We start from the raw sequence: 114,564 nt of genomic DNA, 5'->3' as shown, positions 1-114,564 counted from the left end.
GCTTCCAGCACACGCGATAACCGACATGGGGGCCAGTGGTGCGTTGATGATCGCTGACTGCTCAGGGGAAGGTTTTGTCATGGGTGTGCGGGTGCCTTTTGGCAAGCATGCTTGATGGCGTTCTGTATGTACTCGGGTACGACACACGTCCCGCCGTCGGCCAACACTTGCGCCAGGGCTTGGCCGAATCGGCCTTTCTGGACATTGTTCTGCTTGCGTTCAAACATGCCGCTAAACAAGATACGCGCCTTTTCGGCATCGCCGCTTGCCGCATTGACAGAAGCCTCAACGGTCTTTCCGATCTGTGGATGAAGCTCCTTGAGCGCCTTCAGCATGGCAGAGCGATTGGCTTCATGCAGCGCCAGGTCGTACTCCAAGGTCTTCACGCCATGGAAAACCTTCACGAGGGCATCTTCGTTTGCCTTCATCTTGGCCGTGTTGTCGGATACGTTGACAACCGCGCCGAGGCCCGGATATAGCGCTTGCGGCTCGTCTCCGTCAGCGGGCGTATCCATAGGGTCTGCATCGGTGATAACGGAAACGGGGATCTTTAATGCCTGTTCACCAAACAGCGGAAGAAAGGAATCGAAGTTCAGGCCCTCAACGCTAATCAGGCTGACGCCATGCTCGCGCAGTTTGTACCCAGATTTTTCGGCCAGTACGCTGACCAACATCAGTTCGGCGGCGCCTTCAACAAAAATGACTCTGCGGGCAAAGAAAATCTCCGCGCGTGTCACGTCAAGGTAGCGCTCCAGTTTTTCTCGCTTTCCTTTCTCAAAAGCTATGTCGCGGGGGAAGAAAGTTTCAACTGCTTCACCGGTGTCCACTAGGCAGGTCAGGCTGCTGATATTAGCGATACTCGCGAAATTAGGCGAATGACTCGTAACGAAGAGCTGAACCGGCTTCTCGCCATCGGTGGCCTTCAGCGTCTCCAAATAGCTCAGCAGGACGGCTTGAAGTTGGGGATGCAAATGGGCTTCGGGTTCCTCGACGATGAGGCCTCGATAGCTTGATTCCGGGTTCTTTGCAAGTTCGCTCAGCACAACCGCCATGAAAATCAGATTGTTGAAGCCAAGGCCGTTTTGTTCGATTTCGAAGGCATCAACCAACAGTGAAAGGCGAGAGGCCAATCGTTGGAAATCGCTTCCGCTCAACCCCAATTCCAGAAGTTGAGCAAGTTGGGGGCCGAGCATGGTGTCGTGTCGCCCCTTAATTGCAGTATGGGTGTTGATTATCGGCGTATGCTTTTTCAGCTCTTCATCGAGCTTCTTCAGTGCTTCGTTGATGTCGTTGCGTCCGGTGTCGTCGGATAGCAGATGGAACAGTCGGGCGAGTTGGCTGCTGCGACTGGGTTTCAGACCTTGGGATGCATCGCGCAGCGGTGGCAAGTACACCCCGCGCAGATTTTCCATCATGTCTGTGGTCAGACCCACATCTTCATGATCCCCACACCAGCGTTTGGCGCGTAGCCGACCGACCTTATCAGCCTCCGCGTACCGAATGGAGATGTGTGCCTCGGCCTTGCCTGCGGCGTCGATTTTTAGCGCTGGAAGAAAGTCAGCCTCATCGTCGTCGTCAAGACCACGAAAGACGTACTGAAAAGTGATGTCTCCCGCCGGTGTCCCTCCATGACGCCGGTGGACGTCGTCAACGTCGAGGCGGGGATAGGGTTCGTCATGTCCCGCTAGTAGTGCGCGGAGAGCGTCGACGACAGCGGTCTTTCCAACGTTATTTGCACCAACCAAGACGTTCAGGCCGGGTTGGAACTCCAGAACTGCTTTTTGTAGCTTTCTGAAGTTTGAAATCGTTAACTGTGCTAAATGCATGTAGCCCCCCCAACTTATTCTCAAATTGTTATCTTTACATCGTAGCGCATTAGCATTCACTGCAAATGTTGGAAATGACCAAAAATATTCTTGATGCTTGGCTTTCACCATTAGGAGCACTGGCAATCCTTGTGCTTCGTGCCAAATCAAAGCCATTCGGCGTTGATCCCTGACGCTTTCGGACTGGATCGTTGGCTGGGCCTACGCGTGCTGCGCCCTCGCCAACGGCGGGGGTGTGGCTGAGTGGGGTGTAGGCGGTCTGGCTCTTCCTTTCAGCGTATCTTGACCGTGACGCTGCGCTGCACGTGCAGGCGTATTGCGAGGCGGTCGATGCTACGACGCTGGTCCCGCATATGCTGGAAGCGTTCTTGGCGGGAGATCGGGAATTCAGGAAGGGAATCCGGCAGAAGTAACAAAATCCGAACGACGCTTTATAATGTCCGTGATCGGCCAGAAGCGGACGGTGGTCAAGTCGCCTAAAGCACCCGAATAATGCCATTAGTACTTTTGAATGCTTGAGGGGTTTAGCGGAATAACTAGTACTGGATGTGGCTTGGTAGCATCCGATAATTAAATTTAAAAAAACAATGGGTTGCGAGTTTTAAACCGTATCGAGAAGGCATATTAAATGGGAACTTCCATAGAACTCTGCATTGGCAACGTTTCTCTATCGTACTCCAAGAACTTCATGGGGACGGATTACGGTTTCTTGTTTCAGGAGGCGGACCTCTTTCGTCGCAACACGGACTCGATAGATTATGGTTATTACGAAGAACATCCAGAAGAGGAAGGGGAGCTTGACGAAGCCGAGGAACTTTTTGCTAGAACGCTTTCTAGCATCTTGCCTCGTCTTGATATACTCGGCTTCACCCTTGAAGCCGCACGCGCCGAATATCAAGCGGTGATCGCGGAAGCGGTTGAAATTGACAGTTATGGCAAGTTAGAAGAGCAAAAAGGCGAGTATCTCACGTTTGAAGACTTCTGCCGTTTAGCTTGCCGCCATCCGATAAGCGATCTGAAAAGCGGTTATGTCGAGTGGGAAGCACCTGAACGAGACACTCTTTCACAGGGGCGGTTTGCCGCTGAGATCGACATATTTGAGCGAATCCCCACGACCGAAAACTCTAGTTCTTATTGGTCCGAAACTAGCTTCCTTTCTGCGAGAGTTTGCATTCTGAGTGCTGAGTCAATGCTTCAGATCTTTGCTCTGAATGCAGCCAATGCTGAGGTCGAAGTCACATGGGTGTTCGGCCCTATTGTTCATGCCGGTTGGGTTCAACGTGAGGCATTCCAGCCGTGTGCACGGCAAAAGCAAAAAATCCTGATCGCAACCGAGGGCGCATCTGACGCACGCATCATTCGGCGATCGCTCGACATCCTCCGACCGGAGGTGGCAGATTTTTTTCATTTCGTGGATGTCGATGAACGCCATCATTTTTGGGGAACCGGCAATCTCGTCAAATTCGCAGAGGGGCTTTTGCGAATTGAGGTTCTCAATAAGGTCTTATTCGTTTTCGACAACGACGCGGAGGGTGTTGATGCTTTTCGCAAGCTCGAAAAGCTGAAGCTACCTGCGAACATGCGAGCGATGCTCTTACCCAATCTTGAGGAATTTGGAGAGTTCGCCACCCGGGGGCCGGAGGGTGTTAGCGTTTCTGATATCAATGGACGAGCCGCCGCGATTGAATGCTATCTCGACCTCGGTTTGGATCAATATCCCGCCCCTCAGGTCACATGGAGCAACTTCAAAAAGGACATCGACGCATGGCATGGCGTGTTAGATTTCAAAGAGTCCTATTCAAAACATTTCTACGATCAGCCCGACGATCTGTTACGAAGCGGCAGCTACGATGTTTCTAAGATATTGAAATTACTTGATGCACTGATCCAACAGGCCGGGTTGGTAATTCAGATGGTTTGACGGATAACCCTTGCTTCCCTCCCTGACGCATCTCAGATTATTGACTGACAAGGCTTTTCAGCCGAAACGCCAAGGCGCAGCTGAACTTGGTTGTTCCTAAACGTCTGCTTCTTCAAACCAACTACTTCCGCGTAGGGTCGGTTTCAGCTCCCGAGCTTTGGCTACAATCGACTAGCAGCGGAAGTTCAAGGAGGTGCGTGATAGCGGACACTCGCTCCATCCGTATGATTATTGATTGATAAGGAGACTGGTATCTGGAAATCTCCATGTCATTAAAGACCTTTGAGGCGATCTAATCGTTTCCGCTATATTAGCAATAGCTCGGCAGGTTTCTATCCTGAATAACTATTGACCCCTTTCCCTTCGGACCGTTAAATAATGAAGAAGCCAAAAAGAAAGTTCATGTCCGAATTTGCTGTCAATTTGTTTACGTCGCGTTGGCTACTCACTCCATCCAGTCAAATCACATCCGACGGAGTAATGTCTGATGACGAGGCTGAGGTTTCGAAGAACTGCCACATTTACCTAATCTGCGAGCGACCCGCTCTGAGTTTTGAAAAAAGCACCTTCTCCTACGAAGGAGGAAAGTTAACTGGCAATTTAATTCACAGAATCGAAGGAGTTGAGTACAAGACTCCTTTTGAGCAAGAATTTGCTCTGCTCGACGATGCCATCGAGTTAAGGCTCTCCAGCTATCCGCACAGAGAAGTTCAGACTTTTAATCACAAAGGTGAATGCGTTCGACACCTGCCAGCCAACGTAGTCAGCTTCAAACACTATCATCAAGAACCCGATCACCCCTTTAGAAAATTAAAAGTACTTTATGTAGGTCAAGCTTTTGGTGGCGGGAATAGAACTGCTATGGATCGACTGCGAAGCCATGCAACTCTTCAGAAAATCTTAGCGGAAGCGAGCTATGACGCACCTGACTGCGAGATCATGGTCTTAATGATTGAATACGAACATTACCGCGTTATTAGCAACATGGATGGCAGGGCCAAGGAGGCAATTCGAGACGAGCGGGACAAAAAGCGATTTATCAGCATCATTGATAACCCTCTCAAGAAGGGCCAGCAGATATCCCTAGCAGAAGCAGCGCTCATCAGGTATTTCCAACCGAAGTACAACAAGATTTACAAGAAAAAATTTCCATCCCGGGAACTTAAGGTTTTAGCGCAATGCTACGAGTACGACTTCTCAGCACTAGTTGTAGAAATCAACACGGACGAGCTAGGCCTATCTTTATACTCAGATACTGTGCGGCCTGAAATGCATCACATCTCCAATATTGATCTAGTTGATCATGAGCAGAGAGCAGGCTTCTTTCATATGGCTCTAGGTGATGGAGTCAATGTTAGTTACGCACCGGCCATAGGTAGCCTTCAAAACAAAGAGGGCTAGGCTCTTTTTATCCTTGGACTAACTGTCGGCTCAACGCTGACGCGGACACGGCCTATGCCTTTGGCATTCTCAAGGTCAGTGTCGGAGCCCTCAGATTTCGGCACCAGAGCTAGTTAGCCTGAGCGTTCCTGAACATCTGCGTCTCCCACTAGCCAACTTCCGCTTTGGGTCGAAAGCGGAAGTCTTCCTTTGCACTTGCTGTTGTGCCGTGTCTTTTTCGTGCGCGAAAGGATGGGATACTATGACGAACAAAGCATGCAAGCCTATTGCCCCATATATGGTTTCTAGCCCTCCGTGTTTTCCATGAGAGGCTTGGCACCGGTTATTTTTTGGGCGATCGATAATATAAATCCCCAGAGAATACAGGTGGTGATCGAAGCACAAGCACCGGCCTGTCAGCTATTTCCAGACGTCAATTATCTGGCCCCAATCTGTTGTGTACGCCGGTGTCATGCGTTCTTGCTTCATCTTCCACACAGCATCAACTGGTGCAAACGAGCTAGCCGCTGAAATCGTGCTGCGACCGTACCGTTGATTGATGCCATCCAACACTGACATCAGAGCAGGCTTATCGGATGTATTCGGCACTAAGGAGGAGGAAAACAAGCTGCCCTGTGCGCACGCTTGTTGCTGCGAGGAAAGGTCCAATAGACAAATCCCGGCTTTTGCGTATTTGAAGCCTTCGCGATAGATTTTATGCAGCCCTTGCAGCGCAGCTTGCACTAGGCTTGCTGTGTCATCTATAGGTCTCAATAGACGTACCACCGTCCCGCCGGAGTACTGTGGATCATCCCGAAAATAGCTGGTGCGAATAAACACAAGAATTGACGTCGTCACGCCATCTTGAGCCCGCAGCTTCTCAGCTGCGCGGCTCGTGAATGTGCTGACCGCCTGCTCCAGGTCTTGCAGCGCTAGTACTGGGCGTCCAAAGGATCTTGAGCACATGATTTGCTGCTTCTCAGCTGGCATGTCCTCCCATTCCATGCATTGCTCCCCTGCCAACTCACGCGCTGTCTTGGCTAGGACGATAGAGAACCTGTCACGCAAAACACGCCAGTCAGCTTGGGCTAGATCGGCTGCGGTATTGATATGCAACGCTTGCAGCTTGGGGGCCAGCTTTCTACCTACTCCCCAAACATCTTCAATGGCTACATGGCGGATTGCACACATCAGCTCAGCAGTGGCCAAGCCGGACAAATCGCAGACTCCCTCCAACCGCGGCAGCTTTTTGGCGAGGTGATTTGCTAATTTGGCCAAAGTCTTTGTGGGTCCTATACCGACACAAGTAGGAATTCCAACCCATTGGCGCACGCGTTGACGGATCTCACTGCCGATCTCCCGTCCAGTACCGGAGACGCCCGTCAGATCAAGAAACGACTCATCAATCGAATAGATCTCCTGGCGTGGCGAGAACTGTCCGATGACGTTCATCATTCGATTGCTGAGATCACCGTATAAGTTGAAATTGGCGGAGAGGGCGACTAATCCATGGGTGTCAGCAAGGTGTTTGATTTGAAACCAAGGAGCACCCATCGCGATACCAAGATTTTTAGCTTCTTGGGTCCTAGCGATGGCGCAACCGTCGTTGTTTGAAAGCACTACAAGTGGCCGCCCTTCATACGCTGGACGCATTGCACGCTCACAAGAGCAATAAAACGAGTTTCCATCGATGAGGGCTATGCGTGTAGATGGCCTTTTAGTGTCCATGTGACAACTCCCCAGACTGCTAGCTCTTGACCGTCACGGAACTCGATATCAGTAAATGTCGGGTTCGCTGCTTGCAGCTTTACTCGACCTGCTCGACGAAATAGACGCTTGATTGTGAACTCACCATCAATAACCGCGAGCACAATATGACCGTGTTTTGCCTCTATAGAGCGATCGATTACAACATAATCGCCTTCATCTATTCCGGCATCTCGCATCGAAGGTCCGCGGACACGCATGAAAAAAGTAGCGTCGGCTTGTTGAACAAGCAGCTCATTCAAATCCAGGCGCTTCTGTGCATGATCTTCGGCAGGACTGGGAAACCCACACTGAACTGTTGTTGGTGTAGCCCAGACGTGTATCGGTAACTGTGAAAGAGGGATAGGTAGCATACTGTTCACGCCTAAATACTGTATAAATAAACAGCAATTTAGCAGGATGCAAGGTAAATGTCACTTCCACAGAGTGACTGCCTTGGAGGCGAGTTCAATTGTGTTGTTGAACTAAGATTGACAAACCTCACAGCGATCCCGTACATTTGTACGCAATACCGGCATTTTGCCGGGTAACTGGAGATTTGCCGTGGGAAAAACTGAACGACTTGAAATACGACTAGATGAAGAACTCGTCGAACGCATCGACACCTGGGTGGACGAAACAGGCCAAGCCAGTTCTCGCTCCGATGCTATCCGTCAGCTCGTGGACATCGGACTCAGCACGATGACGGGTAAGAGCATTCACCTCACGGATGGGGACAAATTGAACTTCATGATGCTGCGGGACATTATGAAGCATCTGAAGATCAAGGACTCCGAAACCGACGCCGATTTTATCGCTGAGACCATCTATGGGGGACACTACTGGGCACCAACGTGGGAAATGCAGGGGTTGTTCCATACACACACGGATCGACCCGCAGACGTGGCTCTGGTAGTCGATATCCTTGATATGTGGGACTTCATTGAAGCCGCCGTTAAGAAGCTTACGCCAGAGGAAACTGAGCGCCTGAAGGAGGCGCATTATGGTTTCCTGCCCCAGTTTGCGGGTTTCGACGGCAATAACGAGATCTCTTTAATGAGCATTGCCCAATTTCTCGTCGAAAAAATGGATCGCTTTTCCCGTTTTAAGGGCCGGGACTTCAACTCGCACAGTCCTACCGCTGCTCGCTATGCCCGCATGAGCAAAGCGTTCAAACCGATCCGGGCAACTCTAGGCTTTGGTCGAGACTTTGGCGTTGACCAGATCATCGAGTTGCTCAAGGTCGAGGGCTGAGTAGGACGCGAGGATGTACTGGTACGGACAGCAGCATTTCGACAATTAGATCGGGAGGGGATAATGTCTCCTCCATGCAGACCTTTGCTTTTCTGGTTTTGGCTAAAGAGGGGCAGAAATGGATCTTGAACTGTCCCCATTTTGAGCATGGATAACTACGGCCTGGCACACCGCGTCAATGGTTGATGAAGCGCCCAAACTCTCTTGACCTGGCTTGCGCTGCATCCGGCCAATCTGGCCGTACCAGCAATGCTGTGGCCTGCAGACCGCAGCGCAACAATCCGATCGTGCATTTGGGTGTCAGCTTTGCGGCCAGCATAGCGCCCAGCATCCTTGGCCAGCTCCACGCCTTGTCGCTGCCGCTCGCGCCGATCTTCATAGTCGTCGCGAGCAATCTGCAACGCCAGCTTCAAAAGCATGTCCTGGACGGATTCCAAAACAACCTTGGCCACGCCTTTCGCCTCGGCGGCCAGCTCCGTCAAATCCACAACACCGGGCACTGCCAGCCTGGCGCCTTTGGCCCTGATCGAGGCTACCAGGCGCTCGGCCTCTACTAGCGGCAAGCGGCTGATTCGGTCGATCTTTTCCGCAACCACGACTTCACCAGGTTGCAGGTCGGCAATCAGGCGCAGTAGCTCGGCGCGATCGGCCCGTGCGCCGCTGGCTTTCTCGCGGTAAATGCCGGCGATGTAAAAGCCGGCTGCTTTCGTGCTCTCTACGATGGCATCTTGCCGGTTTAGGTCTTGGTCCTCCGTGCTCACGCGCATGTAGATGCGTGCCACCTTGAGGGCAGCGCCCGGTGCCTCGTGGTGTTCACTTGGACTCATTATTTATATTTCGCCTAGTAAGCAGAGCAACAATCGCAAAGCCAAAAGCTAGCACTGCGGTTGCTGCATGCCATAGAAATTGTTGGAAGTCCGTGCGAGCCATAAAAAGATGGATGGCCGATACTGCGTTGGCAACGCCACCGCCAAAACAGAGCAATGCCATAAACACCGTAATACTTCTCTGCCTATTCACGCCGTCACCTTTTTGACTGGTCATTTTGGGTATACCCATTTTGTCCACCCTGGGGAAGGGTAGCCAAAAATACTGCTTCCCGATCCTATTGAGCCAGGCGGTTTTTGGCTACTTAAATGAACCACTTTTATGGCCAACTCCCTTCGGAGCCAAAAAACTGACTTTCCAAATTTAAAATTCTGTGCTTCCTACCCAGTGATGCCCGAGGTAAGCATCTGCTTGATCCCGAGGAATTTCTAGTCAGCTTATTTCCAAATTATCCTTAGCCACCTTTATCGGGGCGGCTCGATTGGTGACAGTCACGGATACACCGTACTTTCGGCCTCGGGCGTGGTAGAAGTTCAGTACAGCCGTCTCCATAGGGGACAGCGTTGAAGCGATGCGTCCATCCAGAGCTTGGATTTCTGCTATTTGTGGGTTTGAGCTGAGCATGTTGCCAGCCTCCGTAGTTTGAGTTCAATTATTGCTAACAGCAAAGTCTTCACGGGAACGGCCTTCCGATTCAATTTGCTTGATCCATGTCGGCGTGCGTCCTCTACCAGTCCACGTATGACCATCTGGGTGCTGATACCTGATTTTCGATACTGCTTTCGTCTTTAACGGGCTTTTGTGAAACGCCTGGGCAATATCTTCAGGCGTCAGGTCGTGCTCCTTCATCGAGCGAAGAATATCGCTGATTACTTTAGATCTTGTTTTCTGTTTCAGTTTATCGGCATCACGTTGTAGTCGGGCAATTTCATTTTGTATTTCGGTGATGGAGTTAAATTCTTTTCTCATGCGTTCCTCTTTATTATCTCTCAACCGGCGAAACTGAGAGGTGGCCTTTCTAACGTGGGTGTTGGCCAGGCATCAGCGGCCTGGCTAACCTTTTTTCTTGAGTTAGAACAACGACATCACAACAATGAATGACATTCCGATCATGATGGTTTTCTGTACGCCACTTACAAGCTCAACCTTTTCGATTGAACCAGTTGAGTAGTTACGAAAAAGCGTCGTAATAAACGACATCAAGATAAGGATAACAAAAGCAGTTGATGTCGCAAAAATGATGGCTCTTAAATTGCCCATGCTGACGCCGGATCCAGAGGCAAATCCTTGCTCCAGGCTTTCGGTTAAAGGCAGACAGCCTTCACCTTCACGGATACACGGATCGACGGGGGGCCGGTAGGTGCCACCTTGATCAGGGTTTGGTCGAATGATGTCGTCAACTGGATCGCCGTTATTGCCCGTAGGCGGGCCATTACGTATTCGGTCAGCCATTTTGCAAATGGTTGTCCCATTGATATCAGCAAAGCCGTTGCAACTGCCTGAGTTGATCATTTTCTGGCAGTTTCCGATCCCGAGTTGCACGCACGCTAGAACCATATCACCATCGACTTCCCGGCCATCGAAGGTTCCCAGCCCTGCAAGAGTCTTTGGTGCCCGTGCTTGCATAGCTTCAGTGGTGAGCTTGGACCAGGCATCAACTTGACTTTGCAGATCCCAGGTTTTGAAGTCCTCCGGCGATGTTTCTGCATATTTTCGGATGTTTTTCTTATTCATCTGCAGGATTCCAGTGCAGCAGGACCCATTGTAGATATCAAGCTGGCCGCTGGACTCAAACATGGCCAAGCGGCCAACGGCATCTGCATTTGCCTTAAGCCATGGGCTCGCATTTGGCGAGTTGCGAATAGCATCAGCCACTTGTGTTGCAGTGACAAGGGCGGCTGCAATTGCCACTGCCGAGACCGCATATACAAGCCAGGCTGGTAACAACTGCTTGAAGATCCTCATTGATGCCTCCGTTATTGGATACGCAGAGTTCGATCGCAGGCAGCCACATGTTTGCCGTACTGAATAGTGCGGAAGTACGCAGTCATAGTGTTGGCATCAAAGGCGATCTGAGACTGATTGACTTCACCTGGTTTTTCTGCTGGCTCGGGGTAGAGGTGGCAGTATTCGGGGAAGTCTTGTGACGCGGATTGGGTGGTATTCATCTGAGTCACTCGCATAGGGCAAATCGAGTACATATCCTCGATGCCACGGCCATTGGCCGGTGGGATGCAGCCGTTGGAGAAGCCTGAGTCAAAAATCGAAAATACAAATTGCTCATTTCCTGCTGAAAAGGCTTTCAGTAAGATAAAAGATGGGCTTTTGGTGTTCGGTTTAATGCCAGGGCCTGTGGATTCTATTTCCTTGTCCCAAATTGAGCGGGCCAGGCTGATTTCCGCACGTGAAGCGTGGGGCATTTCCATATTTCCAGTATTGAACCCAACTAGTGTCATAGGGGACCATTTGAGATTGGCTGGAAAAGATACTGGATTTCCTACTGATTGCGCATTTGCAATACCAGCAAAGGATAGCGATACTAATAAAGATAAGCCCGCTAATTTTAAAAACTTCATTTTGTATATCCCTTAATGTGTAGTTATTCCTGAAGCATCTAATTCTGCAATAAATTGCTCGGGAGGTGTTGCGCCAACTAACCGCTTTCCGTTGCCCAATATAACTGTAGGTGTGTTAGCGATATTGTTTGCTTCTCCAAACTTTAAAATCTCCACAAGCCCAGTAATGTCGCAGTCTTCACGACCGTCTATGTTTCGTCCATTCATGACCATGTTCCAGGCAGTGTTTCGATCTGACGAGCACCAGGCTTTGCGGGCGATGGGGGCCGATTGAGGGTCAATAACGGGAAAGATAAAACGATAGATCGTCACGTTTTCCAGTTGATCGACGAATTTTGTGAACACACGGCATATGGGGCAGAGCGGGTCCTCAAAGACGGCCATCTTGCGTTGTCCGTTGCCATGAACTTGCACGATAGCTTGGCTTAGCGGTAGTGACTCCCATGGGATCGTGTTGAGCTTTTCCAGTGCTGGTGCGGTTACATCGCGGCGGTCTTTCATGTCCATGAGGGCACCCCCGACAAATGCGTACCGTCCGGTCGAGTCACTATAGAAAATCTCGCTGCCACTGACGACCTGGTACATGCCGGGAATAGGTGTGGTGGAGATGCTATCGATCGGCACAGACCCTTGGGTGTACTGCTCGATGGCCGTTTGTACGTCAGGCGGTACGCCCTGTGCCCACGATGTTGTGGCCAGTCCCAGACCAAGGCTTGCGCTGACAACGAGGCGCATCAGCAGAGGGGAACGAGAATAGGTAGGCGCAATCATTATTTGGCAAGTTCCTGGTTTTTAGTAATCAATGGCACGCACGCCACGGGCTACACGGCAGTGTTCTAGCGCGTCACGAATAAGTTGAGAGACGTGCTGAGGGCTAGTAATAGCGATCAAGAGGACCGTTGGCGTGGAGACGTCGGTAGTCTGCAAAACGACACGGCCACGGCCAAATAGGGTTTGAAGGAGGGTGCCTGAAACGGCAATGTCTTTGACGCGATATAACTCCAGGGTTTCAACATGCTTGACGATAATTCCGCTGTATTCAAGCAAGCGTTGGTTCGTCAGTTCATACCGATGATTGGCAACCTTCAGATATCGATATATCGCCCATAGGACAGGAATGACTGCCCAGCAAAAAAGGATGGCGAAAATGAACCAACCGACATTGACCAACTGGCCTTCTGTGCCTGCCCAGATCAGCTCTGTCTCTCGCGTAGAAGCCAGAGACGCAGTGTGACTGGCAGCGGCCTGGGGTAGTGGAGGAGGAGTGTCAAATGGAGTCATGTGGTCACTGTAGAGCCGCATGATATGTGTGTCTGTTCAAACCCGTGGGCACACAACCGAGGGTTTCGACTTGACAAGCCTTTAAATCAATTCTAGGCCGATTCGCTGTTGGCGTTTAGTCGAGCGGCGTCCGGCGATGTGAATGTGCTTTCACAGGATCCGCAGATAATCTTCAACTTTGGTTTACCCCAGACGCTTGTGCCGCATGGACAGACGTACTTCCATCGGTTTGAATTGCCGGTGGGTTTTACCGGCATACTCTCGTCGCTCTGGGCGGTGTTGCTCGTGGAGGCGGCACTGGATGCCAAAGCTTGAGTCAGTGCTGGAAGTGCGATGTATGGAGGAGCTCCACCTCCTACTGAGATGTCCAAGCGCTCAGCGGCGCTACGAGGTGCGTCAGCATGTGAGAAGCGATCGTACCAGGTCAGACAGAATGACTGGGTGAGCAGATCGGCGCACGCTTTCACAAATTTGCCATCCTCAATCGCATAATCAGCCATGAGTTGGCCAGTGCGAGCGCCACCAGGTTGGCCAGTCGAAGAAGGCATCAGTCCAATCGCTTCCATTTTCGAGGCCCACTCTTCATTGTGATATCTGCCACGGCCAGGCTTGCCGAAATGGAATTGCCAGAGATGGCACATTTCATGTACCAAAGTCTGCATGGTTTCGATCAAGGGCACGACGGCAAAGTAGGCCGGGTTCATCGCTATTTCGTCTGTATAGGTGCCTTGAGCATCTACAAATCGCTGGCTGGAGAAGTAGCCCATTGAGCGTTTCTCGCGTTGCAAGGTAATCAGACAGTTAGGCAACCTTCCGTCGAACAGGGCGTTATTGAAGTGATCGTAAGCCTGTTGCAGCTCGGTATATGTTTGATGGGTCGGTACCGTTCTCTTGTTCATGGGGGGACTTGAAGTATAGGTTTGTATTGCACAATACACTATATTTAGTGTCAAAGCATTGGCCAAATTTGAGGTTGGAGGCAGTTAAACTAGTCACTGCGTGAGATTTCGTGCTCCCGAAACTGCAGTTTTTTAAAGCCTATATGGATTGAAATGAGTACATTCAACATTGAGGCCCTGGCTAGCATTTGGGCACGGATCGCTGAGGAAACGGAATTCCCGACCGACTACGAAGGGACGGCCACGCCTGCGGCACACCAAGCCAGCGTAGCAATACAGGAACGGATTCGGGAGCATATCGTCGCAACTAACGACATGCGGCTATTCGGCCTGCTGCACCTGCTGGGGCAGGCGTCAATGCGCATGGAGCAGGTGCTGTGGCCGGAGGAATACGAGCGGATGGCCCGCGAGGTTGAAGAAGCTCTGGGTGAAGTCAGTGATCCCAATGCCAGGTTATACACCCATGAGGAAGTAATGCAGGTGATGCAAGAGCGGAACCACCAGGCACGAAGCAAGCACCGTTGATGGGGTGATGGAATTGGCGGCTGTTTCGGCTTGAGCGCGGGATGCTGGACTATCGATCACGAACTCAATGCGCCTTGTCTTGGCGTTGACCAACAATTACCGAACTGGACGTTGCATGTAACGGGTGATGGCCGTACTATAAGTGCATAGTTATGGAGGTCAAGATGGCAAATGTAAATGCAAGAGTTCAGAAGCACCGGGACTCGCTCCGGCAAGCAGGATTGCGCCCAGTGCAGCTTTGGGTGCCTGATACACGTCGGCCTGATTTTGCGGCGGAATGCCGTCGTCAGGCGCTGCGGGTAGCCAAGGCAGATAAGGCTGACGTGGATACAGAGCATTTTATGGATGAGGCTCTGGCTGACCTGGATGGTTGGACAGAATGAGACGTGGAGACCTAGTTACTGTTGCAATGCAAGGGGATTTTGGAAAGCCTCGGCCTGCATTAGTTATTCAAGCGGATTTATTTGCTGCTCATTCCTCGGTCACTGTGCTTCCAGTGACCAGCACAGTTGTGAATGCGCCCTTATTGCGCATTAGCATTCAGCCAGACCCAGAAAATGGTCTACAAAAACCATCACAAATCATGATCGATAAGGCATTGACCGTTAAACGGGATAAGATTGGCCAAGCCTTTGGATCTGTTAGTGCTGATACACTGGTGGAAATTGAACGATGCCTTGCTGTTTTCTTGGGAATCGCTAAGTAATACTGGGTGTGAGGAGGGCAGAGGTATATGAAATATGCTCTGAGACTAGCACGAAATGGAAGTATTTTTCTTGCGAGGGTGGCATGGATAGGAGTGATACTAGCATTTGATTTCTTTCTGCTGTTGATGAATTCAAGTAGCAGGGAAAATCGGAACAACATGGCCGCACCAGAAGTCCCCGATCCGTTGGATCGCGGGCATCCTAACTGGGAGTTTTACTGGGGAGACTATGAGTGACTACGTTGTTTCTCAATGATTGTTTTCGGCCAAGAGCAGTTATGTATCAGTGGCCTTTGGACTGTTGGCAACAAGCAAAAATTTATGATTTTCAGGTTTGTCTAAAAATTTTCTTGCGATTTCTCGCTCTGATAAATGCAGGTAGTTTTGATTATATAAGAACGCTAAGTTTTAGGCTGTCGTCTAAATGCAGGTAGCCCACATAATGTTCAATCGGATACGTAGCTACGTCCTCGAGGAACGATCGCTCGCTTTCTTACGGGATATCTTTCCCGATGTCTGGGTAATTCATTCTTTTACACGAGACTATGGAGTCGATGCCCAAGTAGAAGTATTTTCCGAAAAAGGGGAGCGCACAGGAATTCGCTTCTATGGGCAAGTTAAGGCCACTGAAAACAGTGTAAGCGATGATCTTTTAAGACTAGACAGCTCACATTTCGAAAACTGGTCTGTACATACTAACCCAGTTGCACCATTTCAGTAATTTGATAAGACAAAACAGCTACAGTAGTGTTGGTTACATGATGCCGACTGGCTTATGAAGCCGGGGAATAAATCCTTAGATGTAGCCGGTTTATTGAAGGCATGGGACAGAGCTATTTCTCCGACGGAAGTTGAACGATACCTGCATGCAAGGAGGCAACGATGTCGCACCGGTTGTAGCTGCAAAGAAGTGAGCATGAAGAGGTGCGATCGGGGAGAAAGACCGTTTCCTTGCGCCTTTTGTAAGAAAAACCGACAATCACCTACAGGCGGTCCGGGCAAAAATGTCCTGGCGAGCTGTAGAGACCGCGGTTGGGTCACAGCAGAACAATATGGGCGTAAGGAATATAGATATATGGCAGTCAGTCAGGCAAGCATCATCGAATCGCTGAAACAGGCCTGCTCCAGCCTCCTTCAAGACGAATTCATCTTTTCCTTTCTGGATGCCTACGGTTTTCCCAAAAGCACCATCACTCGCCTGCGCAACGGCGACGACAGCCGTAACGTGGGTACGGGCGATGACATCGGTCTGAAGAAAAAGCTCTATTTTCGGGTGGTTCCTGTCGGCCAGGATGTCGCTGCCGAAGCCGAAACCTTGAAGGAAAGCGAGCTGATCGTCCGCCACGACATTCGTTTTGTCATCGTCACCGACTGCGAAACCCTGGTTGCGTTCGACCTGAAGGCGCAAGAGCGTCTTATCACTGATCTGGCTGAGCTGGACAAGCAATACACTTTCTTTCTGCCCCTGGCCGGGTACGAGAAGGCGGTGATGTATTCGGAGCATCCGGCTGATCTGAAGGCCACGGAAAAAATGGGTCAGTTGTTCGACCTGATCCGGGAACGCAATGTTCTGACCAAACCTGAAGACATCCATGCGTTGAATGTCTTTTTGACACGCCTGCTGTTCTGCTTCTATGCCGAGGATACCGGCATCTTTGGTGAAAAGCAGCTGACATCCACCCTGCAGGCCTGCACCCGTGATGACGGTTCTGATGTTGACCAGTTCTTCACTGATCTTTTCTCCGTTTTGAACCTGAAACAAGATGCGCCCGAACGCAAGCGCATGCCCAGCCATTTTCAGGCTTTCCTCTATGTAAACGGCGGCCTGTTCCGGGACGATGAACCTGTGCCGGAGTTTGGCCGCAAGGCGCGCCGCCTGCTGCTGGACTGCGGGGCGCTGGATTGGTCTGAAATCAACCCGGATATTTTCGGCTCGATGTTCCAGGCCGTTATCGATGAGGAACAGCGCGGCAACCTGGGACAGCATTACACCTCAGTGTCGAACATCATGAAGGTGATCCAGCCTCTGTTTCTGGACACGCTGCATGCGGAACTTGGGAAGTCACGAGGCAATGAGAAAAAGCTGAAATCATTGCTGCTGCGCCTGCAAAACCTGCGTATCTTCGACCCCGCCTGCGGCTCTGGCAACTTCTTGATTATTGCCTATAGGGAGCTGCGCAAGCTGGAAATGGAAGTAATTGATGCCCTGAACGCCGTCGGCAAACAGGATGTCATGTATTACTCCGGCATCAGCCTGGCCCAGTTCTACGGCATCGAGATTGATGACTTTGCGCATGAGATTGCCACGCTTTCACTATGGCTGGCCGAGCACCAGATGAATAGGGTGTTCAAGGACAAATTTGGCTATGCCGAAGCGGTACTACCGCTCAAGGAGGGCGGCAATATCGTCTGTGGGAATAGTCTGCGTCTTGATTGGGAGGAAGCTTGCCCATCCACCGATGCGCAGGGGAATGCGTATGAGGTCTATATCTGCGGGAATCCGCCGTTTTTGGGCACCACTGAGCGAAGTGCCGCACAATCTGCTGATATGAAGCATGTATTTTCTAGCTTCAAATCCATCGGCTACCTGGATATTGTCGCCGCCTGGTTCTGGAAAGGCGCGAATTACATCAAAGACAGAAACGCGCAATGCGCATTTGTATCCACAAGCTCCATCTGCCAGGGGGATCAGACATCACTGTTATGGCCTCCTATTTTTAATCTGGGAATTCAGATCGGGTTCTGCTACAAGACTTTCCCTTGGAGCAATAATGCCAAGGGGAAAGCTGCCGTTCATGTCGTGATTATTGGATTGAAAAACGAGACAGATAAGGAAATTAACCCACAGATATTTGAGATAAGCCAGGATGGAGCGATCTCATCCGAAGTTGAAAATATCAGTCCGTATCTAGTCGCCGGATCAAATCTGTGTGTCATACCCCGCACGCAACCCTTGAAATCTGTGAGTCGGATGATATTCGGCAACAAGCCCACCGATGGCGGCCACCTCTATCTGACCGCCCAAGAACGCGACCACTTCATCGAAAATTACCCGCAACACGCCTATTGGATCCGCAAAATTCTGGGAGCTAATGAGTTTCTCAATGGCGGCGAGCGCTGGTGTCTGTGGCTGGCAGATATTCCCCTGGAAGATGTCATGCGGATTCCCGAAGTCGCCAGCCGTTGTGAAAAGATAAGAGCGCTCAGGCTGGAAGCGGGCCACGCGGCGGCTTTGAAGGGAGCGGAAAGGCCACACACGTTTCTCCAAGTCGCGCAGCCTAAAGACGGTCACTACATTCTCGTTCCAAGCGTTTCATCCGAACGCAGGGCATATGTGCCAATAGGGTTCCAAAGTGCCGACGTGATCTCAAGTAATCTGAACATGATGATCCCCAACGCCACCCTCTACGAGTTCGGCATCCTCACTTCAGAGATGCACAACGACTGGATGCGTGCTGTCGCTGGGCGCCTGGAAAGCCGATACCGCTATTCCGCCACCCTGGTCTACAACACCTTCCCCTGGCCGGAAGCCTCCGAAGCCAGGCGCAAGAACATCGAATCCCTGGCCGAGGAAGTGCTGTTGATCCGCGAGGATTACCCTGGCAAGTCACTCGCCGACCTGTATGACCCGGACAAGATGCCTGCCCCGTTGCTGGTCGCTCATAAGGCGTTGGATCGTGCAGTGGAAGCCCTGTACCGTGAACGGCCCTTCCGCGATGCCTCCGAGCGTCTGGAGCATCTGTTTGCCCGCTACGAAAAACTGATTGCCGAAGAGCAGGCCAATACGCCCGCTAAGAAATCCAGAGGGAACAAGTAACCATGGCTGACCTGTTAACCGTCACTTATAAGCAAACGGGCACGAGCTCGAATCTCGATGCCATGGGCATGCGCGAGATGCAGGCGCGCGCCTTTGAGGCCCGCCAGGCGCAGTACCTGCTTTTGAAAGCTCCCCCCGCCTCGGGCAAATCCCGCGCCTTGATGTTCCTGGGCCTGGACAAGCTACACCATCAAGGGCTGAAAAAGGTGATCGTTGCCGTACCAGAAATGTCCATCGGCAGCTCCTTCAAAGATACCAACCTGACAGAACACGGTTTTTTTGCCGACTGGAAAGTGCAGCCTCGCTACAACCTGTGTATACCTGGAGGCGAAGCAGGCAAGGTCAATGCCTTCATTCGTTTCTTGTCTGACCCGAAGGCCAACATACTGATCTGCACGCATGCAACGCTACGCTTTTCCTATCAAAAGCTGTCAGCGGCAGAATTTAACAATACGCTGCTGGCCATTGACGAATTTCATCACACTTCGGCTGGGGATGAGAACCGTTTGGGCGGGCTGATAGACGGCATTATGGCGGGGTCCAATGCCCACATCATCGCCATGACTGGCTCCTACTTCAGAGGGGATGCAGTCCCCATTCTGCTGCCGGAAGATGAAGAAAAATTCACACAGGTCACGTATTCGTACTACGAACAGCTGAATGGCTACAAGTATCTGAAATCGCTGGGGATTGGCTATCACTTCTACACTGGGCGCTATCTGGATGCCTTGCATGAGGTGCTGGACACCCGTAAGAAAACCATCATCCATATCCCCAACGTTAATTCGGTCGAATCCACCAAGGATAAATACTCCGAGGTTGACCATATTCTGGATGTCATTGGCGAAGTCGTTGAAAAAAACATGACTACCGGCATCATTACCGTTAGAGATAAAACAGGCAGGCTTCTGAAAGTGGCCGACCTTGTGGATGACAACCCGCTTCGCGTCGAAGTCCAGAATTATCTGCGCACGGTGTCCAAGCCCGATGACATGGACATCATTATTGCGCTGGGCATGGCCAAGGAAGGCTTCGACTGGCCCTGGTGCGAACATGTGCTGACTGTGGGCTATCGCTCATCGTTGACTGAAATCATCCAGATCATAGGCCGCGCCACTCGCGACTGCGAAGGCAAGTCGCATGCGCAATTCACAAACCTGATTGCTCAGCCCGATGCCGAAGATGAGGATGTGAAGGTCTCGGTCAACAACATGCTTAAGGCTATAACAGTATCGTTATTGATGGAGCAAGTTCTGGCTCCTTCTGTCAATTTCAAGCCGCGCTCACGCATGCTTCCTGGCGAGGTTGCCGCGCCAGGCACAGTCGTGATCGAAGACACGTCGTCCCCCGTTTCCGACCGAGTGGTGAAGGCGCTGGAGAATATGGACAACATCAAGGCCGTCATTCTGCAGACGCCGAAAATCATGGCCCCGGCCGTCACCGGCGAAGCCGACCTACAGGTGTTGGGAGAAGTCGAAATCCCCAAGATCGTGGAAAAGCTCTATCCCGATTTGGAGCCTGTCGAGGTCATGACAGTCTCTGAAGCCGTGCATGCCTCCCTGGGCATACAGTCTACCGGCGGGCTGTTTGATGAAGAGGACTTGCCGGAAGGAGCTGAAATCATAGCTCCTCCAGGTGCGGAAGGCGAATCGGCCTCTCCTCAGACTGGGCACAAACCGATGCAGCCGGGCGATGCGGAACCTAAGCCAAACCGCAAGTTTGTGCTGGTCGGTAACAAGTTCGTGAATATCGAGCACCTGAATATTGATCTGATTCGTCAGATCAACCCCTTCCAGGGCGCCTACGAGATTCTGTCCAAGGCGGTGACGCCTGCCGTACTCAAGACCATTCAGGATACGGTGGTGGGCATGCGTTCCAATATGTCGGAGCAAGAAGCTGTCGTCCTCTGGCCACGCATTGTCGAGTTCCGCAAGGAAAATAATCGAGAACCTTCCGTGACTTCCGGCGATGCGATTGAACGACGGCTCGCTGAAGCATTGGTCTACGTCAAGCGTAAGGCTCAGGAGCGGAAAGGGCAGACCCAGACCCAGAAAACGTAGGGAGGCCATATGACAAAAATCCGGGCAGCAATCCGGCATGATCCTGGCAAAGCCGCAGCCCGGCCCACGCTCGATGACATTCTCGACGGGCCGGACGAGTTCGGGCTGCTGGATGTTCAAGCCAAGCGCGTCGGCAGGAATGCCCCGCTTGAGATAACGAATTTTGACGAGATCAGCGCCTTTATGGATCAACATGGCCGGCCGCCGGGTCAGGAGGGCGATTTGTCCGAGAAGTTGCTGGCCCGTCGCCTGGCAGGTTACCTGGTCAACCAAGCGCTACACGACACCCTAAGCCCTTATGACCGGCACGGCCTGCTGACTGTGCCTGACGTCGTTACCGACAACGAAAAGGCACTTATTCTCCCAAATACGCTCACCCAGCATTCCGAGCCATCAAAAGCGCCTGCCGAAATCTTCAAGCCAAGCATTGAAGCCGAGAACGTTACATCCCTCGATGATATTTTCGCCAGTTCAGAGTTCGATGAGCTCGACCTGGGCGATGAGAGTATTTTCGACATCAAGCATGTGCCGGAGGTGGCCGACAGGAGACAACCAGACGGGATTGCACAGCGCACCGTCTGCCATGACTTCTACGAGTTTGAGCATATTTTCCGTGACCTGCACGATGGCTTGAAAACCGGGCGCATCAAGACCATACGGTTCCAGCAATCTTCGCGGGTGCAGGAAGGCGATGCCTTCATCATGGAAGGTGTTCTATGTTTGATCGACAAGATCGGTGAACACCGGCTGGATAGCACTGGAAGGTATGACCCTCGACTGCGGGTCATCTTTGAGAACGGCACTGAATCGAACCACCTGCTGCAATCATTGGCCAAGCGACTGTTTGCGGACGAAACGGGACGGCGAGTCATACGTGGCGCAGAGTCCGTTGTGGATAAATTCAACAACATCACCCACAAGGACAAGCGAGCGGGGCAGATCTATTTTGTCACGACACTCAGCGATAACTCGGCTCTGAAATCCATCCCCAGTCTGATCAAGATCGGCTACACCGAGCAGACAGTCGAAGAGCGAACCAGGAATGCTACGCGCGACATTGCATTTCTCGAAGCCCCGGTGAAGATTCTGGCGTCCATCGAGTGCTACAACCTGAACCCCAATAAATTCGAAACCCTGATCCACGGCTTTCTGCATGCTCAGCGCCTGAAAGTGACTCTGATCGGCCAGGATGGGAAAGCCTACAACCCCAGGGAATGGTTTGCGGTACCGCTGGATGTTGCCCGTGAGGTGGTCAGACGAATTATCGATGGCAGTATCGTCCAATATCGGATGGATAACACTACCAATCGGTTAGTGAAAAAAACGACATAAAAGATCGGGAAATTTGCATCTATCCGCGCCGCCGACCTGGTAAGCCGATCAGGCAGCCGCCTCGCGAAGCACGGGGTCATTCTGCGCGACGGTTTGCTCTTCATCTCCATCGAAGGAGCTCAGCACGTCATTGACCACGACGGGCTTGACCAGTAAATTGGCAAATGCCTTGCGACGGGCGCTACCATACATGGTCTCCAGCGCCTTGGGCGTAATCACTGCATTCAGGTTGGTGCTCAGGTTCTTGATCTCCGGCTCGGTCAACATGAATAGAATGGCCAGGTATTCGACTTGTCGCTGAATGATCGCAAGCATTAGCTCGCGATCCTCTGTCACCAAGGTCTTAGCGATCGAGTTCGTGACTGTGCCAGCCAAGGCCCCACCAATCATGCCGCCGGCAAACTTACCCACCCAGATTCCGACGGGGCCGAACGAGGCACCCAGCGCGCCGCCCGCGATCGCGCCGACTGCGCCGCCCGCCGTGCTGCCTGCAGTCACCGCGACATTTTTAGTGAACTGAGTACTCGACATACGCCCACGGATCATCTTTACCAGATCGGGGCCAGAGGTGACAGCGACGACGACCAGCGAAGCCACTACTGTACCCCGCAGGGCCTGATTGAGTTGACGCGTGTTACTGACACCCATGCTCTTCTGCAGCGCCAGTGCCATCGGCTCCGACAGGTTGCTGACGTTGATGATCTTTACCGCCGCCTGCACGGTCGCCAATCGATGTAATTGTTGCGTCCCGACATAGACGATCAGCGCCTTGCCGAATGCGCGGCCGCCTTGCAAGCACGCGGCGCGCAACGCTTGCCGGGCATCGCCGGTGTTCAAGTAGGAAATCGTGGCGATGATCGCAAAGCTGATTCCGCCCGCACCAACCGCAACGATCGAGCCCTCTGCGATGTCGTAGCTGACGGACTCGAACGTACCGAACCGCGTAATATTTCTAGCCTGCTCGTACGTAAGGCTACCTTTGACGACGAGATCTTTGGCGCGGGCGGGATCCGTAACGCCAGGAATCTTGTTGTCCGCGATCTTCTTCTCCATGATCTTTACAGCCTGGGCGTACTGATCTCGAGGCACTTCGATCGGCATGGGTTCGCCGTTGGCGTCCCAGTAGCGGAATCCGCCATCGCCTTTGTTGTCGAATGCACTGCCTATACTGCGCGCGCCTGTGCTGCAATACTTGGTCTGGATTTCTTGCCCATCGACGAGGCGGTCCGCGCCATTGAGCGCGTTGTCGCCGCCCACCACCTTGGCAGACTTGCCGCGCACCTTGTCGATTAGGGTATTTCCTTGCTCGGCCGCGAAACCGTGGCCCTGACCCCCTGTGGCAAAGACCTTGTGGTTCTGCGACCAAGCTCCGCCCGCAGCAATGACCACAAAACCCGTTGCGGCAGACTCCTTCAGAAAGTCCTCGAGTGGCTTTTCCTTGATAGAAACACAAAGCTTCTCGGTTTCCTCGCAAATGGGCGAACAATACCATTCGTCGTTCGGGGTCCCGCTATGTATCTCAGCAAGACCGCAAGACATGCAGTGATTTAGGTCATTGCGGCGCAAGTGCGCGACAAGATACTCGCCGTCGGCAAAGTCGCATTGGTCCACGAAGTCTATATAACGTTCGAAGTAGTCTTCCGCATCCGTGTTTGGCAGGGGCAGACGATCAAGAAACTCCCGTTTCGCATTTTCCCGGTCGTGCCGAAGCGAGCCGGCCAGATGCAGCTCGAACTCCTCAAGCGCTCGATCGTGAGATGTTTTCTCGAACAACCAGATGTGCCCGCGCAGCTCGACCATCTCGACCAAACCGGCATTACGGGCTGCATTGGCGGTGCTGATGACAATCAACTCGACATCGGCCGCCTTAACTTGCGTGTTTTCTTTACCCAGCTCGGCTATGGTTTGCGTCAAATCTAGGGTGCCTTCATTGGCGGCTATGACGGACTTCATATCACGCAATATGCTTGCATAGCCATGCTCTATCACGATGATACCGATCAACGCAATAGAGGCCACGACACAATAGCCAACATCGACCCAGCTCACCATCACTGAATGCGAGAAGACCAGCGTGATCAATGCAGGAAAGACGACTTGCAGTAACACCGGAAACATCCAAATCGCGGTAGCGCACAAAAGCACCTGATAAAACTGCTCCGACTTGGCCGTTGGCAGATCAGCCCCATAATCGGTCTGTTCTACCGTCTGTCTGATTCGATGCATTTTCCAGGCGGCTAACCCCAACAAAGCCGGGATCAGGTACTTCGCACTGGCTAGCGACAGCCCGGGCACCCAACCATAACCCGCCAATGCCAACACGGCCGAAAGCGCGAGACCGACCGTGGCGGTCGCAGCCGCAACAACTTGGATGGAGTTCCGTCCACGTGTCAACTTTTCGATACCTACGCCGATCGCTACGGGCACGCCCAATACCACGGCGAGCACGGCGGCAACCAGTATAGCCAGCACCTTAAGGGCGAAAGGAAGTACTTTGCCCAGCAGCGCCAGGACAAGGCACAGGATGAAAAAACCAAGGATGATTTGCAGCATATGTGACTTCTTACTGTAGCTTCGTCAAAGCGTGGGAGCGGACGAGTTGGTGATGAGTTTGTTGATCAGCGTCCGTTGCTCCAATAACGTGACCTCGCGTCGGTGCAGATCAGTGTGCATCCGCTCGAGCTCCTTCTGTTCCTGCGCCTGCTTTCGGGCACCCGCATGACGCTCGTCCTGTCGTTGCTGTAGCCGTAGATTCAATGCCGCTTCGCGGTTGTTCAAGTCTTCCCTGACCTGCGCTTCGATAGCGCCGCCGAGCTGGGCGCGGCGCTGTTCCCACTCCCGTTGAAACTCGGCCAGATCACTTTTGTAGCGCACGAATGCCTGATCCAGTGCGTTGCGATACTCGCGCTCCAGCGTCAGTTTATCGTCGTAGGAAAGGCGGGTTCTCTGATTGAGCTCTAGCCGGGAGACACTCTTGCGCAATGCTTCGATACGAGTGTGATACGCCTCGCGCAACGCGGCGTTTTGGCCATCTAGTTCCTTTTGATACGCATTTCTTTTTTGCCAGTTCTCGAGCTGAAGTGCCCGGTCGGCTTCATTTATTCTTTGCGATACGAGCAACGACATGTTTATGCGATCCATGCGCAGTGTTTGTTGCTCCTGCGCTAGCGCTTGATCGGTATGGCTAGCAGCATCCTCGGCCTCTCGTGCCCCCTTCCACTGCTGCGACCTCGCGTTGTACAGGCGCTGGGCCTCCAACAACTGATCTTGTTGCAGAACTAGGTCCTGCTGCGCTGCTTTCAAGAACGTCTCGAACCGGGGCGTTCCGACGACTATGCGTTCGGCCGGAAGTTCGGATAGCGCCTTGCCGTCAGCGACAGCAAGTACGCGGCCATAGCCGAAATCTGTATCCCAACCTTTGGCCCGCAACGCGGCGAGAGCACGTCCTTCGATGATGTGATAACTGTTTTTATGCTCGCTGCGCGTCACGATGGTTTGACCGGAAAGTGTGCCCAGTTCTTGATACAGGTCCTCAGTCGCGGCGATTTTCGCGGTATAGCGATAACTCCAGTGGTCGGCTGCCCAATTGATGACTTCCCATTCGTCGATTTGGAAGCGTTCGACGTGCCAACCTGCAGGCAAGGCTTTGCCGAGCTCCGCCTGCATATCGGGGCCGTAGTCTCCGCAGGCGGACAGCGCGGCCATCCCCAATAAGGCAAGCCACCGCTACAGCCTGCGGCGTGCTCGTCGTTCAGTCATTCATGTCCCTCTCGTCCGTTCTAAGTTACGAATCATACCCCAAGATGCACCAAGCGTATCTATTGGTATCTAAATTAAACAACCGGTTTTGATGCTTTTCTGAACGTGCGATGTGGCAACGGGATGCCATGACTCAAATCTCGCCAAACAAATGTGCTCGTAGACTGCATCTGCCTGAGGCCTTTATCGCACAGTCATCACATCCATTAACTTCTTCTCAGCCATGTTCAACACACATTTAATACCCCAGCTCTGGGTCACCATTTATGTTGACGCGCAAGGTCTAGAGGGCCGCAGTTTTAGGATCGACGGGCCAGAACTGTCAATGAAATCGCTATCGCCAATCAACCGCTCAGAGCTGATTCTAGCCAAAGCCGGATGGCCGAATTCGGCCCAAAGCAGTCAGTCGATAATGAACCATGGAAAGCGGCAGTTGGAAACTGTCCGCTTGAGCATAAGGTTAGAACTCGTACCCACGCACTAGTCGGCCACAATTTATTCTTTGCACCCACTTGTTAAATTTCGCCACGCGATTGTACCTCTCGGGCAAAAGAAATTGGTTCTGAGCATTTTTCATGCAACGACAACAATTCCACTTGAGACAAAAGCGTTTTACTTAAATAATGACTAAGCAACCTTAATACAAGAGAAAGGTAGAAGCTTTCCGCCTCATTTCCTAGGCCACGACCTCGAGAATTTGATTGTGAAGTTGTAGCCATCGGGGATCCGTGGGCTTGAACAGAGAGCAGGCGATAAAAGAACTCAAAATTCTCTGTGATCAATCCGTTCCTTTTTGCCACCTCAGCGTCTGTTAGATGCATATCTGAGTTTCCAGAACGAATCTTTTGAGCCATATTTTTATCAAGGGCTGCATATACATTGGATTGCATGATCGCCGCCTTGGCAACGGGCAAATTCTCTTCAAAGCCCTTGAGAACCTCGTGCTCTATCTTTTCTGAGTAAAGTCGATATTTCTCGCAATTTATGCGATAGAAGTAGATTTGCTGACGAAAGTTGGTTTCTTCTTCTGAAAGACCTGGCTCAACGAGATAAAAATAACGATGTGCAGCCTCCATCAACGATCTTGTCAGAATGGCAACTGATGAATAGTCCCATAGGCTTGAGTGATTAACTTGGTTGGCAGGGAGAATCGATCCGATTGTCATTGCACCAAGAACCAACCTCGTATAAATCTTCGTGCTTTCAATTCCGATAGTGTTCGTAATTATTCCACCGGAAGAATCTGATACCTGGATGAGATACGGAATCAATTGCTCATATTGCTTAAGCTCGTCCTCGTAGGAGCCTAATTCGTTATCCTGCGTAGATGTCATAATGATAAACCTAACACCTCAGTTAAGCCGCCGCCACAAAGTGGTGGCAAGCTTGAATGAATTATTAGACCTTAGTAGGGCTTAGTAGAAGATTGAAGCATTATCAGCGGGAGCCTTGAAATTATCTCGACCAATAGCCTCCATCTCGGCTTTGCAGATCTTGTAGACAGGATACTTCACGTTCTGTCCGATGGTTGCGACATTGATAAGCTTATAACGTCCTGATCCGTGTTCCTCAGAAAAGAGTGGGTCATGAGAGTCCTTAGGCTTGTCGAGTCTCATGTCGAAAGTCAGGGCAAGATTAAATTTAATTAGTTTGTTCTTCCTCACTTTGCCGTAGTGAAAGTGGTACTCATAATCATGATCCTCCGCATCATCAACTCAGTAATTTGCGCCCACCACTTTCAAGAAATTAAGAATGTTAACAACCTTTTTAGGCTGGACTAGCGGTTTGTCTATCATCAGTGTGACCGCATCACCATATACGGGTATGACCTTAATCTCTTCTAAATACGTGAGCCACGCTGGCGGTCGCCATTCGCCCACGTGGACGAATTGTTTCCCCATCTGGCTGAAATTCACTCAGTAGCGAATCAAATCTGAGTAGTCTGGAGCGAATGATAGCGCCCTCCTTGAGCTATGAGTACGTTGTGTCTGCTTGGTCTTATTAAGCAATTAGATTTTACTTATTCCCACCAAAAAATTTTCCTAATACCGGGACTCGTCCCGAGCTGGCAGCAACGTTCCCTCCATCACTCATCACTCTATCGATACCCCCTGCAACTTTGAGACCAGCCCACGCCATCATCGAAGACCAAATAACCGGTAGCCCGACATACAACGACAATAAAATTGTGTTCAGAACCATTCGTTTGTAGCCTGCTGGAATGGCTCCTTTGCCGATCATCATGGCTTCTTGGACAAAAATATTGCCCAGCGCACCAGGATACATAGCATTGATTAGGTGACCGTCGATCCAGGTGGCGATGTACCACATCGATGCCCACATCTTGATAGTAAGAATGGCCATGGCACCTAAGAACAACACGCGAAGACTGAAGCCGCTGACAAGGGTGGCCAAAGGAAGAAAAGCGTAGATCCCCATGAGGACTAAGGCCTGGATCATAGGTAAGGACGTCACCAAGGGCATCCATGCCATGCTGGCCATGAAAGCTGCCCCACCAACACCGAGCGTGCTTCCTGCGCCCGTTATTGTTCGACCCGCGACCGTGGCAGAGTCATAGGGAGTCCCCATCATTTGGTCGAAATCAACAAAAACTGGATTGGCTGCGGTTGACGCCAGTCGAGCCACTTCATCCTTTTGCTTATCAAACGACGTAAACGTGAGAACGTTCGCCGCTTTGGATGCGAACGCTCGCACCCCAGGGCTCCCGTCTATCAGCTTTTCTCGTAGCTGATCCTCCCACCATTGCTTGCAGGTTGGGCGTCCAAACTCTGGGTTTACGGCGCCGGTGACTTGTGGGTCCACGTCGCTCGATGGGTCGTAGTACTCAGTATCGCGGGAGTAATCGATCGCAAAACCAGTGACCGGAGCGCGGCTGCGCATGGAGGCGTAATACCCAGGCTCAGTTCTGAAAAACTGGCTGCCCATCCAATCCACATCAGTAGGCCCATAGTCAGTATTGGACTCTGCCAGGATCGACGCGCCTGTTGCACTCATTCTGCTGCGATCGCTGCGCAAATACTGACTGCGTGCCGGGATAAAACACTCGCTATAAAACCGTTGCACATCACCGAGCAGGGCAGGGTCTTCGATTGTGGCATTCTTGGCCATGTCTTCCAGAACGCGCATATCAGACACCGAATTATTCATGCCATTGCGGAAGGCACTATTGATCCCAGAGCTGATGGACATGATGGAATACCACCATAGGGGCACGTTACTCAGCCCGCTGGCCTGGCTCATGCTTCCATCAATAGCATCGCGTAACGCCGTATCGTAGGTGCTACCACTGGCTCCAGGCGTTGCCTCTACAGGGTTAGGGTTATCAATAGAAGGAGGAGGCATGTACGACAAGCGCGCATACGTTAGGCTTGTGATGGGCGATGTGAAAAAGCAAACAGACATCACAAACAGCATGACGATGAGCTGCGTCTGTACGCTTTTGATGACCCCCATAACGCCGATGTCTTGCATTCCTCGCTGGCCAGCTTCGCGCCATGCATTGAGGATTACAACCAGAAAGGGGATGACGACCAAGCCGGTGCCGGTCACGATCTCGCCAAAGATATTGGCAAAAGCCCACCCGTAGAAAGTGGTAAAGAGTTCGAGGTAACTGTCTAGTTGCATGGCTTATTCCCCCGCCTAAGCCGCAATGAGCGCTGTCACCCAGCGCCAGATACGGTCGAGGCCAATTGGAATCAAAACTAAGTACAGCGTGGCAAATGCCGCCACCTTGTGGCGGCTGGCCAGCACGGTGTCATATTCGAATCCTTGAACAATATGCCTGGCTTGAAGCCAGCGCACGACGGCTGGCCAGCGCCAAATAATGAGTAGTGCGGCCAGACATTGCGCAATTGCTCCAATGTCTCGTACTGACGATGTCCCCTCAAGAAGGCTCAGAAGTTTATGTTCCTGTCCGATAAACGACTGCGCTAGTGCGCCGAGCAGCCCAATGAGCAGGAGAAATCCGGCTAAACCGATGGCGAGCCATATCAGTGCTCGCCACAGCCAGCTACGTTTTCTGGTGAGAGAGACTTGTGTCATAGTCCAGGCACCCGTCCACCCACTGCTGGGGCAGGATCAACAGGGTTGCCACCCGGTACGTTCAGTGATTGTGTGTCAATGGCGGACTGGGTGTTGATGATCGACAATGCCGTCTGGGACGTCAGATCCTTGCGGATCCGAGCCTCATACATCAAGTCGTCAATGTAGCCACTTAAGCGATCGACCGAAGCCTGGGTGTTTTGGATGGCATCTCCTGCGGCCGTAACCTCCGGTAAGGTCAGGCCTGTCATCAACACGCTACGCGCCACCAATGCTTTATTGATCACCCGGTGCATCGCCATTTCCTGAGCAATGCGGTTCACAGCGATGCTGCGAGTGTCAGGCGGCATCGCCCGTAATGAGTCAAGCAACTGGGGAGACACGGCAAAGCCAGGAGCTGAAATTTCTGCGAGATCGGCATACGTGGCCGAGTTCGATGGGTTGGCCATTGCTTCTAGCTTAGGCTGGACGAAATCGACTTCAGCTTCGTATTTGGGGCCCAGGCCGCTGGAGGTCACGACCGTGGTTGGGGCGGGGCAGTGATGTTGCCCGCAGGTATAGACCTTCTGATCCCCCAGGACTTCGGTTGTCCATTGGGCAAGTTCTGCCGGCGATTTAAACGCACGAACCAGGCGAGAGTTTTTCTCGGCAGGTGAATTACTGTAGTCCGTGGTTTCCGATGCGGTGATTGGTTTGTTGAGGGTAGCGTTATAGCCTGCCACAGACAGATCTCGCACCGGCTCAATGGGTCGGCCTCCTACACCCCCGGCATTCTGGCCAAAGACCCATGGCACTCCAGCTTTGTTTGCCTCTTCGTTTTTCTCAATGTCGATTTTCGCCTGGTAAATATCACCTTGCGCAGAGGCCTTGATCTTCCAGCCTTCGCCTTTGGCCATCTTGATCCAATCTTCATAGGGGTTCTGGCCCGCTTTGACCATGGCCTCCATCTCTTCGCAGGATTTAAGGCTGGCCCCAAGCAGGAGATCCACTTTTTGCGAATAGTTTTGGAAAATCTGATACAGGCCTGGCTGCGCGCGTTGCAAGACGTATAAGGGGAGGGCAGCGATACCAGATTGAATCGCCCCAGTCACCGTCTGGCCCAGGTTGTTGAGGTTGTTCATGATGTTGGCCCAAGATAGGCCTATATCAAACTTGCCACATGAATAGTTCAGTCGAGCATTTCCTCCAAAGCCTAAGTTGTGTGCGACCTGGCCGCGATAATTGGCAGAGCCGCCAGGCGAGCCGCCTCCCATTCGGTAATACAGCGAAGAGCCGCGTACGGGTTGCGCGTAGGCGTCGGGCATTACGCTCATGGAGGTCAACGCAAGCGCCAGCATCATGGCGGCTGGTTTCAAGCGCAGTGTGAACGGGCGTTGTGGTTGTTGCATAGATATTCTCGTCCTTCGCTTAAGGGATGCTGTATAAAAACTCACCACGGATGCGGCAGCAGTCATAGTGGTTCCACATATTCCACATATAGCCATCGGCACCATCGGTCTTGTAATCGCCAAAGCTGGCCAGGCTCAGTGAGTCATCGGCCCCAAAGGTCATGCAGGAGCGCTGAGCGCTCGGGTAGATCATTTGCCAGGTAGTAGGCTTGGAGGTAGGGAAGTACTTGTAGCCACTGCCTGGTTGCAGACGCTTGTAAATGTGAGGCTGCGCCGATTGCGAGATAATGCTGCCCACACGTGTAGCCAACACTGCAGAGGCCTTGACTGGGTGTGACTGCACCAGCTCGCCATTGCGTGGGTAGATAGGGCCCCAGGTGGTGGAAAGTGGCGAGGTGCTTACTTCTCCTGTACCAGGCACCCATGATTGGGGGTAGAGCATCTCCAGTGGCCAGAATCCGCGCCAGCTCATGGCATCCATGTCAGACTGGAAGTGCAAATTGAATGCGGATGCGGAGCCGGGGCAGAACATCTCAGATAGCCCACCGGAGGCACCCAGGCGCTGAGCGATCTGGACCATGTCTCTGATTGGCCCGAGATCTGCACCCACCATATCGACGCCGGACAAGCCAATGACTTGGGTGCTGACGCTTCCACCAAAGACATTGCTCAAATTTCCGATCGATGAGCTCAGCTCGCCAAGTTTTGCCGGAAAAGCAGAGACGGAGGAAATGATGTCTGCTGGTGCATTGGCCATGGCTCGGGCTGCTTCAATAAACTCGTTGCCCAGTTGCTGAGGAACTTGCCTCCAAGACTGCGTGATACGAGGCAGTTCTGTACGAGTGAAGGCCAATAATTCGCTATAGCCCGGAAACTGGAATGAACTGCCAAAGCTGGGGATGTAGCCGCTGGCGATGCTGGCAATCAAGCCTGCCGGGTTGCCTATGGCATCCGCACTTTTATAGGTCGTCACCTCGGTGCCTTCGCGCTGTGTTCCTGCTGAGGCATCGATTGGGGCGCCGACTACGGCTGATCCCACTGATGAAATAGCTGTCGCCAATGGCTTACCAACCTCGGCCCAAGGATGGGCCAGAGGATCGTTGTAGGTGCTGATCACGACATCGGGCACATAATGGGCAACGCGAACTGAAGTCCTGATGAAGCAGCCAATGAGCGGAACGCAGACCAACCAAACGCAGATACCTTTGACCTGATAGGACGTGCAACTAGGTAGTGCTGCGACCGTGTTGGTGACGACGCCCGCCGTAGTTGTGGCGGCTGTTGCTGGAACAGGCCGCAGCGCGGTGGCCAGCACCAGCAAACTAATCGCCAGCATGTGCCTAAAGCGCAAAGTAGTGATTGACATGAGCGCCCCTTAATTCTGGCTGTCACGCCAGGCAATAAGCGCCTGGTCAACGTCGACATAGTCAAAGACCACATAGCGCTGGTTGATAACCACGGCCGGTAAGCGGTCAATCTGATAACGCTGTGCGCGTGCCAGGCCGTTAACGGCACTGGCGACCATGGGTTGGATCATTTGTCGTAAGCGGGCTTCATTGTTGGCAACCCATAGACGCGCTTCTGCTTCGTCTTGTGGCATACCTTCATTCATCTGAGCTTCAAGATTACTCATTGCATCCAAACGGTAGATGGACAAGGCATAGTGTGGTGAAGTGCTTGGTGTTACCGGCATGGCAGTGTTGGCAAACACCTCTACGGTCATGACGCCTGCGTACAGATCTTGGCCAGGCTGTTGCGCAGTCGCTGCTGTGACGACGGTACACAGTGCCGCCAGAACCGCGATGCAAGTCGTGAGACGAGAAACTCCCTTGCGAAGTGAGCGTATCTTGATCATGCGCGACTCCGCGCCAGCTCTTGTGCCACCATTTGAGCAGCCCCCATTTCGTTGATCCCATGCTTTTCCATCAGGCGACGTCGGTGTGCTTTCTCATGGCCCTCAGTCATGGCTAACGCAATGGGAAGAGCAGGAGGAACGTTGCGAAAGAGCATCTGGCCGGTCGCAGATATCAGAACCCCTTCCGTGTATTTCGGGGGCTCTTTTTGGGCGGATTCCATCATGGCTCGCTGCTCAAAGGTGAGCGAACGAAACCGCACCACTTCTTCAATCTCTGCTTTGTCCATGGTCAGCAGCATCCAGTACTCACACATCGAGAGCACGCGCTCCATGGAGTCGGGAAAGTCTTTGAGGTTTTGTGTGGCAAGCCAGAACCAGGTATTGAATTTGCGCCACATTTTGGTGCCCTTGGCTATCTTGGGGCCAAGCAGCTCATTGGTTGTGATCAAGTGGCCCTCGTCAGTGAGAAAGACCATCGGGCGACCAGAGTGTTGGTTCAGCTCGGCACGGGACTGTACTGAGTCGATGAGGCTTGTGTACGCAACTGCCAAGGCGTCTTCATATCCGTCTTGGGTGAGTGTACCCATTTCAACCAGAGTGACGTCAGCATCCGGCCAGTCCTGACCCTCGCGATTGAATAATTTGCCTCGCAATGCCTGGGTAAATGTCATCATGGACTGACCCATTTCTTCGGCGCGTGCACGCCGCGCCGGTGACATGGTCTGGTCTTTATTCATGTGCATCAGCTGCAGGGCCACATCTTGTGTCAACGGGTGCTTGGCTCCCCGTTCTTTGCAACTGATCGCGGCCATGATGATGGCGCGTGATACCAAGTACCGGTCGGCTCGACTCATCTGTGCGACTTCGTCGGCTTCACCGCCTGTGATCATCAGGATCGCGGCAATCAGCATCTCGCCAAGTAAGTCCCTTTTATCCAGCTCGTCGTCCTGCTCTTCGTCCTCTTCCCTGGCCTGGAACGTTTCATGAAAAGACACGTCGTCAGTCGATGGCTCATCATCTTGGCCAAGCAGGGCATTGAGCAGCTCGTCATCGGGCAGGCCTGCGTTGCTGCGTGCCTGCTGCTCGGCCGCCACGAAGCTCTCCATCACTTCACTATCATCTAGTAGCTGGTACGCATGGACGAACGGTGGCAAGGACACTTTTGCGCTACTGTTCAGTTCAACTTTGTAGGTCGATAGCCCCCTGTCTTTAAAAAAATCCACCAAAAGGCCGAAGGAGTTCCCGGCATCGACAATCACTAGCCGTGGCCGATGAATGGCCATCGTCATCATGGCGATGTAGTTCAAGGTTGCCGATTTACCGGCTCCGGTCGGTCCCAGCACCAACATATGTGCGTTCTTTTTACGATCGCGTTTGTTGAGCGGATCCACAAACAAGGGTTCCCCGCCGCGATTCCAGAACCACATGCCAGGGTGGGGTGTGCCACGGGCACGGCCATACAGCGGTAAGAGGCGCGCAATATGGGAGGCGAATGTCAGACGGGATCGACGAAGTACCTGGTTATCGAAAGCGGGGTCATAGTTAAACGGCAGCGCCCGCATGAATGTGTCCAGCGGGACCAGGTCATGCTGATTACTGATGAACTTCAGGCCCGATGGGATCAACAGCGCATTAATTGTGTTGATGTTGCTATCGAGTTCATCCGTGCTGGTGGCGGTCGCGTACAGGGTCACCATCATTGGAAAGAGGTGGTTGCCCCGAACTATCTCATTCAAAACGTTGGAGCACTCCCGGTAGGTTTCAATGGCCTGCGCCGTCTTAGCGCGTGAGGCATCCCGGATCCGCTCAATTTGTGACTCGACGATGTGCTGCGGTGCAATCGTGATGGAGATCGAGAGCATCGAGCCAGGAGGTAGACGGTCAAACCGTGCAAATCGCTCTTTACCGTTGGCCAGCTCCGCCGTGAAGTGTCCGATTTCTGGCTGTTTGCGCATATTTTGCAAAGTCAGCGCTTTGACCGGTACGCCATCAAACTCAAATAACCCCTGTTCCAGGTCCGAACGAGGCTCATTGATGCTCAATAGCTCTGACAAGTCCCATCCAAAAATGGGCGTATCCTCGTCGTTGGTCAACGGGGTGTCGCCGGGGTAGGGTAATTCACGCATCATTTGCGTGCCTGGCGCCCAAGGCAGATCACGGTTAAAAAACGGCAGTAGCCACTCATAGAGGTCTTTGCCGGTACAGCGGCGAACGGCCACACCGGCCTCGGAAAATGTGGCCATGATGGTGTTGGCCACAGACTCGATTTGCTGCACCGGCGTTTGTGGATCATCGGCTGCGCCGCCAAATCGACGATACAGGCAACAACGAACACGGCGGATTTGCCCGCGCCAGACTTGACCGGTGACAAGCGTATCGGTGAACAGGCCATTGGGTTGCGAGACATTCGACAGGTGCGAGCGCACTTCATCCAATACCGCCTGGGTAAACGGCGAGTTCAGGATCTCCTGGCCCAGACCATCGTCCTTGTGTTGCTCCAGGATATAGTCGGTAAAGGTGTCATTAAGATGATCCAGGTTACGGTCATCATTGACAAAAAACTGTGCGATCCACGGTGCGCCGTTGACCGATGGCATGGCTTGCAAGGCCTCCTGAATCTTCTGGGCGTGCTCATTCAGAATTTCGATAGGCATGGCCTCGGTCGCAATCGGAGAGAGCTCAAACAGTGCACCGAGCGTATTGCCATCACGCAACACGAAAATGCGCTCATCAGGGGCATAGCTGATATAGGGCAGCATGTCGGTAAACGACGGTGGCCGCAGGGCCATGCGTCGACGGTCTGCGACGGTCTGGCCAGGAGACGATGCCTTTGCGGTGACTTGAGGAGATCGAGGAGTGCGTTTGCTGCCTGGTTGCGCTCCACGTTGACGCGTGAATCCGAACAAGCTGGCCACATTAGCGATCATCTGCGCCTCCCTTTTTCTTGGCGCTGGATTTAGCTTCAAAGTAGTCACCTCGCCACTGCAGCAAATCTTGGGTGACTTCACCAGGTAGCGCATACTGCGTCTGGTCGTACATCGGGAAGACGGTTACGTAGCCTGGAACCGGATACTGGCCCTTGGCTAGGTGGGGGAACACCACCATTACCAGGTCAGGGTTGGGCAAACGAGCAAAGCGTTGATTCATGGGTTCAATGGCTGACCAATATCGCTGCGTCAACTCATCGCCCGCATTGATCGGTCTGGCTTGCGTGCGCTCGCGCATCCGCTCCTGTGGGGAAATACGCGACTGACGAGTCGCTTCGTTTCGATAATCAGTACCTCGGTAGACGTCCAGCACCGTTGGCGAGTCCTTGGTGACCTCATTGAGCGGGGATTCGCGATCCATCATGACGGTGCAACCGCTGAACATGGCGGTGGTGATTAGAGCCAGCGCCAGGCGTTGGGCAGTGTTATTCCAGACCATAATGTGCTCCACGAGAAAGCTGCTGCGTCCCTTGCTGGCGGTACACCAGCTTGCGGGCGTTGGGCATCTTGTCAATTTGCAGTTCTTTATCAAGGTGAATGACTATTTGCTTGCCAGCCGGGGTTACAACGGCGTCGAAACTATTCTTGAGGCGGGAGGTCATCCAGGCGACGATCTCATTGGTTGCGCCAGAGGCCGCTTGCCCCATGGCGTAGCCACTGCGTGAGCCGGTGATTTGAGAGGTGGTATTGCCCGTGCCCAGGTTGTTGGAGACGGTGCGCTGGGCATCGGAGTAAGCTTGTGCGGCGACATCCAGCCCCTTGAGCATAGCCAGGTCAGCCAAATAGGCCGGGGCATTGGTGACGAATTTGCCGGGAATGCAGGGGTTGCCGTGAACGTCGGAGATGTAGCCCAGGTCTTGGGTGCTGCCGCCACCATTGACGTTGGCATTACCGCCGCCTTTGGAGCGTTCAGAAATGGTGCGAACCGTGCCGTCATTAAAGACAAAGGTGACCGAACGCACTTTTCCTTCTGAGCACGACAGCGCCATATCGCCGATCGCGACGCCAGTGACGATCATCCCTTCAATGTCAGCCGGTAACTCAAAGCCATTGGCGGCCAGGTTGTCTCGTCCGACGATCGCCTTAAATTGCATTGGATCAGTCACACGTCCATCAATAGGCACCCGACCGATGAGGCTGGTCATAGAAACAGCGCCAACCAGTGTTGAGTTCTCGGGCACTGTGAAGTACGGAATCGGTTCAGGCTTGGCGGCTTGTGGTGCTGACCGTGTTTGTGAGGCGGTGGGCCTGGACACAGGGCCCATGGAGCTATTGGCATAGGCCTGATTACCACTGGTACGGATATAGCGCGTTATGGCTGGACCATCATTGCCATTGCGGCCACGTTCGGACTCCGTTATCGCGCTGTACCCCATTGGGGGCAATACACGGTACGGGCCGGATGAGGCAACAGTTGCCGTGGGCGCTTGTGTTCCCATGGGCGTTGATTGATGAGGCCGCAGCGGAGTCGTTCTAGCTTGGGCCGCTCGATTGGCAGCTTCCGTTTCAGAACGGGCAGGCGACATGCCCATTTGAAAGGCGCGTGAAAACGTGTCGACCGCCTCGGAGCCGCGCTGCAAGGTTAGGTTGACTGCGTTTTTGGCACCTGTCTCGTCGCCGGTTGGATCGATCGAGTCCGTACGGGGTCCGTCAAGATTGAGCGTGTCACGCTGCTCTTGTTCGATGCGACGTGAAACCGTCGCATTAGCACCGCCCATGCGCTTATTCTCAGCGATGAGTTGATTGTTCATTTCAATCACGCGTGCCACGTCACGCCGCAATTGTTCATTGCTGGCGGTGACGGTGCGCAAGGTTTCAGCGGCGTTGTCGTTGTCAGCTCCTTGCGCTGCGGGCAGCGTGGCACTTTCAGGTGTCGGAATGGAGGTCAGTACCGGGTCTTGAGAGGATCCTGAACCTGAAAACTGCTTGTATATCACCACGCTGACGATCAGGACGGCGACACCACCGAGGATGGGGATCAGTTTGTTGCTAGACGTGCTGCTCATACTGTTGTTCCTTTATTAGCGGCAGGCTTCAAATCGGCGCTGGCACACCAAATAAATGGCGGTGGTGTCCGTCTCGGAACCGGCTGAACCAATCCGCCCATGCTGCGCGGTTGCTGCAATCCATTGCCCGCGCACTTGCTCCAGGGGAATTTCCAAGGGGTGGTGTGATCGGTTCTTGATGAGGACGGCTGTCACATAGAGCTGGCCAGAACGCCACTGCCCGACGGGGGTTGATACAACATTGACGCCGCGTATTAGGTTGGTAATTGGCTCGGCAGTGACTTCGACCTGCTGTACACCTGAGAGTGGCGTGGCCAGCCGCTTGGGGGCATACAGCTGGCGTGCGGCGTAGCGAGTGAGCTGAACCATGTCTGTGGGGGCTGATTCCGCCATTTGCTGGCTCAATGTGTGTTCATTGGCCATGCTGGTTGCTTGAGCAGCTGCTTGGGAGGCGGGGCCATCACCATCGCTTTTTCCTGCACCAGGTGATGAGGAGGCCACGACAAAAACCTGCAGTTCACTACGAGCACTGGCTGTCGTGCTGTCGGCAAGCAGATCGAAGGGAATTTGCTGCCCGGAATCAATGAGTTCGGCAATGATTCGCACGGGTGTGAACTGCTGTAGCGCTGTGATGTACATCGTGCGATCAATGACTTCGATTCGGGCAATCTTGGACATATCCGAGGGCACATGCAGGGCGGCAGGCGCCGGCAAAGTGATCATGCGTTCAATACCCACGGGAAGCGGGGCGCGCACAGGCGCACGATCAAACACCGCTCGCTCGACTCCATGTGGCTTGTTCTGCGGTGGCTTGCGGATGGTTTTGCCTGTTTCGTCTTGGTTTTCCGTTGCCTGCTGAATCGCAGCATCTACGGTACTGAGCGGCATTGACTGGCCACTCACTCCATTGCTGCCAGAGTACTGATACTCAGTCTTCGATGATGGGGTGCCGAGATCGGGGATCTCTCCCAGGTCGGGCGGATTATTTCCAAGTGCAGTTGTAGTGGGGGCCACATTGGCAGGTGGGTTTGTGCTGCCAGGATCTGGAGCAATGAGATCAGCTGGCACGCTCTCCAAGTTTGGTCCCAAATCTCGCACTTGCGCCTGTGCGTATTGGGCCAGTCCCAAAAGAGCGCAGGCCAGAGCTGTTTTGCGAATGCTAAGAATGGCTTTCATGGATGACAATCTCACTCGCTTTGAGGTTGGACGGGTCGCACCTGGATAGGTGTCGGAGCCGGATCAGTTACATTGGTGGCCGGGTCGCTGACGGTGCCTGGCAGCGTCGCAGGGATGATCTCTGATTCAGAAGGCAGGTCAGGACTCTGATTGTTCTTTTGAACGGCGGCGACTTCGTCAGGGTTCAAGCGGGCTGGGCGGTTGTTGCCATAACAATCAATGGCCAGCTTCCACGGGTTTTTCTCGGGGTCGACGTCATATTTCACGACACGCATCGGATACCGGATGTAGATGTCTTTGATTTGCTGGCCACGAAATGTCTCTTGCAATTGCATGTCGAGCAGTACGGTCCAGGTATTGGTGCCGTGCGGAATGACCCGTCTTGGTGAGAACCCAAACCCTGGGATCTCGGTCATGGTGCGTGTGCGTGAACGCAGCTCTCCGGCTCTGTCCCTTGTGTTCATGTCGTTCTCTAACTGAGCTCGACAAGACGGGGTGATGTACGACTGAAAGTAGTAGATCTGCTTACCGTAGTCTTTGTACCCATCGGCCTGCCAGCGATTGACCTGTTGCCATATGTAGTAGGCAAAGCCATACACATTGACGTCAGGGACAGGCGACTGACCGTCGGTTACGGTGACAACGTCCCCACCTTGAATGTTGGGGTGCAGGTTGACGTCGATTCGGTGCGGTGTACGGGCAGCAAAGTACATCCCCACAGCTCCGAGCGCAGCGACAACTAAAACAAGTGCGCCCAGTCTTTTGTTTGTCGCCTGAACCGTGGCCAGGGCGTTTAAATATTTTGAACTCATACGTTGTTGCTCGCTTTATCCGCTATCGGTGTCACACCATGAGCAGCGCAAGAAGAGGGGATGGCCGTTTCGCCCGTAGAGACAGCTTTCTGACGGGACGGTTTAGGGTTGAACGAAGTGGACAAGCTAAAAGGCAAGGTCCGGCCCAAGCTCCAATACCCGTTGTGACGGATGAATTTGGCTTTCACCCACCCACGAGAGGCCATCCAGTGGTGCATAGCCTGGTTGTAATAGCCGTCAGGACGGTTGCGCTTGAGGCCAGCCAGGTATTTAGAGGCAAACCACAAAATGACTAATGGCCCAAATAGCATGATGGCCAGCAGTGTTTGCCAAAAGCCGGTTATGGCCAGCAGTACCAAGCCCACCAGCAGACACACCACCACGGAGATCAGACCGATGATTTGTGCTTCATCGACCGTCATACCGTTCAGAATGGCTGGCTGAACATTCACGCGATCGGTTATCGGCGTAGCGATGCCCTGGGTAACTTGCTCATCCAGCTGTTCAAGATGTGGGGCAGAGGGTTTGCGAGCCATAGCGACATTTCCCCTTTACCCGAGCGTGGCGATGGCATACGTTGCCATGGCAACGAGTGCAATGGCCAAGACGCCACCAGTAATCACGTACTCTTTCAGGTCACTGATATCAGCTTGACCACGGGTGTATTGGTTCCACTTTGTGATCGCACCCATTACTACTTTGAGGAAAAAGTAGCCAACAAAGATCATGGCCAAAATAGTGATGCCCTGTTTCCAGTACGCACCCATCGCACCAAGCCAATCGCCGTCAGCAACTTGAGCCCCGTCAATGCCAGATCCCGGTGTAGGCATCGTGGGCAAAGCTGCCATGGCAGGTGACGAAAGTAACGCTACAGCAGGGATCAAAGCGGCTTGCGTGAGGTGACGCTTGGCTTTTTGCCACCCTGCTCGGGGTTTGGCCAACAACGCTTTCAGAGCGGTCATAGATAAACTCCATATGGTTTGAGGATAAAAAAAACGTGTGAGCGTCAAACCAACACCCACAGGATTAAGGACAACAGCACAACTAATTTGACGCAGGCCCAGACCACCTCTTCTTGCTTGAGCTGGTTCTCCCGGTAGTTCTCTAGAGCGGTCATTACCAACCACGCAAAGAACAGAACCACAACTGCAACCGTTATGACCGTCAGCACGATCTTCATGGCGTTTGGGTCAACACCCGAGCCCGCTGCAAACGCCTCTCTTATGTTGGAACCCAGCTGTGCATTGTTCATGCCCATAAGGGGATCTCCTGAAGCTGCGTCATTGGCGGTAGTCGCCTCGCAGTGGCTCGACCGGGCGCGGCTGCATAGGGGCATTAAGGTGTTGTTGAATTCCCCGACGCATCACGTCTAGATCATTGATCAACCACTCATATCGAAAATTGACCCGTTGAGATGGAGGGGCATCACGAGAGGCTGCGGCCACCATCTGCTGCACGACGGCCAGCTCGTTTTCAATCCGTGCCAGACTTTCGCGCTCGCTATCGGCATCACCAGCCTGAACGGTGGCGCATGCGACGAGCATGAGCGCGGCTGCCCAGGCGCGATGAGTCTTACGTTCTGAGGGGCCAGATTGCTGTGGTTTCATTTCTGTCGTTTCTCCAATGTCGTGATGTGAGCGCTACATATACTTTTTGAGGGAAGCCACTGTGGTGCTGAGCGTTGCAGCGACCAGCGCGGTGAAAATCAGAACCATGTAAGCGGGGTTGAAACCGCCGAACGGCCAGGTCAGATACAGACCGAAACCTCCAGTCAGCGCCCAGGCGGTGTATCGCTTAGCGTGGTGATATACGAAGGAGGACTCACGGCCGCCGCTCCACCGGCGCAAGTCACGTCGAACCAAGCCATCGACTGCACCGACAAGGCACGCAAGAACGAAGGCCGGTAGTGCGTAAAGGGCAATCGACAGCCGAAGCGCCACGTCCATCGCGACGTACATGGACAGCACAAGCACCGTGCTGATAAATTGGCTGGCATCAGCGCCTATCGTTTTGAGCCTGGATGAGAGGCTGTTGTCATTTGCCGCTGCCTCTTGTGCTCTACGCATTGCGCGTTGACGTGCCATGACAGGGTCGTGACTATCGGCATACCACTGCAAAATTCCGAATTTCTCGTAAGGCCAGGAGATATAGCTGAGCATCTTGTTTGAGAAGGCCACGGTATTGGGAATAATCAGACTCTTTGGTGCAGCCTCGATATAGCTCAGATCCTGTTCAACGATTGAGCGAGCATGGCCTGTACCTTGGTCTTTCCAGATCGTATGGATGCCAACGAGCTCAATGAGCAAACCCAGCACACACGCTGAGACAGAGACCATCAGCAAGCCCATGACCATCTCAAAGGTCATCAAAATAGGGCCGCGAGTAGTGGGCTTTACAGGACGACTGTTCGAGTTGGTACTCATCCGTGTCCCCTTGTGATCAGGCCCATCGTGTCAGTGCTTATCGAGCTGCTGCTTTGATCGTCTTCATCGGGGTCAGGGTCTTGCACCGCAAGATCAGTGGCGATCATGCCTGTGCCATCGGCAATTGGTTGGCTATTGAGCCAATTTTCAGTGAACCAATCGGTCTCACTGGCCCATTGCTCGGAGGTCCGGTAGCGGGCCTTCATTTGCGCGGCGACGTTTTGCAAAGACTGCGGTACAAATTCGTCGTTTCTTGCATCAGCCAACGGAATTCGGATCTTGAAGCGACGATTGCCTTCAAGTAGCGCAAAGGCTTGGCCTTGCGGCAGTTCCAGCACATCGGCTGGTTCAATCATGGGGACCTTGGTTTTGGTCCAGATATCGTCGTTGCGACTGATAAAGTCCACGCCGGTGCCTTGGGCGGCGGTGTCTGTGACACCTGACATTGGCGTGAGATGGACGACTTCGACTTCGGGAACCTGGTCGGTCAGCAACTTAGCCGTCGTGACACTGCGCACGCGCAGCATGACCAGGTGATTGAAGTTGTCCAGGATCTGACCTGCTTTGGCCTTATCCCCGACTTTGGCCTCAATATCAAAAGCAGACTGTGTGTATGCCGTGATGCGAAAGCCTGAGCCGCCCAGCTTGTTCACCATGGGCACAAATTCAGGACCCGCAATCTCATTGACTTCGTCAAAGTGGGCGCAAATGGTCGGTAGTACGATCTTGCCGTCTGGGGCATGGGGATCCAGTCCGGTCTTGTAGAGTTTTCCGCCGACACTGACCAAGTCGGCCAGCATGGAGTTACCCACGGCAGAGGACACTACTGAGTCAGACAGTGCATCCAGGCCAACATAGACCACTCCGCCCTGACGGATGACACTCATCCAATCAAAAATTGGTCGCTTATCGGTATGGTCGTAATAGTCAGGTGAGATCAGTTTGCCTACCGCGCCGGTAGTCAGTTTCTCCAGAAACGGGCCAAGACTGGCGATGATCTTTTCGTAGAAACTACGCTCATAGCTAAAGGCGGCTGCCAGGCCTGCGAGGACCGTATCGTTGATCTTGGCTTCTTTAATGAGCAAGAACATCGCCACAAACTCGGGCTTTCGATCGGCCAAGGCTCTTGGCACCGGCGGAGCGGTTTTGCGGTCTTGCAGCGCAAGTTCAAGGTTGGCCAGCCTTACCTCCCAATCGATTAGGCGACCTTGGCGGGCCTGCTGGGCAAACACCATACGGGCATAGTCCATGAACAGGCCGTCAATGCCGGTCACATCTTTGAGCAAGGCTTCATAGGTCGGGACACGACCAAGTGCTACCTGGGCTTGAGCGACAATATTGGTAAATCGCCAGGAGAACTCTTTAAAAGCGGCGGAGTTTCCGCTGCTGGGCAAGGCGTTGGTGGCACGGGTGGCTACCTCAGTGATGCGCGAGAAGTTGCCAATGCCGTTGTATCTGGCCGAGATCTCGGGATAGCCCAGGTGAAACATGTAGAACTGGTCCAGGCGGCCTGCGCGTGCGCATTCGGCATACATACGCAGCATCAGATCGGCATCCCCCTTGGGATCGATCACGATGGTGACGTGCCCGGCGTGAATGTCTTGGGTGGCAAACAACTCCAGCAGCCTGGTCTTGCCTACACGCGTGGTGCCCATGACCAGCATGTGGCCATTGCGAGAAGATTGGCGAATCTTGACGGGCGCTTCGTCCATGCTGCCCACGCCATGCACGATGGGTGAGCCACCTAAGTCGGGATGAGGCTGCAATGGGTTGAGCCAATGATCAATGCCTGCAATTCCTGCAATGGCCCTAACAATCGGTTTAACAGGGCCTTTGCCTTGTGCCTGCTCGATGGCTTTTGCACCCAGGGTTCGGAGGGCCAGCTCTTTTGCTGATGGACGTACAAAGCGCTTGGCCTGCGGTTGCAACGCCTCGCGTTTACGTTGCGTGTGCGCTTGCGACCACTCGAACCCTTCGCCCAGGTAAAACTCTCCCGGTGCCACGGGGATTTTGGCAGGGGCAATTCGTGTGACCTTGTAATATTTCAGGTGATGGTGGTAACGCTTGATCCGCATTGCCTGCTTAAAGCGGACCCCGCCGAAGTACCCCGACCCTGCGGCCGCAACGTAGCCCAAAGAAGGGGGCATCATCAGTGCCCAAGGTGCCACGGCAGCCGTGGCCGTGACGGACCAGGCGGTTGCCGCGCTCCAGATCTCGACAGGCGGACGCAGTAACGCTTCCAAGACGGCGTTATTTTTCATGCGCTTCACCTCGTTCAAAACCTTCTGAGAAGATGATCTGTCGTGCTTTACCGTCGAGTCCAATCAGTACGGGGTAGACCGTCACATGCGCTGCGGCAAGACGGCTCTGTAACCAGTGGCCGGAATCAGGAACGATCGGCAATGCGTTCACTTGCCGCTGGATGTCTTTAAAGCGCTTTTCAGTCGTTGCGGACACCACAATGACGGTGGCCTGCAAAGAAAGCAGGCGAGCCAGATGGAGCTTGAGCCATTCTTCTGAGCCTTTGTCGTCACCGACAATGGCCAATGTTTGGGTCATCCATTTTGGGTTGAATACTGGAACAGCCGATGGCTTGAGCACCCCAGGTTGTAGCAAGGGCGACGTCAGAGGGAACTGAGCACCAGCACCCACACCTGGTTGATCCGCCCCTGAAATCAAGGCCGAATAATAGGAAACAGCAGGAACCGAATCGTCCATGGTGGCCGGTACGGTCTGCGCATGAGCGGGGCTGGAAATCAGCGCAGTAGCTGCACATAGGACAAGGGTGAGATTACGGTGCATATCGTCTCCACCCTGTTGATGTGGCCAGCTCAGACTCGTCTAAGCCCAGGTTCGCCAATTTGTTGAATACACCACGGCTATAGCGATTACCGCGGCTGATCCGCTCTTGAGTGTTTCGTGAGCCCGTGTGGTAGAGAGCGACCGCCAGACGCCAGGAACTGTTGCGGTCAAAGTGTTCACGCAGAATTTGTGCACCTACATCGAGATTGGGGTAGGGATCCAGAGCACGTTCAAAGCTTTTGAGCTTGTCGTTGTGGTAGCCCCAGTTCACCTGCATCGCACCGCAATCCACATTGCGGATACCTCTGACATCTACATACTTGCGCAGGGCCTTGAGGGTGGCCTCATAGGAGCCATAGCGCTTAGCAGCACCTCTGACGCACAGAGTCCAAGGGTAGGGCAGCGTCTGCCGACCAAATTTCATTTGCGACTCTTGCAGTGCCACGCCGTAAAGCAGCCACGGATCAATGTTCCAGCGCTGTCCCGCCCAGTCATAAGCGCGGGGTGGCAACAAGGATGCCGTCACGATGGGCGCACCAGGACGGGTGCGTGTGCGAGGCATCTGACGAACATAGCCGTGGGGGATGGTCGTCTGCTCCTGGGGTGTGATCTTGGGTTCAATGCGCACAGCCGTATCTGACCAATATGGCCACCATTGCGGGTCCAGGCCTTCAGGCTGCGCCAGCTCCGATTGCGCAGGCGCAGCCATTGCCCACGAGCGCGTCATGACGCCACTGGCCGTCAGTGCGGTGAGGGCGCCAAGAAACTGTCGACGGTGCATGGAGGTCCCCATTACTTCGCAGAGCCCTGTGCTGGCACACTTTGAGTCAGAGGCGTGTAGCCCGGAGCGGGTGTCTCGATGATGGCCGTGCGCGGCACGTTCAAAGTGTCAGCCGCACCTACCGTGGCGGGAACGGGTGGGATTTGACTGAAATTAACAACCGGTTCATTCGGATAAAGGCGGGCCATCGCTTCGGTAAACGCTCGGTTCCATGCCAGCGACCGCTCGACGTCGGCATGAAATGCACGGGCGAACATTTCGGCATATTTGCGGCGCTCAGCTTCTGAGGTCGCGTGAATACCAAGCGCTTCAATAGGTGAGAGGTTTTCAACTGAGAATGCTTTACGGGGGCCTTCCAGCAAGGTCTTGGCGCGCAACATTTCTTCGTCAGTTAAGCCCCAAATATTGGCGCGTAGGCGATCTACGGCATCCAGTGCAATCGGATTGCGCCCTTGTGCCTGCGTCGCATTGGTGACTTCTTCGGTACGCTGCTGAGCGGTGGCCTGGGTTTGCGAATGAGCCACCACAGGGAAAAGCAGGGGCAGGCAGATGACTGCTGCTTTGACTTTCATAAGGCGCGGCATCACTGGCCCTCCACGGTTAACTTGGTGGTTTTTCCGTTTACAAGAAAAGAGGCGCTGCGCTCGGATGCGCTTGCGCTTTGCAGCGTGACGCCGTTGACGGTGTCACCTGGTCGCATTACTAGGGTTTGGTTGTCACCTGCGCGTGTACTGGCGACGACAACGGAAGGTTTGCCATCCCACATATCGACTGAGACAAGGCGAACGCTTGGCTTCGGTGCCGCCTTGGCTCGACGTGTGACCGGCTTTTTAACGGGAGCAGGTTCAACAACTGGCACCACCTCTGGCTCTGGTTCAGGCGCAGGTGTGGACAGAGCTATCAACTGCTCGTTTTGATGCAAGAGCTCATTGAGTAACTGCCTGATTTCGTTGACATCACGTTGCAGGGACGAGATTTGCACCTCGAATGTTGGAGTTTCTTGAACGGCGTACGAGCCTTGCGATGTTTCAAGGTTCGATGGAAACGACTCTCCGAGATCAATGGAAAGTTCTTGAAATTCCGTTGACTCTGCCGTGTCTATCGGTTCCGTTCCCATGGGCATGTCAGAAGCTTTCTCTACATTGCCTAGTTCACTGGTGGTGGGAGCAGGGGAGGGCTCACTCTTTTCCTCATCCTCAATAGGGGAGACCTGGCCTTCGATTTCAGCCAGTGAGGGCTCGGCTGCCGACAAGGCGGCTGTTTGCTCAACCACAGGTTGGTTAAACAGATATTTCCAGCTCAAGAACAGGACAGCAAAAAGCATCAAAGCCAGGATTAGCTTCCACGGATAGCCTGTCTTTTTCTTGGACGTTGGAGTATCGGTATGCGCAGCAGATGCCAACGGGGATGGCGAAACGCTGGAAAGCTGCGGTTGATTGTCTTGTTCAGCAAAGAAATCGGTGACTGTTTCACTGCTTTGCGTCTCGTTCACAGGATCCACTACGGACGAAATCACGGGTTCCACGTTCTGTTTTTCAACGCCTGCAGTCTGGCCTTTGCCCGAGAACAGAATGAGCCAGAGTGTTCGCATAAAGCCGTGTTTATCCTGCGTAGCAGCCTCCAGCTCGCGTCGGTAGTCGAGATCGTGTTGATCCAGTTTTTCTTGGCGTTCACGCTCAAGCTGCTGGTCTTGCTCCAGTCGTTCATGTTCCAGGCGCTCTAGCCTTTCACGCTCTACCTGTTCGGCTTGTTCCCGGCGACGAAGATCGTCTTGCTGCTGTTGCCACTGTTGATCTTGTTGGTTCATGGCTGCACCCCGTTGATGCGTTCGGTCAGGGGTAACCATGGTTTTTTAGGGTCAACAGTGACCGGGTAGGTTTGGGCTTGGAGCCAATTTTGTGTTAACGCGACTCCTGACAGAGTCGGCTGCGCCGCCAGACTGATCCACAGTCTGCGACGGATGGGGTCCTCATCCCAGCGCCAGGTCTCGCCGACGAGTGCATTCAAGACGTCACGCACACGATACGTTCCCAGCGACCGCTGGGATTCTGGAAGGGGTAAGCGAAGAAACTGCGCAGCTTCTAGCGATAGCTTGGAGCGATCAAGCTGCCAGCCTGTCCGTTTGAGGGTGTACTCAATTGCACCATCAATGGTGGCTACGTCTTGACGTGGGTATGTCAGCGCCACAAACACAGACAGGGGATCAGAAACGCTATGCCCTGGTGTGCTGGCTTGTGTGCTGTATTGTCCTATCCGCACCTGTGTGCCGTTGTCGTAGGTATCCCCGACCTGGGCTTGGGCCTGCAACGCCAAAACAGCCAGTGGCGCGGCAACAGCGAGTCTAGCTGTCCAGCTCATGAAGTACTCCATCCGATTGAGAATGGCTTTCAGTGTTGCAAAGGCCCCCCAAGGTGTCGCTCGTTAACCCAAGGTCACGTAACACGGGGTTTCAGCTTGACGAAAACAGTTATGTGCGTTATCCACGCGGCCTGCTATATGCGTTTTTGAGCAAGTAAAGAAAGGGCATCCGAGTTAGAATGCTCTGTATTGCACAATACAAATAGAACAAGAATGTGTTGACGGACTGCCGGGGCGTCAATCCGCTACTGGGAAATGGTTGCTACGGGGCAAGGGCCTTATCCAAAGGGCCGCCGTCCACCTAAAAATCCGGTGGCCGTCGGGAAAGGCCTTACGGGTAGGGGAAAAGGGGGCTTACGGGTTACGCATCGCTTCACCCAGGGGCTGGGTGAAGCGATGCAAATGGCCTCTGCCAGCATAGCGGGCTGTGACTTATCAGAACTTAACGTTGTGCGCAAGCGAGAACCCTAGGTTACGTCGCACCCGGTATCGCGTTGAGTGATAGCAAACCGCTTTGTAGAGTGGCCGCTATGACTATCCTCGCCCACACGTACCTAGACGAGCATCCATACCCCGATCCTGGGTTCCCCCATTTTGGGCGTGATGCGCACGACCGTGCTCATGCGATTTACCGCATTGTCGAACACCTGACTGAGCTCGGATTGGCTGAATGGGTCCCCCATTTTTCAGCATGGCTATCGCGCTATGACGGATTAGAAATTTATGCCGAGGATGAAGATGATCCTCATCTGTGTGTGAGAGAGATTTTGAAGAATCATTGTCATAACCTGGCGCAAGAAAGCAGCCAGGCCGTAGATATCGCAGGGCGCAAACAGAGCATTGTTGACGATATTTTGCAGCAGCCATTTGTCCATTATCGGGCTCACTGGGGCAAAAACATGCTGCCTGATCCTGATTCAATTCAATGGAATCCGCTGGAGATGAGCTGGTTCCATTTCCTGCAGCAGGGCGACCCTCAACATCCCACTGAGTCACTGCATATTTTGCTCACATTGCGACATCCTCGTCCGACTCTGGAGACGTTGCGAGCCCATTTGCTTGAACGTTAGAGCATGACTTACCGCCGAACCCCGCCTTGGATCTCGAAGTTCTCCACTTTTATTCCGCGACGCGCCTCCAGTACGACTAAGCCCGCGCCGGTTCCATCACCTCCAAGTCCCCCACCAGTTCCAGTTGCCCAACGTGTAGCAGGGCGGGAGGAAGGGTGGTTACGCGTGCTTGAGTCTGATGACCTGATCCGTCTGTTGAAAGCTCAAAAAGCGGTTCATCAAATGTTCCTACAGTCTCGTGTAGCAGATCCTGTTTTTAGACGAGATTTCATACCTGCTATCCGACGATATGCAGAATACGTCCAGCTCATGCCTGCCTCAGAAGCCCACCATCATGCCCACGCAGGTGGTTTGTTGGCCCATACGCTGGAGATGGTATTGGCAGCGATGACCTGGCGAAACGCGCATTTTTTACCGACGAATGCTCCCGTTGAGCAGATTGACGCCGAGCGAGATCAGTGGACCTATGTGGTCTTCTACGCTGCACTGCTTCATGACATTGCCAAACCGATGACGGACCTACGGATCTTATGGCGAGGCGGGGCGATGGATGAACCGTTGCGATGGAAACCGCTTGCTGGCTCATTGTTCGAAGTGGGGCAGGGACGTCTGGATCTGGAGTATCGGGTCGAGTTTGAGCCAAAAGCCAACCGGGACTACCAGGCCCATAATCGCTTGGCACTGACACTACTTCATCAGATTGCACCAAAATCTGCCTTAACTTTTTTGTCTCAAACGCCTCACGCCTTTGATGCGCTGACTCATTATTTGTCTGGCCACAAGGATGGATTGTTGGCTGACATTATCAAACGCGCTGACCAGGCCTCCACCAGCAACGCATTGATGAAGGGCAGTAAGGCTCGTTTTGCGACAGCCAATGCAGTGCCGCTGGTGGATTTACTGATGCAAGCGCTCAAAAGCATGTTGCAGTCTGGAACGGAATTGCCGCTCAATCGTACTGGAGCTGCCGGATGGGTGTATGACGGCTCTGCCTGGTTTGTGGCTAAGCGTTTGGCCGATGCCACACGGGCCTGGATTAAAAAGCATGAGCCTGACGAATCTGTACCTGGCGAGGCCAAGAACGATAGGCTGTTTGACACATGGCAGGAATATGGAATCTTGCAGGTCAGTCCTCATTCTGGCCAAGCGATTTGGCACGTTGAAATCAACGGGCAAACGCCGGCAACAGAAGAGGGCACAGAAGCCCATCAGTATCGACACAGACTAAGTGTGCTGCGCTTTCCACTGTCAAAGCTCTATGATGATCCAAACTTATACCCACCGGCGATGTCCGGAGAGATCCATGTCCGGGCCAAGCGTGGCGATGATGAGTTTGAAACAGAAGCTGATCCAGCTGCAGTTAATCCTGAGCACAGCGCTGACACAACAGTCATTCAGGCCAAAGCTGCTCCAGAACACATTGATGAAGGAGCATTGACGCAACAGGTGGCCACAATGGCCAAAACTGCTTCAGCTCGCCCACAAACGGCTGCACCCAAGCGTAATCTTGTTCCAGCAATGGAGTTTAGAAAGCCCAAAAATGCGTCAACTGGCGCAGCCAAGCGGCAAACACCGAAAAATGGCGCAACGCAAAGTGGCAACCAGCCCCAACCTGGGCCAACCTCAAGCAATACTCACCAAACTGCTTCAATTCAAGCATACGACGACGAGACGGTGATTTTGCCAGCCGAACTCGCCGTAGATGGCTTTGATGTTGACGATGACTTTCTGGATGAAGCTGATACAGCATCCAACATTGTTCATCGCAGCCCACCACAAACGTCGCAAAAGATAACGTCGGTGAGCTCAGCGCCAACAGCGGTGGTTAGCAGCGCACGTCCAGGCAAAAAACCACATCAACATGAAGCAACAGCCATAGCTGCAGCAAAGGCTAAAAGTGTTGTGCCAGCCTCTGTTGAGCACACACCTGGAGCATTACCAGCCTTACCGACGCCTAAAGCGCCGGTTTTTGAGCCAGACCGTGCTCCAAAGACACAGGCAAAATCTCAACGCATGTTCAGCCAGGCCAACACCACGCCGGTCGTGTTGACACCGAGCCTGCCTGAACTACCGCATGAATCCCCGGTGAAGGAACCCAGCGAAGCTGCGACGGCGTTCATCCAGTGGCTGCAGCAAGGCTTGGCCAGCCGTGAGATTAAATACAACGAATCTGGGGCACCCGTACATTTTGTAGAGGAAGGCATGGCACTGATTTCACCCAAAATTTTCAAGCTCTACGCGGCTGAAACAGGACCTGAAGAGCAAGCGGATGCCATGGGGATGCAGATTCAGCGAGAGGTTATCAAAGCTGGGTGGCATCGGATGCGGCAAGTAGAAGGTGGTGGCAAGGTCAACATCTTGCGCTACCAGATCATTGGCAAAGGAAATGTGCCGATCGCCTCGCTGGCAGCAGTGGTGTTGACGGACCCGGATAGGTTTGTTTTACCCGTGCCACCAGTCAATCCAGTCTTGAAGTTGGATCGTTGAATAAAGGGGATGTTTGACACAGGATAAAGTGCTGTGCTACCGTCCGATCAGTCGTGCAATTCAACGTTTCGACGGGGTTTCGGTTTAGATTACTGTGAGGTGCCTAACTTCACATAATGCAAAAAACTGCTGAACAGGCTCGTTTTCCTCCCTAGAGGCCGGCTGGGAAACATCGCATAATGTATATTATGTAAAGTCGATAATCGATAGACTTTAGCCCCATTCCCTTAAGCACCTGTTTTTACCGCTTTTCACTCCTCTCTCTGCTTCCGGATTATTTTTGCTCTGAAGGTAGTTAAGTCTTCTCTTGCATGGTTATAGTGAGCAGCTATGTAAATCGGAGCAAAGCACCATGGGCCATGTACTACAGTTTGCCGAACGCGATCCCAGCTTGAGTGATGACTTGGCCAAGGCGCAGATTGAAATCCTGCGTGAAGCCTTGCTGTCCAAGCAGTACGAACGTCTGGATAAGGCAGATCAAACCCTGCTGATCGTGGTGGCAGGTATGGACGGTGTGGGTAAAGGCTCTGCTATCAATACCTTGAACACGTGGCTGGACCCTCGCCATGTGCACACTCTGGCGTTCGGCAAGTTAAGTGAAGAAGAAGCCATGCGCCCTTTGATGTGGCGTTATTGGAATAGCTTGCCCGCTCGTGGTCAGACGGGTTTGGTGTTTGGTTCCTGGTACGCGCCTTTGATGAAAGAACTGGGCCGTAAAGAACCGGATCCGGCCAAGATTGCTTTGTATACCCATCTGATTAATCGTTTTGAAGCGCAGTTGGCCTATCAAGGCGTGCAGGTTTTGAAGCTGTGGTTCCATCTTTCTGCGCAGGCTCAACTGGATCGATGCGCTACCTTGATGTCTGATCCTAGTACTGCCTGGCGTGTCAGCAAGGCTGACCTGAAAGTTCATAAGCAATTCAATCGTTTGCGCAATGCCGCGACGCAAACTATCAATTTGACTCATCGGAATTACGCCCCTTGGGTTGTTATCCCTAGCGCAGATAAGAACCTGCGTGATGTGTCTTTGGCCAAGGTGGTGTTGCAGGCCATGGACAAGCCTGTTGTCCCGCGTCAGGTGAAAGAGCCGCATGCCTTCCCGTTTCGCTTGAACGTCCCGGCTGCTTCGCTTCAGTCCCCTCCTCCTGAAGAATCTGTGCAGGATTACGACGCCGAGCTTTTGCATTGGCAGGGCCGTTTATCCTGCGCGGTACGTAGCAAAGCTTTCCGCAAGCACTCTTTGGTACTGGTGTTTGAGGGGCGGGATGCAGCGGGTAAAGGCGGCACTATCCGCCGTTTGACCGAAGCCCTGGACGTGCGCACTTACGATATCCACCCTATTTCTGCCCCTAATGCTGTGGAGCTGGCACGCCCTTATCTATGGCGTTTCTGGCGCAAACTGCCGCGTCTGGGGGAAATCTCGATTTTTGATCGATCCTGGTATGGCCGTGTGCTGGTGGAGCGGGTGGAAAAATTGATTTCCCGTGCCGCCTGGCATCGTTCTTACGAGGAAATCAACGAATTTGAGGCACAGTTGCTGGCCAACGGTACGGCTGTGATCAAGTTCTGGCTGGATATTGATAAGGACGAGCAGCTCAAACGCTTCAAAGCCCGCGAGGAAACGCCCTTTAAGAATTACAAGATTACGGAAGACGATTGGCGTAACCGGGAGAAATGGACGGCGTATCAACGCGCGGCGGAGGAAATGTTCGCCCAGACCGATACTCACATGGCACCTTGGCATATTGTGCCCAGCAAGGACAAAAAAGCCGCCCGTATTCAGGTTCTGCGTACGGTCGTCGAGACGCTGGAGTCTTTGGATGAGCACATGATCAGCCTGAATGAGCCGGCCTTGTCTGATCAGGTCAGTGAGCAGGTATAAGGATGCACGTGCTTTGTTACCGACAAGGCTTTACTTCGGTTAGGCGTATTGTCGACTTGCCGTGACGATGAGCCTTATAAATCCTGCCGTGCTGCCAGGCTAAGGATTTTGCGCCAACGTTTGGCTTCTGCGGTATGGGTAGGTTGGATTTCCCAACTTTGTATTGGGTTACGCAAAGTCAGTGTCAATCCCCTGCCCTGCAGCTCGACTGAGTCTATATCCGCAAAAATAAACGCTCGTGTTCCCTGCCCCGTTTGAATCTGACCGCGTTTTTGCAGGGCATCCAGGCGTATTGAACCGTCGGGTAAAGCCAGTTCCAGAATGCGCTGGCCTTGCTGCTTTTTGCCGTGAATGGCCAGATAACGGCGTCGCCATACGAGGAAGGGGGCCACCAGAATGGCCGCTGCGATCAGCAGGCTCAAGATCGCGGCAATAACTCCGGCACTGGCACTGACCAGGCTAAAGAGCTGCATTCCACCATACACAAGCGCCGCAATAATCCCCAGGAACAGCAGGACGACGATGATGGGCATGGTGGAAAACTCCTTGTTTTAGCGGGCTTGGACTTTTACGGTGGCCGCGGCCTGGCGGGCGTTTGCACGGGCCGTTTCCAGATCAGCGTCTGCGGCCAATGCGACACCCATGCGGCGCTTTTCAAAGCTCTCGGGTTTGCCGAACAGACGGATATCAGTTTGCGGGATGCGCAAGGCTTCAGCCACATTCAGGAAATCCACGTCTTTTGCGTCTACACCGCCGTAGATCACGGCGCTGGCGCCGGGCATACGCAAGGCGGTATTCACAGGCAGGCCCAGAATGGCGCGTGCATGCAGTTCAAATTCCGACTGCCATTGGGTGGCCATGGTGACCATGCCGGTGTCGTGTGGACGGGGGCTGACTTCACTGAACCAGACCTGATCGCCCTTCACGAACAGCTCAACGCCAAACAAGCCCTGGCCGCCCAGGTTCTGGGTAACGGCTTGGGCAATATCGCGTGCGCTTTGCAGAGCTGCGGGACTCATGGGCTGGGGCTGCCAGCTTTCTACGTAGTCGCCATCTACCTGCTTGTGGCCGATGGGATCGCAGAACTGGGTTTCGATCTGGCCGTCTGCTCCTACGGCACGGACAGTCAATAAGGTGATTTCGTAGTCGAAGTCGATAAAGCCTTCAACAATGACGCGGCATTGGCTGACGCGGCCACCCGCCATGGCGTAGTCCCAGGCTTTGGCAACATCGTCCGGGCCGCTGATCTTGCTTTGACCCTTGCCCGAGCTGCTCATCAAGGGTTTGACGACGCAAGGGTAGCCAATCTTGTCGTCGATAGCGGCTTGAAGCTCTTCCAGCGATTCGCAGAACTGGTAGGGGCTGGTGGGAACACCCAGGGTTTCAGCGGCCAGGCGGCGGATGCCTTCGCGGTCCATGGTCAGGCGAGCCGCACGGGCCGTCGGAATGACGCGTACCTTGCCTTGGGCTTCCAGCTCTTCCAGCACGCCGGTGGCAATGGCTTCAATCTCGGGCACAACCAGGGTGGGCTTTTCTTCTTCGATCAGGGCGCGCAATTGTTCGGCATCACTCATGGTGATGGTGCGCGAGTGATGGGCGACCTGCTGGCCAGGTGCGTTCTCGTAGCGGTCCACCGCTATGGTTTCTACCCCCAGGCGTTGCAGCGCAATCAGTACTTCTTTGCCCAGCTCTCCCGAGCCCAAGAGCATGATTTTGTCCGACGACGACGATAAAGGGGTGCCCAACAGGCTCATGGCGCGTGCTCCGCTGAAAATGAGAAATTCAAAAGCGGTATTGTAATGCAGGCGACGCCGGGTTTTTTTCAGGCAGGACTGCTTTGTCCGCCCTGCTGGCACACAGGCTTGCAGGGCGGATGTTTTCAAGGCTCTACATCAGCGGTCAGGCTACTCCACCATTAGCTGCGCCATCATGCCCAGGTCCTCGTGCTCCAGAATGTGGCAGTGGAACATGCGCAGGCCGGGCAATTCCTGGCGGAATGCTAGCCGGACCGTCTCATTGGGCCGCAGATTGACCGTGTCGCGCCAGGCCCGGAACGCCTCCGGTACGGACTGCATCCCGGTTTGGCGCGCCAATACCTGAAACTGTGTGCCGTGCAGATGGAAAGGATGGTCCATATGGGAATCGTTAATCACATCCCAGTACTGCCACTGCCCTGTTGGGCAACGCAGGTCGATGCGGTCCATGTCGTAGACCTGATTGTTGATACGGAACATGGAACGCATGGCCGCCATGCCGGGCATCATATCGTTGTCCATGCCTGCCATACCCTGGTGGTTCATCCCGGATGAGGCTGTCATACCGGCGCCGTGCCCAGACTGCATGTCATGGTTCATGGGCATGACTTCGCTGAATACGACTTTTGCGGTACTGGCGGCTGCTGGAATGGCAGGGATTGCGCGTAATTGCTTGGGCAGTTCGATTTCCTGATGGTGGATTTTCAGTGTTGCCAGCGTCAGGGTTTCGGGACTTTCCTGCACCATCATTTTTTGCCGATCGTAATACAGTGCTTGCAAGCTGCTATCCAGATCTTTATCCGCCTGGATAAAGAACTCCACCCGTTCGGCCGGGGCCAACAAAATCGACTCGGCCGCTGCCAAGGCTTGCTCTAACAGTCCGCCATCTGTACCGACTTGAACCAGACGGGCACCGGGGATGTGCAGCTTCAAATAACGGGCAGAACACGAGTTCCAGACACGGATGCGTTCTGCTGTGCTGGCCTGGATAAGGGGTTGGCGTTGACCATTCAGCAGCACGAACTGCCCTTCCCTGCCGTTCATCCAGTCGGGACCTGTGTTGGCCGGAATATGGCCATTAATGTCCAACCGCAGATCGCTAATGGCCCAGTGTTGCTCCGTATAGTCTTTCAACGGGTCTTTGGGAGAGCGGACAATAATTGTCCCGCCCAATCCGTGGGCGACTTGCTCACCGCTTTTGCCATGAGGGTGTGGGTGATACCAGTACGTACCGGCGCAGCCTTCGGGCAAGGTAAAGCGGTAGTAGCGGCTTTGTCCTGGCATCACCGCGTCTTGTGGGTTGCCGTCCTGATCAGAGGGAACCGGCAAACCGTGCCAGTGGATGGTAGTGGCCTGATCCAGCTGGTTTTCAAACTCGATTTCTACTTGGTCGCCCTCATACAGTTCGATCAGCGGGCCGGGAGCTTGGCCGTTGTAAAGCCAGAGTTCGGTGCTTTTTCCATCTGCCAGAATGCGTTGATGGGCAGCAGCAGTAATTTTGGCCTGGAAAAGCCCTTTTTTCTGACTACTGTTTTTAAGTACAGGTAGAGCTTGCAGAGCCTGGCCAGCCGGCATTTTTTCTATGGGCATCAGGCCTGGGCGGGTGCTCATGCCGTGACCGGGCATACCTTCAGACATGGAGCCGTGGTGCCCCATCATGCCCTGCCCCCAGCTTCGCATAGGCAGGCTACTCAAGAGGCTGGCACCCAAAGTCAGTTTAAAAAAATCGCGTCGTTTCATGGGTTTATCCCTATCAATCATCAATACACACGTACCACCCAGGCTGGATCAGCACAGGCTTTTAGCGCTTGGGCGGCAATTAAAACGAGATGATCAGGACGAGCGCGGAGGTGGCTGGGCGGGGCCAATCAGCCGGGAGACGTAGTTTTGATGCAGGGGGACGGGAGGGAAAACGGGCTGTAATGCCACCGCTTCAGGTGGTGGAGCCTGCGTCGCCAGACAAGCGCAGCAACCACTTTTCATTGGAGTGCTGCAATGGTTGGGAGCACTATGGTGAGATTGCCCCGACGAGGCATGTTGCGCTTGAACAGTGCTGCGATCCGTATTTTGAATCGTGGCGTGTGTGGCAAAGCTGCTACTCACACTCATGCTGGCAAAAAAAACAAGCAGGCCGACTAATAAAAGCCAGCCTATTGTTTTGCGAGATGAAATGGGTGCGCACAGCATGGGCAAAAGCTTAGCATAAGCCTTCTGTGCATCGTTTGCGCTAAAACAGACCGTTACACGCAGTGGTCTATCCAGGCGATTGAAAGCGCAGCAAATCAGCCTTACGGATGGCTGGCATAGGCTGCTAAATAGATTTTATTGTTCAGGATCGTTCTTGATCTGGCGTCGCTTCAACCGTAGGGGGCGTACAGGCTGGCGTTGGACTTGTTCCAGTTCCTGGCTAAGTCGTTGGGCTGTTTTGCGCGCCTCTTCATTCTCCCGCTCCAGCAAAGCAGCGCGAGTACGCAACATTTGCAATTGCCCCTGCATCTCTTTGGCCAAGCTATGGCTGATATCCATAGCCGCTTGCATCGCGCGGCGCTCGCCCTGCTCTTGCCCCAACTCCTGGCGCAGTTTCTGCATTTGATCCTGTTGTTTGTTCAGCTCCTGTTCGTGAGCTTGACGCTGGGTCTTGTTTGCTTGCTCGGCCTCTTCTATTTGCTGACGCAGTCGCGTTTGAATGGAGCGTTCCTTGTCGATTTCCAGTAAAGCACGGCGCTCGTTGGCCTGGGCGCGTTCTTCGGTCAGCTCAATAGCCTTTTGCAGCCGCTCCAAGTCCTGGGTGAATTGCTCACCTTGGCGGCGCAGTTCTTGTTGAACCAATTGTTTTTCGGTTTCCAGCTCGTTTTGACGTTGTTTGGCGTGCAGCAAGTCTTGTTTCAGAGCTGCTTGCACCTGACCGGCTGCCTGTATTTCTTCTTTCAGCTTTGCTATATGGGCTTGGGCATTTTTCAAGGCGCCCTGCTCTACTTCCAATGTCTGTTGGGCCTCCAGGGTTTGGGCTTGGGCCTGTGCGACGCGTTCATCAGCCTGAGTCTGGTAATGCAGCATTTGCTGCTTCGAGTGCCCCATCGCTTCTTGCCAGATACGACCCAGCAGATCCCCCGTCAGGGCTTGTAGCTCTTCGGGCATGTCGGCCACATCCAGCCGAACTCGACTTTTATCCCGCAAATCTTCCCAGAACGTCTGTAGTGCCTGAGCCGGAGCGCTCATGCTGCCTTTGCGCACCAATTGGTACAGCTTGTTGGCCGTAGGTGTGACGCCATAGCGGAAAAACAGGAGTGCGGCCACTTCTTTGTACAAAGTCTGCGTATGGCTGAAGCGATCACGTAATTGGGCAACATCGGCCAGGATTTGCCCCTCGTTTGGCTGGTTTTGCTCCATTTTTCCACCTTTGTTGATAATTTAATTAATAATACAACGTAATATATAAAATTATCAACAAATTGGATTCTATAATTTGACATTATCTCTATAATGTCAAATATCTGGCCCTAAACAGGCTGATTGGCACAGGCACGGGTTTGAAAGCCCCTCCCTGCTCCCTTAACGCCTCCGTTTTTCTGCTTATTCATGGAAATAGCCAACACTTCGCCCTCAACCGATCTGGGATCGGACGATATTGCTCAATTGCTGGCTCGTTTTGACGGGCGGCAAGGGGCCAACCGGTCTATCGGCGGACGTGCACAGATTGAGGCGCAAACAGATATAGAGGCATTGCGGGCCTGGTTGGCGCGCTATATAGATAGCCCACGCACCTATGCGAACTACCGCAAGGAGGCGGAGCGCCTCTTGTTATGGGCGGTATTGGAGCGTCGCAAGGACTTGTCCTCGCTTAGCCTGGAAGACATCCTGGCCTATCGTTTGTTTCTGGCGGACCCTCAACCCGCTCATCGCTGGGTGGTTCAAGGGCGCTCGCGCCCTGCCCGTCACCATGCGGCATGGCGGCCATTTGCGGGGCCCTTGTCTGAAAGCAGCCGGAATCAGGCGTTATTGATTCTGAACTCTTTATTTAGCTGGCTGGTGCAGGCGGGGTATTTGGCGGGCAATCCTTTGGCCCTGTCTCATCAGGGCCGACGTCAAAAGAAAACCACCGCCCCCCAGCAACGGTACTTGACCCGGTTGCAATGGCGTTGGGTACAGGATTACATCCAGGCCCTTCCTGAAGATACGCAGAGCGAGTTGCGCTATAAAGCCCGCGTACGTTGGCTCTTTTCCATTCTTTATGGCGGCGCCCTGCGCATTTCCGAACTGGTTCAGGCGCGTATGGCCGATGTTCAGGAACGTGTTGATGCGGGAACGACGGCTCAATGGTGGCTGCATATCCACGGCAAGGGCGACAAATGGCGTCGTGTGCCTTTAACGCAAGAGCTGTACGGCGAATTGATGCGCTACCGACAAGCGCATGGGCTGGAAGGACCGCCCCAGGCTTTGGAGCCCTACCCATTATTAATGTCCGCCGGCGCCAGCGACAAGCATTTGACGCGGGCCATGGCGCATGTTTTGGTCAAACAGGTTTTTCAAGGTAGTGCGGATCGTTTACGGAGTCTGCATCCCGATCAGGAGTCCCAGGCCCGTATTCTGGAGCAGGCCTCAGCTCACTGGCTGCGTCACTCGGCGGGTTCTCACCTGGCTGATCAAGGGGTGGATCTACGTATCATCCGTGACACTTTGGGCCATGAGTCTATCGCTACGACCAATATCTATCTGCATGCGGATGATGATCAGCGTCACCAGGCTCTGGAGCAATCCCATAGCCTGGGTTGGAAATAAAGCACCCGCTTCGAGACAAGAAAATCAGATGCAGACAGCCCGCGGCAATGCGGTAGGATACGATTCCTGTGGGGGCTACGTTCCTGGTTTCGGGCATGCTCCCCGCCCAAGCCTTGCTATAGCTGATTGTTGGAGTACCTATCCCTTATGGACACTTTTAATGTCATGCGCACCTTCCGGCGCATTGTGGAGCTGGGCGGACTTGCCAAAGCCGCGGAGGATCTGGGGATGTCCGCAGCGGGTTTGAGCAAGCAACTGCGTACCCTGGAAGCGCATCTGGATACGGTGCTGATCCAGCGCACTACGCGCAGCATGAGTCTGACGGAGACTGGCCGCAGCTACTATGCCGAATGCTGTCGGATACTGGATGAGCTGGACGCTTTGGAGCGCTCGGTCAAACAGCAGTCCCAGCGCGTGACGGGGACCTTGCGTGTGAATGCCCCCTTGTCGTTTGCACTTAGCGTCCTGTCGCCATTGATGACGGATTTTCTACACAAGTATCCGGAACTGAAGCTGGAGCTGGTGATGGAAGACCGGATCGTGGATGCCGTGGCTCACGGTTTTGATGTCTCGGTGCGTTTGCGTAGCAGCCTGGATGATTCCACCCTGATTGCTCGTCGCCTCGCCACCATCGAGCAAAAATTATGCGCCGCCCCCACCTATTTGAAGCAGCATGGCCTGCCTCAGACCTTGCAGGATCTGCGCAATCACAAAATGATCAGCTATAGCCTGGCACATACTCAGGGCCTTGCTTTTGATAGTGATTTCGACAGCAATCCTCAACAGCACACCCCCAGTGGTACGGCTTTGCTGTTCTCAGGTGAGCATAGTCAAGTGAATAACAGCCTGATGCTGCGCGACTTTCTGATTGCCGGTTTGGGGATTGGCGCCTTGCCTTCCTTTCTGGCAGATCCAGCAATTGCATGCGGGCAGTTGCAACGCGTTTTGCCCGAATTGGTGAATGAGCCCCGCCATATCTACGCCGTGTATCCAACTAATCGACACCTGCAACCCAAGGTCAAAGCTTTCGTGGATTATCTGGCCGACCAATTGCCTCATGCCATGTCCAACGCCCTGTAAACAGACCTTTATGAACTCGAAGTAAAAACTGTCTGCACCGCCACGTGCTTATTCTCCACTCCGGGGAACGCTATTGTGATGACCATCTTACAAGGACATCACAATGCACGATCAAACACACCCGACTCAGCCGCTTGTCTCCCCCCTGATTATTGATTTCTTCCATGACGCCGTCTGCGGATGGTGTTATGTCATGTCGCCACGTTTGCGGCAAGTTGCCGCCGAACTGGGCATCCAGGTCCGCCACCATACCTTTGTTCTGCAAGACAGCCGCGAGCAGATGCTGCAAGCCTTCGGCTCCATGGAGCGCGCCAAACGTGAAATCCTGGGCCACTGGGCCGCCTGCGCCCAACACGACGATACGCAGTCCATCAATATCGAGGGCATGCGAGCACAGAACTTCGACTATCCCCATGGAATGTTGTCCGCTCGGGCGTGTCAGGCGGCGCAGCTACTTTCTGGCGATAACGCCCATTGGGATTACTTCGATGCGGTGCAGCGTGCGCATCTGGTAGAAAGTCGCAATATCGGCGATATGGACACGCTGCTGGAGGTCGCCATTGCGCAAGGCTTTGATGGTGAGGCCTTTCTGAATGCTATGGATAGCGATATCGCGCAGCAGCGAGTTCAAACCGATCGCGCCGAAGCGGTACGGCTAGGGATCCAGTCCATCCCCACTTTATTAGTTTCCTCACGCGAGACCGGCCAAGTGTTGGCCCGTTTGCAGACCCAATCCGCCGAAATGCTCAAAAGCCGTTTGCGCGCTTTGCTGTAAGCGCCGCCCCTTTCTTTCTTATCTACGCTTCATAAAAGGACATCCCATGTCGATTCGTTTTTCTCACCGTCTTCTCTGTTTACTGCTGGTTGGTGCAAGCAGCATGAGCGTCTCTCTGGCTCATTCCACTCACCCAGCGAGCAACCCTTTGCCCTTTAGTGCTCAGGAAGTGGGCATCAGCCCCTGGGGGCCGGACGATGAAATTGGTCGCTTGAACCTGATCACCCCTGCTTCCCGGGCTGCCATCTTGTCCCGTCTGGATGGCAGCAAAGTCTATGACCTGGCAACCGACTACTACCTGGGCATGCCCAGCTGGCAGGACGCGGGAGACCCGCACTATCAGTTCTGGATGACCCATACCCCCCGTGGTACCGCAGTGGATGACCCGATGGGAGTTGGCGATGAGATGAACGCGGTTCGTAGCTACACAGGCACGGCTTTTTCCATGTACAGCCATACGGGCACCCATATCGATGCCCTGAATCACTTCGGCATTCATGGAGAGATCTGGAATGGTTTCAAGGCTGATGAGCATCTGGGTGACCGTGGCTGGAACCGTACTGGCATCGAGAAATTCCCGCCCTTGATCGCCCGTGGCGTCTTGATTGATGTGGCCGCCGCCAAAGGCGTAGACATGCTGCCCGATCAATACCGCATCACACGCCAGGACTTGAAGGATGCACTGGCCCGTCAGAAAACGGTGCTGAAAGAAGGCGATATTGTCCTGATCCGCACGGGCCGCATGAAGCTCTTTAATGATCCCAAAGCCTACATGAACGCCCCGCCCGGCATGGGTCTGGATGCTGCTCGTTATCTGGTGGAGGAAGGCGGTGCGATGATTGTGGGTGCGGACAATTTGAGCTTTGAAACCTTCCCTTCCGAGGTGCCTGATGACTACGTCCCCTTGCATACCTATCTATTGGCTCAACAAGGTGCACCGATCATTGAGTTGATTGCCCTGGATGAACTGTCCAAGGACAAGGTCTATGAGTTTGCCTTTATTGGCGGTCCGCTCAAGATCCGGGGCGGTGATGCGGCTCCGCTGCGTCCGGTTGCCATCCCGATTCGCTGATCCACAGGCTTCATAAAGAAACCCGTTTCTTTAGCCCTTAATGCGTTTGCGAATAAGGGCTATCGCGTTTGCCTGCTGTTAGGTGCCGCTCAATATGCTACTGTTGGGTGGGTTTGAATGCGCCGGGCGCCTGTTAAAGAGGCGTCCGGCTTTTCTTTATGGAGTATGTAATGACTTACACCGTTTATCTGTCCGGCGAAATTCACACGGATTGGCGCGAGCAGATTGCTCAAGGTGCAAAGGCCGCTGGATTGGATATTACCTTTACCAGCCCTGTTACCGATCACGATGCCAGCGATGCCGCTGGCGATCACCTGGGACCGGCCAGCGAAGGTTTCTGGCGTGATCACAAATCCTCCAAAATCAATGCCATCCGTACCAGAACCCTGATTGAACAGGCGGATCTGGTCGTGGTGCGTTTTGGGGACAAGTACAAACAGTGGAATGCTGCCTTTGATGCCGGTTTCTGTGCCGCCCTGGGCAAACCGTACGTGACGTTGCACGCCGAAGACATCATCCACCCCTTGAAAGAAGTGGATGCCAGTGCGCAGGCCTGGGCAACTAGCCCCGAGCAAATCGTGGAGATTTTGCGTTATACGCTGAAAGCCTGATCGGTGAAGTCTGGATCATGAGTTTGGCAATATCGCTTTGCTAAAAAATGCCGCCCCAGTTGGGCGGCATTTTTTTCTCTGCTTGAAAGAACCCCTTGGTTTACACCGGGTTCTACTGCGCTGTAGTGAAACGTGTTGTGCGGGTACCTTAGTTCAGCTTCACCCGCCGCAAGCGCAAGGCATTGCTGACCACAAAGACACTGGACAAGGCCATGGCGCCAGCGGCAAACATGGGCGAGAGCAAAGTGCCGTTAAAGGGATAGAGCACGCCTGCTGCTACCGGAATCAGTGCCACATTATAGGCAAAGGCCCAGAACAGGTTTTGACGGATATTGCGCATGGTGGCGTGGGACAAGGCTATCGCGGTGACCACGCCTTGCATATCGCCCGACATCAAGACTACATCAGCCGCTTCAATGGCAATGTCCGTTCCGGTGCCAATCGCAATCCCCACGTCTGCTACAGCCAGAGCGGGTGCATCGTTGATGCCATCGCCGACATAGGCCAGATGTTGATGGGTATCGCGCAAGGCCTGAACCGCTTGCACCTTGCCCTCAGGCATGACTTCCGCCACCACTTCATCAATATTGAGACGGCGGGCAATGGCATTGGCTGTGTGGCGGTTATCGCCGGTAATCATGACGACCTTGATGCCACGGGCATGCAACTGCTCGATGGCGCGCGGCGTGGTTTCCTTGATGGGGTCAGCCACGGCCAGCAAGGCAATGACCTGCTTGTTGCGGGCGGCGTACATGGGGGTTTTACCGTCCTGCGCCAGCGTCTGGGCTTGCTCGGTAAAGGCGGACAGGTCCGCCCCTAATTGCGTCATCAGGCGATCTGCACCCACATGCCATTGGTCAGCTCCGATTTGGGCGGTGACACCCAGGCCTGTCAGGGACTCAAACTGCTCAGCCTTGGGCAAGGTGATTTGCTTTTCCTTGGCGGCGCTGACAATGGCTTGGGCAATCGGATGCTCGGAGTAGTTTTCCAGAGCGGCAATCGCTGCCAAAGCCTGATCCTGGTTCTCTCCGGGTGCGCAGACAAAATCGGTCAGTTCGGGCGCGCCCTTGGTCAGGGTGCCTGTTTTATCCACGGCCACGACTTTTACATCACGCAGTGCTTGCAGAGAGTCCCCTTTACGGAACAGCACGCCAGCCTGTGCGGCTCGGCCCGTCCCCACCATGATGGAGGTTGGCGTGGCCAGACCCATGGCACATGGGCAAGCAATAATCAGCACAGCGACGGCATTGACCAGTGCAAAGCTCAATGCGGGCGATGGGCCAAAAATCAGCCAGACAATGGCGGTCAAGACGGCCAGTGTCATGACGGCGGGTACAAACCACAGCGTGATTTTGTCGACCACGGCTTGAATAGGCAGCTTGGAGCCTTGGGCCTGCTCTACCATGGACACAATATTGGCCAGTACGGTGTCCTGCCCCACGGCGGTAGCCTCAAATTCCAGCGAACCTTTTTGGTTCACTGTGCCACCAATGACTTTATCGCCCTGGGATTTGGACACGGCAATGGATTCGCCCGTCACCATGGATTCATCCACATAGCTCTGACCGGCAAGAACATCTCCATCAACGGGAATACGCTCGCCGGGACGAACCAGCACGACATCGCCCGTATGCAGATCTGCCAGGGGCAGCTCAATTTCCTGACCGTCGCGACGTACACGAGCGGTAGGCGGCTGCAGGCTGAGCAGGCGTTGAATGGCTTCAGACGTGCGACCTTTGGCGCGGGCTTCCATGAGCCGGCCCAGCAAAATCAGGGCGACGATGACAGCGGCAGCTTCAAAGTACACGTAGACGGATTCGGAAGGCAGCCACTGTGGCGCAAAGGTAGCCACCAGCGAGAAGCTGTAGGCCGCCAGGGTGCCCACAGCGACCAGCGAGTTCATGTCCGGGCCACCACGCAAGAGAACAGGAATCCCTTTAGTGTAGAACTCGCGGCCTGGGAACAGCAAAACCAGCGTGGTCAGCACGAACTGGATCAGCCAGCTGTTTTGTGTACCTATGGTGCTGGCTACCCAATGATGGAAAGCAGGCACCATATGGCCGCCCATTTCCAGAATGAAAACGGGCAAGGCCAGCACCGTCGCCAGCCAGAAACGCTTGCGCAGCGTTTCGTAGGTTTGTTCGGCACGCTCGAACTGGTCATTTGTGACAGCCGCTTCGGCAAGGCTGGCAGGATAGCCGGCTTTGCTCACCGCCTGAATCAGCTCAGGAGCTTTCACACCCTGCGCCACTTGCACATGCGCTTTGGCGGTTGCCAGATTGACCGAGGCTTTTTGTACGCCCGGCACTTTCAGCAAGGCCTTTTCAACGCGACCCACGCAGGAGGCGCAGGTCATGTCCTGCACGTCCAGCACAATGTCTTGTTGGGAAATTTTGTAACCACCCTTTTCCACTGCCTGCATAATGGCGTCGACCGGGGCGGCACCCTCAAATTCCACGGTGGCCTTGTTGGTGGCCAGATTTACCTGGGCCGATTGCACACCGGGGACTTTGCCAATAATCTTTTCAACCCGACTGACGCAGGAAGCACATGTCATGCCTTCCACATCTAAAGTCAGGCGTGAGCCCTTGTTTGAAGCGCTGCTTGTCATCGAAATCACCCTTCAATGGATCGTCAATGAAGCCACTTTAGGGCTTGACCCGATGGGAAGGTCAACAGCTGATAAAAAAAACGCCTCCGAAGAGGCGTTTCAAGGGGGAACTACGACTAATTAGGGATCAATCAGCAGCTTAGTAAGCAACAAAGGTGCCGTTGTTGTTATTCCAGTCTTTGGCTTCTGCGGCAACCTGATCACGGCTCAGCTCGGAGCGGGTATCGATACGTGGGTAGTCGCCCATGGAACCCGTGCTAATGTAGCCTTGCTCTTGAGCAGCAGCCAGTTCTTGAACGACTTGCTGACGGCTCAAAGGAGCGTCGGTCGATTCAATTGCTGGGTAGTTCAGGTTTTCGCCGGTAGCGACATTGTTGGTAGCTGCCATGGCAGTGCCGCTCAAAGCGGTGGCACCAAGAATCAGGCTGGCGATAGTTGCGCGTGCGATGTTTTTCATTATTTACTCCAAATCTACGGTGTGTTTTTCGGTGGTTCGCTGTTGTGTTTAGCGAATCGTTAGATGGAGTATGAGCCTTTCTAAACCTAGTAAAAACCCTTAATGTTGCAAACGTATTTCCATTCATGGAACAATTCAAATGAGTACCATTATCGCCGGTCCCCTGCTCAACGACATCGCGATCTTCGTGGAAGTGGCTCGTGCCCGCCACTTTAGCCGTGCTGCCCAAGCCCTGGGAATGCCGGTTTCCACCGTGTCACGCCGTATCCGCGAACTGGAAAAAGAAGTGGGTGTGGCCCTGCTCAAACGCAGCACGCGCAATGTAGATGTGACCGACGCGGGACAAGTGTATTTCGAGCGCTGCCTGGCTGTCGTCGAACAGGCTCGTCTGGCTCATGAACAATTGCTGGATGTGGCTCAGACCCCCAAAGGACGTTTACGGGTTTCCATGCCTGCCAGTTTCAGCATTGTGCTGATGCCCGCCATTATCCGGGGCTTTAATCAACAGTACCCGGATATTGAGCTGGAGTTTGACCTGACCATACGGCCTATTGATTTGCAGGCCGACAACTACGATTGCGTCATCCGTGTGGGTGCTCAGCCTGACTCCAGCGCGGTGGCCACCATGTTAGGACAGATTCGTCTGGGGCTGTATGCCACCCGCAACTATCTGGACCGCAAAGGGCGACCCAAGCATCCTTCTGAACTGGCAGGCCATACTTGTATTTGTGCCCGCCCTGCCAGCTCGGATCGAGTCTGGTCCTTGCGTGGGCCGAATCAGGAGCGCTATGACGCGATTGTGGAAGGTTCCATTACCGTCAATAACGCCATCATGATGCGCAAACTGGCCGTGCATGACCTGGGTATTACCGCCTCTTCCTTGCTGGAGCGAAAATTGGATCCGGATTGCGCGCACCTGGAGCGTGTTTTGCCGGATTGGGAGTTTGCGCCTTTCCCTATTCTGGCTTTGCTCCCCTCGCGTCTGATGCCGCAAAAGACGCGCGTGTTCCTTAATTATCTGCGTAGCGAGCTGGATAGATTGATGTCTCAGCCGGAATTGGATGTGGCCGCAGCCGGTCAAGCTTATCCGTAAGAAAATAAGCAGTATGCTTATGAATCGGTGTTGCCCAAGGCCTATCTATGCTATTTATAAACGTTTGGTCCTGTGGGGCCAATGCCATGACGGGGGGAAGCGCATGAAAGTAGTACTGCAAAGCTTGCTGGCTGGAATGGTGATGAGTTTGGCCTTGGGGAGTGGCAGTGTGTGGTCACAAACAGTATTGCTGGAAGCGGTAGAGCAAGGCGATAGCGCCAAAGTGCGCGAGATTCTTTCAGAAAAGCGGGCTCGCGCCAGCGTCAGTGTCAGCGACGATCAAGGGCAAAGCCCCTTGTTACGTGCAACCTGGTTAAATCATATTGATATTGCCCGGCAGTTGATACGCGCCGGTGCGGATGTCAATCAGGCCGACTCCATTCACGACAGCCCTTACTTGGTCGCGGGTGCACAAGGTCGTCTGGAAATCCTGCGCATGACTCTGGAGAACGGAGCCGATCTGCGTAGCGTGAACCGTTATGGTGGTACGGCGCTGATTCCAGCGGCTGAGCACGGTTATGTCGATGTTGTGCGCCTTTTACTGGCGGCGGGGGTCGACCCTAACCATGTGAATTACTTGGGCTGGACTGCCTTGCATGAGGCGATTGTGCTCTCTGATGGCGGGCCGGAACACCAGGAAGTGCTGCGTTTGCTGATCAAGGCCGGAGCGGATGTGAACCTGCCGGATCGTCAGGGAGTGCGTCCCTTGAGCCTGGCTCGCCAGCGCAGCCAGACAGAGATGGCCGAAATTCTGGAGCAGGCCGGCGCGAATCCTTAAACGTCGCCGACTCGGCGGCTGCATTTTTCTTCCAATCACAACAATAACGATTTTATGTCTTCTACTCAGACTGCCCCGTCGTCGACGGGTGTTCAAGCCAGCCCAGCTTTGTGGCTGGCTTTCGTCATTCTGGTCGGCTTGAACCTGCGTCCTTTTCTGACCTCCAGCGGCACCTTGGCACGACAGGTGGCCCAAGGGTTGAACATGCCCTTGAGCAGCCTGGCCTGGCTGACTTTGCTGCCCATGATGGTGATGGGACTGGGCGCTTTCTGCATGCCCTCCTTGCGGCGCGTCCTGGCACTGCGCCATGTCTTGATTACATCCTTGCTCTTGCTGTGTCTGGGCTGTGTGCTGCGCTGGTTTGTGCCTAATGGGGCCAGCCTGATTGCAACAGCGCTGATCTGTGGTTTGGGCGTGTCCTTGCTGCAAGCGGGGATGCCCGGTTTGATCAAGGAACAGTTTCCGCGCCATATCGCTCAGGTCACCGGGGTGTACTCCGCGACCTTGATGGGTGGGGGGGCTTTGGGTGCGCAGATTACGCCGTGGGTCAGCTCCTTGACGGACAGCTGGCGTATCGCGCTGGCTTTCTGGGCCTTGCCGATCAGCGTGGCCTTGTGGATTGCCTGGAAAGTGGTGCCGCGTGAAGCTCCGGGCGCGAATTTGTCGCCCCCATCCTTGTCCTTGCTGGCTCGTCCTCGCACCTGGACCTTGATTGTGTGTTTTGGCCTGATCAATGGCGGCTATGCCTCTTTGGTGACCTGGCTGGCGACGTTCTATCAAGACCGGGGCTGGACGGCTGAAGCCAGCGGTAGCCTGGTGGCGGTCCTGTCGGTGGCACAAGCCATTGCCGCCTTTGGCTTGCCTACCTTGGCGGCCAAGAATAAAGATCGCCGCATGTGGGTGTGGCTGGCGCTGGCGTGTCAGTTCGTGGGCTTTCTGGCCTTTGCCTATATTCCCGATATGGCCCCCTATCTGTGGGCGATTATTATCGGCATCGGCTTGGGGGGCTGCTTTTCCTTGCTGCTGTTGGTGGCTCTGGACCACTTTCCGGATGCAGCCCGTGCCGGGACCTTGAGTGCCTTGATGCAAGGCGGTGGCTTTCCGATTGCCGCCCTCTTTCCCATGATCAGCGTACAGTTGCGTGAAATGAGTAATGGCTTTCAGGCAGGCTGGATGTTGCATGCGGCAATGGCGGTATTGGTGGCCATCATGGCCTGGAGCTTTCAGCCTGCGCGATACGCCCAAAAGATGAAGCGAAATGACGCATCCTGAGTAGCAGCTCGTATCGGTAGAAATAGCCTGGCTTTGCGACAAGCCAGGTTTTTTTTGGCCGTTTCAGGCTAGAACTCGTCCGTTATGCGCATCCCGACGGACAGCCTTTCCTCAACAATGATGTCTCCACGATTACATAAAAAACGAGGAGACATCAGTGGAACATCAAGTCATTATTTCGGGCGCCGGCCCGGTTGGCTGCTGGCTGGCCTGCGAGTTACAGCTTGCGGGTGTGCAGACCTTGCTGATTGAACAAACTGCCACTATCAGCCCTCAATCTCGGGCTTTGACGATTCATCCGCGAACCATTGAAGTCTTTGCCATGCGTGGCGCACACCACGAGATGCTGGCGCAGGCGGTGCGTATTCCTAGCGGACATTTTGCCGTCTTTGAGCATCGTCTGGACTTCAAGCAGTTGGACACTCGCTTTGACTATACGCTGGCTATTCCCCAGGCGCGCATTACCGCTATCTTGCAGGAGCGTGCGCGCTCCTTGGGCGCGGATATCCGCCGGTCCGAGAAAGTATGCCGCTTTGAACAGAACCCGGAGGGAGTCTCGGTTTGGATTGAAAACAGCCAGCTAGAGCAGTATGTCGCTACAGCGCAATGGCTGGTGGGCTGCGATGGGACGCGCAGCACAGTGCGTCAACAGGCCGGGATTGCGTTTCCTGGAACAGATGCCACGGTCTTGGGCTGGCTGGGAGACGCCATGCTGACCGACCCGCCCGAGGGCGTCATGATTGGTGAGTGGGGGCTGAATGGGACGGCCATGGTTGCGAAGTTGCCGGATGGCCAGCATCGTTTGGTCGGGCTGTCGCCGGACGACGTGAATCGTCCATGGCCGGGTGATTTGCCTTTGGAAGAGCTACGCGAAAAAGTCCGGGCCGTCTTTGGAACCGATTTTGGATTGCACAGCCCATCCTGGCTGTCTCGCTATAGCAATACCAGCCGCCAGGCCGAGAGCTACCGTAAAAATCGGGTTTTCTTGGCGGGTGACGCCGCCCACCAGCATATGCCAGCCGGGGGTGTGGGGCTGAATATCGGGATTCAGGATGCCATGAATCTGGGCTGGAAGCTGGCTGCCGTGATCAACGGGTGGATGCCGCACTCTTTGCTTGATAGCTACCATCAGGAGCGTTACCCCGTTGGCCAGGATTTGCTGGAGCACACCCAGGCACAGACTGCCTTGATGAGCTGTTTCTCTGTTGAGGGTATGGAATTACGTTCCTTTTTGAACAAGCTCATCAAGCAGTCCCCTGCCTTGGAGAAAACATTGGCCGAGAGGCTGTCTGGCCTGAGTGTGCTGTATCCATCAACCGTGCCGGGTGACCATGCCTTGGTGGGACGGCGTGCAGCGGATCAGGATCTGGTTGGTGGACAAAGTCTTTTTGGCCTCCTGGAACAGGGGCACTACGTGATGCTGGAGGTGAGTGGGCATGACAACGATGAGCTGGAATGCCCGGAGGGCCTGAAGGCTGTGTTGTATCGGAGCTCACTGGCCGTTCGCAGTGAGGGTTGGGAGCACGTGACTGCTGTGCTGATTCGGCCTGATGGCTATATCGCCTGGGCCAGCAATGAGCAAGACGCCACTCGCCTGCGTTTGGCAATGCGACACGCTTTAACGCCTTTTCAGACTGCGTCTCATGCGCTGGAAACCACCGAGAGGCTGGCCGATGAATAGTCAAACATCCACGTTCAGAATGTTGATTGACGGTGCCTTGGTGGATGGCGAACAAACCATGGCTGTCATCAACCCCAGTACGGGGCAGCCTTTTGCTCATAGTCCACGTGCCTCGCTCCGGCAAATGGAACAGGCGATCAACGCGGCCAGCCGCAGTTTTCCTGTTTGGTCCCGAACCACGATGCAGACACGGCGCGCCTTGATTTTGAGGATTGCCGATCTTATTGAGGAACACTGCCTGGAATTGGCGCATCTCCTGACCCAGGAACAAGGCAAACCCTTGCGGGATGCTCAGGCTGAAGTGCAAGGCACTGCCGCGTTTTTTCGGTATGTCGCTCAGTGCCGCATAGAGACGCAGACCTTGGAAGAGAGCACGATCAGACACGCTTATCTGCAACGCCAGCCTTTGGGCGTAGTGGCCGTGATTACGCCCTGGAATTTCCCCTTGATGCTGTTGGCCTTCAAAGTGCCTCACGCCTTGTTGGCGGGTAATACGGTGGTTATCAAACCGGCGGCGACCACGCCGCTGACCACCTTGAAACTGGGTGAGCTTATTGTCGATGCCTTGCCTGCGGGGGTTGTGAACATCGTTACGGATCATAACGATCTGGGTGATGCGCTGAGCAGCCACCCTCAGGTCGCCAAAATTTCTTTTACCGGCTCTACCGCAACTGGTTACAAGGTCATGGCTAATGCAGCCAAATCCTTGAAACGCTTGACGTTGGAACTAGGAGGCAATGACCCCGGGATTGTGCTTGATGATGCGGACCCCAAGCAGATCGCCCCCGGTATTGTGCGAGCCGCTTTCTTTAACAGTGGGCAGGCCTGCATCGCCTTGAAACGTCTCTATGTTCCTGATTCGCTCTACGAGGCCTTGAGTCATGAGCTATGGAGTCATTGTCAGCGCCTGATACTGGGAGATGGTCTGGATTCACAGACAACGCTGGGACCCTTGCAGAACCAGCAGCAGTTTCAGAAGGTGAAATCCCTCCTGGAGGACGCCCGACAGCATGGGCGGGTTCTAAGTGCGGGTACGGTGCCGGAGGGGGCCGGTTATTTTCTGCCCCCTACTCTGGTGCTGGACATTGAAGACGGTACTCGTCTGGTGGATGAGGAACAGTTTGGCCCGGTCTTGCCTGTCATTCGCTACAGCAACGTGGAGCAAGCGATTGCCATGGCTAATCGCAGCCCTTATGGCCTGGGCGCCTCGGTATGGGCGTCCGATCTGGAGCGAGCCAGAGGAGTGGCCGATCAGTTGCAAGCGGGTACGGTTTGGATCAATCAGCACATTGACTTGGGGCCGCATATCCCTCAGTGCGGCAGTAAGCAGTCAGGCTTTGGCATTGAATTGGGCGCGGAGGGACTGCTGGAGTTTACCCAGGCCAAGGTTATCAATATCAATCCGGGCCTGGGCATAGCAGCCCAAGACCCGCAAAAGGAGCATATGAATGCAGAACAAACAAGCAATTAACCCTGACAATTTGCCCAAGCTGCCTGGGGTGGTGTCTCACGGCATTGTTCTGAATAAGGCTGGTTTGGTCTATACCTCGGGACAGCTATCCTGGGATGAAAATGGCCATTTGGTAGCCGGTGATCTCTTTGCCCAGTTCGAGCGTGCCTACAGCAATATCGATATCGTGCTCCAGGCTGCAGGTACCTGCCGTTCCGAGGTGATCAGCGAGACGATCTATATCGTTGGTGATTGCACTGAACATACAGCGCAGCTGGTTCAAGCCTTGACTCAGGCAAGGCCGGCAGGCTCCATCCCGCCAACCAGTACGCTTGTGGGCGTGCAGTCGCTGTTTGCCGAGGGGTTTTTGGTGGAAGTTCAGGTGGTGGCAACGATTTAAGGTGCATGGTTTGACCGGCTGCCTGTCACGGGTAGCCGTCCTGCTATTTTGGCCTGTACAACAAGATATGGACTATGAAAATTCAAGAGAAAAATCAGATTGCCGCCCAGGTGAACCAGGAAATGGGAGAGTTGAATACTGGCTCATGGACTCAGCGGGAGAAGTTGGCCCTGGCGTGTCGCATTCTTTTTGATGAGGGGCATTGGCGCGGTTTGGCGGGGCAAATTACGGCTCGCTTGTCACCGGATAGCACGGATATGTTGACGCTGGGTTTTGGGATTGGCTTTGACGAAGCTTGTGCCAGTTCCTTGGTGCAGGTCGATCAACAGCTACAGCCTCGGGGACGGAGCGCCATGCCCAATCCTGGGGTACGTTTTCATGCCTGGATTTATGCCAACCGCCCTGATGTTCAAGCGATTGTCCATACACATCCGCCGGCATGTGCTGCCTTATCCATGACGGGAGAGCCATTGGTCGTGGCTCATATGGACGCCACTCCTCTTTTCGAAAACTGTGCGTTTCTTCCGGATTGGCCTGGCTTGCCCATTGGGGATGAAGAGGGGCAGATCATTTCGCAAGCAATGGGCGACCGACATGCCATTTTGCTGGCTCACCATGGTTTGTTGACGGCTGGACGCAGTATTGAGGAAGCGTGCCTGTTAGCGGTGTGGATGGAGCACGCGGCGCAAATGCAATTGAACGCCAGGGCCATGGGTACCATCAGGCACATTAAGCCAGAGCTGGCACGAGAGTCTCGGGATTTCTTGCTTAAACCCAAGGTATTGGCGCTGAGCTTTGCAAATTTTGCGCGGCGCGTGCTACGGGCAGACGGCGGCGTGCTCTTGTAGGCACAGGATTCGACTTTATTTTGGCCGGAATGCGATAGAAACTGGCCGTTAGCCGCAATTTTGCAGCCCAGCGCTGTGTTACGGTATTTTTTTCGGCTTTTTTAAGGGCGTAGCTTCAGCTGTTTCAAGCACGCCTGCGACCCTTGAATGAAAGATGCCATTGTTACTGTCCAGGCCTATCTGGATCAGGTCGCTTTACCTGTGACGGGGTTACAGGTAGAGCTGGCCTTTGTGGGAGACACTGAGCCTCACAAGCATCGCAAACACCAGCTACTGTACGTTCTGAAAGGATTCATGTCTGTACAGACCGAACAAGGGGTGTGGGCGGTGCCCCCTCAGTGCGCGATCTGGATACCGGCTGATGTGATGCATTTTGCTCGAGCTACCCAGCAAGCCAGTATCGCGAATCTGTACATTGAGGCTCAGCCCCCTGCCCATCTGGAAGCATGTGGGATTCTGTTCACCCGTCCCTTGTTGCGGGAGTTGATTCTGAGACTGGTACAGTCTGGCGAGCACCTGCCGGGGAGCGAGCTGCGCCATGCTCGTTTGATTGCGGTGCTGATGGATGAATTGGCCCTGAGCCCTCAAAAATCCCTGCATTTACCCATGCCTGGGGACCGTCGTTTGAAAAGGCTGATCGATCATTTGGCACAAAACCCCGGCCTGAAGTTGAGCATGGAGCAATGGGGGGCCTTGATTGGAGTCAGTACGCGTACCTTGGGACGGCTATTTTTACGCGAAACAGGCATGTCTTTTGGGCGCTGGCTGCAACAATGGGATAGTTCCATTGCCCTGCAGAAACTGGCGAACGGAACATCGGTGACCGCAACCGCTCAAGATTTGGGCTATGAAAGCTTGAGTGCCTTTATCACCATGTTTCGTCGTACGGTGGGCACCACCCCTGCCCGCTTTTTTGCTCAGACCCAAACCTTGCCTGTCGAGTCGAACGAGCAGCCGTGCATTCATATGGATGGGCGTGTTGAAGATGTTTTTTCTAAAATTCATGTCCCGATGGCACAGATGAGCAGCCAATAAAAACGGCCATCCCTGGATGACCGTTTCCCATTGTGTAAACACACTGCTTACTCTTTTGGCGCACCCGCCATGATCCAATCCACCACCGCCTTGATGTCGGCATCAGAAATGGCTGCATTCGCAGGCATGGGCAGCGGTCCATAGACGCCCTTGCTGCCTTGACGGATATGCTGGGCAATGACTTCAGCGTTGGCTGGATCGTCCTTGCGCAGTTTGGCTATGTCCTTATAGGCGGGACCGACCACTTTTCTGTCTACCGTATGACAGGACAAACAAGCATTTCTGGTCAGCACATCCTTGACCGAGTCAAAGCCGGCTTCGGCTGCCTGGGCGCTGAAACCGGCACTGAACAAGGCCGTACAGACCAGTAGCTGCTTCAAGCTCATGAGGGATATCTCCTAAGAAAAACGGGCACAAGGAATGGTGGGACGAAGGGATGTGGCGCTTGTTTTTTTCCGCACATAAACGGGGTGATGTGGCATCCACACCGAGATCATACGGTTATGATAGAACAGCCTTTAGCAAATAGCGGTGGGGCTTGATACTGATCAAGCTGGTCTGCGCGCTTATTCTGTAATGTCCTAGTAGAAGTTATTGCTTCATACTTAAACAGTTCACACACTACAAGAGGTCTTCATGCTTAATGTTCTCGTTCCTGTCGATGGGTCTGATGCTTCCACTCGTGCTTTGAAAACCGCCGTGGACATCCTAACGGGCAAACCAGAAGCCACTTTGCACGTGCTGGCTGTTCCTACTCCGATCGTGTCGGGTAACGTCAAACGCTTTTTCTCGGAAGATGTGCTGCAGGCTTACTACCAGGACGAAGGCAGCAATGCGCTCCTGCCTGCTCGTTCCGTGCTCGCCGGCTCTCCTCTGAAAATCAAGGAAAGCATTATTGCCGGTAATGCCGCCCAAACGATCAAAGACTATGTAGAGAAGAACCAGATCGATCATATTGTGATGGGTACGCGCGGCCTGAGCGCCCTGCCCGGCCTGGTTCTGGGTTCGGTCACGACCAAGGTGCTGAGCCTGGTTAATGTGCCAGTAACCTTGATCAAGTAATTGAGCTGACTGTTCAGTCTGTAAAGGCCGTCCTTGAGACGGCCTTTTTTATAGTCTTAAACCGAGGGTTGGCGTTTTCTTTAGAGCTTGAGGGTATAAAAAAATCGCCAGTTCGCCGCCGGGCAAGATAGGGCTGTGTTTCAATACAGTGATAGTGACTATAAAAGAACTACTTATGTCAGATCCCTCTTTACTCGATCACAATGCCCGCGCCTGGGACAAACAAGCGCAAACAGAGAGCCCCTGGTCCTTGCCTGTCAGCAGCGAGCAGGTTGAACAAGCCCGTCGCGGGCAATGGCAAGTGCATTTGCTGCCCTCGCCTGTTCCTGCGGATTGGTTAGGTGATGTTCAAGGCAAATCCGTTCTGTGCCTGGCCAGTGCGGGTGGGCAGCAAGCCCCCATTCTGGCCGCTGCCGGGGCCTCGGTAACGGTGTTTGATCTGTCGGCCGGACAGCTGGATAAAGACCGTATGGTGGCCGAGCGTGATGGCTTGTCCTTGCAGATCGAACAAGGTGATATGTGCGATTTGTCGCGCTTTGGGGCCGAGAGTTTTGATCTGATCTTGCACCCGGTCTCTAACCAGTATGTGCCTGATATCAGCCTGGTCTGGAAAGAATGCGCTCGTGTTCTGCGTCCGGGTGGGCATTTGCTGTCCAGCTTCTTTAATCCGGCTGTGTTTATTGCGGATCGAGATCCTAGTTACGCCCAGCAAGGTTTGATTCGCCCTAAATTCACGGTGCCTTACTCGGATTTGAGCAGCCTGGACGCCGAAGCACGGCAAGCCAAGCAGGCACGCATGGAGCCTTTGATTTTTGGGCACTCCTTGGCGCAGCAGATTGGCGGGCAGCTGGAAGCGGGTTTGTATTTGGTCGATTACATCGAAGAAATGCACCCCGCCCCACGCTTTGAGATCGAGAAATACCTGCCCAGTTTTATTGCGACGCGCAGTCGCAAACCTGTTTAAAGCTTCAGGACTTGGGCTGAATGCGCAGTAGTTGGCCGTTGCTTTCGTCGGTCAGCACATAAACATCGCCATCCGGCCCGACACGCACATCTCGGATACGCTGCTTCAAGTCTTGCAGCAAGCGCTCTTCACCGACGATGTGGCCGTCCTCTTCGTCAAATTCCAGACGAATCAAGGCTTGTTCTTTCAAGGCACCTACAAACAGGCTGTGCTGCCAGCCCGGGACGCGTTCGTTGTTATAGAAAGCCATGCCGCTGATGGCGGGCGAGACTGACCAGTAGTGGAAAGGCTCGGTCAGCCCCTCAAGCGGTGTGGGGCTGGCGTTGGGAATGGGTTTGCCGTCATAGCCTTGCCCTTCGGTACGCAAGGGCCAGCCATAGTTGGCGCCGGCTTGAATCCGGTTCAGTTCATCGCCGCCTTGCGGGCCATGTTCAGCCACCCACAACTCGTTTGTCCAGGGGTTCCAGGCCATGCCTTGCGGGTTGCGGTGGCCATAGCTCCAGATTTCTGCTCTGGCACCACGTTGACTGCGGAAAGGATTGTCGCGCGGCACAATGCCATCCGGGCGGATACGCACGACTTTACCTTGCAGGTGATCCAGTTGCTGAGCGGTGGCTGGCTGATTGTTCTCGCCCAGGGCGATATACAGGTCTCGTCCACCGGGATCAAAGGCCATGCGCACACCATAGTGCTGCCCCGTGGACAAAGCCGGTTCCTGACGGAAAATCGGGCGGAAGGCGTCGATACGTTTCAGGTCCGACGACAGCACGCCATAACCGACGGTGGTGGCCGAGTTCTGTTTGTCGCGGCGCTCGGCATAAGCCAGATAAATACGGCGGCTACGGAAAAAATCCGGGGCCAGAGCGACATCCAGCAAGCCCCCCTGGGATTGCGCATGGACTTTAGGCACACCGGCAATCGGTTCGGACAAGCCGTTTTCTTGAGTCCAAACACGCAGGCGGCCTGGGCGCTCGGTAATCAGAATGCCAGCATTATTGGGCAAAAAAGCCATGGCCCAAGGGTGTTCCAGCCCACTGATCAGGGTCTCAACCGAGACAGCTGGTCCGCTGATGGCAGGAACAGGTTCAGATTGTGCCTGGGCCGATACTGAGGCCGTGGCTACGGCCAGGCCCAGCACGGTGGCTGCAAATGCAGAGGACAAACTGAAGGTTTTCTTTATACGCATAAGGCAGTGAAAGGCAGATAGGTGGGATGGAACACTCCCCTACTCTTTCATAGGGACAAATGGCTACGCTGTTTACGTATTCGCCCCATTGAAGGGGCGAATACGCTCAAGCACAAGCGAGGCTGAATTTAGCCTGGGTGGGTCATATCCAGTGGCACAATCCACTGATCGTACTGCTCGTTAGTCAGATAGCCGGATTTCAGGGCGGACTCACGCAGGGTCAGGCCTTCCTTGTGGGCTGTCTTGGCGATGTAGGCGGCCTTGTCGTAGCCGATGTGACGGTTCAGGGCGGTGACCAGCATCAGGTTCTGGTCCAGATTGTGCTGGATCTTTTCCATGACAGGCTCCAGACCTTGAGCGCAATGCTCGTCAAAAGCCAGGCATGCGTCGCTGATCAGGGCAATGCTTTCCAGCACATTGTGCACCATCACAGGTTTGTAGACGTTCAACTGGAAATTGCCCTGGCTGCCGGCAAAGCCCACCGCCGCGTCGTTACCGTACACCTGCACGGCCACCATGGTCAGCGCTTCGCACTGAGTGGGGTTGACCTTGCCGGGCATGATGGAGGAACCGGGCTCGTTCTCGGGAATTTGCAGCTCGCCAATCCCGCAGCGAGGGCCGCTGGCCAGCCAGCGCACGTCGTTGGCCATCTTCATCAAGGCACCGGCCAGGGTACGCAGGGAGGCGGACAGGTTCACCAGCGCGTCGTGAGCCGACAGCGCAAAGAACTTGTTTTCAGCCGCCTGGAATGGCAGGCCTGTGATCTTGGCAATATGGGCTGCTGTGCGTTCGCCAAACTGGGGATGGGCGTTCAGACCCGTACCCACGGCGGTGCCACCAATCGCCAGTTGGTAGATACCGTCCAGAGCCTTGTCCACGGTTTGCAGGCCGAAATCAATCTGCGCCACCCAGGCACCAATTTCCTGGCCCAGCGTGATGGGCGTGGCATCTTGCAAGTGGGTACGGCCGGTTTTCACAATGCTGTTGAATTGTTTGGCTTTGGCGGCCAGAGTGTCGCGCAACTGGCCTACGTCTTTGCGCAGGCGGCGCTGACATTCCAGACCCACGGCAATGTACATGGCGGTGGGGAAAGTATCGTTGGAGGATTGGCCGCGGTTCACGTGGTCATTCGGGTGGACGGGCTTTTTGCTGCCCTTCTCGCCACCAGCCAGCTCAATGGCGCGGTTGGAGATCACCTCGTTCACGTTCATATTGCTTTGCGTACCAGAACCGGTCTGGAACACGACCAATGGGAACTCGGTATCCCACTGGCCTGCAATCACTTCATCAGCCGCTTTGACAATCAGCTGGGCCAGCTCGTCGGGCAATTCGCCCAGTTCCTGGTTGGCCAAGGCTGTGGATTTTTTCAGGATGCCCAACGACTCGATCATGCTGCGGCCCCACTGGAAGCGGTCACGGCCAATCGGGAAGTTCTGGATCGAGCGCTGTGTCTGCGCGCCCCAATAGTGGTCGGCGGGAACCTCAATGGTTCCCATGGAATCCTGTTCAATACGTGTCGTACTCATCATGGCTCCTGTAAGAATTCGGAAGACAGTTCAGTTTGAAAATGGGGTGTTCACGGCTGGCGCAAGAAGCGCGCAGCCCACACACAGGCAATATCAAGCATGCGGTTGGAAAACCCCCATTCGTTGTCAAACCAGACCAGCATATTGACCAGCCCATCCCCATTGGTTCGGGTTTGCGAGCCGTCCACGACTGCAGAGTGTGGATTGTGATTGAAGTCGATCGAGGCATGGGCCTGATCGGAATAGTCCAGAATACCAGGCCATTGCTGTGCCGCTTTCTGGAACAACTGGTTGATTTCATCCCGGCTGGTGTCGCGTTCCAGGTTGACCATCAGATCAATGGCCGACACGTTCAAGATAGGGACGCGTATGGATTTGGCCTGAACTTTGCCTTTTAGTTGCGGTAACAGCCGCTCTACGCCAGTTGCCAGCCCGGTAGAGACTGGAATCATGGATTGCAAGGCGGAACGGGTGCGGGCCAGATCGCTGCTGTGGTAGCCGTCGATCATGGGTTGATCGTTCATGACCGAGTGCAGCGTGCTTAAAAAGGCGTGGCGTATGCCGAAAGTCTTATCCAGTTCAGCCAGAACCGGGATGATGGCATTGGTGGTGCAGGAGGCGTTGGAGACAATCCGTTCGTCGCCTTGCAACTGTTCATGGTTAATACCCAGCACAGCGGTGAAATCCACGTCCTGGGCACTATTGCCGGGATTGGATACCAGCACACGCGGGCAACCGGCGTCCAGAAATTGCTGCAGCTGGGCTCGACTGCCAAAGGCACCACTGCATTCGATCAGCATGTCCAGATCCAGCGCCGCCCAGTCTATGGATTTCGGGTCGGTTTCATGCAGCACCCGGATGGCCTTATCCCCCACAATCAGCTCGTGCTCGTTGTGCTCTACCTGGGCCGGAAATACGCCGTGGGTTGAATCAAAGCGCGTCAGATACGCCATGGTGGCTATGGTGGCGGGCTCGTTAATGACCACGACATCAAATTCCTGGCGTCGTGGGGATTCGTAAATGGCGCGCAGCAGGCAACGGCCTATGCGGCCATAGCCATTAATCGCGATGCGGATGGGACGAGGTAGCGGCATGGTCAGGGAACAATCAGAAAGTAATGGAGAAACCGCCGTCTACAACCACGATATGGCCATTGACATAGGAAGCAGCCGGAGAGGCCAGAAACACAGCGGCAGCGCGGATTTCGTCCGGCTTTGCCCAGCGTCCCAAGGGGTTGCGGCCAACCACTAAAGGACCTTTGACGGGGTCTTGAGCCAGGGCGGCATTGGTTTCCGTGGCAAAGGTGCCGGGGGCGATGCCATTGCTGGTAATGCCCTGCCCGCCAAATTCTACGGCCAGTGCTCGTACCATGCCGGCCAGACCCTGCTTGGCAACCGGGTAAATAGCGTCGCCTGGGCGAGCCAGCGGGCCTGCAATGGAGGTCAAGGTCACAATACGGCCGTGCCGGGTCTGAGCCTCGAGCATGGCTTGGGCCGCGTACTTGGACAGTTTCAGCGTAGCCAGCAGGTCTACATTCAGCAAATGCTCCACATCGTCCCAATCGGCATCCTGCAAGCGGCTGCGTAGTCGCACGCCCACATTGTTCACCAGAATATCGGGAGTGCCGACGCGCTGGCACAGGGCTTGATAGGAGTCTGGCAAGGAGTCCAGATCGGCCAGATCATGTTCCCAGGTATCAACCTGGGCACCGCCAGCTTCAAGCTCGTTGGCAAGAGGCAGGAGTTTACTGGCCTTACGACCATGAAAAATCACATGGGCGCCATGGGCAGCGTAGGCACGGGCGATTTCCAGGCCCAGACCGGCGGACGAGCCGGTCACCAGAGCACAGCGACCAGCGAGGGAGAAATTGGCTTGGTAGGAGCTTAAATCAGTCATTATTTACAGCGTATGGCGTGCTTGGCCGCGGTGGAAAGCAGCAATGTTTTCGATCAACTGGTTTGCCAGGGCCTGCATGGCCTCCTGACTGGCCCAGCCTATATGCGGCGTCAAAATGTAATTGGGTAAGTCTAACAAGCGCATCAGGATATGGTCAGCAGGTGGCGGCTCGGGCGTGCAAACATCAATGCCTGCACCACCCAGCCAGCCCTGCCGCAAGGCGTGCTCCAGTGCCTGATTGTCGATCAGCCCGCCACGGGCGGTATTGATCAGCAAGGGGCGGCGTGCGGCCATACGCTCGAACTCGGCCATGCCCAGCATGTTTTGTGTTTCAGCAGTCAGGGGGCAATGCAGGGAGAGGACGTCGGCTTGCTCCAGCATTTGCTCAAAGGGCAAGCGGTCATCCGCATTGCTGACGATGGTCTGGCCACGGCGTTGAGCAAAGATGACTTTCATGCCCAGGGCTCGACCCATGGTGGCGACGGCCTGCCCCAGAGAACCAGAGCCAATCAGCCCTAAGGTGGAGCCTGCCAGATCACGGATGGGATAGTCGAAATAACAGAACTGCTGGGCTTCTTGCCAGCGGCCTTCCTTGACGGATTGGCGGTAGGCGCAGATATTGCGGCGCAAGGCAAAGATCAGGGCAAAAACATGCTCCGGAACACTACGCACGGCGTAGTCGCGGATATTGCTCACCACAATGCCGCGTTCACGGGCGGCATCCAGATCAATATTGTCGCTACCCGTGGCGGCCAATGCGATCATTTTCAAGTTGGGCGCGGCCTGCAAATGCTCGCGGCGGAGTGCCACTTTATTGCTGATGACAATGTCGGCATCGGCAATACGTTCGGCCACTTGATCGGGAGCGGTACGTCCGTAAACTTGCAGTTCATGCTTAAAGGGAACCTGCGGCAGCTCTACGCTGTCTGACAGTGTTTCCCTATCCAGAAAAACGATACGAGTCAAAGAAGTCATGCCTGTCCTTGTCCTTGAGCTGCCCCTGGCATTCTGGCCCTATTTTCAGAGGGTTCTTGCCTTTGCTTGGGACCATCATCCGATATAGTAATGGGATTGATACAGGCTTGTCCCTGGTCTCACCCTCATAACCCTGTTTTATAGGTTATTGCTTATGCTCTTGTCCCTCTTGCTCTCTTTGGGCGCCCACGCCCTGATACCGGATAACGTCGCGAGCACCACTCCCCCACTGTACGACATTCGGGACTTCTTTCAGAATCCCAAGCGTAGCGGTTTCCGGATTTCGGATCAGGGGCGCATGATCGGCTTTATGGAGCCCGTCAAGATCGACGGCCACCCCGCCCGTCAGAATATCTTTGTGCAAGAGTTAAAAGGCAGTGAGCCTGTGGGCGAGGCTCGCCGCGTCACCGCCGAACATCAGCGCGATATTGCCGAGTACTTCTGGAAAGGCGATGAAACCGTTATTTATGCCAAGGACGTCAATGGCGATGAGAACTATCACGTTCTGGCGGTGAACGTGCTGACTGGCAAAGTCACGGACCTGACGCCGCTGGAAGGCGTACGTGCCGGGGTGCAGGACGATTTGCCGGACGACCCGGAGCATATTCTGGTGTCGCACAACGGCCGTAATCCGGAAGTATTCGACGTCTACAAGGTCAATGTCCTGACCGGTGAAAGCACATTGGCGGCCGAGAACCCCGGTGATGTACTGGGCTGGAGCACAGACCACCAAGGTCGGGTGCGCATGGCGATTTCGATCTCGGGCGTGGATTCCGAACTGCGTTATCGCGACAGCGATTCCGAGCCGTTCCGCAGCATTTTGCAAACGGACTTCCGCACGGAAGTCAGCCCCCTCTTTTTTCATGCCGACAATCAGCGCTTCTACGCCTTGAGCAACCGTGGTCGCGACACCTTGGCCTTGGTCTTGATTGACCCTGCCAAGCCGGATGAAGAAGAAAAAATCTACGAATTACCCGATCACGATCTGATGGGAGCTGGCTATTCTCGCCTGCGTCAGGTGTTGACTTCAGTGGATTATTACACCGACAAACCCGGTCAGCATTTCTTTGACGAGCACAGCGAGAAAATCCACGCCGCCATCGCCCGCCAATTGCCGGGCTACGAGATCAGCATTCAGTCCATCACACGCGATGAAAAGAAAATGATTGTGGCCAGCTACAGTGATCGCAATCCAGGTTCACGCTACCTTTACGATGTGGACAGCAATAGTTTGCACAAACTGGCTGTAATCAACAGTGCCTTGCCTGAAAGCGATATGGCGGTCATGCACCCTATCGAATTTACGGCACGTGACGGCATGAAGATTCACGGCTACCTGAGCCTGCCTTTGGGTGTCCCCAGCCGTAATCTGCCTGTGGTCATCAACCCGCACGGCGGCCCGTGGGCGCGTGATTACTGGGGCTTTAACCCCGAGGTGCAGTTCCTGGCCAACCGTGGCTACGCCGTCTTGCAAATCAACTTCCGTAGTTCGACCGGTTATGGACGCAAGTTCTGGGAAGCGGGTTTCAAGCAATGGGGCCTGAGCATGCAGGATGACATTACCGATGGCGTTCAGTGGCTGATCGATCAAAAGATTGCTGACCCCAAGCGCATTGCCATTTACGGCGCCAGCTACGGTGGATACGCGACCTTGGCCGGTATCGTGAAAACCCCGGACTTGTACGCCGCAGCAGTGGACTATGTGGGCGTGTCCAACTTGCTGACCTTCATGAATACCATCCCGCCGTACTGGAAGCCTTTGCTGGTGAAAATGCACGCCATGGTAGGTGATCCGGAAAAGGATAAAGAGCTGCTGGAAGCCAACTCCCCCGTTTTACATGCCGACAAGATCCGCACTCCCTTATTTATCGCCCAGGGCGCACACGACCCACGGGTGAACAAGGCAGAAAGTGATCAGATGGTTGCCGCTTTGAAAGCGCGTGGTGTGGATGTGGAGTACATGGTCAAGGATAACGAAGGCCACGGCTTCCATAACGACGAGAACAAGTTCGAGTTTTACGAGCGTATGGAGCGCTTCCTGGCTCGCCACCTGCAGCCTCGATGATTTTGGAGTGGCGCGACAAGCTCGCGCCATTTGTTTATCGCACTTTTGGAAAGAGAACTTATGAAACTGTATTACATGACTGGTGCTTGTCCTTTGGTGACCCGCATTGCATTGGAGTGGATAGGCAAGCCGTTTGAATCCCAGCGCGTCAGCCGCGATGAGCTGCAGCAAGAAGAATTCCTGAAACTGAACCCCAACGGCGCTGTGCCTGTTCTGGTCGATGGTGATCTGGTTCTGACACAAAGCATCGCCATTCTGGAATACCTGAACGAGAAGAACCCGCAAGCCAATTTAATTGGCAGCACCATCGAACAACGCTTTGAAGCCCGCCGTTGGCTGGCCTTCCTGAACGCCGAAATCCACCGCAACGTGGGTGTGGTGTTCGGTACGCATCGCTACGCGGATCAGGAAGCAACTCAGGCCGAAGTCAAGGCCAAGACCGCTGCCTTGCTGACCAAGCAACTGGGCGTGATCGACAAGCACCTGGAAGGCAAAGAAACCCTGTCGGGTTCCTTGTCCGTGGCCGATGCCTACCTGTACGTGGTACTGCGCTGGGCTGCTCTGATGAAGCTGGACCTGTCGGGCATGAAGAACCTGAACGCTTTCTTTGCTCGCATGGAGCAGAACGAAGGTGTGAAGGCGGCACTGCGCGGCGAAGGCTTGTTGAAGGATTAAGTCGTTTCGCAGCTAGCGATATAAGTTTTCAGGGGATGCTGTCGTGTTCTGCTCCCCTGAAGCGTACGGCAAGCATATCGATAGCTTTTAGTTCTGGTGCGAATGGCCTTGTTCTGACTTGTCACCCGAATAAAAAAACCTGAATCCAGCAAAAGCTGCGATTCAGGTTTTTTTTCAAGCACGTAAATTAAAGCGTGCTTTAAATCGATGACGCTCTACCGCTTTGAGGCTGCATTCGCTGGCAGTTTAAGCCCCCAAATACGCCTTCCGAATATCCGGATTCGCCAGCAGATTGGCGCCGGTATCCTGCATCACTACTTTGCCGGTTTCCAGCACATAGCCACGGTCTGCGACTTGCAGGGCCTTGTTGGCGTTCTGCTCTACCAGAAACACCGTCACGCCTTCATCGCGAATGGTACGGATGATGTCAAAGATCTGGGCGATGATCAGCGGGGCCAGGCCCAAGGTAGGTTCGTCCAGCAGCAGCAAGGACGGTTTGCTCATCAGTGCGCGACCGATGGCCAGCATTTGCTGCTCACCACCTGACATGGTTCCTGCTCGTTGCGCAGCGCGTTCTTTCAGGCGGGGGAACAGTTTGTAGACGTGCTCCTCTCCTTCGTCGATCTCGCTGCGGTTCAGAAAGAAACCGCCCATCTTCAGGTTTTCCGACACGGTCAGGTCTGGAAAGACGCGACGGCCTTCAGGAGAGATGGCGATGCCTTTGCGCATGATGCGGTGCGTATCGGCGTGGGTGATGTCCTCGCCCATGAAGCTGATGCTGCCCGAGCTGGCTCGGGGCGAGCCGCAAACGGTCATGAGCAAGGTGGTTTTGCCAGCGCCGTTCGCGCCAATCAGGGTGACGATCTCGCCCTGATTCACGTCCACGCTAACTTGATCCAGCGCCTGAATAGCGCCGTAATGGGTAGATACGGAGTCCAGCTTCAGCACTTATTCTTCCCCCAGATAGGCTTTGATGACGCGCGGATCATTGCGCACTTCTTCAGGCAGGCCGGTGGCAATGGGTTTGCCATATTCCATAACCAGGATCCGGTCTGATACGCCCATAACCAGGCTCATATCGTGCTCGATCAGCAGGACGGCCACGCCAAATTCGCGGCGCAGTTGGTCGATCAGGGCTTGCAGATCGCGTTTTTCTTGGGGATTCAGGCCCGCCGCAGGTTCGTCCAGCATCAGCAAGCGCGGCTGGGTGATCATGCAACGTGCAATTTCCAGGCGGCGCTGGTGGCCGTAGGCCAGGTTGCCCGCTTCACGGTTGGCCATATCGGTCAGGCCCATGAAGTCCAGCCATGTCACCGCACGCTCTTTAGCTTCCTTTTCGGATTGCTTGTAGCGTGACAGGTTCAGCAGACCGGACAAAAAGCCGGCCTTGAGCTGGCTGTGCTGGGCAACCAGCAGGTTCTCCAGCACCGTCAGCTTCTTGAACAGACGCACGTTCTGGAAGGTACGTACCAGGCCTTTTTGTGCCACTTTGTGGCTGGACAGGCCGTGGATGGGCTGGTCTTCCAGGGTGACGGAACCGGAGGTGGGCTTGTAAAAGCCGCCTACGCAGTTAAACACCGTCGTTTTCCCGGCGCCGTTGGGGCCGATGATGGCAAACACTTCGTCTTTAGCCACATCGAAACTGACGGAATCCACCGCCAGCAAGCCACCAAAACGCATCGACAGATCGGATACTCGGAGTAATGGGCTCATGTACGCAACTCCACATGAGGACGTTGCACAGGCAGCAGGCCCTGTGGACGCCAAACCATCATGGCCACCATGACCAGACCAAAAATCAACATCCGATACTCCGCGAACTCTCGGGCCAATTCAGGGACCACTGTCAGCACAATAGCAGCCAGAATGACGCCGATTTGTGAACCCATACCACCCAGCACCACGATGGCCAGGATCAAGGCGGATTCAATAAAGGTGAAGGACTCTGGGTTGACCAGACCCTGACGGGCGGCAAAGAAAGCACCACCAAAACCGGCAAACATGGCGCCCATGGTAAAGGCGGACAGTTTGATGGAAGTGGGGTTCAGGCCCAGCGAACGGCAAGCAATCTCGTCCTCGCGCAGGGCTTCCCAGGCACGACCAATAGGCATGCGCACCACACGGCTGGAGACCAGCAAGGTGATCAGGGCCAGCGCCAGGGCCATCAAGTACAGATACACCACCACGTCCTGGTTACTGAAGGTCCAGCCCATCAGGTCATGGAAGGTGGTCTGCCCTTCTGGCGCACGGCGTGCCATGGGGAAACCGAATACGGTTGGCTTGGGGATACCGGAGATGCCATCCGGGCCGCCGGTCAGGTCATACATATTAATGAGCAAGAGGCGAATGATTTCACCAAAACCCAGGGTGACGATAGCCAGATAGTCGCCACGCAAGCGCAGCACGGGGAAACCCAGCAGAAAGCCGAACAGGGCCGCCATACCACCCGCTAATGGCAGTGCTTCCCAGAAGCCCCAGCCTGCGTAGTGATAGAGCAAGGCGTAAGTGTAGGCACCCACGGCGTAAAAACCCACAAAACCCAGGTCCAGCAGGCCGGCAAAGCCCACCACGATATTCAGCCCCAGGCCCAGCATGATGTAGATCAGCACCAGGGTGGCAATATCCACCTGGGCACGCCCACCAAAAAAGGGCCAGACCACGGCACAAGCGATCACGATGTACAGCAGGATCTTCTTGTGCTGCATGCTCAGTTTGGGCAGCGTCCAGCGGCTTTCACGTATCTTGGTGCGATTGACGTTAGGACGGATCAGCTGGACCACAAAGACCAGTGCCATACCGATCAGAATGATCTGCCAATCGCTTTCCAGATGGGTGTTCATCCCGGCGCGCACAATTTGCAGGCCAAAGACGGGAGCCACAATAATGCCTGCCAAGACAGCGGCGATAAATGCATTGCTAAAGCGGTTCATCATCAGACTTTCTCCACCTCGGGTTTACCCAGCAGGCCCGTTGGGCGGAACAGCAGGATAAAGACCAACAGTAAAAAGGCCACGATGTCCTTGTACTGCGACGAAATAAAGGCAGCGGCAAAGGTTTCTGCCAGACCCAGCAGGACACCGCCCAGCATGGCGCCCGGGATGCTGCCAATACCGCCCAGCACGGCTGCCGTAAAGGCCTTGATACCGGCAATAAAGCCGATGAAGGGGTTCAGCTTGCCAATGGCGGTGGCAATCAGCACGCCGCCCACGGCAGCCAGCATGGCGCCGATGACAAAGGTGAAGGAGATGATTTTATTGGTGTCGATACCCAGCAGGTTGGCCATGCGCAAGTCTTGTGAACATGCACGCGAGGCGCGACCCAGACGCGAGTACTTGATGTAGAGGCTGAGCATGATCATCAGCACCACGGTCACGACAATGATCATGACGCGTGAGTAAGGCGCCGTGACGGTAAAGCCGTCTGCGCCCAGGCTGAACTGAAAGGAGCCGGACAGCAAGGTAGGCACCGCCATATCGCGTGCGCCTTGGCCCAGGGCAACCCAGTTCTGCAAGAAAATGGACATACCAATGGCCGAGATCAGCGGGACTAGCCGAGGGCTGCCACGCAGCGGCGCATAGGCAACTTTTTCAATCGCATAGCCGTAAACCGCGGTTACCAGGATGGCAACCAGCAACATGATAAGAATGATCAGCCAGATGGGCAGACCCGAGCCTACGCCAATCGCAGTCAGGGTTACCAGCCCGACATAGGCGCCGATCATGTAGATCTCGCCGTGGGCAAAGTTAATCATTCCGATAATGCCATAGACCATTGTGTAGCCGATGGCGATCAGTGCATAAATAGCGCCCAAGGATAATCCATTGAACAGCTGCTGCACGATCTGAGGGAGTAAATCAGACATGCTTGTTTTTTTCCGTTGAGTCCGTCGTTTTGTTCTGAGGCTTTGTGGGCATCCAAAAGCAATGCCCCCGTTCTTCGTAAAGAGCGGGGGCACATAATCCAGTCTTATTTCTCAACTAGATCAAAGTTACCTTCTTTATCCCACTTGAAAACGGCAAATTCGAAATGCTTCAAATCACCCTTGGCGTCGTATTCTACCTTGCCAATGGCGGTATCGAACGCATTTGCGTGCATGTAGTCGGCTCCCTTGGCCGAATCTTCGCCTACCGCATTGATTGTATCGGCAATAATTTGCACGGCCGCGTAGGCCGGGAAGGTAAAGGCCCCGTTAGGATTGCGCTTGTATTTGCTGAAGTTTTCCATCACATCCTTGTTGGCCGGCATCTTGGTGAAGTCGGTTGGCAAGGTCACCAGCAAACCTTCCACTGCCGGACCGGCAATGGCGACCAGGTCGCGGTTGGCAACGCCTTCCGGACCCATGAAGGTGTTGGTCATGCCTTGTTCACGCGCCTGACGCAGCAGCAGACCCAGCTCGGCATGGTAACCACCGAAATAAATCAGATCGGGGTTCACGCCCTTGAGCTTGGTGATTACGGCCGAGTAATCACTGTCACCGACGTTAATGCCCTCGTACATGACAATGTTCATGTTCTTTTTCTTGAGCGCGTCACGCACTTGCGTGGCAACACCGGAGCCGTAAGTCTGCTTGTCGTGCAGGACGGCAATGCTCTTGGGCTTGAGGACGTCAGCAATGTAGTCGGCCGCAAAGGGGCCTTGCTGGTCGTCACGACCAATGGTGCGGAAAAAGTAATGGGGCTTGATGGTGTCGGTGACCAGAGGCGAGGTCGCACCGGGAGTAATCGCCACAATGCCTTCCTGCTCGTAAATGTTCACGGCAGGCACCGTGGTTCCCGAGCACGCGTGGGCCACGGCGAATTTCGCGCCGGAGTTGACCACACGGTTGGCTGCAGGCACAGCCTGTTTGGGTTCGCACGCATCGTCAATCAGGACGGCTTCCAGCTTTTTGCCTTTGACACCCCCTGCTGCGTTAATCGCGTCAATTGCGGTCAATGCACCGGCCTGGATTTGGTCACCATATTGGGTGGAGGGACCAGTCATGGGTTGAGGGATACCAATTTTGATGGTGTCCGCCGCATAGGCGGTGCCCATGGCCAGTACGGTGGCCAAGGCGGTCAGAGCGGGGGTAAAGCGTCGAGTAAGGGTCATAGCAGCTGTCTCCCGAGGCCGGGGGTTCCCGGCATTGCTTTTTAGAAAGTGCTTATTCTGGGGTCTGGATAGGCATTGTTATGCTCCAGGGGTACCCATTTTGGGGGAGCCGCCTAAAACTTGTCACTTCGTATAAGCCCTAGCGCCCTGCTTATTTATTTTGAAAATAACGAGGCATTGTTAACAGGGTGTTTCCAAAACCCGCTCGCATACTAAAAGCCTTGTTTATAAAAGAAAAGAGGAGCTCCCTTGAGAACTCCCCTGCTCTTTGTTTTACTGCTTTTTTATTGCGCTATATCAATTTTTGACGATGCTATAGGGAGTAATCCGGGGATCAGGAAAACTCTTGGGCCAGCTCTCTGGCACGCACTTTGGCAGCATTGACTGCTTTTTGGACCAGGGGTGTAAAGCCGCCTTCGTTAAAGATATTCAGGGCGGCTGCCGTAGTCCCCCCTTTGGAGGTGACGCGCTCGCGCAAGACCGAGGGTTCTTCCGGCGACAAGGTGGCCAACTGGGTGGCGCCGTGCAGCGTTGCCAGGGACAGCTGGCGGGCCTGTTCTGGCGACAAACCTTGCTCGATACCGGCTTTGATCAAAGCTTCGATGAACAAAAACACGTAAGCTGGACCACTGCCTGAAACCGCCGTGACGGCATCAATGGCCGCATCATTTTCAACCCAGACCACTTCCCCCACGGATTTCAACAATTGCTGCGCAATGGCTTTATCGCTTTCATCCACTTGTTCCAGGGCCATCAGGCCAGTAATGCCACAACCAATAAAGGCCGGGGTATTGGGCATACAGCGGATTACACGCTGGTAGGGCTGGCCGGGTTCGCCCAGCCATTGGGCCAGAGCGGTTGCCGGAATGCCAGCGGCCACGCTGATCACCAGGGTGTCCTCTTGCAGATAGGGTTTGCAGGCCAGTACGGTTTCTTTCATGACCTGGGGCTTGACGGCAAAAACCCAAATACGCTGCTTGGACAAGGCCGGGCCGGGTTCATACGCGGTTTGTACTCCCTGCTGGGCCCACGACTCCAGGGCGGGCGGGTAAATATCAATCGCCAAAACGTCCGAGCCGCCGCAGCGTTTCCCAATTAAACCAGCCGCCAAGGCACTGGCCATATTGCCCGCGCCGATAAACGCCAGCTTAAAAGAGGTATCGTGTGGATTCATCATCGCTCCCATTAAAAATCTGTCCTCTGACACGTTTTCTTAGCGTTTGAGGGTAATTAGTCATTGCTTATATAACGCTGTCATGGATACATTCACGAGAGCGTCATAAACAAGTCATAAGCTTGAGTTTTAAAACCTGCTACACCTTAGCGGCACCTTTTATACAGGAGAAAGCCTGATGCGAACAAAACTATTTGCTCTGTCTCTAGCCGGTCTGATTGCTTCTATCGGCACTGCGCAAGCGGCCACAGAAATTCAGTTCTGGCATTCAATGGAAGGAGCCTTGGGCGAACGGGTTAATGCATTAGTCAAAGACTTTAACGCATCTCAGTCGGACTACCAGGTTAAAGCCTCGTATAAAGGCAACTATGGCGAGTCCATGAACGCCGGTGTCGCCGCTTTCCGTGCCGGTAATGCCCCCGATATTTTGCAAGTATTCGAGGTTGGGACCGCCACCATGATGGCCGCCAAGGGCGCCATTCAGCCAGTGCAGGAAATGTCGGAGAAAGCGGGCAAACCTATCAACCCGGATGACTTTCTGGGTGCGGTTGCCGGCTACTACTCCTCCAACGAAGGCAAGCTGATTTCCATGCCTTTTAACAGCTCCACCCCGGTGCTGTACTACAACAAGGACGCCTTCAAGAAAGCTGGCCTGGATGCCGAGAAGCCGCCCAAGACCTGGCAGGAGCTGCACGAAGCCGCCAAGAAACTGCGTGAGTCCGGTCAAGAGTGTGGCTACACCTCTTCCTGGCCCTCCTGGATTCTGCTGGAGAACTTTGCCGCCTGGCACAACATCCCCTTTGCCAGCGAGAACAACGGCTTTGGCGGCCCCAGCGCTCGCCTGCAGCTGGATAACCCACTGTTCCTGAAGCACATGACTTTCCTGGCAAATATGTCCAAGGATGGTTCCTTCTCCTACGGCGGTCGTGGTGATACGGCCAATGCCCTGTTTACCAGCGGCAAGTGCGGCATGTTTACCGGCTCCAGCGGTAACCGCGCCAACATCATCAAAACCGGCGAATTTGAATTTGGCACCAGCAGCCTGCCCTACTACAGCGATGTACAAGGCGCGCCTCAGAACTCCATTATTGGTGGCGCTTCCCTGTGGGTCTTTGCCAAGAAGTCCGATGATGTTTACAAGGGCGTGACTGAATTCTTCCACTTCATCTCCAGCCCTGAGCAAGCCGCCGCCTGGCACCAGGACACCGGTTATGTGCCTGTGACCAAAGCGGGCTTTGAAAAGACCAAGGACTCCGATTTCTACGCCAAGAACGTGGGTGCAGACGTTGCCGTCAAACAGCTGGACGCCAGCACCACCGAGAACTCGCGTGGTATTCGTCTGGGTTCCTTGCCGCAGATTCGTGACATCGAAGACGGTGTGATGGAACAGATTTTTGCCGGCAAAGTCACCCCTGAAGAAGGTCTGAAAGCCATGCAAAGCCGTGGCAATGAACTGTTGGAGCGCTTTGAAAAGAGCGTGAAGTAAGCCCGACCCGCCTTGGGCGGGTGGTTTACAATCCAGCGTATGAGTGTGTGCGGACGGTGTCCTGTCTTGGCTTCAAGCCAGTAAGCTGTCACCCTATCGTCCAAGCCACTCATACGCTTTTCGTTTCACTTGAAGTCTGTCACCCTGATGGTGGCGCTCCCTTCCCATTGCGCGCAAACCTATGGAAAAACGTGTCGTCTTTCGTCATAAGACACTGCCCTATTTGCTACTTGCTCCGCAGCTAGCCATTACTCTGATCTTCTTTTTTCTGCCTGCCGGTCAAGCGCTGTGGCAGGCTTTTCATTTGGAAGACCCCTTTGGCCTGTCTTCGCAGTTTGTAGGCTTGGATAACTTTGCCGAACTGTTCAGTAGTGCGGAATATATGGCCTCGTTCAAGACGACGGCGGTATTTTCGCTTGCCGTGTCGGTGTTGGGGCTGGTCGTAGCTTTGGTGCTGGCCGTGATGGCGAATAGAGTGATACGGGGCGCCCTGCTGTATCGCAGCTTGCTGATCTGGCCTTATGCCGTGGCAACGGCGGTGGCTGGGGTGTTGTGGTTGTTCCTGTTCTCCCCCTCTGTAGGGATTGTGGCCGTGTTCCTGCTGGAGCATGGCATTCAGTGGAATCCACGCTTGAATGGCAATGACGCCATGTTGCTGGTGGTAATTGCTTCGGTCTGGAAGCAGATCTCCTACAACTTTCTGTTTTTCCTGGCTGGCCTGCAAGCCATCCCGCGCTCCCTGATTGAAGCGGCCGCCATGGATGGTGCCGGTCCCATGCGCCGTTTCTGGGGCATTGTGTTTCCTTTGCTGGCCCCGACGACTTTCTTCCTGCTGGTCGTGAACATTATTTATGCCTTCTTTGACACCTTCGCCATTATTGACGTGGTCAGTCAGGGCGGGCCGGGTGAAGCCACCTCGATTCTGGTTTACCGGGTCTACAACACGGGTTTCCGTGGCCTGGATATTGGTTCTTCGGCAGCCCAGTCTGTGGTGCTGATGGTGGTGGTTGTGGCGCTGACGGTGATTCAGTTCCGCTATATTGATCGCAAAGTGACGTACAGCTGATGCGCAGCAAGGAACATAGTCATGGTTGAACGACGCCCTATTCTTGATTTTTTCACGCATCTGACCCTGATCCTGGGTGTGATCGTGATTGCTCTGCCCCTGTACATCACGTTTGTGGCTTCCACCCAGACCAGCGCGGAAGTGGCCCGTGCGCCCATGTCGCTCTGGCCGGGCTCGCACATGGTAGAGAACTACATCACCGCTTTGCAGGGGACGGCCACCAACTCCCCACCAGTGGGACGCATGTTGCTGGTCAGCATGGTGATGGCGCTGGGCATCGCGGTTGGCAAGATCATTATTTCCATGCTCTCGGCCTTTGCCGTGGTGTATTTCCGCTTCCCGTTCCGCATGCTGTTTTTCTGGATGATTTTCGTCACCCTGATGCTGCCGGTGGAAGTGCGCATTATGCCCACGTACAAGGTCGTGGCGGACCTGCAGTTGCTGGACAGCTATGGGGGCCTGATCCTGCCCTTGATCGCTTCAGCAACCGCGACCTTCCTGTTTCGCCAGTTCTTTTTGACGGTGCCCGATGAATTGATCGAGGCCGCCCGTATTGATGGTGCCGGCCCGATGCGGTTTTTTAAAGATGTTCTGCTGCCCTTGTCCAAGACCAGCATTGCCGCTTTGTTTGTAATTCAGTTTATCTACGGCTGGAACCAGTATTTGTGGCCGCTGATCATTACCACCAAAGAGGATATGTACCCGATCGTGGTTGGTATCCGGCGCATGATTTCCGGTGGTGACAGCGTGACCGAGTGGAACGTGGTGATGGCCACGGCCCTTTTGGCCATGATCCCGCCTGCCCTGGTGGTGATGCTGATGCAAAAGTGGTTCGTCAAAGGTCTCATCGACTCTGAAAAGTAATTCTCTACAGGCTTTATTGAATGGCTAGCTTACGATTTGAAGGCGTCAAGAAAACCTACCCGAACGGGACGGTCGTTATTCACGGCATTGATGTGGACGTGAAGGATGGCGAGTTCGTGGTGATTGTGGGCCCCTCTGGATGCGGTAAATCGACCTTGATGCGTATGGTGGCGGGGCTGGAATCTGTCACGGCAGGTCAGGTGCTGATCGACGGCAAGGTCGTCAATGATCTGGAACCGGCTGAACGTGACATTGCCATGGTGTTCCAGAACTACGCGCTCTACCCCCATATGTCAGTCTTTGACAATATGGCGTATGGCTTGAAAATCCGTAAGTTTTCCAAGGATGAAATCAAGCAAAGGGTCAATGCCGCCGCTGCGATCTTGGAATTGGGTGCCCTGCTGGAACGCCGTCCAGGGCAACTGTCGGGGGGCCAGCGTCAGCGTGTTGCGATGGGCCGTGCGATTGTGCGTGAACCCAAGGTGTTTCTGTTTGACGAGCCCCTGTCCAATCTGGATGCCAAGCTGCGAGTGCAGATGCGTCTGGAAATTCAGAAACTGCATCGTCGCCTGAAAACCACCAGCCTGTATGTGACTCACGATCAAATTGAAGCCATGACCTTGGCCGAGCGCATGATTGTGATGAATCAGGGCATGCCTGAGCAAATCGGGACACCCGCCGAGGTATTCGAAAAGCCTGCTTCCGTTTTTGTGGCCACTTTCATTGGCTCACCGCCCATGAACTTGTTGCCAGTAGAGGTGGATGCACAAGGTCAGATCACGCAAGACAATGGCCAGCCCGTGCAGTTTGGCCCGGAAATGGTGCCCGCTGCGGTGCGTGGCCGCAAGGTGTTCCTGGGCATACGACCAGAACACATCCAGCTGCATGTGCCCGGTGTGACTACGCAGGTGGAAATGGTGGAAATTCTGGGTTCCGAGCAGTTACTGCATCTGGGTTGTGGCGACTATCGCATCATCGTGCGCTGCCCGATTGAGCAGACTCGCGAATATCCAATTCAAATTGGCGAGGCCATCCAGATTGGCTACATGCCACCCCACCCTTTGCATTGGTTCGACCGCGATACGGGTTTGCGTATCGAGGCCTGAGCAGCCTGCCTGAAGCAAGGTGCTCCAAGGCGATACATAATAAAAAACCGGCCCGAAGGCCGGTTTTTTTACGAGCAAGAATCAGGGATTACTTGCCGTAGACGGTTTTGGAACCGTCAGCGTGCCAGCTGAAGACGTCAAATTTGAAGTCGTTCAGGTCGCCCTGCTTGTTCCAGCTGATTTGACCGATAGGCGTTTTCACGCTGTTGGCGTGCAGGTAGTCGGCCACTTTGACTGGATCGTCCTCGCCAGCGCCCTTGATGCCTTCGGCAATCGCAATCGTGGCTGCGTAAGCGGAGAGCTGGAACGCGCCGCTAGGATCGCGCTTCTTGTCCTTGAAAGCCTGGACGATGGCCTGGTTGTCCGGATCTTGCGAGAAGTCCGCAGGCAAGGTCAGCAGCATGCCTTCAACGGCTTTGCCGGCAATGGCGTTAATGTCGGGGTTACCCACGCCTTCCGGTCCCATGAAGTGGACTTTCACGCCTTGCTCGGCGGCTTGACGCAGCAGCAGGCCCATTTCAGGGTGGTAGCCACCAAAGTACACGAAGTCCACGCCGGTGGATTTCAGCTTGGTGATGACGGCGGAGTAATCGCTGTCCCCCGCGTTAATGCCTTCAAACAGGGCAACTTCGGTACCGGCTTTTTGCAGTTCGGAACGAACCGAAGCGGCAATAACTTGGCCGTAGGACTGTTTGTCGTGCAGGACGGCAACTTTAGTGGGCTTGATCTGTTCCAGGATGAACTTGGCAGCGGCTGGACCTTGCTGATCGTCGCGACCAATGGTGCGCAGGATCATTTCGTAGCCTTTGCCGTCGGTAACAGCAGGTGCTGTTGCCGATGGAGTCACCATCAACACGCCTTCATTGTTGTAGATATCGGTGGCCGCGATGGTAGCGCCCGAACAAACGTGACCGACAACATAGTGGATCTTGTCATTCACGATACGGTTGGCTGCGACGGGACCTTGCTTGGGTTCGCAGGCATCGTCAACAGTGACCAGTTCGAGCTGTTTGCCCAGAACGCCACCGGCAGCGTTGATCTGTTCGATGGCCGTATCGACGCCTTGTTTGACCATGTCACCGTATTGGGTAACCGAGCCTGTGAAAGGACCGGCCAGTGCAATACGGATGTTGTCAGCGTGAGCAGCACCGGACAAGAGCAGACCCGTTGCCAGGCTCATGGCCGCTGCAACAGGAGTGAAACGAATTTTCATAGAAAACACCTCCGTGAATATGCAGGAAAGCATACACCGATAACAGGGTTTTATGCCTGCCTGACGCCTGAATTCAGGGTTTTCTATAGGGGGAATAGGAAAGGCCACCGTTTGGTGGCCTTTTTTTATCGCTATTTGAGGGCGATAAGATGGAAGTTACTGCAGCAGGCTACGCAGCATCCATGCATTTTTCTCGTGCACGTCCAGACGCTGGGTCAACAAGTCAGCGGTAGGCTGGTCGTCGGCCGAGTCGGCACGGTCAAAAGCGGTGCGTGCAGTACGAGCCAGCGCTTCGTTACCTTTGACCAGCAGCTCGATCATGGTGGTAGCATCCGGCACGGAAGCGGGCTGGGTGATGGAGGACAGCTTCTGGAATTCGGCATAGGTACCAGGGGCGTAGTGACCCAGGGCGCGGATACGCTCGGCGATGTCATCCAGGGCTTGCCACAGTTCGGTGTACTGCGTCATGAACAGCTCATGCAGAGTCTTGAACATAGGGCCGGTGACGTTCCAGTGGAAGTTGTGCGTCATCAGGTACACGGTGTAGGAGTCGGCCAGTACCTTGGACAACTCTTTAACTACAGCAGCACGGTCTGCCGTCGAAATACCGATATCAATTTTCAGAGCGCTGCTGGCGGCGCTGGCAGGAGCAGCGGGTTTGGCTGCGGCAACCGGCTTGGCCGCGGTAGGCTTGCGAGCAGCGGCTGGCTTGGCCGCAGGTTTAGCAGCCGCCTTGGCGGGAGCTTTGGCTGCGGTGGCAGGCTTTTTGGCGACGGCCTTTTTAGCGGTCACTTTTTTGGCGGGGGCCTTGGCGGCTGCCGGTTTTGGTTCAGCCTTTACATCGGCTGCAACTGCGACCTTGGTATCAGTGTTTGGGGCTTCTTCGGCCTTGCTGACCTTGGCGGTTTTACTGACTGCTTTCACGGCTTTTGCCATAGTGGACTCCTGTTGAACAGAGGGCTAAATAGGTACTGAAGCAGAATAACACGCAGTAGGTGTGCGATTTACGCTAGTTCAGGATACGGGAAATTGCTGTTGTATTCGACTTTTAAGTAGTTGACCCCAGCCAAGCCACTTTCCATGATCCCACGGGTCAAGGCGTCAATGGCCGACGTACGTGGAAAACTTTTGCGCCAGACCAAGGCAATGCGACGATCTGGAATGGGCTTTTTGAACGGGACATAGGCAAGCAGTTCGTTGGCCTGGCCGGGGGCTGTCAGAGAGCTGGCAGGCAGGACAGTCAGACCGATGCCGGTGGCCACCATATGACGGATGGTTTCCAGTGAAGAGCCTTCAAAGGTGCGCTGTATGCCTTCACTGGACGCTGAAAAGCGCGACAGCTCCGGGCAAACATCCAGCACCTGGTCGCGGAAACAATGGCCGGCACCCAGCAGCAGCATGGTCTGATCTTTCAGCTGTTCGGGATCAATTTCCTTGCGCTTGGCCCAGGCGTGTTCATGGGGCATGGCCACCACAAAAGGCTCGTCGTACAGCTCGCGGATAACCAAGCCTGTTTCAGGCAAAGGCAGGGCCACAATGGCGCAATCAATCTCACCTTGGCGCAGCAATTCCAGCAGACGCACGGTAAAGTTTTCTTGCAATAAAAGTGGCATTTGCGGGGTCAGCTCAATCTGCTTGGGAACGAGCTTGGGCAGCAGGTACGGTGCCACGGTGTAAATAATGCCAACGCGCAAAGGGCCAGCCAAAGGATCGTGGCCCTGGCGGGCAATCTCGCGCAGGTTGGCGCCCTCTTCCAGCACTTTCTGTGCTTGGGTGACGATGCGCAGCCCAATGGGGGTAATAGCCACCTCGGGCCCGCCACGCTCGAAGATGACCACGCCTAATTCGTCTTCCAACTTCTTGATGGCCACCGACAGCGTCGGTTGGCTCACAAAGCAGGCTTCGGCAGCACGTCCAAAATGACGCTCGCGTGCTACGGCAACGATGTATTTCAGCTCGGTCAATGTCATGACAATTCCTTGTGCAAAACAGCATTAAGACCTTGGGTTAACTACGGAGTAATTCTTCCCGGCCCTTCATCCAGCGCTGTAAATGGTGGTGAGCGTGGTCTGGATAATCACGGCGAAAGGTGCTGGCCAATGTTTGGGCCTGCTCGATCAAATCTTCATCGGACTCCAGGCTGGCAAAACGCAAGCCTGCCTGCCCGGATTGGCGCATGCCCATGAACTCGCCCGGGCCGCGTTGTTCCAGGTCGCGGCGGGCAATTTCAAAGCCATCGGTGGTTTCATACATGGCGCGCAAACGCAGGCGGGCAATGGCCGACAACGGTGCCTGGTAAAGCAAGACGCAAACGGATTGAATCTGTCCCCGCCCTACCCGGCCGCGTAGTTGGTGCAGTTGGGCCAGGCCGAAGCGCTCGGCGTGTTCAATAATCATTAAAGAGGCGTTGGGCACGTCCACCCCGACTTCAATGACAGTGGTCGCCACCAGCACGTCCAGATTGCCGCTACGGAAGGCTTCCATGACGTCCGCTTTTTCCGTGGAGGACAAGCGGCCATGAATCAGGCCTACCCGCAAGGGGGCCAGGGCTTGTTCCAGAGCCGCATGGGTATCGACGGCGGTTTGCAATTGCAGGGCTTCACTTTCTTCGACCAAGGGGCAGACCCAATAGGCTTGTCTACCTTGGGCAACTTCAGCCCGGACGCGCGCCATGATTTCATCACGGCGATTATCGGCGGCCAGCTTTGTAATGATGGGACTGCGACCTGGGGGCAACTCGTCAATCGCGGAGACATCCAGATCCGCGAAAAAAGCCATGGCCAAGGTACGCGGGATAGGTGTGGCACTCATATTGAGCTGATGCGGCAAATAAGCCTGACCTTTCTTGTCTTGCGCATCCCCTTTACGGTTCAGCTCCAGACGCTGGCCAACACCAAAGCGGTGTTGCTCATCCAGAATCACCAATCCTAATTGCTGAAATTGCACATTGTCCTGAATCAGGGCCTGGGTGCCGATGGCCAGTCTGGCTTGTCCGGAGCTGATGGCCTCATAAGCCAGACGTTTAGCTTTGACGCCCAAGCTGCCGCTTAACCAGGCCAGTTCGACGCCTAAAGGCTCCAGCCAGGCGCGCATTTTCAGATAATGCTGTTCGGCCAGAATTTCAGTCGGTGCCATCAAGGCTACCTGAAAACCGCTGGCAATGGCTTGCACGGCGGCAATGGCCGACACAATGGTTTTGCCGCTGCCTACATCTCCCTGCAACAGCCGGTGCATGGGATACGAGCGCTTCATGTCCGCGCTGATTTCCTTGACGCAGCGTTTCTGAGCGGCCGTTAACTTGAAGGGCAACGAAGCCAGCAAGGCTTTAGCCAGGTCACTATTGCCTTCACGCATAGGCTTGGCACGTTGAGCCTGACGCGCAGCACGAGCCTGCGCCAGGGACAATTGCTGCGCCAGCAATTCATCAAACTTGATGCGGCTCCAGGCCGGATGGCCGTGTTCGAACAAATCGTCGTAGCTGAGCTCGGGCGGTGGGTAATGCAAAAGCCGGATAGCCTCGTTAAAGGGCATCAGGCCATATTCGCTACGAACTTCTTCAGGCAGGGTGTCGCGCAGGTCCGCATTATTGAGCGCATCGGCAATGGCTTTGCGCAGCTGTACCTGGCTCAAGCCATCTGTCGTGGGGTAAACAGGGGTCAAGGCGCGGGCCAGGGGTTGGCCGGCTTTGGTGACTTTGGGGTGCACCATTTCCAGGCCATGAAAGCCCTGGCGCACTTCGCCGCGTACTCGCAGGGGTAAATCCCCTTGCAGCTGCTTGAGCTGGCTGGGATAAAAGTGCAGCCAGCGCAAGGCCAGCTCGCCACTTTCGTCGGCAATACGGGCATGGAGCTGCGCACGGGGACGCGCCTGAACATCCGTACTAAGAATACGACCTTCAATTTGCGCCATCTTGCCAGGGTAGAGATGGGCGATGGGCTCAACCTGAGTCTCGTCCTCGTAGCGCAAAGGAAGATGGACCACGAAGTCGGCAGGCTCTCGTAGGCCGAGCTTTTCAAACTTCTGGTCCAGACTGAGCGCCTTGCGTGGCGCAGCCCGTTTGGCCTGAGGCGCAGGCCGACCTGCGGTCATGGCAATACGTCTTTAGAAATTGAGGATAGCCTCGACCTCGAACTGAGCGCCTTTGGGCAAGCTGGCCACACCGATGGTGGAGCGTGCGGGGAAAGGCTGGGGAATCAGTTCGGCCATGATGGCGTTGGCGCTGGCAAAACGGGACAGATCTGTCAAAAACAAAGTCAGTTTGACGATGTCGCTCAGGTTGGCGCCAGCTTCTTTGACCACAGCTTCCAGGTTGGCAAATGCCTGACGTACCTGACCTTCAAAATTTTCAGATACCAGTTCGCCTGTGGCAGGCTCCAGACCGATTTGGCCAGACAGAAATACTGTCTTGCCGCCCGAAGCAATAATGGCCTGAGAGTATGGGCCTACGGCAGCCGGAGCGGCATCGGTGAAGACAACTTGCTTAGTCATAAGAAACCTCTGATGAGTGTTGTACTATCAGAGTTTAAGCGCCTATAGCTAAAATTAACAGATCTTGGCGTGATTATTTTTCCACGAAGGCGCGTTCAATCACGTAGTCACCGGGTTGACCTACACCGGGCGACACTTCAAAACCGCGTTTATCGAGCATGGCGCTGATATCGGCCAGCATGGCGGGGCTGCCGCACAACATGGCGCGATCCTGAGCGGGATCCAGTTGAGGAATGCCCAGGTCTTCGCACAGCTTGCCGGTCTCGATCAGGTCGGTAATGCGGCCGGTATTGCGGAACTCTTCGCGGGTGACAGTGGGGTAATACAGCAGTTTTTCGCGTACCACTTCACCAAAGTATTCGTTCTGCGGCAATTCATTCTGGATGAAATCCGAGTACGCCAGTTCGCTGACAAAACGCACGCCGTGAACCAGTACCACCTTTTCAAAACGCTCGTAGGTGTCGGGGTCCTTGATGATGCTCATGAACGGAGCCAGACCGGTGCCAGTGCCAAACAGGAACAGATTGCGGCCCGCGCGCAGGTCGTCAATTACCAGCGTACCAACGGGTTTGCGGCTGACCAGAATGGTGTCGCCTTCTTTCAGGTGTTGCAGGCGCGAGGTCAATGGACCGTCCTGTACCTTGATGCTGAGAAACTCCAGATTTTCTTCGTAGTTGGCGCTGGCGATACTGTAAGCGCGCATCAGCGGCTTGCCATCGACTTCCAGACCGATCATTACAAAGTGCCCATTATGAAAACGCAGGGCGGCGTCGCGGGTGGTGGTAAATGAGAACAGGGTGTCGTTCCAGTGGTGGACGCTGAGCACTTGTTCGGTATTGAAAGCTGCCATGTTAGTTGTCGTATAGAGGGGCAACATTGCCCGGATCAGTAAGCAAATATTTGCCCATTGTACCGAGTTCCCCAGGTAAATCCATGCTCATTCAGCAATACGATTTGATCGCAATCAGGACTTACCATTAAGTTCCATGAGCCGCCATTCTCCTGCTTTGGCACAGACAGTATGGCGATTTCCAGCCTGGAAACGGGCCTACATTCAAATAGCTCTTGCCTAGTTTCTGCATACGTTTGATAATCATTCACATTTTCTGGCTTACAGCCGGTTTTTACGCTATTTACGCCTGTTTTGGAGTGTTGATAATGCGCTTTACTCTTCGTAGCCGTGCCCTGACCCAAGCTTTGCTTCTGTCCGCTATGGGTACTATGTCGATGGCGGCTTTTGCCTCTGGCGAAGTCAACCTCTACACCACTCGCGAACCTGGCCTGATTACTCCTCTGCTGGAAACCTTCAGCAAAGACACAGGCGTAAAGGTCAATACCGTGTTTGTGAAAGATGGCCTGATCGAGCGCGTGAAAACCGAAGGCGACAAGTCCCCTGCCGACATTCTGATGACGGTGGACATCGGTAATCTGCTGGATCTGGTGGAAGCCGGAATTACTCAGCCCGTTGAGTCCGCCACTCTGGACGGCGCCATTCCCGCCAATCTGCGCGGTGCCGATAAACAGTGGTACTCCCTGTCCTTGCGCGATCGCGTGGCCTATGTGGCTAAAGACGTGGATGTGAAGAGCATTCACTACGAAGATTTCGCCGATCCAAAATGGAAAGGCAAGGTGTGTATTCGCTCCGGCCAGCACCCCTACAACACAGCCTTGGTGGCTGCCATGATTGCGCATAACGGTGCAGAAGCGACGGAACAGTGGCTGCGTGGCGTGAAAGACAACCTGGGCCGCAAGGCTGCCGGTGGTGACCGTGACGTAGCGCGCGACATTCTGGGCGGCATTTGTGATGTAGGTATTGCCAACGCCTACTACGTGGGCCGCATGAAAAACTCCGAGCCTGGTAGCGATGCCTACAAATGGGGCGAAGCCATCAATGTGGTGCGTCCAACCTTTGCTGATACCAAGGGCGGTGGCACACACGTGAATATTTCCGGTGCCGCTGTGGCCAAGCACGCTCCTAACAAGGACAACGCTGTCAAACTGCTGGAGTACCTGGTTTCCGAGAAAGCCCAGAGCCTGTACGCTAAGGCCAACTACGAATACCCCGTGCGCGCCGGTGTTGAGCTGGACCCCGTGGTTGCCAGCTTCGGCCCCATGACGATTGATCCTTTGCCATTGACTGAAATCGCCAAACATCGCAAACAAGCCAGCGAGTTGGTAGATAAAGTTGGCTTCGACAACTAAAATCGCCCTACTCTTTTTCTACGACCGCCAGCTTTGAGAAATCAGAGCGGCGGTCGTCGCGCATTTAAGCGCCTGTAATACCTAGCCTTTCATAATGCCCTTTTTTCGTCGTCTGCCCTTTTGGTCCCTGGCTGCCGCTGTGATTGCCCTGATCGTGGCAGCGCCTGTGATTACCCTGCTGACCCACGCCTTAGGCGGTTCGACTGAGCACTGGTCGCATTTGTTCCAGTTCGTTCTGCCTCAAGCCATGAGCAATACCTTGCTGCTGCTCCTGGGAGTCGGCGTGGTGGTGAGCTGTCTGGGAGTGGGGTCGGCCTGGCTGATTACCGCCTACGAGTTTCCCGGACGACGGATCTTGCAATGGGCTTTGTTGCTGCCGCTGGCAGTGCCGACCTATATCGTGGCCTTTGCATATCTGGATTTGCTGCATCCGATTGGCCCGATTCAGTCTGCCATTCGCTACGTCTTGGGCTATAGCAGCCCGCGTGAATTCCGTTTGCCAGATCTGCGCTCTTTGGGCGGCGCAATTTTTCTGCTGGGTTCAGTGCTCTACCCCTATGTATACCTGAGCACGCGCGCCATGTTTGCGACACAATCGGCCAGCTTGCTGGAGGCTGCCCGCATTATGGGTGAATCGGGCCGCAGCGTATTTTTCCGGGTCGTGTTGCCTATGGCCCGCCCTGCGATTGCAGTGGGTGTCAGCCTGGCTTTGCTGGAAACCCTGAACGATATTGGTGCTTCCGAGTTTCTGGGCGTGCAGACCCTGACGGTGTCTATTTACACCACCTGGGTAACGCGCTCGGATTTGGCGGGTGCCGCGCAAATTGCTGTTTCCATGCTCTGTCTGGTGGCGGCGTTGATCAGCATCGAGCGTTATGGTCGCCGCCGCCAAGCCTATTCCAGTAATCAGCGTTCCGAACCCATTCGACCTACCCGGTTGAAAGGCTCCGCTGCCTGTATCGCCATTGCTTTGGGTGTAGCGCCCGTGCTGGTGGGCTTTGTGGCCCCATCCCTGTATTTGTTGAATGAGACCATCAAGCATGTGAGCTTGGCGGGCGGTGTGTCGGCGCAATTGCTGAGCAGCGCCTGGAACACCTTGTATATCGCAGCGCTGGCCACTATCGCGACCCTATCTTGTGGCTTGGTCGTCGCCTGGGCTGCTCGGGCAGTACGTTCGGGACGCAAACCGCGTCTGGCCCGTTTTCTGGCAGGTGTCAGCAGTCTGGGATACGCCATTCCGGGAACCGTATTGGCGATTGGGCTGTTGACGCCCCTCGTCATGTTTGACTCTTTCTACAATCAAGTCATGTCCTGGTTTGGTGTTTCGGCGACGGGTTTGTTGTTGATGGGTTCAACACTGGCTTTGGTGTTGGCCTATACCCTGCGCTTTCTGGCGATCTCGGTTGGCGGTATTGAAGCCGGGCTGGCTCGAATCCCGGCATCGCTGGAGCAGGCTTCCCGTTTATTGGGAGAAACCCCGGCGGGGACGCTGAAACGTGTGCACTTGCCCTTGCTGCGCCCCGCCATGGGCGCGGCTGCTTTGTTGATTTTTGTTGATGCCATGAAGGAGCTGCCTGCGACCTTGTTGCTGCGTCCGATGAATTTCGAGACCTTGGCAACCTGGCTGTATGCGGAAGCGGCTCGTGGGACTTATGAGGAAGGCGCGGTTGCCGCCTTGGCCATTGTGCTGGCCGGTTTGATCCCCGTTATTTTATTGGCACGTACTCAATTGATGGCCTCTGGCCCACGCGCATCATGAACGATTTTCTGGATTTGCAGGCGATTACCCTTTCCTACGAAACGTCTGAAGGTTTTCGGCCGGTTGTTGACCAGCTCAGCCTGCATTTGCCCCAAGGGGAAATCGGCTGTCTGCTGGGGGCCTCGGGCTGTGGCAAGACCACGGTCTTGCGGGCCATTGCCGGTTTCGAGCCTTTGCGTGCCGGACATATTCTGTTGAATGGCCGTGTCTTGTCGGCTGTGTCTCAGCAAGTGCCGCCGGAAGACCGCCATGTGGGCATGATGTTCCAGGATTACGCCCTCTTTCCTCACCTGACGGTAGAAAAAAACGTGGCCTTTGGTCTGCGCAAATGGGATAAAGCCCAGCGTCAGGCCCGAGTACTGGAAATGCTGGAACTGGTCGATCTGGCCCGTTTGGCGCAGCGCTATCCGCATGAATTGTCGGGTGGCCAGCAGCAGCGCGTGGCTTTGGCACGCGCCTTGGCTCCCAAACCCTCTCTGCTGTTGCTGGATGAACCGTTCTCTAATCTGGATGTGGATACCCGAGAGCGCTTGGCGTTTGAGGTGCGCGACATTCTGAAAAGCGCAGGCATTACCGCGATTCTGGTCACCCACAATCAGGCTGAAGCCTTTGCGATTGCCGATCGTATTGGTGTGATGCAGGCTGGCAAGATCATCCAGTGGGATACGCCTTACAGCCTGCACCATCGTCCTGTGAATGACTTTGTGGCGGACTTCATCCGCCGCGAAGCCATCATGGCGCAACGGGCCCAGGCCTTTTTGCGTGGCGAGCCTGCGTAGTTGCAAGTACGGCAGCTCTAGCGTGCCCCATGCTGCCATATTGGACTGATAGCTCTCGCTTTCTTCCGGGTGGACGGTGAACTGAGTGTCCTCTAAGCGCTGATGATGGAGGGCTTGATCAGCATCCAGACCGCCATCGCTACCATCATCAGGTTTTCAGTCAGAGAGACAAAGCCCAAGGGCACCTTGCTGTCGCCACCCACGCAAGCGCATTTCAGTTCGCGCTTGTCGATATAGACCGCCTTGAACACTGACCAGGCACCGATGCTGCCAATAAATAAGGCGATGGGCACAGACAGCCACATCAGGGCACCGGCCAGCATCAACACGCCTGCCACTGCTTCTCCAAAGGGGTACAGATAGGCGTAGCGCACCCATCGTTGGGCCAGCAAGTCGTAGTTCAGGAACATGGTGGCAAAGCCGTCCACATCTTTGAGCTTCTGCACGGCCAGCAAACACATGGCAATGGCAATAAACCATTCCAGCGCCTGGAGCAGGACAATCTGTCCGAATGCCGCCCAGGAAACAGCTAGCGCCATCAAGCCAGCCATCACAAACAAGGCGATCACGGGCGTGTAGCTGACGGCATCCTTGTCCTTGACCTTCCCACCGAAATACTCGACCAGTTCGTCATAGCCCCCTATCCGTTTTCCATTGATAAAGGTCTGGGGGGTTGTGCTGACTTGATGCTTGGCCTTGAAAGCGTCAATCTCTTCGCGATTCCTAAGCCAGTGATCGTCCAGCTCGTAGCCTTTGCGTTTGAGCAGTGCGCGTGCCTTAAGCCCGAAGGGGCAGATATGTTCTGCCGTCACCATGCGGTAAAGCTCAGCGTGTTTGGCGCTATGTGTAGCCATATGCGACTCCTTTGACGTGATGCTGTTTGTCGGAAGCCCTCCCCTTACGCTCATGCAAGCGTTTATCTGACACCCTAAACCAGGTGTCAGGAAGTGTAAGTAAGCAGGTGTAGTGATTTAGTAGTGTTAGTGATCGATTGTTTTTGCCTGGTCGTAAGATCTCAGGGGCTGGGTGGCAGCACATCGCATGAAAATGGGCAGAACAAGGGCAACAAACGCTGTCAGGAGCAGCAAGATATGAAGATCTGGCACGGGTACATCCAGAGTGCGGAGCAGTAGGGATGGAATAGCCAGAGCAATAAAGCTGCCGATGTGGTTGCCTGTGGTTTGCAAAGCCATGAAGCGGCCCCGCTGAGCTTGAGTGGGGTAGCTGGTACTGCGGGCGCTGGCGCAGACTAGACGGGTGTAGCTGCCCGTCATGAACAGAATCATGAATACGTGAGCTGTTCCCCACCCCAGGGCTAGCATGATCAAGGACAAGAGCAAGATCAACGTACCCAGATCAGAGATACGGGTCTCGCCCCATTTTTTGATGCCCGTAGCGGATAGGCAGGAGGCGATCAAGGCGGCGACACCGCCCAACATGAAGATCACAGGCATTTGCTGTGCTTGAGTGTCGTAGCGTAGCGCCAAAACGGGGATCAGGACCGGGATCAGTAATAGTGAGCCTGCCTGCGCAATAGCCGGCAGGCTTAGCCAGCGCCAGGCCTCTTTACCTAGAGCCAGTGGTGAGGGTTGCGCTGCAACGAAAGGGTTGGAAGGCAGATAGCGATGAGCAATTGCGACGGCAAGCAGGCAGAGCACGGCCAGAGTCATCAAGGCGATACGCCAGCCCAGTTCTACGGCGATGAACAAGGTGACGGGCATTCCGGCGATACTGACCAAGGCAAAGGCGCTGACCACAATGGCAATCGCGTCGGTACGCTGCTCGGCATTCATGTCATGCAGCAGTAAAGTCGTTGCGGCGCTCATTAAAAAACCACCTAGCAAACCAGCTCCCAGACGCAGCAAGATAAATAGCCCGAATTCGGAGCTGATGGCCCCCAAAGCGGTTAATACGGCCAAGAGAATCAGTGCCAGGAGCAGTAAAGGCTTTAGTGCCGCGCGGTGCATCCAGCGTGCAGCCAGGACGCCCGATAAAGCGGCGCCGCCCATATAGGCGGAAGCGGCATAGCCGGCGTAGGTGGCAGGAACATCAAAGTCCACTGCCATCCAGACAAACAAAGGCGTCAAGGCCATGAATTCCAGAGCATGAACAAACTGGATAAAAGACACGGCACGGGCACGCAGCCGGGGACGAAACACTTCAGAATCAGACATGATGATACGCATAAAGAAAGAGGCCTCTAGCCTAATTCTTCGCGGTTTTGATATGTAGTCTCTATAATTCGAATATTAAATTATCAAAACCGGGATAATTCCATGGCTCCTCAGCTGAATTTGAATGCCTTGCGGGTTTTTATCCAGGTAGCCGAAAGTGGCAGTTTTACGGCTGCAGCTCAGGTGCTGGATTTGCCGACCTCCAATGTCAGCCGTTATGTGGCGCAACTGGAGCGGCAGATTGGTCAGCGCTTGCTGGAGCGCAGTTCCCGGCAACTGCGTTTGACCAGTGTGGGCCAGGGCTTGTTTGATACCGTTCAGCCCTGGTGGGGAGCCTTAAAGCAGGCTGAACAGGATTTGCTGGATCAACGCACGCGTTTGTCGGGACGCTTGCGGATTTGTATTCCATCCGAGGTAGGACCGTTTCTATTGGCGGGTGTCCTGGCAGATTTTGCGGCCCAGCATCCGGATCTGGAACTGCATTGTCAAACCAACCTGGAAGGCCCTGGTGTGCTGGCGCAGGATTTTGACCTGGCCTTATTGATGTGTCGGGGTGCTCTGCCAGACAGCAGTCTGGTGGTGCAGGAATTGTGTTCTTTTGATTGCCAGGTCGTGGCGGCACCTGCCTTGATCGAGCAATACGGTATGCCCAGCAGCCTGGAAGAGTTGGAACAGTTGCCCTGCATTACGACCGATACGGCTTTGGATGGCCAAGCCTGGCAGTTTGTCTTGCCCGATGGTCGCTTTCAAATTTTGAACGTCCCCAGCCGCTTTCGTGTGAATAGCGGTTTGCTGGCGGGAGCTGGCGCCGTCAAAGGGCTGGGTTTTGCGATTCTGGTGCGGCAGGGATGTGAGAAAGAAATCGCCCAAGGGCGTCTGATTGCCGTTCCCCTGCCCTTGCCGCCTGCCCCTTTGCGTCTGGTACTGGCGTATACGCATCGACGACACTTGTCGAACTCGGCACGTGCCTTGATTGAGTATCTGAAGGCCCAAGCTGATATCGGCACCTTGCCTGGATTAAACACCCATTAACTTGGGGGCCTTGTAGGGTTTGAGCTTGAGTCGTCGTTGCAGCAACCGACGCTATATCAAGCAATGACGGCTGCTTTGACCATATCAATATGAGGAATGCCGTCCTCGTCGTAGATCTGGCCCACAGGCTCAAAACCTAAAGAGCCGTAGAACTTCTGCAAATGCGCCTGTGCGCCAATGCGTATGCCTGCGCCAGGATAGTGGGCTTCCGTAAAGCGGATCGCTTCAGCCACTAGCGCGTAGCCGATTTTCAGGCTACGGAACTTGGCCAAGGTCAGGACACGGCCAATGGAAGGCTCATCATATTTCAAGCCCGGTTCGACAACGCGAGCATAAGCAGCCAGCTCGCCGTCCTTGAGCACGGACAAATGCCAGGAATCCAGGTCCAGGCCGTCCACGTCTTGGTAGGCACACTCCTGCTCCACCACAAACACCGCCTCGCGAGCCTGGATGATTGTGTACATTTCCCGCGTGGACAGATCGTCCAACCGTTTCCATTGAAAAACCAGGTCCATCTTTACTTCCATGACGATAAGGTTTGGGTGACTGCGTATGGTAATCGTCCAAGGGCAGAATAAAAAGAGCGGCCCGAAAGCCGCTCTTTTTGATCGTACTGGCCAAAACCAGTGCCTTCGATCTTACAGGCTGTAGTACATGTCGAATTCGACCGGGTGCGGAACCATACGCAGACGGGTGATTTCGGCTTGTTTCAGCTCGATGAAGGCGTCCAGCATTTCATTGCTGAACACACCGCCACGGGTCAGGAATTCGCGATCTTTGTCCAGGGACTCGATCGCCTGTTCCAGCGACACGCAAACGGTTGGGATTTTTGCATCTTCTTCGGGTGGCAGATCGTACAAGTTCTTGTCGGCTGCATCGCCGGGGTGAATCTTGTTCTGCACACCGTCCAGACCGGCCATCATCAGGGCCGAGAAGGCCAGGTATGGGTTGGCCATTGGATCGGGGAAGCGGGCTTCCACACGACGCGCCTTGGGGTTGCTGACGTAAGGAATGCGGATCGAGGCCGAGCGGTTACGGGCGGAGTACGCCAGTTTCACTGGGGCTTCAAAGTGCGGAACCAGACGCTTGTAGGAGTTGGTCGTGGGGTTGGTGATGGCGTTCAGGGCACGGGCGTGCTTGATGATGCCGCCAATGTAGAACAGCGCGAACTCGGACAGACCAGCGTACTCGTTACCGGCAAACAGGTTCTGGCCGTCTTTCCAGATGGACTGGTGCACGTGCATGCCGGAACCGTTGTCGCCGACCACGGGCTTGGGCATGAATGTCGCCGTTTTGCCATAAACGTGAGCCACGTTATGGATGGTGTACTTCATGATCTGGTTCCAGTCCGCACGCTCGACCAGAGTCGAGAAGCGCGTACCGATTTCCAGCTGGCCGGGAGCGGCCACTTCGTGGTGGTGGATTTCAACAGGAACGCCCTGCTGTTCCAGCAGCAAACACATTTCAGCGCGCAGATCGGCAAAGGAGTCTGTAGGCGAAACAGGAACGTAGCCGCCTTTGACGCCAGGACGGTGACCCAGGTTATTGCCATTGAGTTCCAGACCACGCGACCAGGGAGCTTCTTCAGAGCGAATCTTCACGAAGCTGCCCGACATGTCGTCGTTCCAGGTAATACCGTCGAACACGAAGAATTCCGGCTCGGGACCAAAGTACGCGGTATCGCCCAAACCGCTGGAGCGCAGGTAGGCTTCAGCACGCTTGGCCAGCGAACGTGGGTCGCGGTCGTAACCTTTCAGATCGGAAGGCTCGACCACATCGCAGGTCAGAATCAGGGTGGGCTCTTCACGGAACGGGTCCATACGGGCGGTTTTGGCGTCCGGGATGAGCAACATGTCCGAGGCTTCGATTCCTTTCCAGCCAGGCAAGGAAGAGCCGTCAAAGGCGACACCAGACTCAAAGCGATCCTCGTCCACCGCGTGTGCGGGGGTGGTCAAGTGGTGCTCACGGCCCAGGGTATCGGTAAAGCGGAAATCGACAAACGTGATTTCGCGTTCGGCGATGATCTTCAGAACATCTTCGGGGGAGGACATGGTTACTCCAGCGTCAATGACGTTAACAAAAAGTGAGGAGGAGTGGCGCGGATCATTGTGTAACCCACTACGGCAGGTCTTAATTACGTTTATCGGGATTGCCGCTGAATCTGATCCAAACAGCGCAATACCGATAAAGTAGTTATGGCATAGGACTTACCAGAAATTAATTGTAGAGCAATTGTGCAGATGCACAATAAAAAATGTCTTAAATAAACAATTAAATGTCAGGAACCTTCATCAGGAAGGAATGCTTCCTGTAAATCATTTAAGAATCGCCAGCCTAAATCGGTGGTTCGAATACGAACCGGATCGGAAGCCAGCAAACCTTTCTCGATATTGCGCTTGATCACGGGCAGGATGTGCGCAAGGGGCACACCCGTGCGTTCCTGGAAGTACTGGGCGGGTACGCCCTCTTTCAGGCGCAACACGTTCAGCATGAACTCAAAGGGCAAGTCTTTGGGTGTGACACGGGCATTGTGCGCATAGTGGCTGCCGTCGCGCTTGATGGCGTTCTGCATCCATTGCGCCGGGCTGCGGGTGGTAGCAGTACGGATAATGCGGTCGTGAAAGGACAGCTTGCCGTGGGCTCCCGGGCCTATGCCGATATAGTCGCCAAATTCCCAGTAATTCAGATTGTGGCGGCTATGGCCACCGCGCTTGCTGTAGGCCGAGATCTCGTACTGGTTCCAGCCGCGGCTGGCGGTCAGCTCGATCAGGCGGTCCTGCATCGCGGCGCTGTCGTCGTCATTGGGCAAGACCGGCGGGTATTTCGCGAAGACGGTATTGGGTTCCAAGGTCAAATGGTAGAGCGACAAGTGCTCGGTCTCATAAGACATGGCCTGCAAAATGTCCCGCTCGGATTGCGCTGGGGTCTGGCCCGGCAAGGCGTACATGACGTCCAGGTTCACGCGGTCCACGGCTTTCATGGCGGCTTCAATAGCCTGTTGCGCTTGCTGGCTGTCATGAATGCGGCCCAGCGCTTTCAGGGCCTCATCGTTAAAGCTCTGAATGCCCAAGGAAATCCGGTTCACGCCACTGTGTGCAAAATTCATGAAGCGCGAGGCTTCGGAAGCTCCAGGATTGGCTTCCAGCGTAATTTCTGCGTCGGGCAGCAAGTTCAGGTGGGAACGCAGCAAGGCCAGCATGCGGTCCAGCGCCTGGGCTGACAGCAGACTGGGCGTGCCACCACCGATAAATACGGAAATTACCTGTCTGCCCCAGACTAGCGGCAGGGTTTGTTCCAGATCGGCCTGCAAAGCGTCCAGATACTCGTTTTCGGGCAGTTCAGCGGGTGCTTCGTGTGAGTTGAAGTCACAGTATGGACATTTGCGCACGCACCAGGGCACGTGCACGTAGACGGACAAGGGCGGCAGGCTGGGCAGCAAGGTGGCCGGGCCGGAGCCAGGCCGGATGCGTACCTCGGGAGAGAAAACAGTCATGGTGTTACTCGGCGGCCAGACGGGCCAACAAGGCTTGCATGGCTTGCGCCCGGTGACTGTATTTGTTCTTCACTTCAGGAGAGAGCTGCGCCGCAGTTTGCTTGAGCTCTGGCAGATAAAAGTGAGGATCATAGCCAAAGCCGTGCTCGCCAGCGGGTTGATCCTGAATCTCCCCTTCCCAGACGCCTTCAATCACGATGGGCCGTGGGTCCTGGGCATGGCGCACATACACCAGAACAGCCACATAACAGGCGCGACGGTCGCTTTGTCCTTGCAGACGCTGGACCAGCAAGGCGTTATTGGCTGCATCGGACTTTTCACCGCCCAGTTCGCGAGCGGCAAAACGGGCGGAATATACGCCGGGGGCTTCGTCCAGGGCGCGCACACAGAGGCCGGAGTCATCGGCCAAGGCGGGCAAGCCGCTTAATTGGCTGGCATGACGGGCCTTGGCCAGCGCATTCTCGATAAAAGTGGCAAAGGGTTCCTCGGCCTCGGGAATGTTCAATTGGCCTTGAGGAACCATGCTGATACCGGCCTGAGCCAGAATGGCGGAAAACTCCTTGAGTTTGCCGGCATTGTTGGAGGCCAGGACGACA

The 114,564-nt window shown here is 54.5% G+C and carries 105 protein-coding genes and 1 pseudogene (2 of these 106 running past the window's edge); 40 read left to right on the top strand and 66 right to left on the bottom strand.

Features of this window, described 5'->3' with window-relative positions:
• Window positions 1–81, bottom strand: the 5' portion of a protein-coding gene (locus ACLPGZ_RS06525) for an ATP-dependent helicase (RefSeq protein ID WP_123049383.1). The gene continues 1,659 nt to the left of window position 1, outside the view; the window shows 81 of its 1,740 coding nt (coding positions 1–81); the start codon lies at window positions 79–81; the stop codon falls past the left edge of the window.
• Complete coding sequence (locus tag ACLPGZ_RS06520; RefSeq protein ID WP_429641084.1) at window positions 78–1,982, bottom strand: ATP-dependent nuclease; 1,905 nt, start codon at window positions 1,980–1,982, stop codon at window positions 78–80. Before ACLPGZ_RS06520 ends, ACLPGZ_RS06525 begins: the two co-directional genes overlap by 4 nt.
• Before the next feature lie 113 nt (window positions 1,983–2,095).
• Here ACLPGZ_RS06520 and ACLPGZ_RS06515 point away from each other — a divergent pair.
• From ACLPGZ_RS06515 to ACLPGZ_RS06505, 3 genes and pseudogenes are all read left to right on the top strand, one after another.
• Window positions 2,096–2,239 (top strand): annotated as a pseudogene (locus tag ACLPGZ_RS06515) (DUF2274 domain-containing protein); the annotation flags it as partial.
• Between the two features lie 215 nt (window positions 2,240–2,454).
• The gene (locus tag ACLPGZ_RS06510; protein ID WP_429641083.1) at window positions 2,455–3,747 is read left to right on the top strand and encodes a HEPN/Toprim-associated domain-containing protein; all 1,293 of its coding nucleotides are present in this window, start codon (window positions 2,455–2,457) and stop codon (window positions 3,745–3,747) included.
• A 402-nt stretch (window positions 3,748–4,149) separates the two neighbouring features.
• Window positions 4,150–5,148 carry a hypothetical protein gene (locus tag ACLPGZ_RS06505; protein WP_429641082.1) on the top strand — a complete coding sequence of 333 codons (999 nt, stop codon included), beginning with the start codon at window positions 4,150–4,152 and terminating at the stop codon, window positions 5,146–5,148.
• Window positions 5,149–5,547: 399 nt separating this feature from the next.
• On the opposite strand, the gene ACLPGZ_RS06500 is transcribed toward ACLPGZ_RS06505, so the two are convergent.
• Complete coding sequence (locus tag ACLPGZ_RS06500; RefSeq protein WP_411762326.1) at window positions 5,548–6,855, bottom strand: Y-family DNA polymerase; 1,308 nt, start codon at window positions 6,853–6,855, stop codon at window positions 5,548–5,550.
• The gene (locus ACLPGZ_RS06495) at window positions 6,825–7,247 is read right to left on the bottom strand and encodes a LexA family protein (RefSeq protein WP_123049376.1); all 423 of its coding nucleotides are present in this window, start codon (window positions 7,245–7,247) and stop codon (window positions 6,825–6,827) included. Before ACLPGZ_RS06495 ends, ACLPGZ_RS06500 begins: the two co-directional genes overlap by 31 nt.
• Before the next feature lie 190 nt (window positions 7,248–7,437).
• Between ACLPGZ_RS06495 and ACLPGZ_RS06490 the strand changes: the two genes are divergently transcribed.
• Window positions 7,438–8,127 (top strand): YfbU family protein, encoded by a 690-nt coding sequence (locus ACLPGZ_RS06490; protein ID WP_123049375.1) that lies wholly within the window; start codon window positions 7,438–7,440, stop codon window positions 8,125–8,127.
• 155 nt (window positions 8,128–8,282) lie between these two features.
• On the opposite strand, the gene ACLPGZ_RS06485 is transcribed toward ACLPGZ_RS06490, so the two are convergent.
• From ACLPGZ_RS06485 to ACLPGZ_RS06450, 8 genes are all read right to left on the bottom strand, one after another.
• The gene (locus ACLPGZ_RS06485) at window positions 8,283–8,954 is read right to left on the bottom strand and encodes a recombinase family protein (protein ID WP_429641081.1); all 672 of its coding nucleotides are present in this window, start codon (window positions 8,952–8,954) and stop codon (window positions 8,283–8,285) included.
• Window positions 8,941–9,186: a hypothetical protein gene (locus tag ACLPGZ_RS06480; RefSeq protein WP_123049374.1), complete on the bottom strand. Its 246-nt coding sequence runs from the start codon at window positions 9,184–9,186 to the stop codon at window positions 8,941–8,943. Before ACLPGZ_RS06480 ends, ACLPGZ_RS06485 begins: the two co-directional genes overlap by 14 nt.
• Window positions 9,187–9,603: 417 nt before the next feature.
• Window positions 9,604–9,924, bottom strand: coding sequence for an H-NS histone family protein (locus ACLPGZ_RS06475; RefSeq protein WP_221079539.1), 321 nt, complete (start codon window positions 9,922–9,924; stop codon window positions 9,604–9,606).
• 102 nt (window positions 9,925–10,026) lie between these two features.
• Window positions 10,027–10,920, bottom strand: coding sequence for a hypothetical protein (locus tag ACLPGZ_RS06470; protein ID WP_221079540.1), 894 nt, complete (start codon window positions 10,918–10,920; stop codon window positions 10,027–10,029).
• 11 nt (window positions 10,921–10,931) lie between these two features.
• Window positions 10,932–11,531 carry a hypothetical protein gene (locus tag ACLPGZ_RS06465; RefSeq protein ID WP_221079541.1) on the bottom strand — a complete coding sequence of 200 codons (600 nt, stop codon included), beginning with the start codon at window positions 11,529–11,531 and terminating at the stop codon, window positions 10,932–10,934.
• A gap of 12 nt (window positions 11,532–11,543) precedes the next feature.
• A complete protein-coding gene (locus tag ACLPGZ_RS06460) occupies window positions 11,544–12,302 on the bottom strand; it encodes a DsbC family protein (protein WP_221079542.1) in 759 nt (252 codons plus the stop codon).
• A 21-nt stretch (window positions 12,303–12,323) separates the two neighbouring features.
• A complete protein-coding gene (locus tag ACLPGZ_RS06455; RefSeq protein WP_259672491.1) occupies window positions 12,324–12,812 on the bottom strand; it encodes a PH domain-containing protein in 489 nt (162 codons plus the stop codon).
• A gap of 92 nt (window positions 12,813–12,904) precedes the next feature.
• Window positions 12,905–13,711, bottom strand: a complete 807-nt coding sequence (locus ACLPGZ_RS06450) for a SprT-like domain-containing protein (protein ID WP_221079544.1) — start codon at window positions 13,709–13,711, stop codon at window positions 12,905–12,907.
• A 153-nt stretch (window positions 13,712–13,864) separates the two neighbouring features.
• Between ACLPGZ_RS06450 and ACLPGZ_RS06445 the strand changes: the two genes are divergently transcribed.
• The 7 genes from ACLPGZ_RS06445 (at window position 13,865) to ACLPGZ_RS06415 (ending at window position 22,151) form a co-directional block, all read left to right on the top strand.
• On the top strand, window positions 13,865–14,236 hold the full coding sequence (locus ACLPGZ_RS06445) for a hypothetical protein (RefSeq protein ID WP_221079545.1): 372 nt from the start codon (window positions 13,865–13,867) through the stop codon (window positions 14,234–14,236).
• 230 nt (window positions 14,237–14,466) lie between these two features.
• Window positions 14,467–14,619, top strand: coding sequence for an antitoxin MazE-like protein (locus ACLPGZ_RS06440; protein ID WP_234354429.1), 153 nt, complete (start codon window positions 14,467–14,469; stop codon window positions 14,617–14,619).
• On the top strand, window positions 14,616–14,942 hold the full coding sequence (locus tag ACLPGZ_RS06435; protein ID WP_221079546.1) for a type II toxin-antitoxin system PemK/MazF family toxin: 327 nt from the start codon (window positions 14,616–14,618) through the stop codon (window positions 14,940–14,942). The genes ACLPGZ_RS06440 and ACLPGZ_RS06435 overlap by 4 nt, the downstream gene beginning before the upstream one ends.
• A gap of 424 nt (window positions 14,943–15,366) precedes the next feature.
• Entirely contained in the window at window positions 15,367–15,663 is a 297-nt protein-coding gene (locus ACLPGZ_RS06430) for a DUF4365 domain-containing protein (protein WP_221079547.1), read from the top strand.
• Window positions 15,664–16,017: 354 nt separating this feature from the next.
• Window positions 16,018–18,759, top strand: a complete 2,742-nt coding sequence (locus ACLPGZ_RS06425; RefSeq protein ID WP_221079548.1) for a DNA methyltransferase — start codon at window positions 16,018–16,020, stop codon at window positions 18,757–18,759.
• A gap of 2 nt (window positions 18,760–18,761) precedes the next feature.
• Window positions 18,762–20,819 (top strand): DEAD/DEAH box helicase, encoded by a 2,058-nt coding sequence (locus ACLPGZ_RS06420; protein ID WP_221079549.1) that lies wholly within the window; start codon window positions 18,762–18,764, stop codon window positions 20,817–20,819.
• A gap of 9 nt (window positions 20,820–20,828) precedes the next feature.
• Window positions 20,829–22,151, top strand: a complete 1,323-nt coding sequence (locus ACLPGZ_RS06415; RefSeq protein WP_221079550.1) for a GIY-YIG nuclease family protein — start codon at window positions 20,829–20,831, stop codon at window positions 22,149–22,151.
• 48 nt (window positions 22,152–22,199) lie between these two features.
• Here ACLPGZ_RS06415 and ACLPGZ_RS06410 read toward each other — a convergent pair whose 3' ends face one another.
• The 24 genes from ACLPGZ_RS06410 to pilL2 all read right to left on the bottom strand — a co-directional run bounded on the left by ACLPGZ_RS06410 (window position 22,200) and on the right by pilL2 (window position 48,560).
• Complete coding sequence (locus tag ACLPGZ_RS06410) at window positions 22,200–24,704, bottom strand: hypothetical protein (RefSeq protein WP_221079551.1); 2,505 nt, start codon at window positions 24,702–24,704, stop codon at window positions 22,200–22,202.
• 24 nt (window positions 24,705–24,728) lie between these two features.
• Window positions 24,729–25,856 carry a coiled-coil domain-containing protein gene (locus ACLPGZ_RS06405; protein ID WP_221079552.1) on the bottom strand — a complete coding sequence of 376 codons (1,128 nt, stop codon included), beginning with the start codon at window positions 25,854–25,856 and terminating at the stop codon, window positions 24,729–24,731.
• A 569-nt stretch (window positions 25,857–26,425) separates the two neighbouring features.
• On the bottom strand, window positions 26,426–27,244 hold the full coding sequence (locus tag ACLPGZ_RS06400; RefSeq protein WP_221079553.1) for a DUF5677 domain-containing protein: 819 nt from the start codon (window positions 27,242–27,244) through the stop codon (window positions 26,426–26,428).
• Window positions 27,245–27,926: 682 nt separating this feature from the next.
• Window positions 27,927–29,555: a conjugal transfer protein TraG N-terminal domain-containing protein gene (locus ACLPGZ_RS06395; RefSeq protein ID WP_221079554.1), complete on the bottom strand. Its 1,629-nt coding sequence runs from the start codon at window positions 29,553–29,555 to the stop codon at window positions 27,927–27,929.
• 15 nt (window positions 29,556–29,570) lie between these two features.
• Window positions 29,571–29,972, bottom strand: a complete 402-nt coding sequence (locus tag ACLPGZ_RS06390) for a hypothetical protein (RefSeq protein WP_221079555.1) — start codon at window positions 29,970–29,972, stop codon at window positions 29,571–29,573.
• Window positions 29,969–31,360, bottom strand: coding sequence for an integrating conjugative element protein (locus ACLPGZ_RS06385; RefSeq protein ID WP_003799934.1), 1,392 nt, complete (start codon window positions 31,358–31,360; stop codon window positions 29,969–29,971). Before ACLPGZ_RS06385 ends, ACLPGZ_RS06390 begins: the two co-directional genes overlap by 4 nt.
• Window positions 31,361–31,379: 19 nt before the next feature.
• Window positions 31,380–32,726, bottom strand: a complete 1,347-nt coding sequence (locus ACLPGZ_RS06380) for a TraU family protein (RefSeq protein WP_259672492.1) — start codon at window positions 32,724–32,726, stop codon at window positions 31,380–31,382.
• 9 nt (window positions 32,727–32,735) lie between these two features.
• Entirely contained in the window at window positions 32,736–33,215 is a 480-nt protein-coding gene (locus ACLPGZ_RS06375; protein ID WP_221079556.1) for a DUF1525 domain-containing protein, read from the bottom strand.
• Window positions 33,212–36,142, bottom strand: coding sequence for a conjugative transfer ATPase (locus ACLPGZ_RS06370; protein WP_221079557.1), 2,931 nt, complete (start codon window positions 36,140–36,142; stop codon window positions 33,212–33,214). Before ACLPGZ_RS06370 ends, ACLPGZ_RS06375 begins: the two co-directional genes overlap by 4 nt.
• Window positions 36,132–36,641, bottom strand: coding sequence for a TIGR03751 family conjugal transfer lipoprotein (locus ACLPGZ_RS06365; RefSeq protein ID WP_221079558.1), 510 nt, complete (start codon window positions 36,639–36,641; stop codon window positions 36,132–36,134). The genes ACLPGZ_RS06370 and ACLPGZ_RS06365 overlap by 11 nt, the downstream gene beginning before the upstream one ends.
• On the bottom strand, window positions 36,628–38,208 hold the full coding sequence (locus tag ACLPGZ_RS06360) for a TIGR03752 family integrating conjugative element protein (protein WP_221079559.1): 1,581 nt from the start codon (window positions 38,206–38,208) through the stop codon (window positions 36,628–36,630). The genes ACLPGZ_RS06365 and ACLPGZ_RS06360 overlap by 14 nt, the downstream gene beginning before the upstream one ends.
• 15 nt (window positions 38,209–38,223) lie before the next feature.
• On the bottom strand, window positions 38,224–39,384 hold the full coding sequence (locus tag ACLPGZ_RS06355; protein WP_221079560.1) for a TIGR03749 family integrating conjugative element protein: 1,161 nt from the start codon (window positions 39,382–39,384) through the stop codon (window positions 38,224–38,226).
• Window positions 39,385–39,395: 11 nt separating this feature from the next.
• Window positions 39,396–40,196, bottom strand: coding sequence for a PFL_4703 family integrating conjugative element protein (locus tag ACLPGZ_RS06350; protein WP_221079561.1), 801 nt, complete (start codon window positions 40,194–40,196; stop codon window positions 39,396–39,398).
• On the bottom strand, window positions 40,193–40,732 hold the full coding sequence (locus ACLPGZ_RS06345; protein ID WP_221079562.1) for a TIGR03750 family conjugal transfer protein: 540 nt from the start codon (window positions 40,730–40,732) through the stop codon (window positions 40,193–40,195). Before ACLPGZ_RS06345 ends, ACLPGZ_RS06350 begins: the two co-directional genes overlap by 4 nt.
• 15 nt (window positions 40,733–40,747) lie before the next feature.
• Complete coding sequence (locus ACLPGZ_RS06340; protein WP_221079563.1) at window positions 40,748–41,158, bottom strand: DUF2976 domain-containing protein; 411 nt, start codon at window positions 41,156–41,158, stop codon at window positions 40,748–40,750.
• 44 nt (window positions 41,159–41,202) lie between these two features.
• Window positions 41,203–41,454 carry a TIGR03758 family integrating conjugative element protein gene (locus ACLPGZ_RS06335; protein WP_221079564.1) on the bottom strand — a complete coding sequence of 84 codons (252 nt, stop codon included), beginning with the start codon at window positions 41,452–41,454 and terminating at the stop codon, window positions 41,203–41,205.
• Window positions 41,455–41,476: 22 nt separating this feature from the next.
• Window positions 41,477–41,740: an integrative conjugative element protein, RAQPRD family gene (locus tag ACLPGZ_RS06330; protein WP_131071821.1), complete on the bottom strand. Its 264-nt coding sequence runs from the start codon at window positions 41,738–41,740 to the stop codon at window positions 41,477–41,479.
• Between the two features lie 96 nt (window positions 41,741–41,836).
• Window positions 41,837–42,619: a TIGR03747 family integrating conjugative element membrane protein gene (locus ACLPGZ_RS06325; RefSeq protein ID WP_221079565.1), complete on the bottom strand. Its 783-nt coding sequence runs from the start codon at window positions 42,617–42,619 to the stop codon at window positions 41,837–41,839.
• The gene (traD, locus tag ACLPGZ_RS06320) at window positions 42,616–44,880 is read right to left on the bottom strand and encodes a type IV conjugative transfer system coupling protein TraD (protein WP_429641080.1); all 2,265 of its coding nucleotides are present in this window, start codon (window positions 44,878–44,880) and stop codon (window positions 42,616–42,618) included. The genes ACLPGZ_RS06325 and traD overlap by 4 nt, the downstream gene beginning before the upstream one ends.
• Window positions 44,870–45,421, bottom strand: a complete 552-nt coding sequence (locus tag ACLPGZ_RS06315; RefSeq protein WP_221079567.1) for a PFL_4695 family integrating conjugative element protein — start codon at window positions 45,419–45,421, stop codon at window positions 44,870–44,872. The genes traD and ACLPGZ_RS06315 overlap by 11 nt, the downstream gene beginning before the upstream one ends.
• Window positions 45,411–46,202 carry a transglycosylase SLT domain-containing protein gene (locus tag ACLPGZ_RS06310; protein ID WP_259672493.1) on the bottom strand — a complete coding sequence of 264 codons (792 nt, stop codon included), beginning with the start codon at window positions 46,200–46,202 and terminating at the stop codon, window positions 45,411–45,413. Before ACLPGZ_RS06310 ends, ACLPGZ_RS06315 begins: the two co-directional genes overlap by 11 nt.
• A gap of 11 nt (window positions 46,203–46,213) precedes the next feature.
• Window positions 46,214–46,786, bottom strand: coding sequence for a hypothetical protein (locus tag ACLPGZ_RS06305; protein WP_221079568.1), 573 nt, complete (start codon window positions 46,784–46,786; stop codon window positions 46,214–46,216).
• Window positions 46,786–48,009 (bottom strand): hypothetical protein, encoded by a 1,224-nt coding sequence (locus ACLPGZ_RS06300; protein ID WP_221079569.1) that lies wholly within the window; start codon window positions 48,007–48,009, stop codon window positions 46,786–46,788. Before ACLPGZ_RS06300 ends, ACLPGZ_RS06305 begins: the two co-directional genes overlap by 1 nt.
• Window positions 48,006–48,560, bottom strand: a complete 555-nt coding sequence (gene pilL2, locus ACLPGZ_RS06295; protein ID WP_221079570.1) for a PFGI-1 class ICE element type IV pilus protein PilL2 — start codon at window positions 48,558–48,560, stop codon at window positions 48,006–48,008. Before pilL2 ends, ACLPGZ_RS06300 begins: the two co-directional genes overlap by 4 nt.
• Window positions 48,561–49,090: 530 nt before the next feature.
• Between pilL2 and ACLPGZ_RS06290 the strand changes: the two genes are divergently transcribed.
• The 3 genes from ACLPGZ_RS06290 (at window position 49,091) to pap (ending at window position 53,999) form a co-directional block, all read left to right on the top strand.
• Window positions 49,091–49,630, top strand: coding sequence for an ESX secretion-associated protein EspG (locus ACLPGZ_RS06290; protein WP_221079571.1), 540 nt, complete (start codon window positions 49,091–49,093; stop codon window positions 49,628–49,630).
• 3 nt (window positions 49,631–49,633) lie between these two features.
• Complete coding sequence (gene mobH / locus ACLPGZ_RS06285) at window positions 49,634–52,117, top strand: MobH family relaxase (protein ID WP_429641079.1); 2,484 nt, start codon at window positions 49,634–49,636, stop codon at window positions 52,115–52,117.
• A gap of 352 nt (window positions 52,118–52,469) precedes the next feature.
• Window positions 52,470–53,999, top strand: coding sequence for a polyphosphate:AMP phosphotransferase (gene pap / locus ACLPGZ_RS06280; protein ID WP_429641078.1), 1,530 nt, complete (start codon window positions 52,470–52,472; stop codon window positions 53,997–53,999).
• 74 nt (window positions 54,000–54,073) lie between these two features.
• On the opposite strand, the gene ACLPGZ_RS06275 is transcribed toward pap, so the two are convergent.
• The 4 genes from ACLPGZ_RS06275 to ACLPGZ_RS06260 form a co-directional block, all read right to left on the bottom strand.
• Window positions 54,074–54,532, bottom strand: a complete 459-nt coding sequence (locus ACLPGZ_RS06275; RefSeq protein WP_088452902.1) for a hypothetical protein — start codon at window positions 54,530–54,532, stop codon at window positions 54,074–54,076.
• An 18-nt stretch (window positions 54,533–54,550) separates the two neighbouring features.
• A complete protein-coding gene (gene purT, locus ACLPGZ_RS06270; protein WP_088453270.1) occupies window positions 54,551–55,753 on the bottom strand; it encodes a formate-dependent phosphoribosylglycinamide formyltransferase in 1,203 nt (400 codons plus the stop codon).
• Window positions 55,754–55,903: 150 nt separating this feature from the next.
• Window positions 55,904–57,493 carry a multicopper oxidase family protein gene (locus tag ACLPGZ_RS06265; RefSeq protein ID WP_429641077.1) on the bottom strand — a complete coding sequence of 530 codons (1,590 nt, stop codon included), beginning with the start codon at window positions 57,491–57,493 and terminating at the stop codon, window positions 55,904–55,906.
• Between the two features lie 582 nt (window positions 57,494–58,075).
• Window positions 58,076–59,143: a DNA-binding protein gene (locus tag ACLPGZ_RS06260; protein WP_429641076.1), complete on the bottom strand. Its 1,068-nt coding sequence runs from the start codon at window positions 59,141–59,143 to the stop codon at window positions 58,076–58,078.
• A gap of 189 nt (window positions 59,144–59,332) precedes the next feature.
• Here ACLPGZ_RS06260 and ACLPGZ_RS06255 point away from each other — a divergent pair, with 189 nt between their 5' ends.
• The 5 genes from ACLPGZ_RS06255 to ACLPGZ_RS06235 all read left to right on the top strand — a co-directional run bounded on the left by ACLPGZ_RS06255 (window position 59,333) and on the right by ACLPGZ_RS06235 (window position 64,070).
• Window positions 59,333–60,532, top strand: a complete 1,200-nt coding sequence (locus tag ACLPGZ_RS06255; RefSeq protein WP_429641075.1) for a tyrosine-type recombinase/integrase — start codon at window positions 59,333–59,335, stop codon at window positions 60,530–60,532.
• Between the two features lie 147 nt (window positions 60,533–60,679).
• A complete protein-coding gene (locus ACLPGZ_RS06250; RefSeq protein ID WP_429641074.1) occupies window positions 60,680–61,612 on the top strand; it encodes a LysR family transcriptional regulator in 933 nt (310 codons plus the stop codon).
• Window positions 61,613–61,715: 103 nt separating this feature from the next.
• Window positions 61,716–62,387 (top strand): DsbA family oxidoreductase, encoded by a 672-nt coding sequence (locus ACLPGZ_RS06245; RefSeq protein ID WP_257111791.1) that lies wholly within the window; start codon window positions 61,716–61,718, stop codon window positions 62,385–62,387.
• A gap of 103 nt (window positions 62,388–62,490) precedes the next feature.
• Window positions 62,491–63,459: a cyclase family protein gene (locus ACLPGZ_RS06240; protein WP_429641104.1), complete on the top strand. Its 969-nt coding sequence runs from the start codon at window positions 62,491–62,493 to the stop codon at window positions 63,457–63,459.
• 170 nt (window positions 63,460–63,629) lie between these two features.
• Complete coding sequence (locus ACLPGZ_RS06235; RefSeq protein WP_060185080.1) at window positions 63,630–64,070, top strand: YtoQ family protein; 441 nt, start codon at window positions 63,630–63,632, stop codon at window positions 64,068–64,070.
• Between the two features lie 148 nt (window positions 64,071–64,218).
• Here ACLPGZ_RS06235 and ACLPGZ_RS06230 read toward each other — a convergent pair whose 3' ends face one another.
• Entirely contained in the window at window positions 64,219–66,627 is a 2,409-nt protein-coding gene (locus tag ACLPGZ_RS06230; RefSeq protein WP_429641073.1) for a heavy metal translocating P-type ATPase, read from the bottom strand.
• On the opposite strand from ACLPGZ_RS06230, the gene ACLPGZ_RS06225 reads away from it, so the two are divergent.
• Entirely contained in the window at window positions 66,626–66,805 is a 180-nt protein-coding gene (locus ACLPGZ_RS06225) for a hypothetical protein (protein WP_021446589.1), read from the top strand. The two genes, ACLPGZ_RS06230 and ACLPGZ_RS06225, sit on opposite strands and share 2 nt — an antisense overlap.
• Before the next feature lie 15 nt (window positions 66,806–66,820).
• Here ACLPGZ_RS06225 and ACLPGZ_RS06220 read toward each other — a convergent pair whose 3' ends face one another.
• The gene (locus tag ACLPGZ_RS06220) at window positions 66,821–67,138 is read right to left on the bottom strand and encodes a DUF4148 domain-containing protein (RefSeq protein WP_026482562.1); all 318 of its coding nucleotides are present in this window, start codon (window positions 67,136–67,138) and stop codon (window positions 66,821–66,823) included.
• Between the two features lie 139 nt (window positions 67,139–67,277).
• Between ACLPGZ_RS06220 and ACLPGZ_RS06215 the strand changes: the two genes are divergently transcribed.
• From ACLPGZ_RS06215 to ACLPGZ_RS06180, 8 genes are all read left to right on the top strand, one after another.
• Window positions 67,278–68,231, top strand: coding sequence for a LysR family transcriptional regulator (locus tag ACLPGZ_RS06215; RefSeq protein ID WP_026482563.1), 954 nt, complete (start codon window positions 67,278–67,280; stop codon window positions 68,229–68,231).
• Window positions 68,232–68,334: 103 nt separating this feature from the next.
• Window positions 68,335–69,009: an ankyrin repeat domain-containing protein gene (locus ACLPGZ_RS06210; protein WP_080748042.1), complete on the top strand. Its 675-nt coding sequence runs from the start codon at window positions 68,335–68,337 to the stop codon at window positions 69,007–69,009.
• Between the two features lie 54 nt (window positions 69,010–69,063).
• Window positions 69,064–70,281 (top strand): cyanate transporter, encoded by a 1,218-nt coding sequence (locus ACLPGZ_RS06205; RefSeq protein WP_353639485.1) that lies wholly within the window; start codon window positions 69,064–69,066, stop codon window positions 70,279–70,281.
• A 157-nt stretch (window positions 70,282–70,438) separates the two neighbouring features.
• The gene (locus tag ACLPGZ_RS06200; RefSeq protein WP_081055305.1) at window positions 70,439–71,962 is read left to right on the top strand and encodes an FAD-dependent monooxygenase; all 1,524 of its coding nucleotides are present in this window, start codon (window positions 70,439–70,441) and stop codon (window positions 71,960–71,962) included.
• Window positions 71,955–73,433, top strand: coding sequence for an aldehyde dehydrogenase family protein (locus tag ACLPGZ_RS06195; RefSeq protein ID WP_429641072.1), 1,479 nt, complete (start codon window positions 71,955–71,957; stop codon window positions 73,431–73,433). The genes ACLPGZ_RS06200 and ACLPGZ_RS06195 overlap by 8 nt, the downstream gene beginning before the upstream one ends.
• Window positions 73,411–73,812 carry a RidA family protein gene (locus tag ACLPGZ_RS06190; protein WP_035271572.1) on the top strand — a complete coding sequence of 134 codons (402 nt, stop codon included), beginning with the start codon at window positions 73,411–73,413 and terminating at the stop codon, window positions 73,810–73,812. Before ACLPGZ_RS06195 ends, ACLPGZ_RS06190 begins: the two co-directional genes overlap by 23 nt.
• A 74-nt stretch (window positions 73,813–73,886) precedes the next feature.
• A complete protein-coding gene (locus ACLPGZ_RS06185; RefSeq protein WP_137430415.1) occupies window positions 73,887–74,660 on the top strand; it encodes an aldolase in 774 nt (257 codons plus the stop codon).
• A 147-nt stretch (window positions 74,661–74,807) separates the two neighbouring features.
• The gene (locus ACLPGZ_RS06180; protein WP_060185075.1) at window positions 74,808–75,695 is read left to right on the top strand and encodes an AraC family transcriptional regulator; all 888 of its coding nucleotides are present in this window, start codon (window positions 74,808–74,810) and stop codon (window positions 75,693–75,695) included.
• A 47-nt stretch (window positions 75,696–75,742) separates the two neighbouring features.
• On the opposite strand, the gene ACLPGZ_RS06175 is transcribed toward ACLPGZ_RS06180, so the two are convergent.
• On the bottom strand, window positions 75,743–76,081 hold the full coding sequence (locus ACLPGZ_RS06175; protein WP_137430416.1) for a c-type cytochrome: 339 nt from the start codon (window positions 76,079–76,081) through the stop codon (window positions 75,743–75,745).
• A gap of 250 nt (window positions 76,082–76,331) precedes the next feature.
• On the opposite strand from ACLPGZ_RS06175, the gene ACLPGZ_RS06170 reads away from it, so the two are divergent.
• The gene (locus ACLPGZ_RS06170; protein ID WP_026482567.1) at window positions 76,332–76,757 is read left to right on the top strand and encodes a universal stress protein; all 426 of its coding nucleotides are present in this window, start codon (window positions 76,332–76,334) and stop codon (window positions 76,755–76,757) included.
• A 175-nt stretch (window positions 76,758–76,932) separates the two neighbouring features.
• Window positions 76,933–77,721 (top strand): class I SAM-dependent methyltransferase, encoded by a 789-nt coding sequence (locus ACLPGZ_RS06165; protein ID WP_052159377.1) that lies wholly within the window; start codon window positions 76,933–76,935, stop codon window positions 77,719–77,721.
• A 4-nt stretch (window positions 77,722–77,725) separates the two neighbouring features.
• On the opposite strand, the gene ACLPGZ_RS06160 is transcribed toward ACLPGZ_RS06165, so the two are convergent.
• The 5 genes from ACLPGZ_RS06160 to ACLPGZ_RS06140 all read right to left on the bottom strand — a co-directional run bounded on the left by ACLPGZ_RS06160 (window position 77,726) and on the right by ACLPGZ_RS06140 (window position 83,304).
• Window positions 77,726–78,907, bottom strand: a complete 1,182-nt coding sequence (locus tag ACLPGZ_RS06160) for a PQQ-dependent sugar dehydrogenase (RefSeq protein WP_429641071.1) — start codon at window positions 78,905–78,907, stop codon at window positions 77,726–77,728.
• Window positions 78,908–79,035: 128 nt separating this feature from the next.
• Window positions 79,036–80,433 carry a class II fumarate hydratase gene (gene fumC, locus ACLPGZ_RS06155; RefSeq protein ID WP_026482570.1) on the bottom strand — a complete coding sequence of 466 codons (1,398 nt, stop codon included), beginning with the start codon at window positions 80,431–80,433 and terminating at the stop codon, window positions 79,036–79,038.
• Window positions 80,434–80,483: 50 nt separating this feature from the next.
• On the bottom strand, window positions 80,484–81,527 hold the full coding sequence (locus ACLPGZ_RS06150; RefSeq protein WP_063690256.1) for a type I glyceraldehyde-3-phosphate dehydrogenase: 1,044 nt from the start codon (window positions 81,525–81,527) through the stop codon (window positions 80,484–80,486).
• Window positions 81,528–81,540: 13 nt separating this feature from the next.
• Complete coding sequence (locus ACLPGZ_RS06145) at window positions 81,541–82,329, bottom strand: SDR family oxidoreductase (protein WP_429641070.1); 789 nt, start codon at window positions 82,327–82,329, stop codon at window positions 81,541–81,543.
• A gap of 3 nt (window positions 82,330–82,332) precedes the next feature.
• Complete coding sequence (locus ACLPGZ_RS06140) at window positions 82,333–83,304, bottom strand: D-2-hydroxyacid dehydrogenase (RefSeq protein WP_429641069.1); 972 nt, start codon at window positions 83,302–83,304, stop codon at window positions 82,333–82,335.
• A gap of 154 nt (window positions 83,305–83,458) precedes the next feature.
• Between ACLPGZ_RS06140 and ACLPGZ_RS06135 the strand changes: the two genes are divergently transcribed.
• Both ACLPGZ_RS06135 and ACLPGZ_RS06130 read left to right on the top strand, forming a co-directional pair.
• Window positions 83,459–85,369 carry a S9 family peptidase gene (locus ACLPGZ_RS06135; RefSeq protein ID WP_009453968.1) on the top strand — a complete coding sequence of 637 codons (1,911 nt, stop codon included), beginning with the start codon at window positions 83,459–83,461 and terminating at the stop codon, window positions 85,367–85,369.
• 60 nt (window positions 85,370–85,429) lie between these two features.
• Entirely contained in the window at window positions 85,430–86,044 is a 615-nt protein-coding gene (locus ACLPGZ_RS06130; protein ID WP_060185070.1) for a glutathione S-transferase family protein, read from the top strand.
• Between the two features lie 246 nt (window positions 86,045–86,290).
• On the opposite strand, the gene ACLPGZ_RS06125 is transcribed toward ACLPGZ_RS06130, so the two are convergent.
• From ACLPGZ_RS06125 to proC, 6 genes are all read right to left on the bottom strand, one after another.
• Window positions 86,291–86,992 (bottom strand): ABC transporter ATP-binding protein, encoded by a 702-nt coding sequence (locus tag ACLPGZ_RS06125; RefSeq protein WP_009453966.1) that lies wholly within the window; start codon window positions 86,990–86,992, stop codon window positions 86,291–86,293.
• Window positions 86,993–87,757, bottom strand: a complete 765-nt coding sequence (livG, locus tag ACLPGZ_RS06120; protein WP_035271558.1) for a high-affinity branched-chain amino acid ABC transporter ATP-binding protein LivG — start codon at window positions 87,755–87,757, stop codon at window positions 86,993–86,995.
• Window positions 87,754–88,977: a high-affinity branched-chain amino acid ABC transporter permease LivM gene (locus ACLPGZ_RS06115; protein ID WP_021446595.1), complete on the bottom strand. Its 1,224-nt coding sequence runs from the start codon at window positions 88,975–88,977 to the stop codon at window positions 87,754–87,756. The genes livG and ACLPGZ_RS06115 overlap by 4 nt, the downstream gene beginning before the upstream one ends.
• Window positions 88,977–89,906: a high-affinity branched-chain amino acid ABC transporter permease LivH gene (livH, locus tag ACLPGZ_RS06110; RefSeq protein WP_009453959.1), complete on the bottom strand. Its 930-nt coding sequence runs from the start codon at window positions 89,904–89,906 to the stop codon at window positions 88,977–88,979. Before livH ends, ACLPGZ_RS06115 begins: the two co-directional genes overlap by 1 nt.
• Window positions 89,907–90,010: 104 nt before the next feature.
• Entirely contained in the window at window positions 90,011–91,132 is a 1,122-nt protein-coding gene (locus ACLPGZ_RS06105; RefSeq protein WP_009453957.1) for a high-affinity branched-chain amino acid ABC transporter substrate-binding protein, read from the bottom strand.
• Between the two features lie 334 nt (window positions 91,133–91,466).
• Window positions 91,467–92,306, bottom strand: coding sequence for a pyrroline-5-carboxylate reductase (proC, locus tag ACLPGZ_RS06100; protein WP_239054260.1), 840 nt, complete (start codon window positions 92,304–92,306; stop codon window positions 91,467–91,469).
• A gap of 178 nt (window positions 92,307–92,484) precedes the next feature.
• Between proC and ugpB the strand changes: the two genes are divergently transcribed.
• From ugpB to ACLPGZ_RS06080, 4 genes are all read left to right on the top strand, one after another.
• Window positions 92,485–93,792 (top strand): sn-glycerol-3-phosphate ABC transporter substrate-binding protein UgpB, encoded by a 1,308-nt coding sequence (ugpB, locus tag ACLPGZ_RS06095; RefSeq protein ID WP_009453953.1) that lies wholly within the window; start codon window positions 92,485–92,487, stop codon window positions 93,790–93,792.
• A 181-nt stretch (window positions 93,793–93,973) separates the two neighbouring features.
• Complete coding sequence (ugpA, locus tag ACLPGZ_RS06090; RefSeq protein WP_060185066.1) at window positions 93,974–94,858, top strand: sn-glycerol-3-phosphate ABC transporter permease UgpA; 885 nt, start codon at window positions 93,974–93,976, stop codon at window positions 94,856–94,858.
• Window positions 94,859–94,879: 21 nt separating this feature from the next.
• Window positions 94,880–95,722, top strand: coding sequence for a sn-glycerol-3-phosphate ABC transporter permease UgpE (gene ugpE / locus ACLPGZ_RS06085; RefSeq protein ID WP_021446597.1), 843 nt, complete (start codon window positions 94,880–94,882; stop codon window positions 95,720–95,722).
• A 20-nt stretch (window positions 95,723–95,742) separates the two neighbouring features.
• Entirely contained in the window at window positions 95,743–96,828 is a 1,086-nt protein-coding gene (locus ACLPGZ_RS06080) for a sn-glycerol-3-phosphate import ATP-binding protein UgpC (RefSeq protein ID WP_021446598.1), read from the top strand.
• Between the two features lie 88 nt (window positions 96,829–96,916).
• On the opposite strand, the gene ACLPGZ_RS06075 is transcribed toward ACLPGZ_RS06080, so the two are convergent.
• From ACLPGZ_RS06075 to ACLPGZ_RS06050, 6 genes are all read right to left on the bottom strand, one after another.
• Window positions 96,917–98,041 carry a branched-chain amino acid ABC transporter substrate-binding protein gene (locus ACLPGZ_RS06075; RefSeq protein WP_429641068.1) on the bottom strand — a complete coding sequence of 375 codons (1,125 nt, stop codon included), beginning with the start codon at window positions 98,039–98,041 and terminating at the stop codon, window positions 96,917–96,919.
• Between the two features lie 156 nt (window positions 98,042–98,197).
• Window positions 98,198–98,665, bottom strand: coding sequence for a Dps family protein (locus ACLPGZ_RS06070; protein ID WP_026482584.1), 468 nt, complete (start codon window positions 98,663–98,665; stop codon window positions 98,198–98,200).
• A 380-nt stretch (window positions 98,666–99,045) separates the two neighbouring features.
• Window positions 99,046–100,011 carry a LysR substrate-binding domain-containing protein gene (locus tag ACLPGZ_RS06065; protein ID WP_009453943.1) on the bottom strand — a complete coding sequence of 322 codons (966 nt, stop codon included), beginning with the start codon at window positions 100,009–100,011 and terminating at the stop codon, window positions 99,046–99,048.
• 37 nt (window positions 100,012–100,048) lie between these two features.
• On the bottom strand, window positions 100,049–102,130 hold the full coding sequence (gene recG, locus ACLPGZ_RS06060) for an ATP-dependent DNA helicase RecG (RefSeq protein ID WP_060185065.1): 2,082 nt from the start codon (window positions 102,128–102,130) through the stop codon (window positions 100,049–100,051).
• Between the two features lie 12 nt (window positions 102,131–102,142).
• Window positions 102,143–102,529 (bottom strand): Rid family detoxifying hydrolase, encoded by a 387-nt coding sequence (locus ACLPGZ_RS06055; RefSeq protein ID WP_026482586.1) that lies wholly within the window; start codon window positions 102,527–102,529, stop codon window positions 102,143–102,145.
• 73 nt (window positions 102,530–102,602) lie between these two features.
• Window positions 102,603–103,379, bottom strand: a complete 777-nt coding sequence (locus ACLPGZ_RS06050; protein WP_042480593.1) for a ferredoxin--NADP reductase — start codon at window positions 103,377–103,379, stop codon at window positions 102,603–102,605.
• Between the two features lie 308 nt (window positions 103,380–103,687).
• Between ACLPGZ_RS06050 and ACLPGZ_RS06045 the strand changes: the two genes are divergently transcribed.
• The 3 genes from ACLPGZ_RS06045 to ACLPGZ_RS06035 all read left to right on the top strand — a co-directional run bounded on the left by ACLPGZ_RS06045 (window position 103,688) and on the right by ACLPGZ_RS06035 (window position 107,269).
• Window positions 103,688–104,731 (top strand): Fe(3+) ABC transporter substrate-binding protein, encoded by a 1,044-nt coding sequence (locus tag ACLPGZ_RS06045; RefSeq protein WP_026482587.1) that lies wholly within the window; start codon window positions 103,688–103,690, stop codon window positions 104,729–104,731.
• A 94-nt stretch (window positions 104,732–104,825) separates the two neighbouring features.
• Window positions 104,826–106,490 carry an ABC transporter permease gene (locus ACLPGZ_RS06040; RefSeq protein ID WP_088452868.1) on the top strand — a complete coding sequence of 555 codons (1,665 nt, stop codon included), beginning with the start codon at window positions 104,826–104,828 and terminating at the stop codon, window positions 106,488–106,490.
• Window positions 106,487–107,269, top strand: coding sequence for an ABC transporter ATP-binding protein (locus tag ACLPGZ_RS06035; RefSeq protein WP_035271544.1), 783 nt, complete (start codon window positions 106,487–106,489; stop codon window positions 107,267–107,269). Before ACLPGZ_RS06040 ends, ACLPGZ_RS06035 begins: the two co-directional genes overlap by 4 nt.
• A 92-nt stretch (window positions 107,270–107,361) precedes the next feature.
• Here the strand turns inward: ACLPGZ_RS06035 and ACLPGZ_RS06030 are convergent, their stop codons facing one another.
• Entirely contained in the window at window positions 107,362–108,123 is a 762-nt protein-coding gene (locus ACLPGZ_RS06030; RefSeq protein WP_254003195.1) for a MauE/DoxX family redox-associated membrane protein, read from the bottom strand.
• Between the two features lie 126 nt (window positions 108,124–108,249).
• Window positions 108,250–109,443, bottom strand: coding sequence for an MFS transporter (locus ACLPGZ_RS06025; RefSeq protein ID WP_429641067.1), 1,194 nt, complete (start codon window positions 109,441–109,443; stop codon window positions 108,250–108,252).
• A gap of 102 nt (window positions 109,444–109,545) precedes the next feature.
• On the opposite strand from ACLPGZ_RS06025, the gene ACLPGZ_RS06020 reads away from it, so the two are divergent.
• Window positions 109,546–110,475, top strand: a complete 930-nt coding sequence (locus ACLPGZ_RS06020; protein WP_060185059.1) for a LysR family transcriptional regulator — start codon at window positions 109,546–109,548, stop codon at window positions 110,473–110,475.
• Window positions 110,476–110,531: 56 nt separating this feature from the next.
• Here ACLPGZ_RS06020 and ACLPGZ_RS06015 read toward each other — a convergent pair whose 3' ends face one another.
• The 4 genes from ACLPGZ_RS06015 to rdgB all read right to left on the bottom strand — a co-directional run.
• Window positions 110,532–110,990, bottom strand: a complete 459-nt coding sequence (locus tag ACLPGZ_RS06015; protein ID WP_060185058.1) for a GNAT family N-acetyltransferase — start codon at window positions 110,988–110,990, stop codon at window positions 110,532–110,534.
• Between the two features lie 123 nt (window positions 110,991–111,113).
• Window positions 111,114–112,526 carry a type I glutamate--ammonia ligase gene (gene glnA / locus ACLPGZ_RS06010; protein WP_021446603.1) on the bottom strand — a complete coding sequence of 471 codons (1,413 nt, stop codon included), beginning with the start codon at window positions 112,524–112,526 and terminating at the stop codon, window positions 111,114–111,116.
• A 227-nt stretch (window positions 112,527–112,753) separates the two neighbouring features.
• Window positions 112,754–113,968 (bottom strand): radical SAM family heme chaperone HemW, encoded by a 1,215-nt coding sequence (gene hemW, locus ACLPGZ_RS06005; protein WP_427975069.1) that lies wholly within the window; start codon window positions 113,966–113,968, stop codon window positions 112,754–112,756.
• Between the two features lie 4 nt (window positions 113,969–113,972).
• Window positions 113,973–114,564: the 3' portion of an RdgB/HAM1 family non-canonical purine NTP pyrophosphatase gene (gene rdgB, locus ACLPGZ_RS06000; RefSeq protein ID WP_009453909.1), read on the bottom strand. Its footprint extends 20 nt past the window's final position; 592 of the gene's 612 nt are visible here — the last part of the coding sequence; its start codon lies off the right edge, out of view; it ends in the stop codon at window positions 113,973–113,975.

The organism is Alcaligenes sp. Me129 (assembly GCF_050487245.1).
Classification (GTDB): Bacteria; Pseudomonadota; Gammaproteobacteria; order Burkholderiales; family Burkholderiaceae_B; genus Alcaligenes; species Alcaligenes phenolicus.
Note: the sequence above shows the minus strand (reverse complement) of the source record. Positions and strands in the feature narration are given on the sequence as shown.

Bases quoted from the DNA above. Each gene is read 5' to 3' on its own strand.
- ACLPGZ_RS06180 (WP_060185075.1), top strand. From the start codon at position 74,808: ATGAAAGATGCCATTGTTACTGTCCAGGCCTATCTGGATCAGGTCGCT.
- ACLPGZ_RS06330 (WP_131071821.1), bottom strand. From the start codon at position 41,740: ATGCTCGTCGCATGCGCCACCGTTCAGGCTGGTGATGCCGATAGCGAG.
- ACLPGZ_RS06105 (WP_009453957.1), bottom strand. From the start codon at position 91,132: ATGACCCTTACTCGACGCTTTACCCCCGCTCTGACCGCCTTGGCCACC.
- ACLPGZ_RS06480 (WP_123049374.1), bottom strand. From the start codon at position 9,186: ATGGGTATACCCAAAATGACCAGTCAAAAAGGTGACGGCGTGAATAGG.
- ACLPGZ_RS06240 (WP_429641104.1), top strand. From the start codon at position 62,491: ATGAGCGTCTCTCTGGCTCATTCCACTCACCCAGCGAGCAACCCTTTG.
- livH (WP_009453959.1), bottom strand. From the start codon at position 89,906: ATGTCTGATTTACTCCCTCAGATCGTGCAGCAGCTGTTCAATGGATTA.
- ACLPGZ_RS06050 (WP_042480593.1), bottom strand. From the start codon at position 103,379: ATGGCAGCTTTCAATACCGAACAAGTGCTCAGCGTCCACCACTGGAAC.
- ACLPGZ_RS06135 (WP_009453968.1), top strand. From the start codon at position 83,459: ATGCTCTTGTCCCTCTTGCTCTCTTTGGGCGCCCACGCCCTGATACCG.
- ACLPGZ_RS06495 (WP_123049376.1), bottom strand. From the start codon at position 7,247: ATGCTACCTATCCCTCTTTCACAGTTACCGATACACGTCTGGGCTACA.
- ACLPGZ_RS06485 (WP_429641081.1), bottom strand. From the start codon at position 8,954: ATGAGTCCAAGTGAACACCACGAGGCACCGGGCGCTGCCCTCAAGGTG.
- ACLPGZ_RS06235 (WP_060185080.1), top strand. From the start codon at position 63,630: ATGACTTACACCGTTTATCTGTCCGGCGAAATTCACACGGATTGGCGC.
- ACLPGZ_RS06215 (WP_026482563.1), top strand. From the start codon at position 67,278: ATGAGTACCATTATCGCCGGTCCCCTGCTCAACGACATCGCGATCTTC.
- ACLPGZ_RS06435 (WP_221079546.1), top strand. From the start codon at position 14,616: ATGAGACGTGGAGACCTAGTTACTGTTGCAATGCAAGGGGATTTTGGA.
- livG (WP_035271558.1), bottom strand. From the start codon at position 87,757: ATGAGCCCATTACTCCGAGTATCCGATCTGTCGATGCGTTTTGGTGGC.
- ACLPGZ_RS06315 (WP_221079567.1), bottom strand. From the start codon at position 45,421: ATGCACCGTAATCTCACCCTTGTCCTATGTGCAGCTACTGCGCTGATT.
- pap (WP_429641078.1), top strand. From the start codon at position 52,470: ATGGGCCATGTACTACAGTTTGCCGAACGCGATCCCAGCTTGAGTGAT.
- ACLPGZ_RS06410 (WP_221079551.1), bottom strand. From the start codon at position 24,704: ATGCTGCAAATCATCCTTGGTTTTTTCATCCTGTGCCTTGTCCTGGCG.
- ACLPGZ_RS06345 (WP_221079562.1), bottom strand. From the start codon at position 40,732: ATGGCTCGCAAACCCTCTGCCCCACATCTTGAACAGCTGGATGAGCAA.
- ACLPGZ_RS06340 (WP_221079563.1), bottom strand. From the start codon at position 41,158: ATGACCGCTCTGAAAGCGTTGTTGGCCAAACCCCGAGCAGGGTGGCAA.
- ACLPGZ_RS06220 (WP_026482562.1), bottom strand. From the start codon at position 67,138: ATGAAAAACATCGCACGCGCAACTATCGCCAGCCTGATTCTTGGTGCC.
- ACLPGZ_RS06350 (WP_221079561.1), bottom strand. From the start codon at position 40,196: ATGAGTTCAAAATATTTAAACGCCCTGGCCACGGTTCAGGCGACAAAC.
- ACLPGZ_RS06015 (WP_060185058.1), bottom strand. From the start codon at position 110,990: ATGGACCTGGTTTTTCAATGGAAACGGTTGGACGATCTGTCCACGCGG.
- ACLPGZ_RS06260 (WP_429641076.1), bottom strand. From the start codon at position 59,143: ATGGAGCAAAACCAGCCAAACGAGGGGCAAATCCTGGCCGATGTTGCC.
- ACLPGZ_RS06445 (WP_221079545.1), top strand. From the start codon at position 13,865: ATGAGTACATTCAACATTGAGGCCCTGGCTAGCATTTGGGCACGGATC.
- ACLPGZ_RS06375 (WP_221079556.1), bottom strand. From the start codon at position 33,215: ATGATCAAGATACGCTCACTTCGCAAGGGAGTTTCTCGTCTCACGACT.
- ACLPGZ_RS06055 (WP_026482586.1), bottom strand. From the start codon at position 102,529: ATGACTAAGCAAGTTGTCTTCACCGATGCCGCTCCGGCTGCCGTAGGC.
- ACLPGZ_RS06245 (WP_257111791.1), top strand. From the start codon at position 61,716: ATGCACGATCAAACACACCCGACTCAGCCGCTTGTCTCCCCCCTGATT.
- ACLPGZ_RS06075 (WP_429641068.1), bottom strand. From the start codon at position 98,041: ATGAAAATTCGTTTCACTCCTGTTGCAGCGGCCATGAGCCTGGCAACG.
- ACLPGZ_RS06150 (WP_063690256.1), bottom strand. From the start codon at position 81,527: ATGCCGCTACCTCGTCCCATCCGCATCGCGATTAATGGCTATGGCCGC.
- ACLPGZ_RS06040 (WP_088452868.1), top strand. From the start codon at position 104,826: ATGCCCTTTTTTCGTCGTCTGCCCTTTTGGTCCCTGGCTGCCGCTGTG.
- ACLPGZ_RS06475 (WP_221079539.1), bottom strand. From the start codon at position 9,924: ATGAGAAAAGAATTTAACTCCATCACCGAAATACAAAATGAAATTGCC.
- ACLPGZ_RS06500 (WP_411762326.1), bottom strand. From the start codon at position 6,855: ATGGACACTAAAAGGCCATCTACACGCATAGCCCTCATCGATGGAAAC.
- ACLPGZ_RS06470 (WP_221079540.1), bottom strand. From the start codon at position 10,920: ATGAGGATCTTCAAGCAGTTGTTACCAGCCTGGCTTGTATATGCGGTC.
- hemW (WP_427975069.1), bottom strand. From the start codon at position 113,968: ATGACTGTTTTCTCTCCCGAGGTACGCATCCGGCCTGGCTCCGGCCCG.
- ACLPGZ_RS06185 (WP_137430415.1), top strand. From the start codon at position 73,887: ATGAAAATTCAAGAGAAAAATCAGATTGCCGCCCAGGTGAACCAGGAA.
- ACLPGZ_RS06300 (WP_221079569.1), bottom strand. From the start codon at position 48,009: ATGAACCAACAAGATCAACAGTGGCAACAGCAGCAAGACGATCTTCGT.
- ugpE (WP_021446597.1), top strand. From the start codon at position 94,880: ATGGTTGAACGACGCCCTATTCTTGATTTTTTCACGCATCTGACCCTG.
- recG (WP_060185065.1), bottom strand. From the start codon at position 102,130: ATGACCGCAGGTCGGCCTGCGCCTCAGGCCAAACGGGCTGCGCCACGC.
- glnA (WP_021446603.1), bottom strand. From the start codon at position 112,526: ATGTCCTCCCCCGAAGATGTTCTGAAGATCATCGCCGAACGCGAAATC.
- ACLPGZ_RS06505 (WP_429641082.1), top strand. From the start codon at position 4,150: ATGTCCGAATTTGCTGTCAATTTGTTTACGTCGCGTTGGCTACTCACT.
- ACLPGZ_RS06130 (WP_060185070.1), top strand. From the start codon at position 85,430: ATGAAACTGTATTACATGACTGGTGCTTGTCCTTTGGTGACCCGCATT.
- ACLPGZ_RS06335 (WP_221079564.1), bottom strand. From the start codon at position 41,454: ATGGGCATGAACAATGCACAGCTGGGTTCCAACATAAGAGAGGCGTTT.
- mobH (WP_429641079.1), top strand. From the start codon at position 49,634: ATGACTTACCGCCGAACCCCGCCTTGGATCTCGAAGTTCTCCACTTTT.
- ACLPGZ_RS06190 (WP_035271572.1), top strand. From the start codon at position 73,411: ATGCAGAACAAACAAGCAATTAACCCTGACAATTTGCCCAAGCTGCCT.
- ACLPGZ_RS06225 (WP_021446589.1), top strand. From the start codon at position 66,626: ATGCCTTCCACATCTAAAGTCAGGCGTGAGCCCTTGTTTGAAGCGCTG.
- traD (WP_429641080.1), bottom strand. From the start codon at position 44,880: ATGAAAAATAACGCCGTCTTGGAAGCGTTACTGCGTCCGCCTGTCGAG.
- ACLPGZ_RS06360 (WP_221079559.1), bottom strand. From the start codon at position 38,208: ATGAGCAGCACGTCTAGCAACAAACTGATCCCCATCCTCGGTGGTGTC.
- ACLPGZ_RS06420 (WP_221079549.1), top strand. From the start codon at position 18,762: ATGGCTGACCTGTTAACCGTCACTTATAAGCAAACGGGCACGAGCTCG.
- ACLPGZ_RS06210 (WP_080748042.1), top strand. From the start codon at position 68,335: ATGAAAGTAGTACTGCAAAGCTTGCTGGCTGGAATGGTGATGAGTTTG.
- ACLPGZ_RS06230 (WP_429641073.1), bottom strand. From the start codon at position 66,627: ATGACATGTGCTTCCTGCGTCAGTCGGGTTGAAAAGATTATTGGCAAA.
- ACLPGZ_RS06355 (WP_221079560.1), bottom strand. From the start codon at position 39,384: ATGAAAGCCATTCTTAGCATTCGCAAAACAGCTCTGGCCTGCGCTCTT.
- ACLPGZ_RS06030 (WP_254003195.1), bottom strand. From the start codon at position 108,123: ATGGCTACACATAGCGCCAAACACGCTGAGCTTTACCGCATGGTGACG.
- ACLPGZ_RS06025 (WP_429641067.1), bottom strand. From the start codon at position 109,443: ATGTCTGATTCTGAAGTGTTTCGTCCCCGGCTGCGTGCCCGTGCCGTG.
- ACLPGZ_RS06145 (WP_429641070.1), bottom strand. From the start codon at position 82,329: ATGACTGATTTAAGCTCCTACCAAGCCAATTTCTCCCTCGCTGGTCGC.
- ACLPGZ_RS06385 (WP_003799934.1), bottom strand. From the start codon at position 31,360: ATGCAACAACCACAACGCCCGTTCACACTGCGCTTGAAACCAGCCGCC.
- ACLPGZ_RS06405 (WP_221079552.1), bottom strand. From the start codon at position 25,856: ATGGCCGCGCTGTCCGCCTGCGGAGACTACGGCCCCGATATGCAGGCG.
- ACLPGZ_RS06265 (WP_429641077.1), bottom strand. From the start codon at position 57,493: ATGAAACGACGCGATTTTTTTAAACTGACTTTGGGTGCCAGCCTCTTG.
- ACLPGZ_RS06165 (WP_052159377.1), top strand. From the start codon at position 76,933: ATGTCAGATCCCTCTTTACTCGATCACAATGCCCGCGCCTGGGACAAA.
- ACLPGZ_RS06175 (WP_137430416.1), bottom strand. From the start codon at position 76,081: ATGAGCTTGAAGCAGCTACTGGTCTGTACGGCCTTGTTCAGTGCCGGT.
- ACLPGZ_RS06170 (WP_026482567.1), top strand. From the start codon at position 76,332: ATGCTTAATGTTCTCGTTCCTGTCGATGGGTCTGATGCTTCCACTCGT.
- ACLPGZ_RS06045 (WP_026482587.1), top strand. From the start codon at position 103,688: ATGCGCTTTACTCTTCGTAGCCGTGCCCTGACCCAAGCTTTGCTTCTG.
- ACLPGZ_RS06255 (WP_429641075.1), top strand. From the start codon at position 59,333: ATGGAAATAGCCAACACTTCGCCCTCAACCGATCTGGGATCGGACGAT.
- ACLPGZ_RS06365 (WP_221079558.1), bottom strand. From the start codon at position 36,641: ATGGTCTGGAATAACACTGCCCAACGCCTGGCGCTGGCTCTAATCACC.
- ACLPGZ_RS06195 (WP_429641072.1), top strand. From the start codon at position 71,955: ATGAATAGTCAAACATCCACGTTCAGAATGTTGATTGACGGTGCCTTG.
- ACLPGZ_RS06430 (WP_221079547.1), top strand. From the start codon at position 15,367: ATGCAGGTAGCCCACATAATGTTCAATCGGATACGTAGCTACGTCCTC.
- ACLPGZ_RS06395 (WP_221079554.1), bottom strand. From the start codon at position 29,555: ATGCAACTAGACAGTTACCTCGAACTCTTTACCACTTTCTACGGGTGG.
- ACLPGZ_RS06370 (WP_221079557.1), bottom strand. From the start codon at position 36,142: ATGATCGCTAATGTGGCCAGCTTGTTCGGATTCACGCGTCAACGTGGA.
- ACLPGZ_RS06510 (WP_429641083.1), top strand. From the start codon at position 2,455: ATGGGAACTTCCATAGAACTCTGCATTGGCAACGTTTCTCTATCGTAC.
- fumC (WP_026482570.1), bottom strand. From the start codon at position 80,433: ATGAGTACGACACGTATTGAACAGGATTCCATGGGAACCATTGAGGTT.
- ACLPGZ_RS06415 (WP_221079550.1), top strand. From the start codon at position 20,829: ATGACAAAAATCCGGGCAGCAATCCGGCATGATCCTGGCAAAGCCGCA.
- ACLPGZ_RS06160 (WP_429641071.1), bottom strand. From the start codon at position 78,907: ATGCGTATAAAGAAAACCTTCAGTTTGTCCTCTGCATTTGCAGCCACC.
- ACLPGZ_RS06065 (WP_009453943.1), bottom strand. From the start codon at position 100,011: ATGACATTGACCGAGCTGAAATACATCGTTGCCGTAGCACGCGAGCGT.
- proC (WP_239054260.1), bottom strand. From the start codon at position 92,306: ATGAATCCACACGATACCTCTTTTAAGCTGGCGTTTATCGGCGCGGGC.
- ACLPGZ_RS06460 (WP_221079542.1), bottom strand. From the start codon at position 12,302: ATGATTGCGCCTACCTATTCTCGTTCCCCTCTGCTGATGCGCCTCGTT.
- ACLPGZ_RS06250 (WP_429641074.1), top strand. From the start codon at position 60,680: ATGGACACTTTTAATGTCATGCGCACCTTCCGGCGCATTGTGGAGCTG.
- ACLPGZ_RS06520 (WP_429641084.1), bottom strand. From the start codon at position 1,982: ATGGCTTTGATTTGGCACGAAGCACAAGGATTGCCAGTGCTCCTAATG.
- ACLPGZ_RS06080 (WP_021446598.1), top strand. From the start codon at position 95,743: ATGGCTAGCTTACGATTTGAAGGCGTCAAGAAAACCTACCCGAACGGG.
- ugpA (WP_060185066.1), top strand. From the start codon at position 93,974: ATGGAAAAACGTGTCGTCTTTCGTCATAAGACACTGCCCTATTTGCTA.
- ACLPGZ_RS06205 (WP_353639485.1), top strand. From the start codon at position 69,064: ATGTCTTCTACTCAGACTGCCCCGTCGTCGACGGGTGTTCAAGCCAGC.
- ACLPGZ_RS06310 (WP_259672493.1), bottom strand. From the start codon at position 46,202: ATGCACCGTCGACAGTTTCTTGGCGCCCTCACCGCACTGACGGCCAGT.
- ACLPGZ_RS06290 (WP_221079571.1), top strand. From the start codon at position 49,091: ATGACTATCCTCGCCCACACGTACCTAGACGAGCATCCATACCCCGAT.
- ACLPGZ_RS06380 (WP_259672492.1), bottom strand. From the start codon at position 32,726: ATGTCAATCACTACTTTGCGCTTTAGGCACATGCTGGCGATTAGTTTG.
- ACLPGZ_RS06140 (WP_429641069.1), bottom strand. From the start codon at position 83,304: ATGACTTCTTTGACTCGTATCGTTTTTCTGGATAGGGAAACACTGTCA.
- pilL2 (WP_221079570.1), bottom strand. From the start codon at position 48,560: ATGAGCTGGACAGCTAGACTCGCTGTTGCCGCGCCACTGGCTGTTTTG.
- purT (WP_088453270.1), bottom strand. From the start codon at position 55,753: ATGAGCCTGTTGGGCACCCCTTTATCGTCGTCGTCGGACAAAATCATG.
- ACLPGZ_RS06305 (WP_221079568.1), bottom strand. From the start codon at position 46,786: ATGCCGCGCCTTATGAAAGTCAAAGCAGCAGTCATCTGCCTGCCCCTG.
- ACLPGZ_RS06390 (WP_221079555.1), bottom strand. From the start codon at position 29,972: ATGACACAAGTCTCTCTCACCAGAAAACGTAGCTGGCTGTGGCGAGCA.
- ACLPGZ_RS06115 (WP_021446595.1), bottom strand. From the start codon at position 88,977: ATGATGAACCGCTTTAGCAATGCATTTATCGCCGCTGTCTTGGCAGGC.
- ACLPGZ_RS06400 (WP_221079553.1), bottom strand. From the start codon at position 27,244: ATGACATCTACGCAGGATAACGAATTAGGCTCCTACGAGGACGAGCTT.
- ugpB (WP_009453953.1), top strand. From the start codon at position 92,485: ATGCGAACAAAACTATTTGCTCTGTCTCTAGCCGGTCTGATTGCTTCT.
- ACLPGZ_RS06425 (WP_221079548.1), top strand. From the start codon at position 16,018: ATGGCAGTCAGTCAGGCAAGCATCATCGAATCGCTGAAACAGGCCTGC.
- ACLPGZ_RS06455 (WP_259672491.1), bottom strand. From the start codon at position 12,812: ATGACTCCATTTGACACTCCTCCTCCACTACCCCAGGCCGCTGCCAGT.
- ACLPGZ_RS06275 (WP_088452902.1), bottom strand. From the start codon at position 54,532: ATGCCCATCATCGTCGTCCTGCTGTTCCTGGGGATTATTGCGGCGCTT.
- ACLPGZ_RS06450 (WP_221079544.1), bottom strand. From the start codon at position 13,711: ATGAACAAGAGAACGGTACCGACCCATCAAACATATACCGAGCTGCAA.
- ACLPGZ_RS06325 (WP_221079565.1), bottom strand. From the start codon at position 42,619: ATGAGTACCAACTCGAACAGTCGTCCTGTAAAGCCCACTACTCGCGGC.
- ACLPGZ_RS06465 (WP_221079541.1), bottom strand. From the start codon at position 11,531: ATGAAGTTTTTAAAATTAGCGGGCTTATCTTTATTAGTATCGCTATCC.
- ACLPGZ_RS06035 (WP_035271544.1), top strand. From the start codon at position 106,487: ATGAACGATTTTCTGGATTTGCAGGCGATTACCCTTTCCTACGAAACG.
- ACLPGZ_RS06020 (WP_060185059.1), top strand. From the start codon at position 109,546: ATGGCTCCTCAGCTGAATTTGAATGCCTTGCGGGTTTTTATCCAGGTA.